At 71.4% G+C, this 113304-nt stretch carries 106 protein-coding genes, 1 pseudogene and 1 riboswitch (2 of these 108 running past the window's edge); of the genes and pseudogenes, 40 read left to right on the top strand and 67 right to left on the bottom strand.

Annotated features, from left to right (window positions below):
• The 6 genes from urtE to KBX00_RS02875 form a co-directional block, all read right to left on the bottom strand.
• Positions 1-443, bottom strand: partial view of an urea ABC transporter ATP-binding subunit UrtE gene (gene urtE, locus KBX00_RS02850; protein ID WP_301547251.1) — the 5' portion only. Its footprint begins 241 nt before the window's first position; the window shows 443 of its 684 coding nt (coding positions 1-443); it begins with the start codon at positions 441-443; the stop codon falls past the left edge of the window.
• A gap of 8 nt (positions 444-451) precedes the next feature.
• On the bottom strand, positions 452-1225 hold the full coding sequence (gene urtD / locus KBX00_RS02855; RefSeq protein WP_210822959.1) for an urea ABC transporter ATP-binding protein UrtD: 774 nt from the start codon (positions 1223-1225) through the stop codon (positions 452-454).
• Positions 1222-2391: an urea ABC transporter permease subunit UrtC gene (gene urtC, locus KBX00_RS02860; protein ID WP_210822961.1), complete on the bottom strand. Its 1170-nt coding sequence runs from the start codon at positions 2389-2391 to the stop codon at positions 1222-1224. Before urtC ends, urtD begins: the two co-directional genes overlap by 4 nt.
• Complete coding sequence (gene urtB, locus KBX00_RS02865; RefSeq protein ID WP_210822963.1) at positions 2388-3275, bottom strand: urea ABC transporter permease subunit UrtB; 888 nt, start codon at positions 3273-3275, stop codon at positions 2388-2390. The genes urtC and urtB overlap by 4 nt, the downstream gene beginning before the upstream one ends.
• 64 nt (positions 3276-3339) lie before the next feature.
• Positions 3340-4584, bottom strand: coding sequence for an urea ABC transporter substrate-binding protein (gene urtA, locus KBX00_RS02870; protein WP_210822965.1), 1245 nt, complete (start codon positions 4582-4584; stop codon positions 3340-3342).
• A 456-nt stretch (positions 4585-5040) separates the two neighbouring features.
• Positions 5041-6225: a substrate-binding domain-containing protein gene (locus KBX00_RS02875; protein ID WP_301547252.1), complete on the bottom strand. Its 1185-nt coding sequence runs from the start codon at positions 6223-6225 to the stop codon at positions 5041-5043.
• A gap of 39 nt (positions 6226-6264) precedes the next feature.
• Between KBX00_RS02875 and KBX00_RS02880 the strand changes: the two genes are divergently transcribed.
• Positions 6265-6711, top strand: a complete 447-nt coding sequence (locus tag KBX00_RS02880) for a MarR family winged helix-turn-helix transcriptional regulator (protein ID WP_210822967.1) — start codon at positions 6265-6267, stop codon at positions 6709-6711.
• Positions 6712-6833: 122 nt separating this feature from the next.
• On the opposite strand, the gene KBX00_RS02885 is transcribed toward KBX00_RS02880, so the two are convergent.
• The 8 genes from KBX00_RS02885 to KBX00_RS02920 form a co-directional block, all read right to left on the bottom strand.
• Positions 6834-7856, bottom strand: a complete 1023-nt coding sequence (locus KBX00_RS02885; RefSeq protein WP_210822969.1) for a serine hydrolase — start codon at positions 7854-7856, stop codon at positions 6834-6836.
• A gap of 221 nt (positions 7857-8077) precedes the next feature.
• On the bottom strand, positions 8078-9043 hold the full coding sequence (locus KBX00_RS02890) for a maleylpyruvate isomerase N-terminal domain-containing protein (protein ID WP_307867976.1): 966 nt from the start codon (positions 9041-9043) through the stop codon (positions 8078-8080).
• The gene (locus KBX00_RS02895; protein WP_210822971.1) at positions 9021-9803 is read right to left on the bottom strand and encodes an urease accessory protein UreD; all 783 of its coding nucleotides are present in this window, start codon (positions 9801-9803) and stop codon (positions 9021-9023) included. The genes KBX00_RS02890 and KBX00_RS02895 overlap by 23 nt, the downstream gene beginning before the upstream one ends.
• The gene (gene ureG / locus KBX00_RS02900; protein WP_210822973.1) at positions 9803-10525 is read right to left on the bottom strand and encodes an urease accessory protein UreG; all 723 of its coding nucleotides are present in this window, start codon (positions 10523-10525) and stop codon (positions 9803-9805) included. The genes KBX00_RS02895 and ureG overlap by 1 nt, the downstream gene beginning before the upstream one ends.
• A complete protein-coding gene (locus tag KBX00_RS02905) occupies positions 10515-11198 on the bottom strand; it encodes an urease accessory protein UreF (RefSeq protein ID WP_210822975.1) in 684 nt (227 codons plus the stop codon). Before KBX00_RS02905 ends, ureG begins: the two co-directional genes overlap by 11 nt.
• Positions 11198-12901: an urease subunit alpha gene (locus tag KBX00_RS02910; RefSeq protein ID WP_210822977.1), complete on the bottom strand. Its 1704-nt coding sequence runs from the start codon at positions 12899-12901 to the stop codon at positions 11198-11200. The genes KBX00_RS02905 and KBX00_RS02910 overlap by 1 nt, the downstream gene beginning before the upstream one ends.
• The gene (locus KBX00_RS02915) at positions 12898-13221 is read right to left on the bottom strand and encodes an urease subunit beta (protein WP_210822983.1); all 324 of its coding nucleotides are present in this window, start codon (positions 13219-13221) and stop codon (positions 12898-12900) included. The genes KBX00_RS02910 and KBX00_RS02915 overlap by 4 nt, the downstream gene beginning before the upstream one ends.
• Positions 13218-13520, bottom strand: coding sequence for an urease subunit gamma (locus KBX00_RS02920; protein WP_164446929.1), 303 nt, complete (start codon positions 13518-13520; stop codon positions 13218-13220). Before KBX00_RS02920 ends, KBX00_RS02915 begins: the two co-directional genes overlap by 4 nt.
• A 381-nt stretch (positions 13521-13901) precedes the next feature.
• Positions 13902-14014: riboswitch (SAM riboswitch) on the top strand.
• 262 nt (positions 14015-14276) lie between these two features.
• Here KBX00_RS02920 and KBX00_RS02925 point away from each other — a divergent pair.
• The 3 genes from KBX00_RS02925 to KBX00_RS02935 are packed head-to-tail and all read left to right on the top strand — an operon-like array spanning position 14277 to position 16669.
• Positions 14277-15125: an ABC transporter substrate-binding protein gene (locus KBX00_RS02925; RefSeq protein ID WP_210822984.1), complete on the top strand. Its 849-nt coding sequence runs from the start codon at positions 14277-14279 to the stop codon at positions 15123-15125.
• Positions 15126-15161: 36 nt separating this feature from the next.
• Positions 15162-15941: an amino acid ABC transporter permease gene (locus tag KBX00_RS02930; RefSeq protein WP_210822985.1), complete on the top strand. Its 780-nt coding sequence runs from the start codon at positions 15162-15164 to the stop codon at positions 15939-15941.
• Positions 15938-16669 carry an amino acid ABC transporter ATP-binding protein gene (locus KBX00_RS02935; RefSeq protein ID WP_210822986.1) on the top strand — a complete coding sequence of 244 codons (732 nt, stop codon included), beginning with the start codon at positions 15938-15940 and terminating at the stop codon, positions 16667-16669. Before KBX00_RS02930 ends, KBX00_RS02935 begins: the two co-directional genes overlap by 4 nt.
• A 12-nt stretch (positions 16670-16681) precedes the next feature.
• On the opposite strand, the gene KBX00_RS02940 is transcribed toward KBX00_RS02935, so the two are convergent.
• The 3 genes from KBX00_RS02940 to KBX00_RS02950 all read right to left on the bottom strand — a co-directional run bounded on the left by KBX00_RS02940 (position 16682) and on the right by KBX00_RS02950 (position 20347).
• Positions 16682-17617, bottom strand: a complete 936-nt coding sequence (locus KBX00_RS02940) for an endonuclease domain-containing protein (protein WP_210822988.1) — start codon at positions 17615-17617, stop codon at positions 16682-16684.
• Positions 17618-17804: 187 nt separating this feature from the next.
• Positions 17805-19430 (bottom strand): ABC transporter permease, encoded by a 1626-nt coding sequence (locus KBX00_RS02945; protein WP_210822990.1) that lies wholly within the window; start codon positions 19428-19430, stop codon positions 17805-17807.
• Positions 19427-20347, bottom strand: coding sequence for an ABC transporter ATP-binding protein (locus KBX00_RS02950; protein WP_210822991.1), 921 nt, complete (start codon positions 20345-20347; stop codon positions 19427-19429). Before KBX00_RS02950 ends, KBX00_RS02945 begins: the two co-directional genes overlap by 4 nt.
• Positions 20348-20445: 98 nt before the next feature.
• Here KBX00_RS02950 and KBX00_RS02955 point away from each other — a divergent pair, with 98 nt between their 5' ends.
• The gene (locus KBX00_RS02955; RefSeq protein ID WP_210822993.1) at positions 20446-21249 is read left to right on the top strand and encodes a TetR family transcriptional regulator; all 804 of its coding nucleotides are present in this window, start codon (positions 20446-20448) and stop codon (positions 21247-21249) included.
• 21 nt (positions 21250-21270) lie between these two features.
• Here KBX00_RS02955 and KBX00_RS02960 read toward each other — a convergent pair whose 3' ends face one another.
• A complete protein-coding gene (locus tag KBX00_RS02960; RefSeq protein ID WP_210822995.1) occupies positions 21271-22596 on the bottom strand; it encodes a carbohydrate-binding domain-containing protein in 1326 nt (441 codons plus the stop codon).
• Positions 22597-22736: 140 nt separating this feature from the next.
• Positions 22737-24254, bottom strand: a complete 1518-nt coding sequence (gene glpK, locus KBX00_RS02965) for a glycerol kinase GlpK (RefSeq protein ID WP_210822997.1) — start codon at positions 24252-24254, stop codon at positions 22737-22739.
• 214 nt (positions 24255-24468) lie between these two features.
• On the opposite strand from glpK, the gene KBX00_RS02970 reads away from it, so the two are divergent.
• Together KBX00_RS02970 and KBX00_RS02975 are read left to right on the top strand one after the other, a co-directional pair.
• Positions 24469-25341 (top strand): SDR family oxidoreductase, encoded by an 873-nt coding sequence (locus KBX00_RS02970; RefSeq protein WP_210822999.1) that lies wholly within the window; start codon positions 24469-24471, stop codon positions 25339-25341.
• A 62-nt stretch (positions 25342-25403) separates the two neighbouring features.
• Complete coding sequence (locus KBX00_RS02975; protein WP_210823000.1) at positions 25404-25898, top strand: ATP-binding protein; 495 nt, start codon at positions 25404-25406, stop codon at positions 25896-25898.
• A gap of 21 nt (positions 25899-25919) precedes the next feature.
• Here KBX00_RS02975 and KBX00_RS02980 read toward each other — a convergent pair whose 3' ends face one another.
• The gene (locus tag KBX00_RS02980) at positions 25920-26240 is read right to left on the bottom strand and encodes a TraR/DksA family transcriptional regulator (RefSeq protein WP_210823001.1); all 321 of its coding nucleotides are present in this window, start codon (positions 26238-26240) and stop codon (positions 25920-25922) included.
• 446 nt (positions 26241-26686) lie between these two features.
• Here KBX00_RS02980 and KBX00_RS02985 point away from each other — a divergent pair, with 446 nt between their 5' ends.
• The 5 genes from KBX00_RS02985 to smpB all read left to right on the top strand — a co-directional run bounded on the left by KBX00_RS02985 (position 26687) and on the right by smpB (position 32726).
• Entirely contained in the window at positions 26687-27130 is a 444-nt protein-coding gene (locus KBX00_RS02985; RefSeq protein ID WP_210823002.1) for an SCP2 sterol-binding domain-containing protein, read from the top strand.
• On the top strand, positions 27127-29193 hold the full coding sequence (locus tag KBX00_RS02990; protein WP_210823003.1) for a glycogen debranching N-terminal domain-containing protein: 2067 nt from the start codon (positions 27127-27129) through the stop codon (positions 29191-29193). Before KBX00_RS02985 ends, KBX00_RS02990 begins: the two co-directional genes overlap by 4 nt.
• A gap of 32 nt (positions 29194-29225) precedes the next feature.
• Positions 29226-29738: an NUDIX domain-containing protein gene (locus tag KBX00_RS02995; protein ID WP_210823004.1), complete on the top strand. Its 513-nt coding sequence runs from the start codon at positions 29226-29228 to the stop codon at positions 29736-29738.
• A gap of 113 nt (positions 29739-29851) precedes the next feature.
• A complete protein-coding gene (locus KBX00_RS03000) occupies positions 29852-32203 on the top strand; it encodes a hypothetical protein (protein ID WP_210823006.1) in 2352 nt (783 codons plus the stop codon).
• Positions 32204-32234: 31 nt separating this feature from the next.
• Positions 32235-32726: an SsrA-binding protein SmpB gene (smpB, locus tag KBX00_RS03005; protein ID WP_210823008.1), complete on the top strand. Its 492-nt coding sequence runs from the start codon at positions 32235-32237 to the stop codon at positions 32724-32726.
• Between the two features lie 120 nt (positions 32727-32846).
• On the opposite strand, the gene KBX00_RS03010 is transcribed toward smpB, so the two are convergent.
• The 3 genes from KBX00_RS03010 to KBX00_RS03020 all read right to left on the bottom strand — a co-directional run bounded on the left by KBX00_RS03010 (position 32847) and on the right by KBX00_RS03020 (position 37139).
• Positions 32847-33260, bottom strand: coding sequence for a type II toxin-antitoxin system Phd/YefM family antitoxin (locus KBX00_RS03010; RefSeq protein WP_210823009.1), 414 nt, complete (start codon positions 33258-33260; stop codon positions 32847-32849).
• A gap of 41 nt (positions 33261-33301) precedes the next feature.
• Complete coding sequence (locus KBX00_RS03015; protein ID WP_210823010.1) at positions 33302-34192, bottom strand: MHYT domain-containing protein; 891 nt, start codon at positions 34190-34192, stop codon at positions 33302-33304.
• A 166-nt stretch (positions 34193-34358) separates the two neighbouring features.
• On the bottom strand, positions 34359-37139 hold the full coding sequence (locus tag KBX00_RS03020) for an RNA helicase (RefSeq protein WP_210823011.1): 2781 nt from the start codon (positions 37137-37139) through the stop codon (positions 34359-34361).
• Between the two features lie 86 nt (positions 37140-37225).
• Between KBX00_RS03020 and KBX00_RS03025 the strand changes: the two genes are divergently transcribed.
• Positions 37226-37981: an HAD-IA family hydrolase gene (locus tag KBX00_RS03025; RefSeq protein WP_307867984.1), complete on the top strand. Its 756-nt coding sequence runs from the start codon at positions 37226-37228 to the stop codon at positions 37979-37981.
• A 112-nt stretch (positions 37982-38093) separates the two neighbouring features.
• On the opposite strand, the gene KBX00_RS03030 is transcribed toward KBX00_RS03025, so the two are convergent.
• Entirely contained in the window at positions 38094-39029 is a 936-nt protein-coding gene (locus KBX00_RS03030) for a diacylglycerol kinase family protein (RefSeq protein ID WP_210823012.1), read from the bottom strand.
• Between the two features lie 223 nt (positions 39030-39252).
• On the opposite strand from KBX00_RS03030, the gene lanKC reads away from it, so the two are divergent.
• The 4 genes from lanKC to KBX00_RS03050 all read left to right on the top strand — a co-directional run bounded on the left by lanKC (position 39253) and on the right by KBX00_RS03050 (position 45549).
• Positions 39253-41847: a class III lanthionine synthetase LanKC gene (gene lanKC, locus KBX00_RS03035; RefSeq protein ID WP_307867987.1), complete on the top strand. Its 2595-nt coding sequence runs from the start codon at positions 39253-39255 to the stop codon at positions 41845-41847.
• 6 nt (positions 41848-41853) lie between these two features.
• Entirely contained in the window at positions 41854-41973 is a 120-nt protein-coding gene (locus KBX00_RS03040) for a SapB/AmfS family lanthipeptide (protein WP_093405935.1), read from the top strand.
• Positions 41974-42046: 73 nt separating this feature from the next.
• Positions 42047-43777: an ABC transporter ATP-binding protein gene (locus KBX00_RS03045; protein ID WP_210823015.1), complete on the top strand. Its 1731-nt coding sequence runs from the start codon at positions 42047-42049 to the stop codon at positions 43775-43777.
• Positions 43774-45549 (top strand): ABC transporter ATP-binding protein, encoded by a 1776-nt coding sequence (locus KBX00_RS03050; protein ID WP_210823016.1) that lies wholly within the window; start codon positions 43774-43776, stop codon positions 45547-45549. The genes KBX00_RS03045 and KBX00_RS03050 overlap by 4 nt, the downstream gene beginning before the upstream one ends.
• A gap of 29 nt (positions 45550-45578) precedes the next feature.
• On the opposite strand, the gene KBX00_RS03055 is transcribed toward KBX00_RS03050, so the two are convergent.
• Positions 45579-46175, bottom strand: a complete 597-nt coding sequence (locus KBX00_RS03055; RefSeq protein WP_301547253.1) for a response regulator transcription factor — start codon at positions 46173-46175, stop codon at positions 45579-45581.
• Between the two features lie 108 nt (positions 46176-46283).
• Positions 46284-46877 (bottom strand): response regulator transcription factor, encoded by a 594-nt coding sequence (locus KBX00_RS03060; RefSeq protein ID WP_307867990.1) that lies wholly within the window; start codon positions 46875-46877, stop codon positions 46284-46286.
• Between the two features lie 1336 nt (positions 46878-48213).
• On the opposite strand from KBX00_RS03060, the gene KBX00_RS03065 reads away from it, so the two are divergent.
• Positions 48214-48456 carry a hypothetical protein gene (locus KBX00_RS03065; RefSeq protein ID WP_210823018.1) on the top strand — a complete coding sequence of 81 codons (243 nt, stop codon included), beginning with the start codon at positions 48214-48216 and terminating at the stop codon, positions 48454-48456.
• Between the two features lie 297 nt (positions 48457-48753).
• On the opposite strand, the gene tatC is transcribed toward KBX00_RS03065, so the two are convergent.
• The 5 genes from tatC to KBX00_RS03090 form a co-directional block, all read right to left on the bottom strand.
• Positions 48754-49704 carry a twin-arginine translocase subunit TatC gene (tatC, locus tag KBX00_RS03070; protein ID WP_210823019.1) on the bottom strand — a complete coding sequence of 317 codons (951 nt, stop codon included), beginning with the start codon at positions 49702-49704 and terminating at the stop codon, positions 48754-48756.
• A gap of 18 nt (positions 49705-49722) precedes the next feature.
• A complete protein-coding gene (tatA, locus tag KBX00_RS03075; RefSeq protein WP_210823020.1) occupies positions 49723-50016 on the bottom strand; it encodes a Sec-independent protein translocase subunit TatA in 294 nt (97 codons plus the stop codon).
• 248 nt (positions 50017-50264) lie between these two features.
• On the bottom strand, positions 50265-50513 hold the full coding sequence (locus tag KBX00_RS03080; RefSeq protein ID WP_093405953.1) for a hypothetical protein: 249 nt from the start codon (positions 50511-50513) through the stop codon (positions 50265-50267).
• 10 nt (positions 50514-50523) lie between these two features.
• Complete coding sequence (locus KBX00_RS03085; protein ID WP_210823022.1) at positions 50524-51546, bottom strand: YafY family protein; 1023 nt, start codon at positions 51544-51546, stop codon at positions 50524-50526.
• The gene (locus tag KBX00_RS03090; RefSeq protein WP_210823024.1) at positions 51543-52532 is read right to left on the bottom strand and encodes a YafY family protein; all 990 of its coding nucleotides are present in this window, start codon (positions 52530-52532) and stop codon (positions 51543-51545) included. The genes KBX00_RS03085 and KBX00_RS03090 overlap by 4 nt, the downstream gene beginning before the upstream one ends.
• Before the next feature lie 194 nt (positions 52533-52726).
• Here KBX00_RS03090 and KBX00_RS03095 point away from each other — a divergent pair, with 194 nt between their 5' ends.
• A complete protein-coding gene (locus KBX00_RS03095; protein ID WP_210823026.1) occupies positions 52727-53839 on the top strand; it encodes a DUF3866 family protein in 1113 nt (370 codons plus the stop codon).
• A gap of 31 nt (positions 53840-53870) precedes the next feature.
• Here KBX00_RS03095 and KBX00_RS03100 read toward each other — a convergent pair whose 3' ends face one another.
• Genes KBX00_RS03100 through rfbA form a run of 4 tightly spaced genes read right to left on the bottom strand, consistent with a single transcriptional unit; the run spans position 53871 to position 57052 of the window.
• The gene (locus tag KBX00_RS03100) at positions 53871-54056 is read right to left on the bottom strand and encodes a hypothetical protein (RefSeq protein ID WP_210823028.1); all 186 of its coding nucleotides are present in this window, start codon (positions 54054-54056) and stop codon (positions 53871-53873) included.
• A 53-nt stretch (positions 54057-54109) separates the two neighbouring features.
• A complete protein-coding gene (gene pafA, locus KBX00_RS03105) occupies positions 54110-55468 on the bottom strand; it encodes a Pup--protein ligase (protein WP_093405965.1) in 1359 nt (452 codons plus the stop codon).
• Between the two features lie 58 nt (positions 55469-55526).
• On the bottom strand, positions 55527-56144 hold the full coding sequence (locus tag KBX00_RS03110; protein ID WP_210823030.1) for a dTDP-4-dehydrorhamnose 3,5-epimerase family protein: 618 nt from the start codon (positions 56142-56144) through the stop codon (positions 55527-55529).
• A complete protein-coding gene (gene rfbA / locus KBX00_RS03115) occupies positions 56141-57052 on the bottom strand; it encodes a glucose-1-phosphate thymidylyltransferase RfbA (RefSeq protein WP_210823032.1) in 912 nt (303 codons plus the stop codon). The genes KBX00_RS03110 and rfbA overlap by 4 nt, the downstream gene beginning before the upstream one ends.
• Positions 57053-57139: 87 nt before the next feature.
• Between rfbA and rfbB the strand changes: the two genes are divergently transcribed.
• Genes rfbB through KBX00_RS03145 form a run of 6 tightly spaced genes read left to right on the top strand, consistent with a single transcriptional unit; the run spans position 57140 to position 62434 of the window.
• A complete protein-coding gene (gene rfbB / locus KBX00_RS03120) occupies positions 57140-58138 on the top strand; it encodes a dTDP-glucose 4,6-dehydratase (RefSeq protein WP_210823034.1) in 999 nt (332 codons plus the stop codon).
• On the top strand, positions 58135-59019 hold the full coding sequence (gene rfbD, locus KBX00_RS03125; protein WP_210823036.1) for a dTDP-4-dehydrorhamnose reductase: 885 nt from the start codon (positions 58135-58137) through the stop codon (positions 59017-59019). The genes rfbB and rfbD overlap by 4 nt, the downstream gene beginning before the upstream one ends.
• Positions 59016-59414 carry a DUF2304 domain-containing protein gene (locus KBX00_RS03130; protein WP_210823038.1) on the top strand — a complete coding sequence of 133 codons (399 nt, stop codon included), beginning with the start codon at positions 59016-59018 and terminating at the stop codon, positions 59412-59414. The genes rfbD and KBX00_RS03130 overlap by 4 nt, the downstream gene beginning before the upstream one ends.
• On the top strand, positions 59407-60108 hold the full coding sequence (locus tag KBX00_RS03135) for a glycosyltransferase family 2 protein (protein ID WP_210823040.1): 702 nt from the start codon (positions 59407-59409) through the stop codon (positions 60106-60108). Before KBX00_RS03130 ends, KBX00_RS03135 begins: the two co-directional genes overlap by 8 nt.
• A complete protein-coding gene (locus KBX00_RS03140; protein WP_301547254.1) occupies positions 60108-61409 on the top strand; it encodes a lipopolysaccharide biosynthesis protein in 1302 nt (433 codons plus the stop codon). Before KBX00_RS03135 ends, KBX00_RS03140 begins: the two co-directional genes overlap by 1 nt.
• A complete protein-coding gene (locus tag KBX00_RS03145; RefSeq protein WP_210823045.1) occupies positions 61406-62434 on the top strand; it encodes a glycosyltransferase family 2 protein in 1029 nt (342 codons plus the stop codon). Before KBX00_RS03140 ends, KBX00_RS03145 begins: the two co-directional genes overlap by 4 nt.
• Before the next feature lie 110 nt (positions 62435-62544).
• On the opposite strand, the gene prcA is transcribed toward KBX00_RS03145, so the two are convergent.
• The 7 genes from prcA to arc all read right to left on the bottom strand — a co-directional run bounded on the left by prcA (position 62545) and on the right by arc (position 70716).
• Positions 62545-63378 (bottom strand): proteasome subunit alpha, encoded by an 834-nt coding sequence (gene prcA, locus KBX00_RS03150; RefSeq protein ID WP_210823054.1) that lies wholly within the window; start codon positions 63376-63378, stop codon positions 62545-62547.
• A 58-nt stretch (positions 63379-63436) separates the two neighbouring features.
• Complete coding sequence (gene prcB, locus KBX00_RS03155) at positions 63437-64276, bottom strand: proteasome subunit beta (protein ID WP_210823064.1); 840 nt, start codon at positions 64274-64276, stop codon at positions 63437-63439.
• Positions 64195-64674 carry an endonuclease VII domain-containing protein gene (locus KBX00_RS03160; RefSeq protein WP_307867993.1) on the bottom strand — a complete coding sequence of 160 codons (480 nt, stop codon included), beginning with the start codon at positions 64672-64674 and terminating at the stop codon, positions 64195-64197. The genes prcB and KBX00_RS03160 overlap by 82 nt, the downstream gene beginning before the upstream one ends.
• Positions 64675-64871: 197 nt before the next feature.
• On the bottom strand, positions 64872-65087 hold the full coding sequence (locus KBX00_RS03165) for a ubiquitin-like protein Pup (RefSeq protein ID WP_164446970.1): 216 nt from the start codon (positions 65085-65087) through the stop codon (positions 64872-64874).
• A gap of 118 nt (positions 65088-65205) precedes the next feature.
• Positions 65206-66723, bottom strand: coding sequence for a depupylase/deamidase Dop (gene dop, locus KBX00_RS03170; protein WP_374225240.1), 1518 nt, complete (start codon positions 66721-66723; stop codon positions 65206-65208).
• Positions 66724-66832: 109 nt separating this feature from the next.
• Positions 66833-68806, bottom strand: coding sequence for a hypothetical protein (locus tag KBX00_RS03175; protein WP_210823068.1), 1974 nt, complete (start codon positions 68804-68806; stop codon positions 66833-66835).
• 128 nt (positions 68807-68934) lie between these two features.
• Positions 68935-70716, bottom strand: coding sequence for a proteasome ATPase (gene arc / locus KBX00_RS03180; protein ID WP_210823078.1), 1782 nt, complete (start codon positions 70714-70716; stop codon positions 68935-68937).
• A 178-nt stretch (positions 70717-70894) separates the two neighbouring features.
• Here arc and KBX00_RS03185 point away from each other — a divergent pair, with 178 nt between their 5' ends.
• The gene (locus KBX00_RS03185; protein ID WP_210823585.1) at positions 70895-71188 is read left to right on the top strand and encodes a ferredoxin; all 294 of its coding nucleotides are present in this window, start codon (positions 70895-70897) and stop codon (positions 71186-71188) included.
• Positions 71189-71200: 12 nt separating this feature from the next.
• On the opposite strand, the gene KBX00_RS03190 is transcribed toward KBX00_RS03185, so the two are convergent.
• The 3 genes from KBX00_RS03190 to KBX00_RS03200 form a co-directional block, all read right to left on the bottom strand.
• Positions 71201-71773, bottom strand: a complete 573-nt coding sequence (locus KBX00_RS03190; protein ID WP_210823080.1) for a hypothetical protein — start codon at positions 71771-71773, stop codon at positions 71201-71203.
• A 96-nt stretch (positions 71774-71869) separates the two neighbouring features.
• Positions 71870-72841 carry a tRNA (adenine-N1)-methyltransferase gene (locus tag KBX00_RS03195; protein ID WP_210823587.1) on the bottom strand — a complete coding sequence of 324 codons (972 nt, stop codon included), beginning with the start codon at positions 72839-72841 and terminating at the stop codon, positions 71870-71872.
• Positions 72842-72888: 47 nt separating this feature from the next.
• Positions 72889-74052, bottom strand: coding sequence for a M50 family metallopeptidase (locus KBX00_RS03200; RefSeq protein ID WP_210823082.1), 1164 nt, complete (start codon positions 74050-74052; stop codon positions 72889-72891).
• A gap of 83 nt (positions 74053-74135) precedes the next feature.
• On the opposite strand from KBX00_RS03200, the gene KBX00_RS03205 reads away from it, so the two are divergent.
• The 5 genes from KBX00_RS03205 to KBX00_RS03225 all read left to right on the top strand — a co-directional run bounded on the left by KBX00_RS03205 (position 74136) and on the right by KBX00_RS03225 (position 80652).
• Entirely contained in the window at positions 74136-75050 is a 915-nt protein-coding gene (locus KBX00_RS03205; protein WP_210823084.1) for a PD-(D/E)XK nuclease family protein, read from the top strand.
• A 79-nt stretch (positions 75051-75129) separates the two neighbouring features.
• The gene (locus tag KBX00_RS03210) at positions 75130-76326 is read left to right on the top strand and encodes a sensor histidine kinase (RefSeq protein ID WP_210823086.1); all 1197 of its coding nucleotides are present in this window, start codon (positions 75130-75132) and stop codon (positions 76324-76326) included.
• 40 nt (positions 76327-76366) lie between these two features.
• A complete protein-coding gene (locus KBX00_RS03215; RefSeq protein ID WP_210823088.1) occupies positions 76367-77053 on the top strand; it encodes a response regulator transcription factor in 687 nt (228 codons plus the stop codon).
• Between the two features lie 282 nt (positions 77054-77335).
• Entirely contained in the window at positions 77336-78103 is a 768-nt protein-coding gene (locus KBX00_RS03220; RefSeq protein ID WP_210823090.1) for an ABC transporter ATP-binding protein, read from the top strand.
• Positions 78103-80652, top strand: a complete 2550-nt coding sequence (locus KBX00_RS03225; RefSeq protein ID WP_210823092.1) for an ABC transporter permease — start codon at positions 78103-78105, stop codon at positions 80650-80652. Before KBX00_RS03220 ends, KBX00_RS03225 begins: the two co-directional genes overlap by 1 nt.
• Before the next feature lie 91 nt (positions 80653-80743).
• Here KBX00_RS03225 and KBX00_RS03230 read toward each other — a convergent pair whose 3' ends face one another.
• Both KBX00_RS03230 and KBX00_RS03235 read right to left on the bottom strand, forming a co-directional pair.
• Positions 80744-81391: an HAD family phosphatase gene (locus KBX00_RS03230; RefSeq protein WP_210823589.1), complete on the bottom strand. Its 648-nt coding sequence runs from the start codon at positions 81389-81391 to the stop codon at positions 80744-80746.
• Positions 81392-81492: 101 nt separating this feature from the next.
• Positions 81493-82584, bottom strand: a complete 1092-nt coding sequence (locus tag KBX00_RS03235) for a neutral zinc metallopeptidase (protein WP_301547257.1) — start codon at positions 82582-82584, stop codon at positions 81493-81495.
• On the opposite strand from KBX00_RS03235, the gene KBX00_RS03240 reads away from it, so the two are divergent.
• Both KBX00_RS03240 and KBX00_RS03245 read left to right on the top strand, forming a co-directional pair.
• A complete protein-coding gene (locus KBX00_RS03240; protein WP_301547258.1) occupies positions 82534-82923 on the top strand; it encodes a YciI family protein in 390 nt (129 codons plus the stop codon). The genes KBX00_RS03235 and KBX00_RS03240 overlap by 51 nt on opposite strands.
• Positions 82923-84161 carry an RNA polymerase sigma factor gene (locus KBX00_RS03245; RefSeq protein WP_210823096.1) on the top strand — a complete coding sequence of 413 codons (1239 nt, stop codon included), beginning with the start codon at positions 82923-82925 and terminating at the stop codon, positions 84159-84161. Before KBX00_RS03240 ends, KBX00_RS03245 begins: the two co-directional genes overlap by 1 nt.
• Before the next feature lie 149 nt (positions 84162-84310).
• On the opposite strand, the gene KBX00_RS03250 is transcribed toward KBX00_RS03245, so the two are convergent.
• Both KBX00_RS03250 and KBX00_RS03255 read right to left on the bottom strand, forming a co-directional pair.
• Entirely contained in the window at positions 84311-84943 is a 633-nt protein-coding gene (locus KBX00_RS03250) for an HNH endonuclease family protein (RefSeq protein WP_210823098.1), read from the bottom strand.
• 165 nt (positions 84944-85108) lie between these two features.
• Positions 85109-85777 carry a response regulator gene (locus KBX00_RS03255; protein WP_210823100.1) on the bottom strand — a complete coding sequence of 223 codons (669 nt, stop codon included), beginning with the start codon at positions 85775-85777 and terminating at the stop codon, positions 85109-85111.
• 240 nt (positions 85778-86017) lie between these two features.
• On the opposite strand from KBX00_RS03255, the gene KBX00_RS03260 reads away from it, so the two are divergent.
• Complete coding sequence (locus tag KBX00_RS03260) at positions 86018-86707, top strand: DUF2306 domain-containing protein (RefSeq protein ID WP_307867995.1); 690 nt, start codon at positions 86018-86020, stop codon at positions 86705-86707.
• 126 nt (positions 86708-86833) lie between these two features.
• On the opposite strand, the gene KBX00_RS03265 is transcribed toward KBX00_RS03260, so the two are convergent.
• The 13 genes and pseudogenes from KBX00_RS03265 to KBX00_RS03330 form a co-directional block, all read right to left on the bottom strand.
• Positions 86834-87295: a MerR family transcriptional regulator gene (locus KBX00_RS03265; protein WP_210823104.1), complete on the bottom strand. Its 462-nt coding sequence runs from the start codon at positions 87293-87295 to the stop codon at positions 86834-86836.
• Positions 87295-88794, bottom strand: coding sequence for a SulP family inorganic anion transporter (locus tag KBX00_RS03270; RefSeq protein ID WP_210823106.1), 1500 nt, complete (start codon positions 88792-88794; stop codon positions 87295-87297). The genes KBX00_RS03265 and KBX00_RS03270 overlap by 1 nt, the downstream gene beginning before the upstream one ends.
• A gap of 318 nt (positions 88795-89112) precedes the next feature.
• The gene (locus KBX00_RS03275) at positions 89113-89409 is read right to left on the bottom strand and encodes a hypothetical protein (protein ID WP_210823107.1); all 297 of its coding nucleotides are present in this window, start codon (positions 89407-89409) and stop codon (positions 89113-89115) included.
• Positions 89406-89765 (bottom strand): annotated as a pseudogene (locus tag KBX00_RS29595) (hypothetical protein); the annotation flags it as partial. The gene KBX00_RS03275 and the pseudogene KBX00_RS29595, both read right to left, overlap by 4 nt.
• A 305-nt stretch (positions 89766-90070) precedes the next feature.
• Positions 90071-91267, bottom strand: coding sequence for a helix-turn-helix transcriptional regulator (locus KBX00_RS03290; RefSeq protein ID WP_210823112.1), 1197 nt, complete (start codon positions 91265-91267; stop codon positions 90071-90073).
• Between the two features lie 214 nt (positions 91268-91481).
• The gene (locus KBX00_RS03295; protein ID WP_210823114.1) at positions 91482-91751 is read right to left on the bottom strand and encodes a hypothetical protein; all 270 of its coding nucleotides are present in this window, start codon (positions 91749-91751) and stop codon (positions 91482-91484) included.
• 310 nt (positions 91752-92061) lie between these two features.
• Positions 92062-92262 (bottom strand): hypothetical protein, encoded by a 201-nt coding sequence (locus tag KBX00_RS03300; protein WP_210823116.1) that lies wholly within the window; start codon positions 92260-92262, stop codon positions 92062-92064.
• Positions 92263-92461: 199 nt separating this feature from the next.
• Entirely contained in the window at positions 92462-92806 is a 345-nt protein-coding gene (locus KBX00_RS03305; RefSeq protein ID WP_210823118.1) for a hypothetical protein, read from the bottom strand.
• A 514-nt stretch (positions 92807-93320) separates the two neighbouring features.
• Positions 93321-95696, bottom strand: a complete 2376-nt coding sequence (locus tag KBX00_RS03310; protein WP_210823120.1) for an excinuclease ABC subunit UvrA — start codon at positions 95694-95696, stop codon at positions 93321-93323.
• A complete protein-coding gene (locus KBX00_RS03315) occupies positions 95693-96103 on the bottom strand; it encodes a VOC family protein (protein ID WP_210823122.1) in 411 nt (136 codons plus the stop codon). Before KBX00_RS03315 ends, KBX00_RS03310 begins: the two co-directional genes overlap by 4 nt.
• A 5-nt stretch (positions 96104-96108) precedes the next feature.
• Positions 96109-96558, bottom strand: coding sequence for a helix-turn-helix transcriptional regulator (locus KBX00_RS03320; RefSeq protein ID WP_210823124.1), 450 nt, complete (start codon positions 96556-96558; stop codon positions 96109-96111).
• 91 nt (positions 96559-96649) lie between these two features.
• Positions 96650-97336, bottom strand: a complete 687-nt coding sequence (locus KBX00_RS03325) for a response regulator transcription factor (protein WP_210823125.1) — start codon at positions 97334-97336, stop codon at positions 96650-96652.
• Positions 97333-98466, bottom strand: coding sequence for a sensor histidine kinase (locus tag KBX00_RS03330; RefSeq protein WP_210823126.1), 1134 nt, complete (start codon positions 98464-98466; stop codon positions 97333-97335). Before KBX00_RS03330 ends, KBX00_RS03325 begins: the two co-directional genes overlap by 4 nt.
• Before the next feature lie 226 nt (positions 98467-98692).
• On the opposite strand from KBX00_RS03330, the gene KBX00_RS03335 reads away from it, so the two are divergent.
• Positions 98693-99076 carry a DUF6223 family protein gene (locus tag KBX00_RS03335; protein ID WP_301547260.1) on the top strand — a complete coding sequence of 128 codons (384 nt, stop codon included), beginning with the start codon at positions 98693-98695 and terminating at the stop codon, positions 99074-99076.
• Here the strand turns inward: KBX00_RS03335 and KBX00_RS03340 are convergent.
• From KBX00_RS03340 to KBX00_RS03350, 3 genes are all read right to left on the bottom strand, one after another.
• Positions 98998-99717 carry a DUF305 domain-containing protein gene (locus KBX00_RS03340; RefSeq protein ID WP_210823127.1) on the bottom strand — a complete coding sequence of 240 codons (720 nt, stop codon included), beginning with the start codon at positions 99715-99717 and terminating at the stop codon, positions 98998-99000. The genes KBX00_RS03335 and KBX00_RS03340 overlap by 79 nt on opposite strands.
• A gap of 72 nt (positions 99718-99789) precedes the next feature.
• Complete coding sequence (locus KBX00_RS03345) at positions 99790-100683, bottom strand: DUF1996 domain-containing protein (RefSeq protein WP_210823128.1); 894 nt, start codon at positions 100681-100683, stop codon at positions 99790-99792.
• Positions 100684-100948: 265 nt separating this feature from the next.
• Positions 100949-101929: a glycoside hydrolase family 11 protein gene (locus KBX00_RS03350; RefSeq protein ID WP_301547261.1), complete on the bottom strand. Its 981-nt coding sequence runs from the start codon at positions 101927-101929 to the stop codon at positions 100949-100951.
• 608 nt (positions 101930-102537) lie between these two features.
• Here KBX00_RS03350 and KBX00_RS03355 point away from each other — a divergent pair.
• Positions 102538-104769, top strand: a complete 2232-nt coding sequence (locus KBX00_RS03355) for a hypothetical protein (protein ID WP_210823131.1) — start codon at positions 102538-102540, stop codon at positions 104767-104769.
• On the opposite strand, the gene KBX00_RS03360 is transcribed toward KBX00_RS03355, so the two are convergent.
• Complete coding sequence (locus KBX00_RS03360; protein WP_307867997.1) at positions 104770-105951, bottom strand: helix-turn-helix domain-containing protein; 1182 nt, start codon at positions 105949-105951, stop codon at positions 104770-104772. It lies immediately after the preceding gene.
• Positions 105952-106102: 151 nt separating this feature from the next.
• On the opposite strand from KBX00_RS03360, the gene KBX00_RS03365 reads away from it, so the two are divergent.
• The 4 genes from KBX00_RS03365 (at position 106103) to KBX00_RS03380 (ending at position 112721) form a co-directional block, all read left to right on the top strand.
• Positions 106103-108400 carry an aminotransferase class III-fold pyridoxal phosphate-dependent enzyme gene (locus KBX00_RS03365; protein WP_210823133.1) on the top strand — a complete coding sequence of 766 codons (2298 nt, stop codon included), beginning with the start codon at positions 106103-106105 and terminating at the stop codon, positions 108398-108400.
• A 4-nt stretch (positions 108401-108404) separates the two neighbouring features.
• Positions 108405-109997: an FGGY-family carbohydrate kinase gene (locus KBX00_RS03370; RefSeq protein WP_210823134.1), complete on the top strand. Its 1593-nt coding sequence runs from the start codon at positions 108405-108407 to the stop codon at positions 109995-109997.
• A 48-nt stretch (positions 109998-110045) separates the two neighbouring features.
• Complete coding sequence (locus tag KBX00_RS03375; RefSeq protein ID WP_210823135.1) at positions 110046-110759, top strand: MIP/aquaporin family protein; 714 nt, start codon at positions 110046-110048, stop codon at positions 110757-110759.
• Positions 110760-111008: 249 nt separating this feature from the next.
• Positions 111009-112721: a hypothetical protein gene (locus KBX00_RS03380; protein WP_307867999.1), complete on the top strand. Its 1713-nt coding sequence runs from the start codon at positions 111009-111011 to the stop codon at positions 112719-112721.
• Positions 112722-112748: 27 nt separating this feature from the next.
• Here the strand turns inward: KBX00_RS03380 and KBX00_RS03385 are convergent, their stop codons facing one another.
• Positions 112749-113304, bottom strand: the 3' portion of a protein-coding gene (locus KBX00_RS03385; RefSeq protein WP_210823142.1) for a cation:proton antiporter. The gene runs 923 nt beyond the window's last position; only the last 556 of its 1479 coding nucleotides appear in the window; the start codon falls outside the window, past its right edge; the stop codon is at positions 112749-112751.

A 113304-nucleotide genomic window follows, 5' to 3' on the forward strand; every position in this document is an offset into this window, starting at 1 on the left:
CGGGGCCGGGTGATCAGGGCCCGGGCGATGGCCAGTTGTTGACGCTGACCGCCGGAGAGCAGCCCGGCGCGACGGCGCAGCAGCGGGCGCAGCGCCGGGAACAGGTCCAGCACCTCGGCGGTGGCCGTGGCACCGTCCCGGCGGCCGTCGGCGACCAGGCGCAGGTTCTCCGCCGCGGTCAGGTGCGGAAAGCACTGCTGCCCCTGCGGCACGTACGCGATCCCCCGGGCGACCCGCTCGTGCGGCGCCAACCGGGTGATGTCCTCGCCGTCGAGTTCGACCCGGCCGGCGGTGGGGCGCAGCAGTCCGGCGGCCACCCGCAGCAGGGTCGACTTGCCGGCACCGTTGTGGCCCAGCACGGTGGCGACCCCGTCGGCGGGTACCGTCACGTCGACGCCGTGCAGCACCCGGCTGCGCCCGTAACCGGCGTGCACGCCACGCATCGCGAGCATCATGCCTCCGTCTGGGTCGGGGCCGACCCGGCGTCGACCGGGTGACCGAGGTAGACCTCCTGCACACGCGGATCGGCCTGCACCTGCGCGACGGTGCCCTCGCTGAGCACCCGACCGGCGTGCAGCACGCTGACGGTACGCGCGAAGCGGCGCAGGAAGTCCATGTCGTGCTCGATCACCACCACCGTGCGGTCCTGGCTCACCTTCTCCAGCAGGCGCCCGGTGGCGTCGCGTTCCTCGTGGCTCATGCCGGCGACCGGCTCGTCGAGCAGCAGCAGCCGGGTGTCCTGCACCAGCAGCATGCCGATCTCCAGCCACTGCTTCTGCCCGTGGGCGAGGGTGCCGGCGAGCTGGTCGGCACGACTGGCCAGGCCGATCACGTCGAGGGCCTCGGCCACCTCGTCGGGCACGCCGTGGCGGCGGCGCAGCAACGTCGCCCAGTTGCGCCGGGCCCCGGCGGCGATGTCGAGGTTCTGCAACACGGTCAGCTCCTCGAACACCGTCGAGGTCTGGAAGGTGCGGCCGACGCCGAGCCGGCTGATCCGGTGCACCGGCCGGCCGAGCAGTTCCCGATCACCGAAGCGTACCGAGCCGGTGGCCCGGACCAGCCCGGTGACCGCGTCCACCAGGGTGGTCTTGCCGGCACCGTTGGGCCCGATCAGGAACCGGATGTCGCCCGGGGCGACGTCGAGGGAAACCCCGTCGACAGCGGTGAACCCGTCGAAGCTGACCCGCAGGTCCCGTACGTAGAGCCCGTGCAACTGCCCGGTCATGCCGCCCCCTCCCGCCGCCGTGGTCGAAATCGGGCGAATCGGCTCGGCCGGGGTTCGCCGTCGTCGCGGCGGCGGGCCAGGCCGATCAGCGACGCCAGGCCGCCGGGCAGGAACGCCACCACCACCACGAACAGCAGGCCCTGGAGGTACGTCCAGGTGCCCGGGAAGCGTTCCGACAGGGCGGTACGCGCCCACGCCACCGCGACCGCCCCGAGTACCGGGCCGAGCAGCGTGGCACGCCCGCCGATGGCGACGCCGATGACGAACTCGATGGACGGCACGATCCCGATCAGCGCCGGGGAGATGATGCCCACCGCGGGCACGAACAGCGCGCCGGCCAGCCCCGCCATGCCGGCGGCCACCACGTACGCGACCAGCTTGACGGTGGCCGGGTCGTAGCCGAGGAAGCGGACCCGCTCCTCCGAGTCGCGCACGGCCACCAGCAGCTCGCCGTAGCGGCTCTGCATCAGGTGCCGGGCCAGGGCCAGCAGGGCCAGCAGGGTGCCGGCGATGATGAAGTACACCATCCGCTGGTTGACCGGGTCGTCGAGGTCGTAGCCGAAGAAGCCCTGGATGTCGGTGAGCCCGTTGGTGCCGCCGGTGGTGCCCTGCTGGCCGATCAACAGGATCACCATGGCGGCGGCGAGGGCCTGGCTGAGGATGGCGAAGTAGGCGCCGCGCACCCGACGCCGGAACACCAGCGACCCGAGTACGAAGGCGACCGCCATCGGCAGCAGCATCGTGGCGGGCAGGGCGAACCATGGGCTGGCGAACGGCCGCCACCACAGTGGCAGCTCGTCGAGTTGCCCGTACAGCATCATGAAGTCGGGCATGTTGCCCGGACCCGCGTCGGCGAGCTTGAGGTGCATGGCCATCGCGTATCCGCCGAGGCCGAAGAAGACGCCCTGGCCGAGGGTGAGCATGCCGCCACGCCCCCAGGCCAGGCCGATACCGACCGCGACCATTGCCACGCAGAGATACTTGGCCAGCAGGGAGAGCCGGAAGTCCGACAGCAGCAGCGGCGCGACGGCGAAGAGCAGGGCAGCGCCGAAGGCGAATCCGACGGCGGCCCGGTACCGGTGCCGGGACGGTCCGGCCGCCGGTCTGGTCGGTGGTGTCGGCGACGGGTCGGCGGCGGCGACGGGATCTCGGGCGACGGTGGTCATGCCAGACTCCTGGTACGCAGGGTGAACAGGCCCTGGGGTCGCCACTGGAGGAACGCGACGATGGCGATGAAGACCATCACCTTGGCGACGCTGAGGGTGGTGAGGTATTCGCCGGTCGCCTGGAGCACGCCCAGTGCGAAGGCGACGATGACGGTGCCCTTGAGCTGGCCGATCCCGCCGACCACGACGACCAGGAAGGCGTCGATGATCAGGTTGGTGCCCATGGTGGGACCAATCGGTCCGAGCAGGGTGAGGGCCACTCCGGCGATGCCGGCCAGGCCGGAGCCGATGAAGAAGGTCATCCGGTCGACCCGGGCGGTGGGGATGCCGGAGACGGCGGCGAGGTCGCGGTTCTGCACGACGGCCCGGATCCGGCGCCCCAGCGGGGTGACCCGCAGGGCGAGGGTCAACGCGACGACCGCGCCGCCGGCCAGGGCCAGGATGAACAACCGGTTGTTGGCCACCGTGATGCCACCGGGCAGCGCGATGTTTCCGGTGAGCAGTTCCGGGGCGCGGGTCTGCACGTTGGGGCTGCCGAAGATGTCCCGGGCGAGCTGTTGCAGGATCAGCGACACCCCCCAGGTGACCAGCAGGGTGTCCAGCGGGCGGGCGTAGAGGCGGCGGATCAGCAGCATCTCCAGCAGCACGCCCATCGCGCCGGCCACCACGAAGGCGATCGGCAGGGCGATCAGCAGCGACCAGCCGGCCGCGGTGATGACCTGTTGCAGCACGTAGGTGGTGTAGGCGCCGGCCATGATGAACTCGCCGTGGGCCATGTTGATGACGCCCATCTGGCCGAAGGTCAGGGCCAGGCCGAGGGCGATGAGCAGCAGCACCGCCCCGATGCTGACGCCGGTGAAGAGTTGGCCGATGAGAACTGTCACGGTGCGTACTCCGAACTGCTTGTGGATGCGGGCCCGGGCGGGTGCGCCGCCCGGGCCCGCCGGGTCAGCTCAGGCCGCCGGCCCACGGGTAGCTCTTGAGGTACGGGTCGGGGGTGATCGGTTCGCCGGAGTTCCAGACCTCCGTGATCAGCCCGTCTGCGCCGATCTTGCCGACGCGCGCCGTCTTGGCGATGTGCTGGGTGGCACCGTCCACGGTGACCAGCCCCTCGGGTGCCTCGAAGGTGATGCCGTCGGAGGCCTCCCGAACCTTCTCCACGTCGAAGGTGCCGGCCTTCTCGACCATCGCCTTCCACAGGTAGACCGAGATGTACGCGGCCTCCATCGGGTCGCTCGTCGGCTTGTCCGCCCCGTACTTGGCCTTGTAGGCCGCGACGAACTTCTCGTTCGCCGCCCCGGGCGTGGTCTGGTAGTAGTTCCAGGCGGTGAGCTGGCCCTCCAGGTACTGGGTGCCGATGCTCTTGACCTCCTCCTCGGCGATCGACACCGACACCACCGGCATGCTGTCGGCGGTCAGCCCGGCCGACTTGTACTCCTTGAAGAAGGCCACGTTGCTGTCACCGTTGAGCGTGTTGAAGACCGCGTCCGCGCCGGAGGACTTCACCTTGTTCGTGATGGTGCCGAACTCGGTGGAGCCCAGCGGTGCGTAGTCCTCGCCCAGCACCTTCATCCCGTTGGCCTCGGCGTACGCCTTGATGATCTTGTTTGCGGTACGCGGGAAGACGTAGTCGGAGCCGACCAGGTAGAGCGAGGTGGTGCCCTGGGCCTTGAGGTAGTCCAGGCCGGGGACGATCTGCTGGTTCGTCGTGGCCCCGGTGTAGAAGATGTACGGCGACTGCTCCAGGCCCTCGTACTGCACCGGGTAGAACAGCAGCGCCTTGTTCTTCTCGAACACCGGCTTGACGGCCTTGCGGCTGGCCGAGGTCCAGCAGCCGAAGACGGCCGCCACGCGGTCCTCGCGGATCAGCTTCTCGGCCTTCTCGGCGAAGGTCGGCCAGTCCGAGGCGCCGTCCTCGCCGACAGGTTCGATCTTCTTGTCGAGGACGCCCCCGGCGGCGTTGATCTCCTCGATCGCCAGCATGATCGAATCCCGGACGGTGACCTCGCTGATGGCCATCGTGCCGGAGAGGGAGTTGAGCAGGCCCACCTTGACGGTGTCGCCGGAGACATCGGCGGCGACTCCCGCCGAGGTGTTCCCGTCGGTGGTCTTGCTGCCGCACGCGGCCAGCGCGGCCGCGGCGACCAGGGTCATGGCACCCGCCAGGATGCGGCGGCCCCGGATCAGTGTCATCAAATCTCCCTGCGTCGCGCGTGTGACGTCAGTCAGTGCCCGGGAACGATCGTCGGCCCCGAGTCGAAGTGCGGATCTGTCTAACTGCGGTGCGGTCCGTCGGAACATTCGGCGCTGCCCGGACGATGGGTGGACACCGGTCCGAGCGGCGATTCGGATATCGGGCAGGGAAAGCTTCGATCCGTTTCATTGCACGGATGTTTCCCAATCCTCAATAGACTGTTTCCGCTGGCCGGGCGTCCAGATGGCGGGCACGAAAAATGCCGGTGCCTCGCCCTGGAGAATCGGCGGAATGACACCGGCGCACGATTTTCAGCCGCAGTCGGCTGCGCTTTTCCGTCCATCACCGGACGGTGGTGAAATCCGGCGCCACGGCCGGATGCTTCACGTAGGAAGTATCTTTGCCGCCGGCCGACGAACCTGTCAAGGCACGGTCCGGTCACGCCCCGACGAAGATCACAGTTCGGTCAGGACGGTGAAGTCCAGGCCGTCGGCCTCGGCCAGGTAGATGCGCTGGCGAACGTGCCGGCGGCGCAGCCGCAACTCACCGCGCGGCCCGTCGTAGGTCACCACCTCGGCGGAGGCCTCCACCGCCCGGACGTCGAGCGTGCCGGCCTTGGCGATCAGCGCGGCCAACAACATCACACCCTCGTAGCAGGACTCACCCAGGCTGCCCAGCGGCGGCGCCTCCAGCCCGAAGCGGCGGCCGAAGCTGCCGTGGAAGTCGAGGTTCTCCTGGGTCACCAGGCCGGCGAAGAAACCCGCTGTGCTGAACAGCCCCCGGGTGTTGGCGGCACCGCTGGCCAGCAGCATGTTCTCGTCCATCAGGGTGCTCAGGCGCAGGCACCGCTGGTCCAGACCGGCCCGCGCGAACGCCCGGTTGAACCGGACCGCGTCCGCGCCCACGAGCAGCATCAGCACCGCGTCGGCGTCGCTGTGTTCGATGCGCCGCAGCACCTCGGCGTAGTCGTGCGTCTCCAGGGGCAGGAAGTGCTGGCCGACCACCCGCCCGCCGCTGCGCAGCGCGTACCGGTGCGCCGCCCGGGTGGTCCGGCGTGGCCAGACGTAGTCGTTGCCGACCACGAACCAGCGCCGCGCCCCGAGATCCCCGGCAAGCACCCGCATCGCCGGCCACAGCTGCGCGTCCGGCGTCTCGCTGGTCAGGAAGACACCCTCGGTGCGCTCACCCCCCTCGTACAGGGCGGTGTAGACGTACGGCACCCGGTGTGCGATGCGCGGCGCCACCGCCTGGCGTACCGAGGAGATGTGCCAGCCGGTGACGCCCTGCACCGCGCCCACCGACACCAGCGCCTCGACCTCGGCGGCCACCTCGGCCGGCGGTGCCCCGCCGTCGACCGGCACCAGCCGCAGCTCCCGGCCGAGCACGCCGCCACGCCGGTTCAACTCCTCGACCGCGAGCTGCGCGCAGAGTTCACAGCTCGGACCGAACATGCCCGCCGGCCCGCGCATCGGGTACACCAACGCGATGCTGACCACGCCCCGGTCGACGGTCAGCCAGGACGCCCCGGCGGCGATGCTCTCCCCCGCCTGCGGGCGTCCGGAGCCTGGTGCCGGCGCGGACATGAACACATGGTGGCCGCCGCCGCTGGTGAAGACCAGCCCTCCCAACCAGCGGGACATCTCGGTACGATGACACCGCATCAGCGAGGCGGGAGTGCCATGTCAGACCTTCCCGGTTCCGCAGCCGACCTGCTACCCCTGCTCACCCGCGCCGAGCGGCTGCTCTCGCGCCGGGTCGGCGGGGTGCTCGCCGCCGAGTCGCTCACCATCGAGGCGTGGCGGGTCCTCTGCCTGCTCGCCGATGGTCTCGGGCACCCGATGAGCGAGGTCGCCGCCGAGGCGTCGCTGCCGCCCGGCACCCTGACCAAGCTGGTCGATCAACTTGTCGACCGCAACCTCGTCTTCCGCCGGGTCGACCCGCTCGACCGCCGCCGCATCCGCGCCTACCTGACCGCCCGGGGCCGCCGCGAGCACGAACGGGTGGACAGCGCGATCCGCGCCGACCTGGTCGGGTTCGGCACGTCCACCGACGCCGACCTGGCCGCCCTCCTCGACGCCCTGATCACCCGCCTGGACGCCCGCCGCCGCACCCCCACCCCCGCCTGACGCGCGTCCCCCACACCCCGTCCGCCCCGCGATCTTGCACTTCTGGTCGCACCATAAGCCGCGAAACGCGCATATCAACGACCGAAAGTGCAAGATCGAGGAGGGTGGGGGCCGATGGGCGGTCAGCCGCCGTTGACGGGGCGGAACTGCGGGACGGTGTGGCGGGCGCGGGGGGCGGGGTTGGCGGTGCGGGCGATGGTGTCGAACATGGTCCGGCCGAGGGCCGCGTGGGCGCGTACGGCCGGGTGGGTGCCGCCGTAGTTGTCGAGTTCGCCGAGGGAGTCGGCGAAGAAGGCGTACATCAGGGTGGGCGCACCGGTCGCGTCGAACATGATCCCGACCTCGTGACGCGCCGCCCCCGAGGAGTCGTAGTCCGCGCCGTACTTGGTGGCGACCCGGCTGCGCTCCGCCGAGGACATGTCGCGGCGGATCCCGTCGTGGTAACCGTTGATCCAGCGCAGGATGCCGAGCAGGAAGTCGCTCGACCGGGCCGAGAGCAGGGTCTTGTCGGCCAGCCGCCACAGCAGGTCATGAGTCTCGCGCGGGGTGGTGACGCCGAGGAAGAAGCGGTTCGGGTTGGCCACCGGCTCGACCCGGGTGTGCGTGAAACCCTTGGCCGCGAGGATCTCGTTGATCTCCAGTGCCGGCACCACCCGGCCGCACATCCGCACCGCCGTGTTGTCGGAGACGAGCAGCATCGCGGTGAGGAAGTTCGCCACGGTGACCTCGTCTCCCCAGACCGTCTGGAGGAAGTAGATCCCGCTGCCGCCGAGGATGATGTCGGCGGTCAGGTCGAGCCGCTGGTCCAGTCGCAGCTCACCGCGGTCGATCTTGTCCATGACCGCCACCGCGACCGCCAGCTTCTGCACGCTGTACCCGTGCGTCACCCGGTCGGCGTCGTCGTCGAGCACGGTACGCAGGGCGCCGGATTCGTCCACCATCGCGACGTGCGAGCGCCACACCCCGCCCGCCCGGGCCTTCTGCCGCCGGTACGTCCGGCGGATCACCTCTCGCGGCGACATCCCGCCGTCGGCCGCTATGGTGCCGTCCCCCGGAGCGGCCACCGCGCCGGACGGCGTTGCCGCCACCGTCACCGCTGCCGCACCGAACCCGATCGCTGCCCGACGACTGATCCGCATGGTCATTGACTCTCCCCAGGGTTTCCACCAGCGCCGACGAGCACCAGCACCCCACACACCCTGCCATATGACCACATAGGACAGCCGGCCTGGCCGCACCCGGGTCTGTCGCGAGCCGGCCGGGGTGGCCCGCCTGCCGGACGCCGCGGGTGGCCCACCGGCAGACGATGGCCGAGGAGACCGAGCGTGAGCAGAACCCGTCCGGGCTGGTGGCGCAGATCAAGTGTTCAGAGTGCGCTGATGGTCTCCGGGGCCCGTTCCCGGCGGGACAGTGCCCGCACCACCGCGAGGGGACCGTGCCGCCAGGCGGCGATGCGGGTGAGCAGGTCAGTGGTCAGCTCGGTGGCGGCCGTCGGCATCTCGGGTGTCGGCAGGTCCAGGCTGACCGCCAGATCGTCGGCGTGCACCACCAGCTCCAGCAACCGGGTCAGCAGAAAGTCGTCGACGGTCAGTCCCCAGTCGCCGAGGTCGACGATCCGGTACGGCGGCTGTGCCGGCACCGTACGACGCAGCTTCGCCAGGGCCCCGTCCACCTCCACGGCGAGTCGAGCGGCGTCGGTCTCGGCGGCGGCCCGTTCACCCCGCTCGCGGATGTCGGTGTTGTCCGCCTCGTCGGCGCCGGTTGTCACCCAGCCGCTGCCGGTGAAGTGGGCCAGGACGTCGATCGCGGTGTGCCCGGGCGCGACGTCGAGCAGTTCCGCCGTTCGGGTGATCTGGTTGGCGAGGTGCCGGGCCAGCCCGCCGGTCGAGTAGTACGGCAGGGCGCTCGGCGACGTCCAATGCTCGGCCAGCACCGGCGTACGCAGCAGTACGGCGGCGACGTCGGCGGCGGCCAGGTAGGCGTTGCGGGTGGTGACGTCCGGTGGCACCAGACCCGGATCGACGCGCAGGCCAAGGTCCGGCTGTCCCAGCCAGTCCAGGCGAGCCGAGGTCTGCTCGGCGTGTCCGGTCAGCAGCAGCCGCACGCGGTACGCGGCCAGCAGCATCGCCTGCAGGGAGTCCACCCCGAACGCGGCGTCGACCGCACCGTCGCCCAGCCCTTCGATCTGGAACGGGCAGCACCAGTCACCACCCGGCAACGGGTCGGGGTGCGGCCTGCCGAGACGGACCACCAGCTCCGACATGCCACCGTCAGGAAGAACCATCGCGATCCGCCGCTCGGCGACGACCTCACCCAACTCGTACAACCCCACGCTCCTCTGCCTCGCCCGAGGCAGCGATGGTATCCGGGGCGGTATCGGGTTCGAGGTACTCCCGCAGGGTGTGCGCGTCCGGCGCGGTGGCGCTCCACAGGGTCGCCGGGCCGCCGGCCAGCGGCAGTCGGGCCCGCGTACCGCACACCGCAGCTGACTGCGCCGGTCTGGCCGGATCCACGATCAGCAGCGAGCCGGTGGCGGGCGCACCGGCCAGCACCGCCGGCCCGGCCCAGCCGGGGGCGTTCGGCCCGATCGCCAGGGACTGCCGCAGCAGCGGCCGACCGTCCAGGTCGACCCAGGTGTTGATCTCGGCGTTGCCGGGCCGCTCGCCGTGTCGGCCGCAGATCAGCTCGTCCCGCCAGTGCAGGACGCCGCCTTCGGCGACGTCCACCTGAGCGTCCGCGACGTGCGCGCAGCCGGCCGCCGCGACCAGTTGCTCGGGCAGCCAGTACAGGGCCGCCCGGTCGGCGACGGTGGCCCGGACCAGCATCCGGGACACCGCGCCGGGGCGACCCGGCAGCGCGATGGAGGCGGCGACCGTGTGCACGCGGACGACGGCGCCCGGGCCGATCTCGACGTCCAGGCGCAGGTCGTCGCCGGCCAGCGGCCCGGCCGCACCGCCGACGACGTACACCGTGACACCACCGCCGGGGGCCGATACCTGACGTAGCAACAGCGGGCTCTCGCCGCGCAGTTCGGTCAGGACGGTGTGGCCGTGCCGGTCGGCCCGGGCCACCAGCCGGGCGGTGGCCCGCATCAGGCCTGCCCAGCCGGGATGGCCCGGGCGGCCCGGTGGTGGGCCAGTTCGTGCCGGATCCAGCCGGCGACCCGGGTGGCCAGGGGATCCTCGCTGATGGACTGGAACACCGTGGGCAGGTCGCCCCGGCGGGCGCGGGCGTCCCGGTCCATCACGGACAGGTCGGCACCGACCATCGGCGCCAGGTCGGTCTTGTTGATGACCAGCAGGTCGGCGGCGGTCACCCCCGGGCCGCCCTTGCGGGGCACCTTGTCCCCGCCAGCCACGTCCACCACGAAGATCTGCCGGTCTACCAGGCCCCGGCTGAACGTCGCGGTCAGGTTGTCGCCGCCGCTCTCCACGAGCACCAGGTCCAGCGGACCCAGCGCGTCGGTCAGGTCGTCGACGGCGTCGAGGTTGGCACCGATGTCGTCGCGGATGGCGGTGTGCGGGCAGCAGCCCGTTTCCACCGCCCGGATCCGGGCCGGGTCGAGCACCCCGGCGCGCTTGAGGAAATCGGCGTCCTCGGTGGTGTAGATGTCGTTTGTCACCACGCCGAGGCGCAGTTCACCGGCGAACGCCCGGCACAGCGCCGCGACCAGGGCGGTCTTGCCGGAGCCGACCGGCCCGCCGATGCCGACCCGCAGTGCCCGCGCGGCGGCGGGCAGCGGGGCGTGCGGGTCGACTCCCGGCTCGGGGTGGGTGTGGGGAACGGACTCGTCGTGATCGAATTCAGGACGCAAAGAGACGCACCTCCCAGGTGACGTGAGCTTCGGCGTGGATGTCGGCGAGCGGAGCGGCGGCGGCGGGCAGCCGCTCCGGTGGTTCCTCGGCGGCCCGCGCCGCCCGCGCCGCGGTGGCGTCGCAGGCACCGGCGAGCCGCACCAGCAGGGCCTGCACCTGGTACGGGTCCAGGCCCAGCAGGCGTACGGCGGCACTGGCCGCACCGGTCACCGTCGCGTGGGCGGCGACCGTGGCCACCTGCCCCGGATCGAGACCGGCGGCGGCACCGACCAGCCCCAGCACCAGCGGCTGGTGTGGACCGTCCGGGGTGGCGGGCAGGTCGTCGAAGGTGACCGCCGGCCAGATCCGGCGACCGGCCCGCAGCAGTGCCCGCCCCTGCCGGCGGGACACCGACCGCTGAGCCGGCGAGGCGGTCCGGGCGTCCAGTTCGGCGTCGAGTCGGGCCAGCGCGTTGGCCCGGCCCGCCGACCAGGCCGCACCACGGGCCGCCGCCGCGAACGCCGCCGCGACCAGTCCACCGGTGGCAAGCCGACCCCGCAGGTACTCCCCCAGCGTGTCCAGGTCGGTCACCCGGCCGGCGGCGACGGCCGCTTCCAGCCCGGCCGAGTGCGCGTGCGCACCGGCCGGGAACCGCCCGTCGGCGAGGAGCAGCAGCATCGTCGGGGTGGTCATCAGAACAGGAAGTACCGCTGGGCCATGGGCAGTTCGGCAACCGGATCCGGCTCCACCACCACGCCGTCGATCCGGACCGTGAAGGTGTCCGGGTCGACCTCGATGCGCGGCAGCGCGCCGTTCTCCGGCAGGTCGGCCTTGCCGCGCGAACGTACGTCGGTCACCGGCACCACCCGGCGCCGCACGTCCAGCCGCAGCCCGGCCTCCAACGCCGCGGGCGCGACGAACGCCAGGCTGGTGGCGGCGGCCGCGACGCCGTACGCCCCGAACATCGGCCGGGGCAGCATCGGCTGCGGCGTGGGGATCGAGGCGTTCGCGTCACCCATCTGCGCGTACGCGATCATGCCGCCCTTGATGACCAGGTGCGGTCGTACGCCGAAGAACGCCGGCTCCCACAGCACCAGGTCGGCGAGCTTACCCGGCTCCACCGACCCGATCTCGTGGTCCAGACCGTTGGCCATCGCCGCGCAGATGGTGTACTTCGCGACGTACCGGCGGGCCCGGTGGTTGTCGGCGGCCCCGTCGCCGGGCAGGGCGCCCACCCGGGCCTTCATCACGTGCGCGCTCTGCCAGGTCCGCAGCACGACCTCCCCGATCCGGCCCATCGCCTGCGCGTCGGAGCCGATGATGGAGATCGCCCCGAGGTCGTGCAGCAGGTCCTCGGCGGCCATCGTGGACGGCCGGATGCGGCTCTCGGCGAACGCCAGGTCCTCCGGCACCGTCGGGTTGAGATGGTGGCAGACCATCAGCATGTCCAGGTGCTCGGCGAGGGTGTTGCGAGTGTACGGGCGGGTCGGGTTGGTCGACGACGGCAGCACGTTCGGCTCACCGGCGACGGTGATGATGTCCGGCGCGTGCCCGCCACCGGCCCCCTCGGTGTGGTACGAGTGGATCGCCCGTCCGCCGATGGCGCGCAGCGTGTCGGCGACGAACCCGGCCTCGTTCAGGGTGTCGGTGTGGATGGAGACCTGCACGCCGGAGGCGTCCGCGACACGCAGGCAGGCGTCGATCGCCGCCGGCGTGGTGCCCCAGTCCTCGTGCAGCTTGAACCCGCCGGCACCGGCCCGCAGCTGCTCCCACAACGCCTCCTCCGAGACGGTGTTGCCCTTGCCGAGCAGCAGCACGTTGACCGGGAAGGTGTCCAGGGCCTCGTGCATCCGGGCCAGGTGCCAGGCGTTCGGGGTGACGGTGGTGGCCCGGGTGCCCTCGGACGGTCCGGTGCCGCCGCCGACAAGCGTGGTGACCCCGCTGGCGAGGGCCTCGGCGACCGACTGCGGGCAGATCAAGTGCACATGGGTGTCGACCGCGCCGGCGGTGAGGATTCGGCCGTTGCCGGCTATCACCTCGGTCGCCGGGCCGATGACCAGGTCCGGGTGGACACCGTCCATGGTGTCCGGGTTGCCGGCGCGGCCCAGCGCCACGATTCGCCCGTCCCGCAACCCGACGTCGGCCTTCACCACGCCCCAGTGGTCGAGGACGACCGCGCCGGTGATGACGGTGTCCAGGGCACCATCGGCGCGCGTGGCGCGGGACTGCCCCATCGACTCCCGGATGACCTTGCCACCACCGAAGACCGCCTCGTCACCACCGGCACAATGGTCCTGCTCGATCTCGATAAGCAGGTTGGTGTCGGCCAGCCTGATCCGGTCGCCTGTGCTCGGCCCGTACAGGGCGACGTAGCGGTCCCTTTCCACGCTGCTCATGCGTTCCGTCCTTCGTCCAGTGCTCCGGCGCACTCGCCGCGCAGTCCCGGCACGATCCGTGCGCCACCCAGCGGCACCAGGTCCACCCGGCGGCTCACCCCCGGCTCGAACCGCACCGAGGTGCCGGCCGGTACCGCGAGCCGCTGCCCCCAGGCGGCGTCCCGGTCGAAGTCCAGCGCCGGGTTGGCCTCCGCGAAGTGGTAGTGCGAGCCGACCTGCACCGGCCGATCGCCGGTGTTGACCACCAGCAGCGTGGTCACCGGGCGCCCGGCGTTGATCTCCACCGGGCCGTCGGCCGGCAGGATCTCCCCCGGGATCACGGGATCGGGTGGTGCACCGTCACCAGTTTGGTGCCGTCCGGGAACGTCGCCTCCACCTGCACCTCCCTCAGCAACTCGGGGATGCCGTCCTGCACGTCGTCGCGGCTGAGCACGGTGCGGCCGGCGGCCATCAGGTCGACCACGGACGCACCGTCACGCGCCCCTTCGAGCAGGAAGGCGGTGATCACCGCGACGGCTTCCGGATAGTTGAGGCGCAGGCCGCGCTCGCGGCGCCGCCGGGCGACGTCGGCCGCCACGTGGACGAGCAGGCGGTCCTGCTCGTGGGGGGTGAGATACACGGGTGCTCCCGGGTGGATGTCCGCGCCCCGTCCACCGCCGGCCCGGCGCCTCGACGCGCCGCCGCACGGTTCGGGTTTCGCCCGCCGCCCGACCGTCACGCGCTTCGGACCTGGGAGTTCCACCCTCCCGGCCCACATGACGGACCACCGGCGGTGTCATCGGATGCGGACCGCACCGCCCACCGCTGAGCAGACCGTAAGGGATCACGCGCTTCCCGAGCAACCTCGCATTCGTTGATCATGAGGTTGGCGGCAGTCGCGGAGATCGACTTTGCCGCCAACCTCATGATCAACCTGGCTCGGGGTGAGAGTGAGGGGGAGAGTGAGGGTGGTCATAGCGGGTGGGCGTTGGGCGGGCGGGGGCTGGTAGCGTCGGCGGCAGGTCATGAGTGCCAGCGCGAAGCCCCGGCTTGCTGGCCGGCAACCCTCGTCCGCGCAGGGGTGCCCCGGGTGAGGACCAGGCGTCGGTGCAACCACCGGTGCAAGCGTGGCCTGGGTTCCCAGGTCATCACGACCTTGAGGAGCACCATGTCGTACCGCGATCGACCTGTGGCCCGCCCGGGCCTGACCCGGCGTCGGCACGTCGACATGATGCGGGTGTGCAGCGCCGCGTGTAGCTGACCGCGTCGCCACCCGGTCACCGGACCCCTGACCGGGTCCGTCCCGCTCTGTCATCGATCCCATCCCAGCGGTCCGCCCAGGCGGACCGTCGGTGTGGCACGTCCGTGCCCGCCGCAGCTCAACCAGGAGACACCTGTGCGATTCCCTTCCGCCCTGACCCGCGCCGCCGCCGTCGGTGTCGCCGCGATCCTCGGTGCCGCCACCCTCACCGCCTGCGGCTCGGACTCCGCCGGCAGCGCGGCCGACAACCCGTACGGCCTGTCGCAGCCGGGCGTGCTGCGCGCCGGCACGCTGACCGACGCCCCGCCGAACGTCTACCTCAAGGACGGAAAGTTCACCGGCTTCGACAACGACCTGCTGGTTGCCGCCGCCGACAAGCTCGGCCTGAAGGTCGAGTTCGTGGGCACCGATTTCTCCGCCCTGCTCGCTCAGGTCGGCAACCGCAAGTTCGACGTCGGTAGCTCCTCGATCACCATCACCGAGGCGCGCAAGAAGACCGTGGACTTCGGCAACGGGTACGACTTCGGCTACTTCGGGCTCGACGTGCCCGCCGGGTCGACGTTGCGCAGCTTCGACGAGTTGCCCGGCAAGCGGGTGGTGGTCGTGCAGGGCACCGTCCAGGACGATTACGCCACGAACAAGGACCTGGACCCGGTCCGCGTGCCCGACTACAGCGGCGCGATCAACCAGCTCAAGGCCGGTACCGCGGACGCGTGGATCGCCCCCGCCGAGATCGGTGAGAAGACCGCGGCGGACAGCGGCGGCAAGATCGCGGTGGCGGCGAAGGAACTCAGCCCGGCCCCGACCGCGTACGCCTTCGCCAAGGGCAACGACGCGCTGCGCGAGGCGCTGAACCGGGCGCTCGACGAGCTGATCGCCGACGGCACCTGGACCCGGTTGCAGGAGCAGTACTACCCGGGCCGGCCGATCCCGGCCGACTTCACCCCGGGCAGCGGAGACGTGTCGGCACCGGCCGGCTCCTGACGACAGGACGACGAGCGAGCAGGGCGGAGGTTGACCGTGGATCCGTTGCGCACCCTGTGGGAGACGTTCTTCGACTGGGAGTCGATGCGCGAGGCGCTACCCGAGATGCTCACCGTCGGGTTGCCCAACACGCTCATCCTGGCGGTCACCGCCGCCCTGCTCGGCTCGGCGCTGGGCATCCTGCTGGCGGTGGCGGGGATATCGCGTACCCGCTGGCTGCGGTGGCCGGCGCGGGTGTACACCGACGTGTTCCGGGGCCTGCCGGCGGCGGCGACGATCCTGCTGATCGGGGTGGGGCTGGCCCCACTGGGCATGCAGGTGTGGGGCCCCAACCCGTACCCGCTGGGGATCCTGGCGCTGTCGCTGATCGCCTCGGCGTACCTCGGGGAGATCTTCCGCTCGGGCATCCAGTCGGTGGAGGCCACCCAGTTGGAGGCGGCCCGTGCGTTGGGCTTCTCCTGGCGCGAGGCGATGCGCAGAGTGATCATCCCGCAGGGCATCCGGCGGATCCTGCCGGCCTGGGTGAACCAGCTCATCGCCCTGATCAAGGACTCCAGCCTGGTCTACTTCCTCGGCCTGCTGGCCAGCCAACGGGAGCTGTTCCGGATCGGGCAGGACTACGCCGCGAACACCGGCAACCAGTCGGCGCTGCTGCTGGCCGGGCTGTTCTACCTCGCACTGACCGTGCCGCTGACGCACGTCGTCAACTGGATCGACCGGCGGCTGCGACACGGCCGGCCGGCGGCAGTACCCACCGACGACCCCGACGACCTGGACCTGGCGCTGCCCGGCGCCGCCGGAGGCAACCAACGATGAACACCTCGGTCAGTCTGAGCCTGCGCGACGTCCACCTGGCCTTCGGCAGCCACCGGGTGCTGCGCGGGGTGGACCTGGACGTGGCACGCGGCGGCACCGCGTGCGTGATCGGCCCGTCCGGGTCGGGCAAGTCCACGCTGCTGCGCACCGTCAACCGGCTCCTCGAACCGGACCGTGGCGACGTGCTGCTGGACGGGCTCAGCGTGCTGCGCGACGACCCGGACGCCCTGCGGCAGCGGATCGGCATGGTGTTCCAACAGTTCAACCTCTTCCCGCACATGAGCGTGCTGCGCAACATCACCCTGCCGTTGCGCCGTATCGGCAAGCTCGGCGAGGACGAGGCGGTGGACCGGGCCCGGGCCGAACTCGACCGGGTCGGCCTCGCCGCGAAGGCCGACGCCCGGCCGGCGCACCTGTCCGGCGGGCAGCAGCAACGGGTCGCCATCGCCCGGGCACTGGCCATGCGGCCGCAGGTGATGCTCTTCGACGAGGCCACCTCGGCGCTCGACCCGGAACTGGTGAAGGGGGTGCTGGCGCTGATGGCGGAGCTGTCCGCCCAGGGCATGACCATGGTGGTCGTCACCCACGAGATGGGCTTCGCCCGCCAGGTCGCCGACACCGTCGCCTTCATGGACACCGGGATCGTGCTGGAGGCCGGCGAGCCGGCCGCCGTCTTCGAGTCGCCGCAACACCCTCGGCTACGCCGCTTCCTGTCCCAGGTGCTGTGAGGCTCTTGTCGCTCAGGAGCGGCGACGGGCGAGTATCGCGAGGGTCTCCCGGCGCACCTCGTCGGGCTCCCGGACGAGACGGCGGTGGCTGAACCTGACCACCAGGATGCCGACCGTGGCGAGTAGCGCGTCGCGCCGCAGGTCGATCTCGCGCTGACGGGGATCGCCGTGCGAGGCGGCACCGTCCACCTCGATGTTGACCCGCTCCTGCTCAGCGAACAGATCCAGGTACATGGTTCGCTTTCCCACCCGGACCCGCACCTGTCGCCTCAGCGCGGGCATTCCCGGGCCGGTGAAGACCCGGTCGTGACCCCAGATCTCCAGCGGGCTGCGGCAGCCGGCGTCGAGCCGGTCGATGAGTACGGACAGCGCCGCCCGCCCGGTCAGCTTCGGCGCGAGCGCGACCCGGAGCCGGTACGCGGTGGTCATCCGGTCGTTCACCGCCCGGACGACCGGCCCGATCCGCCCCTCCTCGGGCAACAGTGACCACGAACGCACCAGCGCCTCCTCCAGCCGAACGACCGGCACACCCCGTCGCACCACGACGTGAGGTGGTTCCGCCGCGAATGCTGTGCGGTGCCGCACCACCAGACTTTCCCTGCTCCGCAGCCCGGTACCAGCCGGCATGTCGAGGTACACAGGCTCACCCGCCGGCTGAGGCCGAAGGCCGTACACGTCAAGCGCGGTGAGCGCGCTCAAGGCCGCCCGGCCGTCGGCGTAGGCGAGCGCCGCCCGCCGGGCGACCTCGGGTGTCGCCCGTGCGAGCAGGTTTGTCGAATCCGGGCCGGCGAGCAGCGAGGCGTCGACGTAGACCGCCGGCAGGACGCGACGCAGCCAGCCACTGCGGTACGCCCGCCGCAACGCCCATGGCGGTAGCACCTCGAGTGCCCGAGCGCGGGTCACCACACCGCCACCAGCCTCGACGAGCGATCGGAGCACGCCATCCACGGCAACCGAGCCTGCCCCGAGCCACGCCGACCCCGCAGCCCCCTGTGGACACCGCACCAAGCTGTGCACAACGCGTCGTCCCAGTGCCGAGTGTGGTACGGGTCCTTGATTGTTTGCAGTCGAGTGACAGTGGTAACGGCGTGTCGAGTCACTCGACTGCAAACGATCAAGGCCGGCTCAGGCCGCGTCAGGTGGGGGTGTCGCGGTGGCGGAAGGTGGTGAGGCCGGTTGCGAGCAGGGCGGTGGCTACGGCGGTGAGGAGCACCAGGGGCAGGACTCTGACGTCGACGGCGGGCACCGACGGCACGTGGGTGTACGGGGAGAGGTTCAGCACCGCCTGCGGCAGGTCCAGCGCGGCACCCAGCTGACCGAGCAACAGGAACACGATCAGCACCGCCCAGCTCGACGCGACCGACCAGCGCGGCAGCGCGCCGAACAGGGCGGTCACCACCCCGGCGCCGACGAGCAGGGCCGGCAGCCACAGCAGCGCGGCTCCGGTCAGGTCGACGGTCCAACCGACCGGGTCACCGACCGCCAGCCCGTACCCGAGGCCGGTGGTGGCACCGGCCAGCAGCATCAGCGCCAGCGCACCGAGCACGGAACCGACCACCTGGGTGCTCAACCACCGGGTGCGGCTGACGGCGGTGGCGAGCAGCGGTTCGAGGATGCCGTCGGACTCGTCGCCGCGTACCCGCAGCAGGGCCTGCACCACGTACGCCCCGATGGTCAGGGCGAACAGCCCGAGCATCGCGGCCAGGAAGGCGTCGACCAGTTCGGCCCCGCCGCCGAGTTGGGCGATCGCCTCGGCGGCGGCCGGATTGTCGGCGATCATGTCGTCGACCTCGTTGCCGGCCAGACCCATGGCGAGGCCGAGCACCGCGACCGCGACCGCCCAGCCGGTCAGCGCGCCCCGGTGCAGCCGCCAGGTCAGCCCGGCCGGGCTGAGCAGTCCGGCGGCGGCGCGGGCCGGCCCGCGGCGGGCGGCGAGCAGGCCGGCGCCGAGGTCGCGCCGTTCGGCCAGCGCGTACGCCCCGGCGACCCCGGCGACCAGCAGGGCGACCGGCAGCGTGAGAACCCACCACCGCTCGTCGTCGAAGGCGCGAATCTGGGTGCCCCAGCCCAGCGGCGACAACCAGGTCGGCCAGGCGCTGTCCAGGCGCACCCCGTCGGCGGCGGGCTGACCGAGCACGTCACCCGTGGCCCGCAGCAGGAACGCCACCCCGACCGTGGCCGAGGCGAGCGCGTTGGCGCCCCGGGAGGTCACCGAGAGCTGGGCGGTGACGGCGGCCACGCCGGTGAAGGCGAGGCCGATGCCGACGATCGCCGCGGCGGCGGCCACCGAGCCGGCAACCGGCAGGCCGGCACCGACGAAGGCGAGCGCTAGCAGCGCCCCGGCCAGCACGTTGGCGCCGACCACGACGACCAGGGCCGCGGTGAGCAGTGCGTACCGGCCGACGGCGGCGGCACCGAGCAGCTCGGCGCGGCCGGTCTCCTCGTTCTGCCGGGTGTGCCGGACCACGGCGAAGGTGCTCAGCAGCGCGGCGAGCACGGCCAGGGTGAGGTACGTCTCGGTGACCACCACGGCACCGAGATCGGTGCTGGCGATCGGGCCGTTGAAGGCGCGGGCGACGACGCTGGTGTTGGCCACCTCGGCGTACCCGATGCGGTTCTGCTCGTCGGGGTAGATGCTGGCCACGCTCTCGGCGAGGGCGTAGCCGATCAGCGGGCTGCCGAGCGTCCAGATGGCCAGGCGGATGCGGTCCCGACGCAGGGCGAGTCGGGTGAGCCGACCGGTGCCGGTGAAGGCGCTCATCGGGCGCCTCCGGTCGGCGTCTGCCGGTCCCCCTCGATGGTCTCGCCGTAGTGCCGCAGGAAGAGTTCCTCCAGGGTGGGCGGTGTGCTGGTCAACGCGCGGACCTCGAAGCGGACCAGATGGGTCAGGAGCGTGTCGAGGTGCTCGGGCTCGACCTCCAGGCGGACGCGACCGTCGACGGGACGCACCTCGTGCACGCCGGGCAGCTCCGACAGACCGGTCACCGGACGTCCGGTCTCGACGGTGACGGTGGTACGCGCCAGGTGCCGCAGCTCGGACAGCGTGCCGGACTCGACGATCCGGCCCTCCCGGATGATGCTGACCCGGTCGCAGAGCGCCTCGACCTCGGCCAGCACGTGGCTGGAGAGCAGGACGCTCGCGCCGGCCTCGGTGAGTTGCCGGACCTCCTCCTGGAACACCGCCTCCATCAGTGGGTCGAGTCCGGAGGTGGGCTCGTCCAGCACGTACAGCTCGACGTCGGAGGCGAAGGCGGCGACGATCGCGACCTTCTGCCGGTTGCCCTTCGAGTAGGTGCGGCACTTCTTCGTCGGGTCCAGGTCGAAGCGGCGCAGCAGGTCGTCGCGGCGACGCGGGTCCAGCCCGCCGCGCAACGCACCGAACAGGTCGATCGCCTCTCCGCCGGAGAGGTTGGGCCAGAGGTTGACGTCACCCGGCACGTACGCCAGTCGCCGGTGCAACGCGACGGCGTCACGCCACGGGTCGCCGTCGAGAATGCGGACCTGCCCGGAGTCGCGGCGCAGCAGGCCGAGCAGGATCCGGATGGTGGTGGACTTGCCCGAGCCGTTGGGCCCGAGGAAGCCGTGCACCTCCCCCGGTTCCACCGTCAGGTCGAGCCCGTCGAGCGCGCGTACGCCGCCGAAGGTCTTGACGAGGTTCTCGATGGCGATCACGGACATGGACGCCTCCCGTCGTTACCGGTGTCTGCCACTGACCGATGGTAAGGGATGCGTGCACCGCCACCGTCCGGCGGTCAGGTGCGATTACGCTTAGCGTCATGACCTGCACGGAGACCGACGGCACCCGCAGCCGGATCCTGCGCGCCGCGCTGGACCTCTTCGCCGAGCAGGGCTACCAACGCACCTCGCTGCGGCAGATCGCCGAACGGTTGCGGCTGACCAAGGCCGCCATCCTCTACCACTTTCCCAGTAAGGCGCATCTGCTCGCCGCGCTGGCCGAGCCGTTGATCCGGGATCTGGAGGCGCTGCTGGACAGCGCCGGGCCACTGCCCGGCCGGCAGGCGAGGTGGACGCTGCTGGAGGGCTGGGTGGACACCATGCTCGCGCATCGTGGCCCACTCGGCATGCTCTTCCACGACCTCGCGCTCGTCGACCGGGGCAGCACCTACCACCGGCTGGTGCAGATCGCCATGCGGGCCAACCAGATCGTCGCCGGACCGAACGCCGAACGACGGGACCGGGTCCGGGCGGTCCAGGCCATCGCCATGTGCAGCGACCCGGTGGTGTTCATGATCGACGTTCCCGCGTCGGTACTGCGGGCGGACATGCTGGACGGCGTCCGCCGACTGTTGGGTGAGACGCCACCCGGTGACCAGCCGCCAGTCGCCCGCACCACGACGGCGACCGACCCAGCCGCCGGCGCCGCGCCGCCCGGGCGGGTGGGTCGGCGGCGGCCGGGCCGCCCCCGTGCGATGAGCCCGGAGCAGGTGCGCGCCGCCCGCCGGATGCATCTGGCGGGCACCCACTCGGCCGACGAGATCGCCGCCGAGTTCGGTGTCTCGCGCGCCACCGTCTACCGCCACCTCGAAGCCGACCGGGATAACGAGACAGTTACAAGATAGTTTTGCGACCTGGTCGACAGGTCACCGCACCAGCCCGAGCCCGGTGTACGTGCGCTCGTACGCCGGGAACGCCTCGTCGGTGTGCGGCGCGTAGATCCAGGTACGCAGCGAGTTGGCCGCCGTGTCGATCTCCACCAACCGCACCGGGTTGGTCCGGCGGGAGTGGAACGTCTGCAGGAAGGAGTAGACCCGGTTGCCGTGCACTCCGGTGTCCACCCGGGACGCCGCCGTGCCGGTGTGGCCGGAGAAGACGAACCGGATGTTCGGGTACCGTCTCACGAGATTGTCGAAGACGTACTGCGGGCTGGTCGAACCGTAGCCGGCCGACCGACCGATCGAGGCGTCGCTCTCCAGGTAATGATGGGTGACGATCACGACGTTGTGCCGGGGATGGGCGGCCACGACCGCCTTCGCCCAGTCGACCGCCACCCGGCGCGGCCACAGTTCCAGGCTCAGCACCAGCCAACGTACCCCACCAGCGGTGTAGGTGGCGTAGGCGTTGTCCACCTTGCCCGCCTCGAACTGGCCACCCACCGCGCCGAACCGCCCGGCGGTGAAGTACCTGTTGAACACCGTCGTGTCGCGCAGCAACTGTCCGGCGGGACTGCGCAGTTCCCCGTCCGGGCCGGCGGCCTGGGTGTCGTGGTTGCCCACGGCGAGGGTGTACGGCAGGCCGGCCGTCTCCAGTGGGCGCAACGCCGTGCGGGCCCGTTCGTACTGCACGTGGCTGGGGGTGTCGTAGTTGACCACGTCGCCGGAGTGCGTGACGAAGCGCAGGTCGAGCGTGGTGCGCTGGGCGACCAGCCAGTCGACGCGCTGCCGCAGCCGGGTGTCGCCGGCGCTGAGCACCTCCTCCTGGGTGTCCGGCACCACGGCGAAGGTGAAGCGCGGGTCGACCGCCGGCGGCGGCTGCGTTCGCACGTACGCCAGGTGAGCGTTACGGTCGCACGCGCGGGTGTAGCGGTCGTTGACCAGCTCGATCCGGACGTCGTGCGGACCGTCCGGCAACTCGGCGCCGACCGGATAGCCGCCGTAGTCGGTGGCGCTGGTGACGGTGACCTCGCCGACCAGCTCACCGCCGACCCTGACCCGTAGCGTCGGCCAGCCGTCGCAGTGGTCACCGATCGCACCGACGACCAGCCGGCCGGCGCCCGGGACGCGGGTCGTCGCGTAGCTGGCGTTGTGCCACAGCGTGGCGTGGGTGCCCGACGACGGCCGGGGCGTGCCCGTGGCCGGTTGGATCGAACCGTTGACCACGGTGAACGGCGACGCCGCGGGTGCCGCGCCGGCTGGTACGCCGGCCGACAGGACGACCACCACCGCCAGGATCGCGCGCGTGATCCGCATGGATGCCCTCCCTGTGCCACCTCCGGCAGCTGCCGGACATCGGGATGCTAAGACAGACCGACCGGGCATTCCCGGACCAGAACATCGACACGCAGTGACGTTTACTTTGACGAAACGTGACAAGCGACGCGGCGGTTCGGTCAGCCGACGTCAACCCAGTCGAGCGTGCGTTGCACCGCTTTGCGCCAGCCCGCGTAACCGGTGGCCCGCTGTTCGGGCGACCAGGACGGCTGCCAGCGCCGGCTCTCGTTCCAGTTCTCCCGCAGTTCGTCGGTGTTCCGCCAGAATCCGACGGCCAGTCCGGCGGCGTAGGCCGCGCCGAGGGCGGTGGTCTCGGCGACCACGGGCCGACTCACCGGCACCCCGAGGATGTCCGCCTGCAACTGCATGCAGAGGTCGTTGACGGTCACCCCACCGTCGACCTTGAGGCACTCCAGCGACACGCCCGAGTCCCGCGCCATGGCCTCGGCCACGTCGCGGCTCTGGTAGCAGATGGCCTCCAGGGTCGCGCGGGCGATGTGCCCGTCGGTGTTGTAGCGGGACAGGCCGACGATCGCACCCCGCGCGTCGGAACGCCAGTACGGGGCGAACAGGCCGGAGAAGGCCGGTACGAAGTAGACCCCCCCGTTGTCGTCGACCTGGCGGGCGAGGTCCTCGCTCTGGGCCGCACTGCTAATGATCTTCAGCTGGTCACGGAGCCACTGCACGGCCGAACCGGTGACCGCGATGGAACCTTCGAGCGCGTACACCGGCGGCTGGCCGGCGAACTGGTAGCACACGGTGGTGAGCAGCCCGGCCTCGGAGCGGACGATCTCCGATCCGGTGTTCAACAGCAGGAAGTTGCCCGTACCGTAGGTGTTCTTCGCCTCGCCCGGGGCGAAGCAGACCTGGCCGACGGTGGCCGCCTGCTGGTCGCCCAGGTCCCCGGTGATCGGTACGGGGCCGGCGAACGGACCGTTGGGCAGGGTGACGCCGTAGGCGTCCGGGTCGGACGACGGAACGATCCGGGGCAGCATCGCGCGCGGAATGCCGAAGATGGACAACAGTTCGTCGTCCCAGTCCAGCGTCTCCAGGTTCATCAGCATGGTCCGGCTGGCGTTCGTGGGGTCGGTGACGTGGATGCCGCCGTCGGTACCACCGGTGAGGTGCCACAGCAACCAGGTGTCGGTGTTGCCGAAGATCGCCTCACCACGTTCGGCGGCCGCCCGCACCCCGTCGACGTTCTCCAGAATCCACTGGATCTTGCCGCCGGAGAAGTAGGTCGCCGGTGGGAGGCCGGCCTTACGCCGAATGATCTCGCCGCGCCCGTCACGTTGCAGCGCCGAGGCGATCCGATCGGTCCGGGTGTCCTGCCAGACGATGGCGTTGTAGTACGGCCGGCCGGTGCGCCGGTTCCACACCACCGTCGTCTCCCGCTGGTTGGTGACGCCGAGGGCGGCCAGGTCACCCGCGGCCAGGCTGTGCGTGTTCAGCGCCGTACGCACCACCGTCTGGGTACGCTCCCAGATCTCCAGCGGATTGTGCTCGACCCAGCCGGCGCGCGGCAGGATCTGCTGGTGTTCGAGCTGGTGGCGGCCGACCTCGTTGCCACCGTGGTCGAAGATCATGAATCGGGTGCTGGTGGTGCCCTGATCCACGGCGCCGACGAATTCAGCCATGCGTTCTCCTTGTCCTGGTCCTCGCTGGGTACAGCCTCGGGGTAGATCCTTCCCGATCTCCGCGTCGCTGGCCACGAACGGCTGGCGCGGGCGACCGGTGGGCGGGCCTGCCGGGCGCAGCGGCACCGGGTGGGAGGGCCGGCGGATGCCCGGTACCGTTCGGCAGACCACCACTGGGTCGTCGCTGGCGGCGACCGGGAGCAGGAGCACAGCCATGCGGTTAGATCTACGCGACCGGACCATCCTGATCACCGGAGCGGCGCGCGGCATCGGCGCCCAACTGGCCCGGGCGGCCGCCGCCCGGGGTGCCCGGGTCGCCCTGGTGGGCCTGGAACCGGCGCCGTTGCGGCAGGTTGCCGCCGAGGTCGGCGGACACTGGTACGAGTGCGACGTCACCGACCAGGCGGGTCTCGACGACGCCGTCGCCTCGACCGTGCAGCGTTACGGCGGCATCGACGTGGTGGTGGCCAACGCCGGCATCGCCAACATCGGCACCGTGTCCACCGGCCCGGTCGACGCCCTGGCCCGCACCATCGAGGTGAACCTGACCGGGGTGGTCCGCACGGTCAGCGCGGCGCTGCCGCACGTGCGCGAAGCCCGGGGCCACGTGCTGATCGTGTCGTCGGCGGCGGCCTTCGCCGCCATGCCCGGGATGGCCGCGTACTGCGCGTCGAAGGCCGGGGTCGAACAGTTCGGCAACGTGCTGCGGCTGGAGAACCGCCGGCGAGGGCTCACCGTGGGCACCGCGCACCCGATCTGGATCGACACCGACCTGGTGCGCGACATCCGCGACGACCTCGCCTCGTTCCACACCGCGCAGCGCAGGCTGCCCTGGCCGCTGAACACCACGGTCAGTGTCGAGCGGTGCGCCGAAGCACTCCTGCGTGGCATCGAAGCTCGCCGACGCAAGGTCTACGTGCCACGCTCCATCGCACTGGTCCAGGCGCTGCGCCCGGTGGTGCTCAGTGGGTTCGCCGACCGGCTGATCGATCGGTTCGGCGGGGCGGAGGTGACCGAGCGGATGGAGGCGGAGGTACACCGCCTGGGCCGGTCCTTCGGTCGGACGTCGGTGGAGGGCGGCCGGTAGCGCGCGAATGGTTGCCCCTCGGCAAAGGTCGCGGATGTTCGTGGACGACGTAATCTGCCTGCATGAACAACCTCGGCCCGCCGGACGCCCGGGATTCCCGCGACCCGTCCCCCGGCGGGGGCAAGGCCACCCCGCTGCTGTCCGAGACGTTCACCGCGCAGACCGTGACTGCGCTGCGGCACCTGCTCGCCACTCGGGTGACGGCCGCCGGCCTCACCGGTGACGTGGCCGAGGATCTCGTCCTGGCCGTGCACGAACTGGTCACCAACGCCGTGCTGCACGGTGGGGGCCGTGGGCGACTCGACCTCTTCCGGCGAGCCGACCTGCTCGTCTGTGAGGTCACCGATCACGGACCCGAGCGCGGCGCAGACCTGCCGGTGAACCTGCCGGCGACGAACACCCCGGGCGGCCGAGGTCTCTGGCTCGCCCATCACCTGACCGGGGCGCTGACGCTGACCCGCCGACCCGACGGTCTGACCGCGACCGTCACCGCCAGTCTGCGCGTCGAGCCGTCCGGGTCGCCCGAGGCGGCCACGGACCGGCCGCCGCGCCCGTAAGCGACGGCCGGTCCACCCCGGTCAGCCCTTCTGCTTCTGCTGGCACGGCACGCAGAACCGCGCGTGCGGCAGGATCTCCAGGCGTTCCCGGGCGATGTCCGTTCCGCACCGCTCGCAACTGCCGTAGCCGCCGGCGGTCAGCCGCCGCAGCGCCCCGGCGATCTGGTCGAGGCTCTGCCGGGTGGCGGCGATCAACGCGGCGTTCGTGTGCGCCTCCGCCGGATCGCCGGTGTCGGCCGTCAACTCGGTCAGCCGAGCCGTCTGGGCCTCGAACTCGTGGCTGAGCGTCGTTTCGAGTTCGGTGAGCCACCGCTGGTCGTAGCTGTCGGTCCGTTCGCTCATGTCGGTTCCCTCCGGAAAAGAAAAAGGGCCGAAGCGGTGCGCTTCGCCCTTGGCCGTCACGTGTCTGTGCACGGCTTCCGGAGGGCTGCGACCGGCGGGACGCGGCTGGCCGGGGCCGGTCGGTGCCGGAATCCGGGACGCCGCGGTGGCCGCGCCCGGCGCGCGCAGCCCGGCCGCCATCGGGACGGCGGCGCGGTCGAGCGGCACGGCGGTTCGCATCGGACCACCATAGGCGGCGGCCGGCCGGAAACCAATGCCGATCCGACGCACGGGTCGAACCGCCCGGGCCCACGTCAAGGTGGGCCAGCCAGCCCAGACCAGCACCAGAGCGGATCAAAGCCGCTAAGGTGACGGTGGCGGAGGAGTTGACGGGCGCTTCGCCGTCGGCTCGGGCCACCCCGGCACCAGTCCTCGTCGGCCGGACACGGCCCGTAGGAGGTGCCGGGATGTCGGAGGCGGTGCGCGACTTCTTCGACGGTCTCGCCAAGGGTGGGGGGCGGATGCTGCGGCAGGTCTCCGGCACCGTGCGCTTCAACCTGGCCTATCCCGACCGGGTCGACCACTGGCTGGTCAGCATCGACCAGGGCCGGATCACGGTGTCGCGTGACGACGTACCGGATGTGGACACGGTGATCTGGGCCGACGCGCAACTGTTTCTCCGGATGGCCTCCGGAGAGGTCAAGCCACTGCCGGCGTGGCTGCGCAACGACTTCACCGCCGACGGCGAATTCCGTCTCGTCATCATGCTGGAGCGCCTGTTCGCACCGCCGCCCGACGCCCGTCACCCGCGCGAGGTGGCCGCCCACCGGAATCACCGGGCTCCGGCCGACCGCCGACAGCCGTCGCCTGGAGAAGTGGTCCCCCCTTCCGGCGATGGGGAGTTGCCGTGAAGAAACTGGTCCGCATCCTCGACGGCAACATCTTCGCGCTGAGCGAGGACAACGGCGACATGGACTTCAGTCCCACGAATCCGTCCGGGTTCTTCGCCTTCGACAGCCGCTTCCTGTCCACCTGGCGGCTGCGGCTCGACGGCGAGCGGCTGCACCCGCTGGCCGTGCACGATCCGAGCTACTACAAGATCCGATTCTTTCTGGTGCCCGGCCATCCGACCCACTACGTCGACGCGAAGGTCTCGGTGATCCGCGACCGGTGGATCACCGACAGCGCCTTCGTCGAGCACCTCACCGTGCTCAACCACACGAACGGCCCCGTCGACTACGTGCTACGCATCGACGTGGACAGCGACTTCGCACCGGTCTACGACGTGGTCTGGCCGCACGGGTCGGCGCTGCGCGGCTACCGCGAGGTGTCGGGGAACGGTCTGCGGCTCGGCTACCGGCGGGAGAAGTTCCACCGGGTCACCGACGTCTCCACAAACGAGCCGGCGGAGTTCGACGAGCACGGGCTGACCTTCCGGATCCGGGTCGACCGGCAGGGCCGGTGGCGCACCACCCTGCAGGTGCGGGCGCTGGTGCTGCGTCCGGACGGTGCGGACATGCGGGAGCGGCTGCGGCACTCGCACGGCAAGGCGGGCACCGAGTTGCGCCACGACCTGAGCGAGTGGGTCGCCGAGGCTCCCCGGCTGCACTGCGACTGGGAGTCGCTGTGCACGACCTACCAGCGAGGGCTGGTGGACCTCGCCGGACTGCGTTTCTCGCCGCTGGCGCTGCCGCACGAGACCATGCTCGCCGCCGGGTTGCCCTGGTCGGCCACCATCATCGGCCGCGACAACCTGCTCACCTGTTACCAGACCCTGCCGTTCGTTCCCCGGATGGCGGCGACCACGCTGCGGCTGCTCGCCATCGACCAGGGCACGGTGCTCGACGACTTCCGGGACGAGGAACCCGGCAAGATCCTCAACGAGTTCCGGTACGGGGAGATGGCCGCCTTCGAGCAACGTCCCCAGTCGCCCTACTACGGCGGCGCGGACGTGACGCCCCTGTTCGTCGTGCTGCTCGACGAGTACGAGCGCTGGACCGGCGACGACACGCTGGTACGGGATCTGGAGGACGCCGCCCGCGCGGCGCTGCACTGGATCGACGAGTACGGCGACCTGCGCGGCGACGGCTACCTCTGGTACCAGCCGCGCAACGACGCGAGCGGAGCGCAGAACCACTGCTGGAAGGACTCGCCGGAGGCCGTCTGTTACCGGGACGGCCGGCTGCCGGGGCTGCCGCGCGCCACCTGCGAGTTGCAGGGGTACGCGTACGACGCCAAGCGGCGCGGTGCCCGACTGGCCCGCGAGTTCTGGGGCGACCCGGCGTACGCCGACCGCCTGGAACGGCAGGCCGAGGAACTCAAGCGACGATTCAACCGCGACTTCTGGATCGACGGGAGTGAGTATTTCGCGCTGGCGCTCGGCCCCGACGGTGACCAGGTGGACGCGCTGGCGTCGAACATGGGACACCTGCTGTGGAGTGGCATCGTGGACGACTCCCGGGCCGCCGCCGTCGCCGGTCACCTGCTCGGGCCACGGCTCTTCTCCGGCTGGGGAGTACGGACCCTGGCCACCGAACAGGCCAGCTACAACCCGCTCGGTCTTCACGTGGGTACGGTCTGGCCGTTCGACAACTCGCTGATCGCCTCCGGGCTGCGCCACTACGGCTTCGCCGAGGAGGCGGGGAAGATCGCGGAGTCCGTCATCGAGGCGTCCCAGCACTTCGCCGGGCGGATGCCGGAGGCGTTCGCCGGCTACGACCGCCAGCTGACCCGGTTTCCGGTGCCGTACCCGGCGGCGAACAGCCCGCAGGCCTCCGCGACCGGTGCCACGTTCCTGCTGCTGCGCAGCCTGCTCGGCCTGGAGCCCTACGGCGAGCACCTGGTGGTGCACCCGGCAATTCCCCCGCGCTTCGGCCGGATCGAACTGTTGAACATTCCGGGCCGCTGGGGCCGCAAGGACGCGATCGCCAACGCCCGGGCGGGCATACCAGCAGCGCACAGTGGCAACAGGTGAGCCTGGACCGGGCCGAGGTAACGTGCTGCGGCATGAGCGGCGTGGCGTACTCGCATTGTTCGTACTGTGGCGCGGCGTACCCGCCGCCGGCCGGCTGGCCTCGGCTCTGCGCGACCTGTGGTCAGCAGGTCTGGCGCAACCCGCTGCCGGTGGCGGTGGCCGTACAGCCGGTGCTGACCGCCACCGGCCTCGGCGTGGTCGTCGTCCGCCGGGACATCGAACCCGCCCGGGGACGGCTCGCGCTGCCCGGCGGGTTCGTCGAGTACGGCGAACGGTGGGAGGACGCCCTGGTCCGCGAACTGCGCGAGGAGACCGGCCTGCGGGCCGAGGCGGCCGGTGCCAGGCTGCTCACCGTGCAGAGCGCGCCGGCCGGCGGCACCATGCTGATCTTCGGAGAGCTGCCGGCCCGCCCCGCGGAGGAGCTTCCGCCGTCGGCACCGACCGCGGAGGCCACCGAGTGGCTGGTGCTGACCGAGCCGACCGAGCTGGCCTTCTCCACCCACACGGAGGTGCTGGCTGATTTCCTCGCCCGCCGCCCGGTCTGACCCGCCGGGCAGCGCCGGCAGGCGTGTTCGTCGGCTCGGCGGGTAGAAGGGGAGACCGCACCGGGACGCCGGCCCGTGCCAGGCCGGGTCGGTGCACACGTTCCGGAGGGCCGATGACCAGCGAGCCGGGGGCCTCGGACGACGTCGTGGAGCTGCGGGTGCACGGCGTGTCCGGTGCCGATGCCGAACAGATCCTCGACCGTCCGCACAGTCACCAGGTCGCCGGGGACCGCAGCGGCGGGTTCTACCGGCCGCGCCCGGGCTATCCGGACACCAGGGGCCCGGCGGGCGTGACGCTGGAGGCGTACCGCTGGGGTGAACTTCCCTCCGGCACCACCGTCCGCACGCTGTCGCTGATGTTCCTGCTGCCGTTCATGCTGTGCAACGTCGCGATCTGGATGCGGCCGCCCCCCGGGAACAAGTCCGATTCCGGGGTGAAGGCGTTGTGCCGGCTGCTCGCCCTCAGCCTCACCATGCTGTACGTGCTGGCGGCGATGGGCGTGGCGCTTGACCTGATCGCCTGGCGGTGCGTGCCGAACCCGTCCTGTCTGGCCGGGCGACCGTGGCTGTCCTGGATCAGCGACCGGCCTCCCGGGCTCACCCTGGCCGTCTTCGCGCTCCTGCCCTTCGGCGCGCTCATGCTGATCTGGCTGCTCGGTGTCCGCCCCGGCCGCAACTTCGCCGCCTTTCACACCTCGATCAGCACCTCGGGGGGGCACCAGCTCAGCGCGGTGGGCCAGTGGGACAGCGCGCCGACCGTGGACCGGCTCTGTTCACTGCACGGCGCCGCCGGCCTGATGACCCTCGGTCTCGGTCTGGTCGCCGCCCGGATCAACTCGGGCCCGTCGCCGCTCAGCGTGACCCTGGCCGTGGTCACCGGTGCGGTGCTGCTGGCCAGCATCGTGCTGGTCTGCGCACACCCGTTCGTCGACCTGCTGCCGGTCGGCTCGTACGCGGACCGGATCGCGCGCGGGCTGCGCAACCTGGCCTTCGTACTGATCGCCGTGGTGCTGGTGGCGGTGTCGGTCGACCCCACTCCGTGGCGGATCCGGGACGGGCTGCCCGGCTACGCCACCGCCGTCGGGCTGGTCATCTCCGCCCAGGCGGTCCTGCTGTTCCTGCTCGGCACGGGCGCGCTGATCGCCCGGAGCCGACGACGCGACAGCACCGCCGACACCAGCGGCCGCGCCGAACCGCCCGGCCGTCGAGGCGCCGGCCGCGGTGCGCCGCCGGTACCCAGTGTCGAGCCCGACGAGGCGCGTCGCGGCTTTGGCCGTGACGGGCTCGGCGCCGGACCGCTACGCGGGCTGGGCGCGCCCGTGATCGCGGCCACCGCGACCGGGCTGGCGGTGGCGATCTCCGCGGACCTGGTCTACCGGGTGGCCGATCTGCTCAACCGCCGTGCCGACGCCGACGGGGAGCGGGAGATCAGCCCGCCACTCGGCTACAAGTGGGCCATCTTCGTGTTCCTGGTGGCCTCGGCCGCCACCCTGCTGGCCGGTCTGATCATCGTGCTGACCAGTCGCATCCCGCGGATGCGTACCGCCCGGGCCACCGTCGCGCACGACTTTCCCGACGCACCGCCGACCGCCCGGTACCGCCTGCACCAGATCGAGCGCATGATCGCCCGGGCGCGGTTCACGGAACGGGTGGAGTCACTCGCGGTGGTGTACGCCTGTGTCGTCGGGGTAGGCATGCCCAGCAGTCTGCTCGGCATGTTGGGGCTGGCGCCGGGCACCACGGTGCAGCAGTTGACCGGCATTCCGGCCGCGGCGACCAACTTCGGTATCCAGGTGGGCAGTTTCCTCATCGCGGTGGTGGTGCTCGCGCTGCTCGTCGGCGGCATCTTCGCGTACCGCACTTCCCGGTTCCGCAGGTACGTGGGCGTGCTGTGGGACCTGGGGACGTTCTGGCCACGGGTGGCGCACCCCTTCGCACCGCCCTGCTACGCCGAGCGCGCGGTGCCGGAACTGGGTCGACGGATCGCGCACCTCACCGACCAGGGTCACGGAGTGCTGCTCACCGGGCACAGTCACGGCTCGGTGCTGCTCGCGGCCACGATCCTGCAACTGCCACCCGAGATGTGCGGCCGGTTGGCGCTGCTGACCTACGGCTCACCGCTACGCCGGCTCTACGCCCGGCTGTTTCCGGCCTACGTCAGTGACGAGGTGCTCCGCGACGTGGGCGACCGGGTCAACTGGCGGTGGATCAACCTGTGGCGGGACACCGACCCGATCGGGGGCTGGGTCTTCTCGCCGCACCGGCCGGAGCATCCGCCGGCGGTGTCCGGCGCCGCCGGCACCGTGGACCGGCGACTGCGCGACCCGATCGGTGTCGTCCCGCCGCCCGGCGACAGCGTCCCGCACCCGATCGTCGGGCACTGGCCCGGCGAATCCGATCCGCGCTTCGAGACGGCGGTGGCGGAGCTGGCGAGCCGGCTGCGTGAGCACGACAAGCCGGTCTGAGCCGGCCTGCGGTACGGCTATCCTTCCCCGGATGGGCACCTCCCCCAGCGCCGAGCGGACCCTGATCGCGGCCAACCGCCGGGCCCGCCACGACTACACACTGCTCAAGACCTACGAGGCCGGCATCGTGCTGGCCGGCACCGAGGTCAAATCGCTGCGAGCGGGTCGCGTCTCGCTTGTCGACGCCTTCGCGCAGGAACGCGACGGCGAGATCATGCTGTACGGACTGCACATCGCCGAGTACGGCTACGGCAGCTGGACCAATCACGCACCCAGGCGGACCCGCAAGCTGCTCCTGCGCCGGGTGGAGATCGCCCGGATCCTGGACCGGACCCGCGAGGGCGGCATCACCCTGGTGCCGCTGTCGATGTACTTCTCCGGCGGCTGGGCGAAGGTGGAGCTGGCACTGGCCAAGGGGCGCCGGTCGTACGACAAGCGGCAGGTGCTGGCCGAACGCGACGCGAACCGGGAGATCGCCCGCGAGCTGGGCCGCCGGCTCAAGGGCCGCCCAGGTCGACGCTGAGCCGCAGACCCGTGGTTCGGCCCTCGGGCCTGGTCGAGCCGGGGCGGACACGACCTGAGCTCGTCGGGAACCTCACGCCGGCCCCCGGGGTCTCTCCCCGGGGTCTCTCCCCGGGGTCTCTCAGCCGGCGAGCAGCTGGGTGTGCGCCGCACGCAACCGGGTGAGCGCGGGATCGCTTCCCGGGGGAAAGCGCCGATCCAGCTCGGCCCAGACCTCGGCGAGCGCCATGGTCACCGCCCGCAGCTCGGCGGCGTGTCGGCGCCCGCTCTGCTGCCGCTGCGCGTCGAGGCGCCGGGACCAGCCGGCGGTGACCTCGGCCAGCCGACCGGCGTCGGCGCGGGCCTCGGCGACGGTGCGGGCGGCCGCCGCCGGCACGATCGCGGCGACCGGCCGGGGGTCACCGTCCCGGGTCACCACCGTGACCGAGTCGGTCAGTTCGGCCATGGCGACGAGTTGGCTCAGTCGGGTGCGCGCCTCGCGGAGGGGCAGCGAGCGCGCCGGGGCGTTTCGCGGAGTGAGGGCGGGGACAGCCATGAATACATGGTCGGTGCCGGGTACGACACTTTCCGCGACGGTCAGCGCGCCGAGTGGTCCCGGCGGGACGGAAACTGGGTGCCGGGCCGGGCCAGCGTCGACCGGGCGCGCAGCCCCACCGGATCGGGTGCGTCGGCGTTCGGCGGCGCGGTGGCCGTGGGCGGCTGTGGTCGCCGGGCGTCCAGGTAGGCGAGCGCGGCGCGGTCCTCGTCGGTGGGTGCGGCGAGCAACGCGTACACCAGGCCGACCACGCCGAAGATGACCAGCAGCACGATCGGGATCAGCAGCGTACCGACACCGGCCCCGCTGATCTCGCCGCGCTCCTCGTGCAGGTGCACCGACAGGGCGCTCATCCCGGTGAAGTGCATGCCGTTGACGGCCACCCCCATCACCAGCGCCGAGGCGAAGATCGCCGCCCCCTTGCGCACGGTCACCGCGAGCCAGAGCGCGACGGTGGCGGCGACCACGGCGATCAACACCGACAGCCCCACCCGGAGGTTGTCGTAGCGCAGTTGACCGTCCAGCCGCATCGCCGCCATGCCGGTGTAGTGCATCGCCGCCACTCCGGCACCGGTGAACAGGCCGCCACCGAGGATCCGCACCGCCGAGATCCGACCGGTGCCGACGATCGCCAGCCCGATGCCGACCGCGATCACCGCGATCAGCGCGCTGCCAACGGTGATCGGCACGTCGTAGCGGATCCGCGACCCGGTCACCGCGAAGCCCAGCATCGCCATGAAGTGCATCGTCCAGATCGCCGTGCCGCCGAGCGCCCACGCGGCCAGGGTCCCCCACCAGAGCTTCTGGCCGGTGCTGGTGGCGGTCCGGATGCGGCCGGCGCAGACCAGGCCGAGGATGGAACCGAGCACCGACAGCGCGTAGCTCAATGCCGGTGTGATCCAGCCGTACTCAAAGTGATTGATGTCCGCCACGTGGGCTCCCCCCAGAGCTGCTACCGGCGCGTAACGCACGCGCCGAAGACATGATCCGGGACGCTCCCACCAGGCACAACAGGCCCCCCGGCAATTCTTGGGGTGCCGCTGCGGTAACGCAGCCGATGCGTCGATCCGACGGTCGCCCGGCGGCCGGTCGGCCGATTCAGGCCGGTGAATGGTACGCCAGCACACCCCGGTTGACGGCGCTTATCGCCTGCCGTGCGGTGGCCCGCAGCTCGGTCGAGGCACCACCGGAGTCGGCCAGCTGGCCGAGCAGGTCCACCACCTGACGGGCCCAGCGGACGAAGTCCCCGGCGGGCATCTCACCGTCGAGCTCGTGCCCGCTGGCCAGCACCTTCGCCAGCGCCTCACCCCGGGCCCAGCGGTAGACCGGCCAGGCGAAACCGAGATCCGGCTCGCGGGTGACGGCCAGCCCGCGCGATGCTTCCTCGGCCTCGATCTCGCTCCACAGCTTGAGGGTCGCGTCGACGGCCTCGGCGACCGCGCCGCGGGGCAGCGAGGCTCGTTCGTCGACGTCGCGGCGGGCCTCGAAGACCACCACCGACACGGCGGCGGCCAGCTCGGCCGGCGACAGACCGTCCCAGACGCCACGCCGCAGGCATTCCGCCACGAGCAGGTCCGCCTCCGTCCAGATCCGCCCGAGCATCCGGCCGGCGTCGGTGACGGCGCCGTCGGCGGCGAGATAGCCGCGCCCGGTGAGCAGCGCGACGATCCGGTCGAAGGTACGGGCCAACGATCCCGTCCGACCGGCGACCCGCTGCCGCAGCTCCTCGGTGTCACGTTCCAGCCGGCGACGGCGCTCGGCCCAACGGGCGTGCTCCTCGCGCTCCGGGCAGGCGTGGCAGGGATGCCGGCGCAGCTCGGTACGCAGCTGGCTGAGCTGGTGGTCCTCCCCCGACTGCCGACCCCGGGCCCCCCGGCGGGAGTGTCGGTCCAGTCCGGTGCCGCTGACCTGGGCGGCGAGATCACGCCGGGCCGCCGGATTGCGGTGGTTGAAATGCTTCGGCACCCGGATGCGGGCCAGCACCTCGGCCGGGGTGGTGAAGTCGCCGGGGCTGATCCGGCCGGCCCAGCGGTCCTGGGTGAGCACCAGCGGGCGCGGCTCGCTGAAGCCTCCCGCCGCCGGATCGAGCACCACGGCCAGGCCGGCCCGCCGCCCGGACGGCACCCGGATCACGTCACCGACCCGCAGCCGCTCCAGGGCCGCCACCGCCGCCGCCCGACGCTGGCTCTGCCCCTGCCGGGCGATGGCCCGCTCCCGATCGGTGATCGCGACCCGCAGGGCGAAGTACTCGTCGAAGTCACCGTGGTGACACTCCGCCTCGACGCCGTACGCCTCAATGGTCTCGGTGTTGCGTTGCACCTGTCGGGCCAGGCCGACCACCGAGCGGTCCGCCTGGAACTGCGCGAACGACGACTCCAGCAGCGCCCGCGCCGATTCCGCACCGACGCTGCCGACCAGGTTCACCGCCATGTTGTACGACGGCCGGAAGCTGGATCGCAGCGGATACGTCCGGGTGGAGGCCAGACCCGCCACGTGCCGGGGGTCGGTCTCCGGGGACCACACCACCACGGCGTGCCCCTCCACGTCTATGCCCCGACGCCCGGCCCGCCCGGTGAGCTGGGTGTACTCCCCCGGGGTCAGGTCGACGTGCGCCTCGCCGTTGTACTTGACCAGGCGTTCCAGCACCACGCAGCGGGCCGGCATGTTGATGCCCAGAGCCAGGGTCTCGGTGGCGAAGACCGCCTTGACCAGCCCACGGACGAACAGCTCCTCCACGACCTCCTTGAACGCCGGCAGCATCCCGGCGTGGTGCGCCGCCAGCCCGCGCTCCAGCCCGTCGAGCCACTCCCAGTAGCCGAGCACCGACAGGTCCTCGCCGGGGATCGCGGTCACCCGGGACTCCACCACCCGGCGGATCTCCGCCCGCTCCTCGGGCGAGGTGAGCCGCAGCCCGGCCGCGAGGCACTGCTGCACCGCGGCGTCGCAGCCGGCCCGGCTGAAGATGAACAGGATCGCCGGCAGCAGTCCCTCGCGGTCCAGCCGGTCGACGATGTCCGGGCGCAGCGGCCCCCGCCAGCGGGGGCCGCGCCGGCCGGCGCCGAAGCCGGCGGAGCGTCCCTCGCCGAGATCCAACCGGCGCATCGTGTCCCGGGTGTAGCGCAGCAGCTCCGGGTGCACGTCGTGCTTGCGGGCGGCGGCGGCGTCGTGGAACAGGTCGAACATCCGCTTGCCGACCAGCATGTGCTGCCACAGCGGCACCGGCCGGTGCTCGCTGACCACCACGGTGGTCTCGCCCCGGACGGTGATCAGCCAGTCGGCGAACTCCTCGGCATTGGAGACCGTGGCCGACAGCGACACCAGGGTCACCGAGGCGGGCAGGTGGATGATGACCTCCTCCCACACCCCGCCACGGAACCGGTCGGCCAGGTAGTGAACCTCGTCCATCACCACGTACGCCAGGCCGTCGAGGGTGGCCGAGCCGGCGTACAGCATGTTGCGCAGCACCTCGGTGGTCATCACCACCACCGGGGCGTCGCCGTTGATGGCGTTGTCGCCGGTGAGCAGCCCGACCTGCGCGGCGCCGTACCGGTCGACCAGGTCGTGGTACTTCTGGTTCGACAGGGCCTTGATCGGCGTGGTGTAGAAGCATTTGCGCCGGGCACCGCCGGCCGGTGCCGGCCGACCGGGCGCGCCCCGCAGCGCCAGGTGTACGGCGAACTCGCCGACCACCGTCTTGCCGGCACCGGTCGGGGCGCAGACCAGCACGCCACTGCCCCGCTCCAGGGCCTGGCAGGACTCCCGCTGGAAGTCGTCGAGATCGAACCCCAGATCGGAGGTGAACTCTTCAAGCGCCGGGAACTCTGAGGCCTGGGCGGCCCGGCGGCGCGCCGCGGCGTACCGCTCGGCGGGGCTCGACATGTCCTCAAGATTAGTGCGTGCCCACGACGGGCACCGGGCAAGGCCGAGCGCCGGGGCGGTCCGAGCGGGTCGGTAGGGTGCAGCACGTGCCGGATCATGCCGAACCGACCAACCCCGTACCCGACACCGACGATCGGGGCCCGTCCCGGCGGCGGGTGCGGGCGGTCCTGTTCGACTTCCACGGCACCCTCGCGCAGGTGGAGGAGCCCAGCCAGTGGGTGCTGGCCGCCGCGTCGGCGTGCGGCGTGGACCTGGACCGGGCCCGCGCGACCGCCCTGGCCGACCGGCTGCTCACCGCCGGCCGTGCCGGTGGGCCACTGCCCGCCCGGGTACCGCCCCACCTGGCCGAGCTGTGGGCCGACCGGGATCTCTACGAGCACGCCCACCGGGGTGCCTACACCGGGCTGGCCGACACCGTCGACGCCGGCATCGACGGCTTCGCCGAGGCGCTGTACGAACGGCTGCTGGTGCCGCAGGGCTGGGTGCCCTACCCCGACACCGCACCGACCCTCGCCGCCCTGCGGGCCGCCGACGTCCGGGTGGCCGTGGTCAGCAACATCGGCTTCGACATCCGGCCCCTCTTCGACGCCTGGGGGCTGGCCGACCTGGTCGACGCCCACGTCCTGTCGTACGAGGTGGGCCGGTGCAAGCCCGACCCGGCGATCTTCTGGCGGGCCTGCGGCCTGCTCGGCGTCGACCCCGAGGAGTCGCTCATGGTCGGCGACACCCCCGCAGACGCCGGTGCCGTCGCCGCCGGCTGCGCCGCACTGATCCTCCCCGCCGCCGACCCCGGCCGCCCCAACGCCCTCGGCTCCGTCCTCAACCTCCTCCCCACCCCCTAGACCTCCGCGATCTTGCACTTATGGTCGCCGATATGTCGGCTTCCGGCCACTTTTCCCCGACCAGAAGTGCAAGATCGCGGGCGGTGGAGGTGGTGGAGGTGGTGGAGGGTGGTCAGCGGAGGAGGTGGAGGGCGGCGGGGGTGGCGGTGACGGTGAGTGGGAGGGGGAGGGAGCGTTCGCCGTCGGCGTAGGTGGTGATGCCCTCCGCCGCGGCTAGGGCGACGGTGCGGGCGCGGTGGGTGTGCACCAGGGGATGGGTGACGTGGGTGCCGGCGTAGATGCGCGGCTTGACCCGGATCAAGGTACGCCTGTCGAATCGACCACCTACCACCACGTCGAGCAGGCCGTCGGTCGGGTCCGCGTCGGGACAGATCCGCATCCCGCCGCCGTAGCTGGCTCCGTTGCCCACCGCCACCAGGACCGCATCGACCTCGATCCGCTCACCGTCGAGGACGAGGGTGTACCGGCGGGGCCGTAGCCGGGCCAACTCCACCAGAATGGCCAGGTCGTAGCGGCGTGGGCCGCGCGGCCAGCGCATCCGGTTGGCCCGCTCGTTGACGATCGCGTCGAAGCCGGCCGCCAGCACCGCGCCGTACCAACGCACCGTGCCGTCGGCCCCGGTCATCCGGGCCAGGTCGACCGGCCGGCTGCGTCGCTCGCGCAGGGCAGTCGCGATGATTTCGACAGCAGCCCGGGGATCGGCCGGGAACCCGGTCTCCACCGCGAAGTCGTTGCCGGTGCCCGCCGGCACCGGCCCGAACGGCACCGAGGTGCCGGCGACGGCCTGCATCGCCCGGTGCACAGTGCCGTCGCCGCCCACCGCGACCAGGGCACCGGCCCCCTCGGCCACGGCGGCCCGGCAGGCCGCCTCGGCCTCGGCCGCGCTGCCGGCCCGCAACAGCCGTACCGGCCGACCGGCGGCCGAGATCCCGTCCAGCAGCTCCGGCAGCAGCCCTCGGTGCCGACCACGGCCGGCGGTCGGGTTGGCCAGCACGGCGACGGGCCCGCCGGGCACCGAAGGGTGATCGTCTGAGGTCACGGCGAGCACCGTACCTGCCGGGACCGCCGCGACCGCGGCGAGCCGGCACCACCCCGCCGGGAAACGAAACCGGACAGTACCCCCGCTACGCCGCAACTGTCATTTGTCATGACCGGTCGTGCGGCACGCATTCATCTCCATGACTGAAAACACTAGGGACGCCATAGGCCGAACGGACAGACTCGGATCCATCAACAGGACCACAGCCGGCGGGCGGATGGGAGGCGACACAGTGGACGAGCGCTACGACAGCTACTGCGCAGCCGACCCGCTGTTCTACGACTCCCTCGGCAGCGCCGTCGCGCAGCCCACCTTCGCCGCGGCGACCCGGCCGCTGCCGGCGGGCTGGCGCCGGGAGTCGCTCGACGACTGGCTCATCCACGCTCCGGACGGCGAACGCCTGCCGCAGCAGGGCTGGAAGGTGCACGTGTCGGCCACGGTCACCAACGCCGACCGGGTGCTGGATGCCGTGTGGGCCTACTGCGTACCCCGGGGGCTGTCCTTCAAGTTCCTGCGCGGCCCCCGCACCCTGCTGCTGCGCAACTCCAAGTACGCGGCCCGTGCCGCCAGCGGCAAGTTCGTCACCGTCTACCCCCGCGACGACGCCGAACTCGAACTGGTCTGCAAGGAACTGGACGAGCTGCTCACCGGCGAGGCCGGCCCGTACATCCTCAGCGACCTGCGCTACGCCGCCGGACCGGTGTACGTCCGCTACGGCGGCTTCGCCGCCCGGTACTGCCACTCCGCCGACGGGCAGGTGGTCCCGGCCGTCGAGGACGAGTCCGGCACCCTGGTGCCGGACCGTCGCGACCCGGTCTTCCACGTGCCGTCCTGGGTGGCACTGCCCGACTTCCTCGCGCCACACCTGGCCGCCCGCAACGCGACAAGCACCGACGAGGTCCCCTACCGGATCGAGAAGGTCATCCACTTCTCCAACGGCGGCGGCCTGTACGTCGGACGCGACGTGCGCACCGACACGCAGCTCGTGTTCAAGGAGGCCCGGCCGCACGCCGGCCTGGACGCCGACGGCGTCGACGCCGTCACCCGGCTGGCTCGGGAGGCCGCCGTCCTGCGCCAGCTCGCCGACCTGCCGCAGGTGCCCCGGGTGCACGACGAGTTCGCCCTGAGCGACCACCGGTTCCTCGCCCTGGAGTTCATCGAGGGCCGCCCGCTGAACAAGCTCCTGGTCGAGCGCTACCCGCTTATCGACGCCGACGCCACCGACGACGACCGGGCGGCGTACGCGAGCTGGGCGCTGGACGTCCACCGCCAGGTCGACGAGGTCGTCCGGGAGATCCACGCGCGCGGGCTGGTCTACGGTGACCTGCACCTGTTCAACATCATGCTGCGTCCGGACGGCCGGGTCGCGCTCGTCGACTTCGAGGTGGCCGCCCCGGTCGACGGGCACCGCCGACCGGGCCTGCGCAACCAGGGCTTCGCCGCACCCCGGGGACGCACCGGCGTGGCCGTCGACCACTACGCCCTGGCCTGCCTGCGGCTGGCCCTGTTCCTGCCGCTGACCCAGCTGGTCCGCCTCGTCCCGGCGAAGGCGGCGCACCTGGCCGACATCATCGCCGACGCCTTCCCAGTGCCGAGGGACTTCCTCGACGCCGCGGTGGCGGAGATCAGCACGCCGGACGCCCGGCCCGGGGAACCCGTACCGCCCACCGCCGACGTGCCACCCGTCGACCGGGACAAGCTCACCCGCGCCGTCCTCGCCAGCGCCACTCCCGACCGCGCCGACCGGCTGTTCCCCGGCGACATCGAACAGTTCCGCAGCGGCGGGCTCAACCTCGCCCACGGTGCGGCCGGCGTGCTGTACGCGTTGCACCGCAGCGGCGCTGGCCGGTGGCCGGACCACGAACAGTGGCTGGTCCGCCAGGCCACCGCACCCCCGTCGGGCACCCGGTGCGGCTTCTACGACGGCCTGCACGGCGTCGCGTACGCCCTGGAACTGCTCGGCCGCCGGCAGGACGCGCTCGACGTGCTCGACATCTGCCTACGCGAGTCGACCACCGGGCTGGACCACAGCCTGACCGGCGGGCTGGCGGGCATCGCCCTCAACCTGGCCGAGCTGGGCGGGCGTACCGGGGAACCGGCGCTACGGGAGGCGGCCTGGCAGGTCACCGGAGAGTTGGTGGAACGACTCGCCGACGACCCCGGCGGCGACGTCAGCGGGGGGCGACACCCCTACGCCGGGCTGCTCCGCGGCCGGACCGGAGCGGCGTTGCTGCTGGTACGACTGTACGAGCTGACCGGCGACCCGGACCTGCTCGACCACGCCGCCACCGCGCTGCGCCAGGACCTGCGTCGCTGCGTGGTCCGACCCGACGGTGCGCTCGAGGTCAACGAGGGTTGGCGGACCATGCCCTACCTGGGGCAGGGCAGCGTCGGCATCGGGCTCGTCCTCGACCAGTACCTGCGCCACCGCCACGACGAGCAGTTCGCCGAGGCGAGCGCCGGGGTGCGGCGCGCCGCCCGGTCGCCGTTCTACGCCCAGTCCGGCCTCTTCGCGGGTCGGGCCGGCATCATCGTCTACCTCGCCGCCCAACCCGACGATCCGGAGCTACGCGACGAGCTGGACCGGCAGATCCGACGGCTGAACTGGCACGCCCTGCCCTACCGGGACGGCACCGCCTTCCCCGGCGAGCAGTTGCTGCGGCTGTCCATGGACCTCGCCACCGGCACCGCGGGCGTACTGCTGGCGCTGGCCGCCGCCCGGACCGACGACCCGGCGGCCCTGCCCTTCCTCGCGCCCCTCACCGGCGCACCAGACTCCCCCGCGACGGCGGGGGCGACCCTGACCCCGATTCCCGATGGGAGGTGACACGACATGGCGCTCCTCGACCTTCAGGGACTGGAGGCGGCTCCGGCCGACCGGACCGGCGGTGGTAGCCGGGCGAGCCTGCTGCTCTGCGGCGACAGCTCGCTGTCCGTGACGACCTGCAACTGATCGGACCGCAGCACGCGAGGCCCTGGACGGTTACCTGACCGTCCAGGGCCACGCCGCACGAACGGGAGGACCGATGCGAACGCCGGCCGGCGCCGACCGCCTGCTGCTCCGGGTGGTCCGCGACGGTGGCGGCTGGACCGCCACGCTTGTGGTGGTGGGTCTGGCCGGTGCCGCCGCCGAACTGGCCCTGCCCGCGGTGCTGGGGCTGGCCGTGGATGCCGCCGTCGGTGGTGACGCCTCTCCCCGATGGCCGGTGGTCGCCAGCGCCCTGGTCGTCATCCTGCTGGTCACCGACGTCCTCGGTGACCTGGCGGGCGGGTACGGGGCCGCCCGGGCCACCGCCCGGCTCCGTCGGCGGCTGCTGCGGCACCTGTTCGCGTTGGACGTTCGAGCCGTGCGCCGCTTCCCGGTCGGTGACCTGGTCGGCCGGCTCACCGGGCAGGCCGCCGACACCGGGCAGGCCGGCACCGCAGTGGCGCTGGGCTGGATCGCGGTACTGCCGCCGCTGGGCAGTGTCGTGGCCCTGTTCCTGCTGGAGCCCGTCCTCGGGCTCACCCTGCTCGCCGGGCTGGCCGTGCTGACCGTCCTCATGGCCACGTTCGTCACCGACGCCTCGGCGGCCATCACCGCGTACCAGCGGGTACTCGGGACGATCGCCGGCCGGCTACAGGAGGCGCTCGGGGGGGCCCGCACCATCGCCGCAGCCGGCACCACCGACACCGAGCGCGACCGGGTGCTGGCGACACTGCCGCAACTACGCGGCCACGGCCGGCTCGGCTGGCGGTTGCTGGCCCGGGCCAACGCCCGCGTCGCGGCCGTGGCACCGCTGCTCCAGGTCGCCGTCGTCGCCGTCGGCGGGTACGCGCTGAGCGTCGGCTGGCTCACCGCCGGTCAACTGGTCGCCGCCGTGCAGTACGCCGCGCTCGGGGCCGGGTTGGGCGCGGTGCTGGCCACCCTCAACCGGCTGGTCCGCAGCCGGGCAGCGGCCCGCCGGGTCGCCGAGCCGTTGTCCTGTCCGGTGCGCCCCGATGGCGACGAGCCGTTGCCGCCCGGCGGCGGCCATCTGCGGCTGCGCGGGGTCGGTGTCCGCGCCGACGACGACCGGGCGGTCCTGGACGCGATCGACCTGGACGTGCCCGCGGGTTGCACGCTGGCCGTGGTCGGGCGTTCCGGGGCCGGCAAGTCCGCCCTCGCCGCCGTGGCCGGGCGGTTGTACGACCCGGACACCGGCGAGGTGCTGCTGGACGGGGTGCCACTGGCCCGTCTCGGCCGGGCCGCGCTGCGTCGGGCGGTGGGTCACGCCTTCGACCGTCCGGTGCTTGTCGGTGTGACGGTGCACGACGCGATCGGCCTCGGCCTGCCGGAACGGTCGGCTCGCCCGCCCTCGACAGGTGCGCCGGCCACCGCCGCCGTGCTGGCGGCGGCCCGGTCCGCGCAGATCGACGGGGTCGTGGCCCGGCTGCCCGACGGGTTCCGCACCCGGACCGCAGACGCACCGCTGTCCGGGGGTGAGACCCAACGCCTCGGGCTGGCTCGCGCGTTCCACGCCGAGCGGCTGCTCATCCTCGACGACGCGACATCCAGCCTGGACACCGCCACCGAACATCGGATCACCCGTGCGATGACCGGCCGGAACGCGGGACGTACCCGCCTGGTGGTCACCCACCGGGTGGCCACGGCCGCCGCGGCGGACCTGGTCGCCTGGCTCGACGCCGGTCGGCTGCGCGCCCTGGCACCGCATCGGCGGCTCTGGGCGGACCCGGACTACCGGGCGGTGTTCGCGGACGACGGTGTCCCCCGATGAACGGCCCGGGCGTCGGTCGGACGACGTGGCAGGCGCTGCGGGCACGTCGCCGGCACGTCGGCCGGCTCGCCGCCTGGTCGGCGGTCGAGTCCTTGCCGGCGCTGCTTGCCGGGCTGCTCGTTGCCCGCGCCGTCGACCAGGGCTTCCTGGCTGGTCGGTTCGCCACCGGCCTGGCCTGGCTGGGCGGACTCGCCGTGGCCGTCGTGCTCGGCGCGGTGGCGACCGGGCGGGTCTACCGGAGCCTGGGCTCAGTCGTGGAACCGTTCCGCGACGAGCTGGCTCGAATGGTGGTCCACGGCGCGTTGCACGACGCCACCCGGGCCGGTGGTCGCCCGGACAGCGCCCCGGTGGCCCGCTTGACCCATCACGTGGAGATCGTCCGGGACACCTTCGGTGGCCTGGTCATGGTGGTACGCGGCTTCCTGTTCACCGCCGGAGCGGCCCTGCTCGGCCTGCTGGCGCTGGACCCTACGGTCGCGGCGCTGGTGGCGGCTCCGCTGCTCGCGGGGCTTGTCGTCTTCGCCGCCGCGCTTCCCGCGATGCTGGCACACCAGCGCACCCAGGTGCGGGTCGGCGAGGCGCTCGGCCGGTCGGCGGCGACCGCGCTGACCGGTCACCGCGACGTGCTCGCCTGCGGCGCCGAGGAACGTACGCTGACCGAGGTCGACCGGAGGGTCAGCAACCATGCCGGCGCAGAGCGGACGCTGGCCCGGATGTCCGCGCTGCGCAGCCTCAGCCTCGGGGTGGGCGGCTGGCTGCCGGTGGTGGTCCTGCTGCTCGCCGCCCCGTGGCTGGTGCGGCGCGGGCTGAGCACCGGCGCGGTGCTCGGCGCACTGGTCTACGTCACCACCAGCCTGCAACCCGCGCTGCACGCACTGGTGCAGGGGCTGGGTGGCGGAGGGCTGCGCTACGCCGTCACCCTGGAACGGATCCTGCGCACCTGCCGACCTCCGTCGCCCCGCAAGCGGACGGCCACCCCGATCCCGGAGCCGGTGGACGACACCCCGGCGGTGCGGTTGTCCGGCCTGACCTTCCGGTACGGACCCGGCGCCCGGCCGATCCTGGACGACTTCTCGATGACCCTGCGCGAGGGGGAACATCTGGCCGTGGTGGGGCCCAGCGGCGCCGGCAAGTCCACCCTGGCCGGGCTGGTCGCCGGACTGGTCGAGCCGGAGCACGGCACGGTTCACCTCGCCGGTCGATCGGTGGCCGCCGTCGGTCCCGCCGACCTGGCCGCGCTGCGGGTGCTCGTGCCGCAGGAGGCGTACGTGTTCACCGGTTCCCTGGCCGACAACCTCCGCTACCTCTGCCCGGACGCGGACGACACGGCCGTCGAGACCACGCTGGCCCGGCTCGGCGCCGACGCTCTCGCCCAGCGGCTGGGCGGCCTCGCCGCCACGGTCGACCCCGGCACGCTCTCCGCCGGTGAGCGGCAACTGATCGCCGCCGTACGCGCCTACCTGGCCCCCGCGCCGCTCGTCATCCTGGACGAGGCGACCTGTCACCTGGACCCGACACTGGAGGCCACCGTCGAGTCGGCCTTCGCTCGGCGACCGGGCACCCTGATCGTCATCGCCCACCGGATCAGTTCCGCCGTCCGCGCTCGACGGGTGCTGGTGTTCGACGAGGACGGACCGCTGGACGGCAGCCATCAGGAACTGCTGGCTCGCTCGCCCGGCTACCGCGAGCTGGTCGGGCACTGGGACGGTGTCGCGGCGGCGGCCAGCGGCGCTGACCGTGCCGTCAGCGGGGTCACCGCGCTCCGCGGCTGACCTTCCCGTGCGGGAAGCGTGCGGCTCGGTCAGATCCAGCCGGCGTCGCGGGCCACCTGGACCGCCTCGACTCTGGTGCGTCCGCCCGTCTTCCGGATGATCCGGCCGAGATGATTACGGACCGTGCCAGGGGCGAGACCCAGCGATCCGGCCACCTCCGCGACCGGTGCACCACCCGCCGTCAGGTCGAGGATCTGTGCCTCACGCGGCGTGAGCGGGCTGTCCCGGCGCAGCGCCGCCAGCACCAGGTCCGCGTCCACCACCGGCTCACCACGGGACAACCGGCGGATTCCGTCGACCACCCGCTGCGGCGGGACGTCGCTGCCGAGTACACCGACGGTGCGGGAGGGGGTGAGCGTCCGGTACAGGTGCCCGGCCCGGCGCGGCTCGGCGAGCACCAGCAGCGGACAGGAGCCGGTCGCCGGCATCTTCTCGACGAGGTCGAGGTCGACCACTGCCACGTCCGGACGACGGGTACGGATCGTCCAGGTGACCACGTCACCCCGAGCCACCTCCGCCACCACGCTGATGTCGTCCTCAGCGGCGAGCACGAGGGACAGGGCACCACGGACCAGTGCACCATCGATTGCGAGCAGGGTACGGATCACCGCAGGCTCTCCGAACATCGTCGGGTGGATCACGTAACGTCAGCATTCAAACACGGCCCGGCCGGTTCCGCCCGCCGACGGCCGGCGGCCGGCTGGGAGCCGCCGCCCGGCGGCCCCCAGCCACGGTCACATCCAGCCGTCACGACGCGCGAGCAGGACCGCCTCCATCCGGTTGCGGGCACCGGTCTTGCGCATGATCGCCGACAGGTGGTTACGCACCGTGCCGTGCGCCAGGAACAGCCGTTCGGCGATCTCCTTCAGCGGCAGTCCCTCGGCCGCCATCCGCAGCACCTCTGCCTCCCGCGGCGTCAGCGGGCCGGTGGCGGGCCGTAGCGCCGTCGCGGCGGCGGCCACGTCGATGATCCGGTCCCCCGCCGCGAGCGCCCGTACGGCCCGGACCAACTCGTGCAGCGGCTCGTCCTTGCCAACCAATCCTTTCGCTCCGGCCGTCAACGCCTCCGTCACCAGGCCCCGGCTCCACCGGTCACTCAGGGCCAGCACCGCTGTCGCGGGTGCCGCCTCGGTGATCTCGATGATGACCGCCACCGGCTCGGGAGCATCGGATGCCAGGTCCACAAGGACCACGTCCGGCAGGTGCCGACGCACCATCCCCGGCAACTCACCGATACCCGTCGCCTCGGCGACGACCTGGATGTCCTCCTCACCGGCCAGTGCCGCGCACAGCGCACTGCGCAGCAGACCCATACTTTCGCCAACCACAACGCGGATCACCACGTAGCTCCGATCTGAGTACGCGCCACGGCCGACTCCCGGTCTCCTCAACGGGACTGCGCAGGGTCGGCCACGCGCCAACGGACTGGGCCCGGCCCGTGGGACGTCGGTTGCGACGGCCCCGGGCACCCGTAGGACCAGCCGGGCGATCAGCCGGCGGAACACCGGCGGTGCCGGGCGGGTCAGGGCGGACTCAGCCAGGTCGGACGGCCACGCCGGGGGAACGGCCCGCGTACCTGCCGGGCGGAGGGACATCGGTCCGAGCGCTGGCCGTCGCCAGCACCTGGCACCCGTCGAGGATCATTGCTCGCAGCGGTCCGGGGCCCCCATCGGCACCTGTGACGCCGTCGCCACCGGGCGGAGGAGGACGCTGCGGAAGGCCGGTCGGCTCCGGCATCGACCCGGGCCCTGCACCGGACGTGCCGGTGGCGGGCCGGTGCCACCCGAGCGCCACCCCGGCCACCGGCGCGGCCGGCGTAACCTCCCCCGGCGGTGCGGCCCGTGGTGCTGCGGCCCGTGGTGCTGCGGCGGTTGGCGGATCAGGTGCCGGCGACGGAGCCGGCGCTGAAACACCCGAGACACCCGCAACCGGGTCGGTGGTCGGCGCCCACGACGTCGGCCTCTCCACGGTGTACGAACCGACAGCGGAAGCTCGCGGCAGGACGGGAATCATGGGAGTGACCTGGCCCGTGAGCTGCGTGACCGGCGTCGCCATCGTTGCCACGCCGGACGACACCGCCGCGACGGCTGTGACCAGCACCGGTCGCAGCACAGCCGGCGACCGCACGACGACGGCTCCCGTAGCGGGCAGCTCCGCCAGGCCCGTCGCGGGCAGCTCCGCCAGGCCCGTCGCGGGCAGCTCCGCCAGGCCCGTCGCGGGCAGCTCCGTGACGAGCGGCGGCGCCAGACCGGTCACGGCCCGGGTCACCTCCGACCGGGGCGGCAGCGCCCCTCCCTCGCCCGGGACCGGAACCCGGTCGCCGACGTTCGGCACGGTCGACCGGATCGGCGGTACCCCCGGCGTGCGCCCGACCGAATCGGGGCCCTTCGCAGGCCCGCCCCGCGCTGTCCGGGCAGCCATCGCGCGGTCACCTGGCGCACGGCTGGTCAGGGACCGGTCCGCCGGTGAACGGCTGCCCGGTGACGGGTCGGCGGACGGACCGTCGGGCGTAGGCACTCGACCGGTACGCGCGGTCGCTGGTGGCCGAGCCGGGCGGTCCCGGGCCGGTCGGCCGTTGCGCGCCCCGCCTCTCTCGGCACGGCTGTTGTCATCCTGCCGACCGGCATCCGGGGAACCGCGCGTCGAACTCCGGCCCCTACCGGGATGCCGGACGTCCGGGCGTTCGACGAGGCCGGTGACCAGTTCGTCGAGGGGCGAGGCGGGCCGATCGAGGTCGGGGTGCTGCCGATCCGCGCCGGCCGAGGGAACCTCGGCGCTGTCCGCGCTGGCCGAGGGAACCTCGGCGTTGTCCGCGCTGGCCGGGTCGCTCGACAAGGCACCGACGAGGAGCCCGACGCCGACGGCGGCGGCTGCCATGACGGCGAAACGGGCAACGGCGGCACCTGAGCGCGCTGCCGAGGCGTCGGGTTCCCGCCGGGCGGCGGGCGGACGGCGGAACGTCGGACGACGCACGGAGCCTCTCTCTCGCTGAGAACGTCGACTCATCGTATTCAGTCCCTTACCCCGTCGCTTACCGTGCACAACCCGGTGACGGATTGCCGACTCTCCGGCTGACGGTGGCACTGCCATCCGATAACCGGCACGGACTTACCGCGGGGTTTCACCGCCGATCGCAGGCACCAGAACGCGACAAGCCTTCCGCGTCGGGAAGGCTTGTCGCGTTTACCCGCCAAGCGTCGCGGGTCAGGTCACGTCGTCGTACCGTCGGTCGATCGGAGCCGGCGCGTCGACAGGTGCAGGGGCGCCGATCGGGCCACTCGCGTCGACCCGCCGCCCCGCCTCGACCGGCTCCCGGTCGAACTCCAGCGGGGAGACCTCGTCGTCGTCGATGCCGGCATAGATCTCCTTGCCGCGCCCCCGACGCTTGTCGTTGAGGAATGCGACGCCGACCGCGGCGAAGTAGAGCGCGCACAGGCACAACGCCAGCGCGCTCATGCCGAACGGATCCGGCGTGGGAGTGACCACCGCGGAGAAGGCGAAGAAGACGAAGACGGCCACCCGCCACCAGCCGAGCAGTCGCTTCGCGCTGGCGATACCGACGAAGTTGAGCATCAACACGATCAACGGAAACTCGAACGCCACCCCGAACATCAGAATCAGGTTGGTGATGAACGAGATGTAGCGGGTGATGTCGAGCGTGGTGTTGATGTCATCGCCGGAGATCTCCAGCAGGAACTCCAGCCCCTTCGAGGCGACGAAGTACGCCAGCACGGCACCGGCCGCGAACAACGGTGCGGCCAGGGCGGTGAAGGCGTACGCGTACCGCCGCTCGTGCCGGTGCAGGCCCGGCGCGATGAAGGCCCACAACTGGTAGAGCCAGATCGGTGCGGCGAGGATCAGACCGACCCACAGACCGATCTTCAGGTTCAGCAGGAACAGGTCCGCCGGACCGAGCTGGACGAAGTTGCACCGGCCGTCGGGCAGTTGGCTGCCGGGCAACTGGCAGTAGGGCTGAGACAGCAGTTCACGGACCGGCCCGGCCAGCCAGAGACCGACACCGAACCCGATCAGGATGCCCAGCGACGCCTTGAACAGCCGGTTGCGTAGCTCGCGGATGTGCTCGACGAGGGTCATCGAGCCGTCGGCGGCCCGCTCGAAGTTGCTCGATCCGCGCTTGCGGAGTCCGAAGGCCACGGTTACCTGACCCGGGGGTCAGTTCTCGCGGACGCGCTGCACCGGGTCGACGACCGGCTGCTGCACGGTGCCCTGGTAGGGCTGCTGCTGCGGCGGCGCCGGCTGCTGCGGCGGGTACGGCTGGTAGCCGGCCTGCGCGTCGGCCTTGCCGGCGAGGTCGCGGTCGTCGTCGGCCAGGCTCTTCGTCTCGGCCTTGATGATCCGCAGCGAGCGGCCGAGGGACCGGGCGGCGTCGGGAAGCCGCTTCGCGCCGAAGAGCAGGATCAGCACGACCACGAGTACGGCGATGTGCCAGGGCTTGAGGGCATGCATGGAGGGCTCCAGTCGCACTGTGTCGATGAGGGTGGTTCCGCAGCCCATCGTACGTGCGACGAAGGCCGTTGCCACCCGCCGGGGCGGTGGTGGTTCGTCCCGGCGGGTGAAGTCTCGGCCAACCGCGAGTGTCCCGTCAACCAGGCGGCTGGATCATTCTGCGCGAAGTCGCGACGCCGCGTGCAGCAGCACGCACCGTACGGGCAGGAACGCGCACCGCGCGGGAGGTGACGCCGGCGGAACGGCCCTCAGTCGCCGCGCCGCGCCTTGATCACGGTGAGCCGCTGCTGGGTGGTCTCAAGCCGGCTCTGCAAGCCCTCCGCCCGCTGCTGGAGGCTCTCCGCCGCCTCGCGCAGCGCCGTCGCCTCGTCGGCCCGCCGCTGCAACGCCAGGGCCGCCCGGCGCAGCCGGGGCAGTCGCGCCAGCACGGGTCGTACCGCCAGCGCGAGCAGAACCAACGGCACCAGCACGAGCGCGAGCACGATCCACTTCAGCACGCCGGCCAGCCTACTGCCTGTCGCCGGCCGCCGCCGGGTCCGCGTCGGCCGGCACCGGCTGGGCGTACGCCTCCAGGGCCGCCACCGCCGACTGGTGAATCTGCCCGGCCAGCTCGGTCGGTGCGACGACCTCGACGTCCGAGCCGAGACCCAGCACGAACCGACGGGCCCAGCCGAGATCGGTGACGCGCAGCGACACCACCCACCGCTCGCCGTCGGACTCGACCCGCTCGCACGGGTAGTACTCGGTGATCCACCGCTCGCCCCGACCGATCCGCAACGTGACCAGCGGCAGGTCGGGCGAGGGCCGGAACGCCCCGTGACGCAGGTCGTGCGGCCGGGCCTGCGGGGGCACCACGGCCGGTTCGGCAAGCTCGGTCACCGCGTCGATCCGGTCGGCCCGGAACAGCCGCACCGCCTCGGCGCGGCGGCACCACGCCTCCAGGTACGTCCGGCCGCCGATCATCAGCACCCGCAGCGGGTCGATGACCCGCTCGGTGGTCTCGTCGCGGGCCGGCGTGTAATACGTGATCCGCAACGCGCGGCCACCCTCCACCGCGGCCCGCAACTGTTCCACCCGGCCGGTGTCACCGGGCAGCCGCACCTCGACCGGCGCGGCGACCAGGTCACCGGCCGCGTCCTCGATCTTCGCGAGGGCCCGCTCGACCGCCTCCCGGTTCGCCACCGCGGCCGTCTCGGCCAGCATCCGCAACGCCACCACCAGCGCCAGCGCCTCGTCCGGCGTGAGCCGCAGCGGCCGGTCGATGCCCGCGTCGTAGGTGATGGTCACCCGGTCACCGTCGAACGCCATGTCGATCAGGTCACCCGGGCCGTACCCGGGCAGCCCGCAGACCCACAACAGCTCCAGGTCCTCGCGCAACTGCCGCTCGGTGACACCCAGGTCACCGGCCGCCTCGGCGATCTCGATCCCGGGCCGGGCGAGCAGGTACGGCACCAGGTTCAGCAACCGGGCCAGCCGGTCCGCTGACGCCCGGGAACCAGCACGGGCCGCCGGTCGGGTCGGGCCGCTCATGGGACCACCGTCAGCGAGTCGTGTCGGGCGGCGATCTCCTTCAGCCGCTGGATGACCGCCTCCCGCACCTCGGGCGGGTCGACCACCCGCACGTCGGGCCCGTAGCCGACCAGGTGACCGGCCAGCGAGCAGGCGTCGCCGTACGGCAGCACCAGCCGGTCCGCCTCGGGCCCGACGGTGACCTCCACCGCCCAGCGGCGCAACCCGGCGGCACGTCCAGGGGTGACCAGCACGGTCGCCCGGCCGGGTCGCTCGACCGGGCCGGACCAGCGGGCCACGTGACTGATCAGGTCGACACCGGTCGGCGGCTGGTAGGCACCCGGCTCGCCGGTGGCCCGCACCGGGCCCACCACCCGGGACAACCGGAAACAACGGGTGGCGTCGCGGTCCAGGTCGTGGCCGACCACGTACCACCGGCCCCGCCAGCACACCACGCCCCACGGTTGCAGCCGGCGCCGGGCGGGCGCGTCGCGGTCCGGCACCCGGTAGTCGAAGCGGACCTCCCGGCGGTCGCGGGCGGCCGCGGTCAGCGGCGCGAACGCCGGGTCGACCGTGACCATCGGCTCCAGCCCGAGGGTGGCCTGGGGGTCCACGTCCACGCCGGCGGCGCGCAGCTTCGCCAACCCGGACGAGGCGGCGGCGGCCAGCCCGGCGTGCTGCCAGAGTCGTGCGGCGATGCCGACTGCGGCTGCCTCGTCCGGCTGGAGGGGAATGTCGGGCAGCGCGTACTCCCGGCGGGCGATCCGATATCCGGGCTCCGCGTCGAAGGCGCTGGCCGTCCCGGTCTCCAGCGGTACGCCCAGTTCCCGCAGCTCAGCCTTGTCCCGCTCGAACTTGCGCTGGAAGGCCTCGTGCTCGCGGGCGTCGTCCGGATCGTGTTCGTAACCGGGCACGGTCGCGGCGATCTGCGCGGCGGTCAGGAACCGCCGCGTGGACAGCAGGCAGATCACCAGGTTGACCAGCCGTTCGGTGCGACTCCGCGACACCCGCTACACGCTAGCAGCCCACCCCCCTCCCCCAGTCACCCCACGCCACCCCCTCTCCCCCAATCCCTCCTCGTCCGTCGATCTTGCACTTCTGGTCGCCGGTATGCCGCTTTTGTTGTGCTGCGCGGAGGCAGAAAGTGCAAGATCGACGGGTGGGGTGCGGGGGGCGGGGTGGCGTGGGTTAGCGTGCGGGGGTGGTGCGGTGGCGGGTGGGGACGGTAGCGGGGGTGCGTCGGCGGTGGGCCGGGGCGGTGGAGCTGGACGTCGAGGTGGATGGCGGCGGCGCGATGCGGGCGCTGGCCTATCCGGCGCTCGTCGGTGAGCCGGAGGCGGGCGATCGGGTGCTACTCAACGCCGGTGCGCTGCTGATGGGGCTGGGTACCGGCGGGTACGCCCTGGTCGTGGCGCTGCCGGAGCGGCTGCCGCCGGACCCGCCGCAGGCTCTCGACTCCCGCGACGCGGGGCATCTGGTCAAGGCCCGGTACACCCCGTTGCAGCCGATCCTGCTCGGCGTCGACGAGGAGGCCTCACCGCACCGGCAGGTGTTGGCCGCCGCCGACGACCTGGCCGGCCTGCCGGTGGTGACGGCCGACCTGCACTCCGCGCTGCCGGCGATCCTGGCCGGAGTTCGGCTCGACGCGCCGCAGGCGCGGGTGGCGTACCTGCTCACCGACGGCGGGGCGTTGCCCGCCTGGTTCTCCCGCACCCTCGCCGGGCTGCGCGACGAACTGGTCGGCACGATCAGCGTGGGGCAGGCGTTCGGCGGTGATCTGGAGGCGTCGACCCTGCACAGCGGACTGCTCGCCGCCCGGCACGTGCTGGGCGCCGACGTGGCGGTGGTGGCGCAGGGCCCGGGCAATCTCGGTACCGGCACCCGCTGGGGATTCTCCGGGGTGGCCGTCGGCGAGGCGGTGAACGCCGTCGCCACTCTCGGCGGCCGCCCGGTGGGCTCGCTACGGATCTCCGCCGCCGACCCGCGACCCCGGCACCGGGGCGTGTCGCACCACAGCCTCACCGCGTACGGCCGGGTGGCGCTGGCCCGCGCGGAACTGGTCGTGCCGGCGGGCCTGGAACCGGAACTTGCCGCCGAGGTCGAGGCCGCGGTGAAACCGCTGGCCGAGCGGCACACGCTGGTGCGGGTGGACACCACCGGGCTGGACCCGGCGCTGCGACGCAGCCCGGTGCCGCTGTCGACGATGGGACGCGGGCTGGACGCCGACCACGCCTACTTCCTGGCCGCCGCCGCGGCCGGCCGGCACGCCGCCCGCCTGACGATGCAGCCACCTCCGGCACCGGCCGGGGGCTGACCAGGCGCCCTGTGCGAACGCCCCGCGCGCCTCAGGCGAAGATGACCAGGGCGAGCCAGGCGCCGACGATCAGCGCCAGAGCCAGGGCCAGCACCCAGGTGGGCACGGTGTGACCGCCACGGCGGTTACGCTCGATCTCGGCGCGGACCTTGTCGCGGCGGCGTTCGAGCCAGCTCTGCCGCTGAGCGCCCGGGGTGGGAGGTTCAGGAGGAATCATGGCCTGACCAGCCTACCCGGGGCCGGCCGTCGGCTCGGCCCCGGTCGGCTCCGTCACATGCTGGCGATCAGCCGTTCCACCCGCTCGTCGTACGCCCGGAACGGGTCCTTGCAGAGCACCGTCCGCTGCGCCTGGTCGTTGAGCTTCAGGTGCACCCAGTCGACGGTGAAGTCCCGTCGCTTCTCCTGTGCGTGCCGGATGAACTCGCCGCGCAGCCGGGCCCGGGTGGTCTGCGGCGGCGTCTCCTTCGCCTCGAAGATCTCCGGATCGGTGGCCACCCGGTCCACGTCGCCGCGCCGCTCCAGCAATGCGTAGAGCCCGCGCCCCCGGCGCAGGTCGTGGTACGCCAGGTCCATCTGCGCCACCCGGGGGTGGGACAGCGGCAGGTCGTGCTTGCGCTGGTAACGCTCGATCAGCCGCAGCTTGGTCACCCAGTCGATCTCCCGGGAGACCGGTTCCAGGTCGCCGGTCTCCACCGCCCGCAGCACCCGCCCCCACAGCTCGACCACCCGCTTGGCGGTCTGGTCGCCGCCCCGGCGCTCGACGAACTCGGTGGCCTTGGCCAGATATTCCTGCTGGATCTCCAGGGCGCTGATCTCCTTGCCCGAGGCCAACCGCACCTTCCGCCGGCCGGTGATGTCGTGCGACACCTCCCGGATCGCCCGGATCGGGTTCTCCAGGGTGAGGTCGCGCATCACCACGCCACCCTCGATCATGCGCAGCACGATGTCGGCGGTGCCGACCTTCAGCAGCGTGGTGACCTCGTTCATGTTGGAGTCGCCGACGATCACGTGCAGCCGGCGGTACCGTTCCGCGTCGGCGTGCGGCTCGTCGCGGGTGTTGATGATCGGGCGGCTGCGGGTGGTCGCCGAGGACACTCCCTCCCAGATGTGCTCGGCCCGCTGGGACAGGCAGTACACCGCGCCGCGCGGCGTCTGCAACACCTTGCCGGCACCGCAGATGAGCTGCCGGGTGACCAGGAACGGGATCAGCACGTCGGCGAGCCGGCCGAACTCGCCGTGCCGGGACACCAGGTAGTTCTCGTGGCAGCCGTACGAGTTGCCGGCCGAGTCGGTGTTGTTCTTGAACAGGTAGATCTCGCCGGCGATGCCCTCGTCGTGCAGCCGCTTCTCCGCGTCGATGAGCAGCCCCTCCAGGATCCGCTCGCCGGCCCGGTCGTGGGCGACCAGGTCGACCACCGAGTCGCACTCCGGGGTGGCGTACTCGGGGTGTGAGCCGACATCCAGGTAGAGCCGCGCCCCGTTACGCAGGAAGACGTTGCTCGACCGGCCCCAGGACACCACCCGGCGGAAGAGGTACCGGGCCACCTCGTCGGGGGACAGCCGCCGCTGTCCGCGGTAGGTACAGGTGACGCCGTACTCGGTCTCCAGACCGAAGATTCGCCGTTCCATGATGAGACATTAGCCGTACGGAGGCCCTGTTCGTCACTGTCGGGGGCACGTGCCGACCTCAGCCGTCGGTGGAACCTGCCGCGGCGACGAGAGTCGCGACGTACCGCCGGCAGGTGTCGTACTCCGGCAGCAACCCGGCCGCCCGGGCCTGCGCCAGGGTGGGCGCGGCGGCGTCGCGGGCGGACAGCTGCGGCCCGGTGGTCGGCCAGTCGATGCCCAGTTCCTCGTCCAGCGGGTGCACCGCGTGCTCGGCCGAGGGGTGGTACGTGGTCGAGCAGAGGTAGGTGAGGGTGGCGTCGTCGGTCAACGCGCAGAAGCCGTGGCCGAGCCCCTCGGCCAGGTAGACCGCACGCCGGTCCACGTCGTCCAGGCGTACCCCCTCCCACCGGCCGAAGGTGGGCGAGCCGACCCGCAGGTCGACGAGCACGTCGAGCACCGCCCCCCGGACGCAGGTGACGTACTTCGCCTGCCCCGGCGGCACGTCGGCGAAGTGGATGCCGCGCACCACGTCACGGGCCGAGACCGACAGGTTGCCCTGTGCCAGCCGCAACGGATGCCCGACCGCCTCGGCCAGGCGGTCGAAGCGGTACCACTCCAGGAACAGCCCGCGCGGGTCGCCGTGCTGCTGCGGGGTGATCTCCCAGGCGCCCTCGACGCTCAACGGTCGCAGCTTCATCGGACCGCCCCCGTTCCAGCGATCTCGCCGGTCGGCTCCTGCCGGTCGCCGGCGAGCAGGTCGAGCAGGTAGTCGCCGTAGCCGCTGCGGGTCAGCGGCTCGGCCAGCGCGCGCAACTGCGCGTCGTCGATCAGCCCGGCCCGCCAGGCGGCCTCCTCCACGCAGCCGATCTTCATGCCCTGCCGCTCCTCGATCACCCGAACGAACTCGGCGGCCTGCATCAGCGAGGTGAAGGTGCCGGTGTCCAGCCAGGCGGTCCCCCGATCCAGCACGGTGACCGACAGCTCGCCCCACCGCCGGTACGCCTCGTTCACCGCGGTGATCTCCAACTCACCCCGGGCGCTGGGCGTGAGCCCCCGCGCGATCTCCACCACCCGGTTGTCGTAGAAGTACAGGCCGGGAACCGCGTACCGGGACCTCGGGCGCGGCGGCTTCTCCTCGATGGACAGCACCCGCCCGTCGGCGTCGAAGTGCACCACGCCGTACGCCTGCGGGTTGGCCACCGGGTAGGCGAAGATCCGGCCACCGACCGGATCACCGGCCGCCGCCAGCTGCCGGCCGAGGCCCACCCCGTGGAAGATGTTGTCCCCGAGGACCAGCGCCACCGACTCGTCGCCGATGAAGTCCGCGCCCAGCACGAACGCCTGGGCGATGCCCTCCGGCCGGGGCTGGGCGACGTACTCCAGCCGGAGCCCGAACTGGCTGCCGTCGCCGAGCAGCCGCTGGAACTGATCCTGCTCCTCCGGTGTGGTGATCACCAGGATCTCGACCACTCCCGCCATCACCAGGGTGGAGAGCGGGTAGTAGATCATCGGCTTGTCGAAGACCGGCATCAGCTGTTTCGACACCGCCCGGGTGATCGGCCACAGCCGGGACCCGGTGCCACCGGCGAGCAGGATTCCACGCATCCGGGGGAGCCTACCGGCACAACCGGACGAACAGCCGCGCGTCGCCTGCGCTGCGGATGTGGCCGTTTCGCGTAGACTTCCGGACCCGTGAGGATCCTGGTCACCGGCGGTGCCGGCTTCATCGGCTCGGAATACGTCCGGACGCTGCTCGGCGTCTCCGGCGGCAGCGCGGCGGGCGTACCGGCGGTGGAACCGGCCCAAGTCACCGTGCTGGACGCGCTGACCTACTCCGGCAACCTGGCCAACCTCGCGCCGGTGGCCGACGACCCCCGGCTGCGGTTCGTCCAGGGTGACATCCGTCACCCCGAGGTGGTCGACGACGCCGTCGCGGGGCACGACGTGGTCGTGCACTTCGCCGCCGAGTCCCATGTCGACCGCTCGATCGCCGGCGCCGCGCCCTTCGTCACCACGAACGTCCTCGGCACCCAGAACCTGCTCGACGCCGCGCTACGCCACGGCGTCTCCCGGTTCGTACACGTCTCCACCGACGAGGTCTACGGCTCCATCGCCGACGGTTCCTGGACCGAGGACTGGCCGCTGGCCCCCAACTCCCCGTACTCGGCGTCGAAGGCCGGCTCCGACCTGCTCGCCCTGGCCTACCACCGCACCCACGGCCTCGACGTGGTGGTGACCCGCTGCTCCAACAACTACGGGCCCTACCAGTACCCGGAGAAGGTCGTCCCGCTGTTCGTCACCAACCTCCTCGACGGGCGCAGCGTCCCGCTCTACGGCGACGGCGGCAACGTACGCGACTGGCTGCACGTGCACGACCACTGCCGGGGCATCGCCCTCGTCCAGCACAAGGGTCGCGCCGGCGAGGTCTACCACATCGGCGGCGGCACCGAACTCACCAACAAGGAACTGACCGCCCGGCTGCTCGACGCCTGCGACGCCGGCTGGGACCGGGTGACCCCCGTCGCCGACCGCAAGGGACACGACCGCCGCTACTCCCTCGACATCACCAAGATCAGCAACGAGCTCGGGTACGCACCGAGCATCACCCTCGACGCCGGTCTCGCCGACACCGTCCGCTGGTACCGGGACAACCGGGCCTGGTGGGAACCGCTGAAGGCGGCGAGCGCATGAGGTTCCTGGTGACCGGTGCCGGTGGGATGCTCGGACGCGACCTGGTCGACGTCCTCGAAGCGCGGCCGGAACACCAGGTCACCCCCGCCACCCGCACCGACCTGGACATCACCGACGCCGCCGCCGTGCACGCCGCCGTCGCCGGCCACCACGTGGTGGTCAACACCGCCGCCTGGACCGACGTCGACGGCGCCGAGACACACGAGTCGGCCGCCACCGCCGTCAACGGCGACGCCGTCGTCCACCTCGCCACCGCCTGCGCCGCGCACGGCGCCCGGCTGCTGCACCTGTCCACCGACTACGTCTTCGACGGCACCGCCACCACGCCGTACCCCGAGGACGCGCCGACCGCCCCGCTCAACGCGTACGGTCGCGGCAAGCTCATCGGGGAACAGGCCGTGACCCGGCTGCTGCCCGACACCGGATACGTGGTGCGGACCGCCTGGCTCTACGGTGCCCACGACCGCAACTTCGTCACCACGATGCTCGACCTGGCCGACCGGCGCGACACCCTCGACGTCGTCGACGACCAGCACGGCCAGCCGACCTGGTCGCACGCCCTGGCCCGGCACCTGGTCTCGCTCGCCGAGGCCGCCCACGCCGGACGCGCCGCACCGGGGATCTACCACGGCACCTGCTCCGGCGAGACCACCTGGTACGGCCTGGCCCGCGCCGTGTTCGCCCGGCACGGGCTCGACCCGGACCGGATCCGACCCACCACAAGTGCCCGATTCGTGCGACCTGCCCCAAGACCGACGTACAGTGTGCTAGGGCACGGCCGGTGGGCCGAGGCCGGGCTGCCGCCCCTGCCGGACTGGCACGCCGCCCTGGTCGACGCGTTCGCCCCCGCCGCTCCACCCTCCCCGTGGAAGGTCGTATGAAGCTCACCCTGGTCACCGGTCTGACCGGTCTGATCCTGCTGGCCACGATCGTCGAGCTGCTGCGCCGCCGGCAACTGCGCGAGAAGTACGGCATGCTCTGGCTCGGCCTGCTGTTCGTGGTGATTCCGCTGTCGCTGTTCCCCCGGCTGCTAGACGGCGTCGCCGACCTGCTCGGTGTCGCGTCCGGAGTCAGCCTGGTGCTCTTCCTGGGCATCGTCTTCCTCCTGCTGGTCTGCATCCACCTCAGCTGGGAGGTCAGCGCGCTGGAGGAGGAGACCCGCACGCTCGCCGAGGAGTTCGCCCTGCTCCGCGCCGAAGTCGCAGCCGACCGGGCGGAACGGGCGGAGTGGGCCCGGTACTCGGACCGAGCGGAAATGGTGTCCCGCGATGGTTAACGGCAAGCGGCTGCTCGTCATCATCCCGGCGCTCAACGAAGCCGCCTCCATCGGCGACGTCGTCGGTGAGATCCGCGGCGAACTGCCCGGGGTCGACGTGCTCGTCGTCGACGACGGCTCCACCGACCACACCGCCGCCGTCGCCGCCGCCGCCGGTGCCCGCGTCGCCCGACTGCCGTACAACCTCGGCGTCGGTGGCGCCATGCGGCTCGGCTACCGCTACGCCCGCGACCACGACTACGACGTCGCGGTGCAGGTCGACGCCGACGGGCAGCACGATCCCCGGTACGTGCCGAAGCTCGTCGACCTGCTCGACGACTACGACCTGGTCATCGGGGCCCGGTTCGCCGGCGAGGGCGAATACACGGTACGCGGCCCGCGCCGCTGGGCGATGGGCATGCTGTCGTTGGTGCTGTCCGGTCTGGCCGGCGCCACGCTCACCGACACCACGAGCGGCTTCCGGGCCGCCAACCGACGAATGATCGAAATGTTCGCCCGCTGGTACCCCGCCGAGTACCTCGGCGACACCGTCGAGACGCTCGTCCACGCCGCCCGGCGCGGCTACCGGATCCAACAGGTGCCGGTCGCCATGCGCCGCCGGATGGCCGGTACGCCCAGCCACTCCCCCGCCAAGGCGATGGTCTACCTCGGTCGAGCCGTGGCCGTGCTCACCCTCGCCCTCATCCGCCGGTGATGCGCCGCCTGCTCCGTCTCGTCCCGCCCGGCACCATCGGCGTCGGCATCGGGCTGGCCGTGGTCGGACTGGCCTCCTACGTCCACCTCGCCCTGGCCGGGCACAACCTCGACGCCGCCGACTACTCCTCGCTGTCGGTGCTCTGGTCGGTCGTGTTCACCCTCGGCATCGGCGTGTTCTTCCCCGTCGAACAGGAAGTCGCCCGCCTCGTCGCGGCCCGGCGCACCCGTGGACTGCCACCCGGCCCGGTACTGGCCCGCGGCGCCGCCGTCGCCGCCGCCGTACTCGGCCTGCTCCTGGTGCTCACCATCGGCGCCGCCGACCTGCTCACCGACCGGCTCTTCGGCGGCGACGCCGCCATGGTGCCCGCCCTCGGTGGGGCACTGGCCGCGTTGGCCGTGGCGCACACCACTCGTGGCGTGCTCTCCGGCCTGCGCCGCTTCGACTGGTACGGCACCCAGCTCGGCCTCGACGGTGGGCTGCGCATCGGCCTGGTCGCCGCCCTCGCCGTCACCGGTGTGGACTCCCCCGTGGCCTACGCACTGGTGCTGGTCGCGGCACCACTGGCCGCCGTCGCGCTGACCGCCGCACCGATCGTCCGGACGGTCGGCCGCGGACCGGCGGTCCCCTGGCCACCCCTGCTCCGCGGCCTCACCCTGCTCACCGTCTCCAGCCTGCTGGCCCAGGTGGTCGTCAACGTCGGCGTGATCAACGTAAGGCTGCTCGACCCGACCGACGTCGCCACCGCCGGCGCACTGCTCTCCGCGCTGGTGCTGGTCCGCATACCCCTGTTCGTGTTCGGCTCGATGCAGGCCGCGCTGCTGCCCGGCCTGTCCACCGCCGCCGCCACCGGCGACGAACCCGCCTTCCGCACCCTGCTGCGTCGATCCCTGGCCGTGGTCACCGCCCTCGGGGCCCTCGGCGGCGTCCTCGCCGCCCTGTTCGGCCCATGGCTCGTACAGGCCCTCTTCGACACCCCCGACGTCCTCGGCCACGCAGACTTCGCCTGGCTGTCGGTGGCCACCCTGGCCTACCTGTGGGCGATGGTGCTCGGCCAGGCGCTGCTGGCCCGCAACCGGCACCATGCCCAGGCCCTGGCCTGGACCGTCGGCGTCGCCGCGCTCGTCGTGGCGACCCTGCCCCCACTGCCCGTCGCACTGCGCGTCGAGCTCGGCTACACCGTCGGCTCGGTGGTGGCCGCCGTCGTCATGGTCACCCTGCTGCGCCGCCGGCGGACGGCACCACCGGCGCCACCGGTCGCGGCCCCGGTGCCCGTCGCCACCAGCGGAGGAGCAGCATGAGACCGCCCCGCGTCACCGCCGTGATGCTCGCCTACGGTGCCGAACCCTGGCTTGTCGACGCCGCTCGGGCCGTACTGGCCAGCACCGGCGTCGACATCGAACTCGTCGTGGTCGACAACGGCTGCACCGGAGACGGCATCGACGTGGTCAAGGGCCTGCCCGGCGTACGGGTTCTCCGGCCGGAGGCCAACACCGGCTACTCCGGCGGCTGCAACATCGGTGCCGCCGAGGCCACCGGCGACTGGTTGGCCTTCGTCAACTCCGACGCCATCGTGGCCGCCGACGCCCTCGCCAAGGTCGTCGCGGTGGCCGCCGAGCCCGGCGTCGGCGCCGCCATGGCCTCCATCCGGCTCGCCCACGACCCCGACCTGATCAACACCTCGGGCAACCCGCTGCACTTCACCGGCCTGTCCTGGGCCGGCGGCAACGGCGAGCCGGCAAGCGCCCACGCCCGACGCACCGTGGTGCCCTCGCTGAGCGGCTGCTGCTTCGTCATCGGCCGCCACCGCTGGGCAGAACTCGACGGCTTCGCCGACGAGTACTTCGCCTACCACGAGGACACCGAACTCAGCCTGCGGTTGTGGCAGCGCGGCCTACGGCTGGAGTACGTGCCCGACGCCGTGGTCCGGCACCACTACGAGTTCTCCCGCAACGACCTCAAGCTCTACCTGGTCGAACGCAACCGGCTGCTCACCCTGCTCACCGCGTACCAGGTCCGGACCCTGGCACTGCTGGCACCGATGCTGCTGCTCACCGAGGTTGCCATGCTCGCCGCCGCGCTGGCGGGCGGCTGGGGGCGGCAGAAGACCCGGGGCTGGGCCTGGCTGTGGCGTCACCGCAGCTGGGTACGCGCCCGCCGGCGACGCCTGCAGGTCGAGCGCACTGTCGGCGACGGCACTCTCGCCGGCCTGATGACCGCCCGCGTCGCCCCGTCGAACGTGGCCGCGCCGCCCGGAATGGGCATCTTCAACGTCATCGCCACGGCCTGGTGGGCACTTGTGCGGCCGCTGCTCTCCCGCCACTGACCCACCCGGCACCAGCGGACCCGGTGCGCCGCCGGCGCGGCCGGGAGCTGACGACGCGGCGCCCGACCGGTCGAAACCGCGGGCGCCGCAACTGCTCCGGGGGGTGCAGCTCAGCTGTCGGAGCTGTCGCCCGGCTTGTCCTCCAGGTCCGCGGAGCCGGCCGAGGTGGTCGGCTTGTGCCCCTCCTCGGTCGGCGTGGTCGGGGTCTGCGCCCGGCCACCCTCCGCCGCCGACTCCCCGGCCGCGTCGCCGTCCAGCAACCCGGTCAACGCGGCCCCGGTGATCCGCCGGAAGGTGCGACCCACCCGGTTGCGGTCCAGGATCGCCACCTCCAACTGGTCGCCGGCGATCGTGCGGGCGGCGCCGCCCTCACCGCCGACGCTGCCCAGCGCCTGCACCGCCACCTTCACCGCTTCGCCGAGCGACATGTCGGGCCGATGGTTCGACTTCAGCACCCCGGAGATCGCCTCGGCCTGACCGCCCATCGCCATCCGGCCCGGCTCGTCGGTCACCGACCCGTCGTAGGTGCACCGGTACAGCGAGTCCTCCTCCGGCGTGGCACCCACCTCCGCCACGCAGATCTCCACCTCGAACGGCTTGGACTGCTCGGTGAAGATGGCGCCGAGAATCTGGGCGTACGAGTTGGCCAGCGCCAGACCGGTCACGTCCCGGCGGTCGTAGCTCAGACCGTTGAGGTCGGCCATCCGGACACCCGCCCGGCGCAGGTTCTCGAACTCGTTGTACCGCCCGACGGCGGCGAAACCGATCCGGTCGTAGATCTCGCTGACCTTGTGCAGCGTGCTGGAGAGATTCTCGGCAACGAAGAGCACCCCGCCGGTGTAACTGACGACCACCGAGCTGCGTCCCCGAGCGATGCCCTTGCGGGCCAACTCGGAACGGTCGCGCATGATCTGTTCGGGCGAGGCGTAGAACTGCATGGCCACGGCGGCGGCTCTCCTTCGGCGGTACTCGGGGAAACGGGATCAGCTGCGGACGGGCGGCTCAGCCGCCCGGATTCTCCATCCGACCGGCGACGACGCTCTCCGCGATCGCCGAGGTCTCCGCGTCGGTCAGCCGGTGCGTGCCCTGCGCCGTCGCGGTCATCACCACCGGGTAGATCCGGCGGGTCAGGTCGGGGCCACCGGTAGCCGTGTCGTCGTCGGCGGCGTCGTAGAGCGCCTCCACCGCCAACCGCACCGCGTCGTCGACGGACAGCCCGGTCCGGAACCGCTTCTTCAACGCCGACTTGGCGAACAGCGAACCCGAGCCGATCGCGTCGTAGCCAGTCTCCTCGTACGGGCCGCCGGTGACGTCGAAACTGAAGATCCGCCCGGCCCGCGCCGGATCGGCCGCCGCCAGGTCGAACCCGGCGAACAGCGGAATCACCGCCAGCCCCTGCATCGCCGCGCCCAGGTTGCCCCGGATCATCGAGGCGAGGCGGTTTGCCTTGCCGTCGAGCGAGAGCATCGCGCCCTCGATCTTCTCGTAGTGCTCCAGCTCCACCTGGAACAGCCGCATCAACTCGATGCCGATGCCGGCGGCGCCGGCGATGCCCACCAGCGAGTACGCGTCGGCGGGGTGCACCTTCTCGATGTCCCGCTGGGCGATCAGATTGCCCATGGTGGCCCGCCGGTCACCGGCCATCACGACACCGCCGGCCGCGGCGATCGCCACGATCGTGGTCGCGTGCGGAGCCAGATCGGCGGCCATGCCCGGGGGCAGCGCCCGTCGGCCGGGCAGCATCTCGGGGGCCACCTTGCTCAGGAATGCCGTGAAGGAGGACGTCCCCGCGTTGGTGAACACATCTGGAAGACGCCCGGATGGATCAAAACCCGCTGCCACGTGGTTCCTCTCAGGTACGTGACGGCCCTGGCCAGCCTCGTCGGACTGTCACGGAACTGGCCAAGACCACCGTTGCAGTTGAAGCAGAGTATCCCGCGTACCCACCCGGTGCGATGATCGTGGTCCACATGTTCCGGATCGGGGTCACCGCAGACCGCGCAGACACCGCCCTGCTCGGCCAGGAGCTGGTCGAACTCCCGCTGCCCGATGCCGTACCGCCGCCGCAGGTGATACTCGCGGGTGCCGCCGTAGAGCCGTTGGGCGGTCTCCTTGCCGCGTGCGTTGTGACAGGGCTTGCAGTAACTGTGCCGGCCACTGGCCTTGCGAGTCGTGCTCGGGAACTCGCCCAACGGCTTGATCTGCTCGCAGTCCGGGCACCACTTCAGACCCTGGCCCACCGGAGTCGCCGACATCCGTGCGGGGGCGATGCCACGCTTGCGGCGACTGGCCTCCGAGCGGGCTCTCGCACAAACCTTGCAGTAGTAGGCACGACCGTCGACTCGGCGACTGTTGCGGTGAAACTCGGTGAGGGGCAGCGTTCGTCGACACTGTGGGCATGTCTTGTCCGACCTGACGGGCAAATCGGACATATGCCTCATTGACCCCCTTTCTGGACATAGCCCCTCACGAACTCTTCGGCGTTTTCCTCGAGGACGGAGTCGATCTCGTCGAGCAGGTCGTCGACGTCCTCGGTGATCTCGGCGTGCCGCTCGGCGACCTCCGGGTTCGCCTCGACGGTGACGTCCTCGACCTCTTCGCCCTGACGGGCCTTGCCCGACTGCGACTGACCGCCGCTGTCACGAGTGGCCATCGTTGCCTCCTCCACGATCTCCCTGCGATGAACTTACCTCGCGGGAGCGACGAAACGTCCCCCGCGCGCCGGTACCGGTGCGCGGGGGACGAACAGCTGATGGACGGGGACCGGTGGGTCAGCCGCCGGTCAGGGTCTCCAGCAGATCCTTGGCGCTGGCACAGCGGTCGAACAACTCCCCGACGTGCCGCCGGGTGCCCCGCTCCGGCTCCATCATCGGCACCCGTACCAGCGACTCCCGGCCGACGTCGAAGATCACCGAGTCCCAGCTGGCGGCGACCACCTCGGAGGCGTACTGGGCCAGGCAGCGGCCACGGAAGTACGCCCGGGTGTCCTCCGGCGGCTCCGTCATCGCCGTACGGCTCTCCTCGTCGCTGAGCAGCGTCCTCATCGACCCGCGGGAGACCAACCGGTGGTAGAGGCCCTTCTCCGGGCGTACGTCGGAGTACTGCAGGTCGACCAGTTGGAGCTTGTGTGAGCCCCAGCCGAGCTGCTCCCGCTCCCGGTAGCCCTCCAGCAGCCGCAGCTTCGCCACCCAGTCCAGCTCGTCGGCGCAGAGCATCACGTCGCGCCCCAGCCGGTCGAGCACGTTCTCCCACCGGTCCAGCACGTCAGCGGTCTGCTCGTCGACGTCGTTGCCGTAGCGGTCGTCGACGAACGCGCGCACCCGCTCCAGGTAGGCCCACTGCACGTCCATGGCCGTCAGGCGACGCCCGTCGCGCAGCCGCATCAGGTGCGTCAGCGACGGGTCGTGACTGACCGCGCGTAGCTCGCCGACCGGGTCGGCGATGCCGAGATCCGGGCCGAGCGCCTTCTCCTCGATCATCGTGAGGATCAACGCGGTGGTGCCCACCTTGAGGTAGGTGGAGATCTCCGAGAGGTTCGCGTCGCCGATGATGACGTGCAGGCGGCGGTACTTGTCCGCGTCGGCGTGCGGTTCGTCGCGGGTGTTGATGATCGGCCGTTTGAGGGTGGTCTCGAGGCCGACCTCGACCTCGAAGAAGTCGGCGCGTTGGGAGATTTGGAAGCCGCTCTGGCCACCGTCCTGGCCGATGCCGACGCGGCCGGCACCGCAGACGATCTGCCGCGTGACGAAGAACGGCGTCAGGTACGCCACGATGTCGGCGAACGGCGTCTGCCGGCGCATGAGGTAGTTCTCGTGCGCGCCGTAGCTGGCGCCCTTGTTGTCGGTGTTGTTCTTGTAGAGGTGGATCGGTGCGGCACCGGGGATCGTGGCGGCCCGCCGGGCCGCCTCCGCCATCACCCGCTCTCCCGCCTTGTCCCAGCGGACCACGTCGCGGGGGTTGGTGACCTCGGGGGTGGAGTACTCCGGGTGCGCGTGGTCGACGTAGAGCCGGGCGCCGTTGGTCAGGATCACGTTGGCCAGGCCGAGGTCCTCGTCGGCGAGCGCCTCGGCCGGGTCGTAGGCCGCGCCGGAGTAGGTGAACCCGCGGGCGTCCCGCAGCGGTGACTCCTCCTCGTAGTCCCAGCGGGCCCGGCCGCCGCGGTTCAGCTCCGGTCGGGCGCCGTAGGCGTTGACCACCTGGGAGGAGGTGACCATCGGGTTGGCGCCGGCCTGACCGGGCACGGAGATGCCGTACTCGACCTCGGTGCCCATGATTCGTCTAACGCTCATCGACCTACCCGCTTCGTTTGCCTGACCGGTCCCCGTCATGTCGAGCGTAGTCGCCACGTCGCCAACCGGGGGCGTGGCGGTCGTGCGGCGTACCGCTGGGTCGCGTCGGTCAGGCCGGGGGTTCGTCGACGAGCATCACCTCGACGGTGGCCCGGTCACGCAGTTCCGGGGCGTCCCGCAGCAGCCTGTTGACCCGGACCTGGGCACCGTCGGTGGTGACCACCAGCCGGATGTCGCCCAGAGTCCGTTGCAGCATCTGCGAGGTTCGCTCCGGTTCGACGAAGGCCATGTGGTAGATCCCGGCTTCGGTCTGCGCGGTCGTGCCCTGCATGGTGGCAACGCAGATGTTGGCCAGGTAGGCACGGTACGGGCTGCGGTCGAGGATCAGCGTGGTGACGCCGTCGACCGGTGGATACCGCCGCAGGGCCCGGTCGCACACGACGGGGACGCGCGTGGGCTGGTCGACCTGCTGGTGCGCCCAGCGCTGCGCCCAGGTCGGGTTGTCGACGACGAGCAGGCTGCGGTGCCAACCGGTGACACCGACGAGCAGCACGGTGGCGGCGACGACGGCGACGGCGGTGAGGCCGGCCGTGGCGGTGCGCAGCGGGCGGTTGCGACGTGGGATCGGCAGTAGCCGTACCACGGCGGCGGTGCCGGCGATCAGCAGCACCGTGGTGAGGTGGCCGGCCTTGTTGAAGTAGTAGCCGGGTTCACCGCCGAGGCTGACGCTGGCCTGCCCGATGCCCAGGACGAGGGCGAGGCTGACCAGCAGGATGAACAGCCAGCGTCGCCAGGCCGGGTCGTCGCGTCCGGACCGTACGGCGTGCACCAGCAGCGCCGGTACGACGAGGGCGCCCAGGCCGCCGAGGGCGAGCCAGGTCTCGGTGAGGTCGGGTCCGACGGTGGCGGTGAGTGCCTCGGTCTGGTTGGCGCGGAACACGCCGAGCAGGATCGGCACCGGGGTGAGGACGGCGGTGGCCGTGCCGATGGCCAGCACGGCGCGGCGGGCCCGCAGCACCTCACGACGGCGGGCGAGCAGGGCCCCCAGCACCATGACGGCGGCGGCGGGGAGGAACAGGTAGTAGGTGTAGCCGATGCCGACGAGCAGGGCACCGAGCAGCAGCAGGTGTTCGCGGAGGGCGGCGACCGGCCGGGCGACGAGCGCTGCGAGGGCGATGGTGAGGGTCAGCCCGAGCGTCTCGGTGGGGTATCCCGACAGGAGCATGCGGGGCATCTGGCTGCCGAGGACGAGGGCACATACGACGACGGTGAGCACGCTGCGACTGAGCGGGTGCAGCGGCCCGGGTAGGCGGTGCGCGGCCCAGAGCAGGGTGAGCACGAAGACGCCGAACGTGGCGACGTTCCACCACAGGAACGGCTGCACCGCGCCGGGTCCGGCCGGTGCGACGCCGGGCGGGGTGAGGTGGCCGTCGAGCAGGGCGACCAGCAGGTGCCAGCCCTGCGGGTAGTGGACGAGCAGGGAGAGGAGCTGCTCGCGTACGGCGTCGGGGTCAAGGAAGACGTAGCCGCCGTGTCTGCCGATGACGTCGACGAGGGAGAAGTGCCGGAAGTAGTCCTCGCCCCTGGAGAGGATCGTCAGCCGGCCGAGGGGATCGTCGGCGCGCAGGACGGGCTGCGCGAGATAGCCGACGAGCGCGGCGGTGCCGAGGACGGGGAACAGGTCGTCCCGGCCGGGTCGGGGCAGGGTGGGGTGCCGCCCGGTGGCCAGGGCGATGAGGATGAGGACGGTCAGCGCGGTGCCGGCCACCGGGACAGGTGCCATCCCCCAGGGCCAGACGGCGAAGAGCAGCCCGGCCGCGGTGGTGAGGCCGGCGAGCAGGAGGGTGGCGAGCAGCAGCCGGTCGAGCAGCGTCCGGCCGCCGCGCAGCAGGCTGGCGGTGGCGAGCAGGACTGCCGGGGGCATTGTCCAGCGGGCGTCGACGGCGGTCGCGGCCAACGGCAGCAGCCAGGCCGCGGGTAGCGCGGCCAGCGCGGTGAGCAGGGGTCGGCGACGCCACGCGGCGGGGCTGGCGGTCGGACTCGCGGGGAGCGCCGGGGCTTTTTCGCTCTGCTGGGTGGGCACGACTGTCCTTCTCGGATGGGAAGGTGGCCCCGGAGTCTATCCGCGCGGAGTGGTGCGCGCGCCGCGGGCCGGAGCGCATGCGCGGGGCCCGTGACGGGTGGCGTCACGGGCCCCGGTGGCGCGTACGGTCAGAGGTACTGACCGGTGTTGCTGGCGGTTTCGATGGAGCGGCCGGCCTCGGTGCCCTTGCCGCCGGAGACGAGCGTGCGGATGTAGACGATCCGCTCGCCCTTCTTGCCGGAGATGCGGGCCCAGTCGTCCGGGTTCGTGGTGTTGGGCAGGTCCTCGTTCTCGCGGAACTCGTCGACGCAGGCGTCGAGCAGGTGCTGCAGGCGCAGCCCCTTGCGACCGGAGGTGAGGAACTCCTTGATGGCCATCTTCTTGCCCCGGTCGACGATGTTCTGGATCATCGCGCCGGAGTTGAAGTCCTTGAAGTACAGGACCTCCTTGTCACCGTTGGCGTAGGTGACCTCCAGGAAGCGGTTCTCCTCCGTCTCCGAGTACATCCGCAGCACCACCGCGTCGATCATGGCGGCGACGGTGGCCTGGGCGTCGCTGCCGTGCTCGGCCAGGTCGTCGGCGTGCAGCGGCAGGCCGGGGAGGATGTACTTGGAGAAAATGTCCTTGGCCGCCTCGGCGTCCGGACGCTCGATCTTGATCTTCACGTCGAGTCGTCCCGGCCGCAGGATCGCCGGGTCGATCATGTCTTCCCGGTTGGAGGCGCCGATGACGATGACGTTCTCCAGCCCTTCGACGCCGTCGATCTCGCTGAGCAACTGCGGCACGATGGTGTTCTCCACGTCGGAGGAGACACCGGAGCCGCGGGTGCGGAAGACCGAGTCCATCTCGTCGAAGAAAACGATGACCGGCGTGCCTTCACCGGCCTTCTCACGGGCGCGCTGGAAGATCAGCCGGATGTGCCGCTCGGTCTCGCCGACGTACTTGTTGAGCAGCTCCGGGCCCTTGATGTTGAGGAAGAAGCTGGTGTGCCGCTCCTTACCCTGCCGCTCGGCGATCTTCTTGGCGAGGGAGTTGGCGACCGCCTTGGCGATGAGGGTCTTACCGCAGCCGGGCGGGCCGTAGAGCAGGATGCCCTTCGGCGGGCGTAGCTGGTGCTCCCGGAACAGGTCGGCGTGCAGGAACGGCAGCTCCACCGCGTCGCGGATCTGCTCGATCTGGGAGTGCAGGCCGCCGATGTCGGTGTAGTCGACGTCCGGCACCTCCTCCAGCACGAGTTCCTCGACCTCGCTCTTGGGAATCCGCTCGTACGCGTACGCCGAGCGAGGTTCGATCATGAGCGAGTCGCCGGCCCGGATCGGACTGCCGATCAGGGTCTCGGCCAGGTGCACGATGCGTTCCTCGTCGGAGTGCGAGACCACGAGCGCCCGGTCACCCGGCGCGCCTTCGGGACCGGCGAGGATCTCCTTGAGCATGACCACCTCGCCGACCCGCTCGTAGCCGAACGCGTCGACGATGTTGAGCGCGTCGTTGAGCAGGACCTCCTGGCCGCGCCGCAGCTCGTCGACGTCGAGCGAGGGCGAGACGGCCACGCGCAGTTTCCGTCCGCCGGTGAAGACGTCGACCGTGCCGTCGTCGTGCCGGGCCAGGAAGACGCCGTAGCCACTTGGGGGTTGAGCGAGCCGGTCGATCTCCTCCTTGAGCGTCACGATCTGCGCGCGAGCTTCCTTGAGGGTGCTCACGAGCCGTTCGTTGTTCTCGGTCAGCCGCGCCAACTGCGCCTGGGTGGCGGCCAGCCGCTCTTCGAGCTGCCGGACGTGTCGGGGGCTCTCGGTCAACTTGCGCCGCACCAGAGCGAGTTCCTCTTGAAGGAACGCGACCTGCGTGGAGAGATCGTGGGCCTCCTTCTCCCACCGTGCGGCGCGCGAGTCCGCGTCGTCGCTGCGTGCCACGTCCCACCTCCCCGGGGGGCTTGAACGTTCTGACCTAACACTAGCCGCTATGAGCCCGATTCGGTCCTCCGCAACGCGCCCGTCACCGAAGCTTGATCGCCAAGGGTGGGTCGACGGACGGGTACGGGCATTCGGGTACCGTCGAGGGGTGGGACGGGAGAACATGGGGGGTGCACCGGTGGCCGAGGTCGCGACCGATCAGCTGCAGGTCTGGGTCGACCAGGACCTGTGCACGGGCGACGGGCTGTGCGTGCAGTACGCGCCAGAGGTCTTCGAGTTCGACGTCGACGGGTTGGCCTACGTCAAGGGGCCCGACGGTGAGCTGGTGCAGGCACCGGGCGGCCGGGTCGACGTGCCGGAGCACCTGCGCCTCGAGGTGATCGACTCGGCGAAGGAGTGCCCGGGCGAGTGCATCCACGTGGTCCGCGGCAGCGACGGCGTCGAGGTCGCCGGCCCGGAGGCCGACGCCTGACCGTACCGCCCACTACAGCAGCGGGCGGCCGACCACCGACGCGACCAGCCGGGCGAACTCCTCCAACCGGGCGATCTGCCCGGCCCCACCGTCGTCGAGTGTCTTACCGAAGCGCAGCGCGTCGTGGCGCGGCCCGCCGACGTTCTCCTCGCTCGGCGGCGACTCGTCCAGCGAGGTCAGCAGCAGGTAGACGTCGATGCTGTCGACGCGGATCTCGCCGTTGTCGTGGCGGAACAGCCGGCGTCGGCAGCCGACCTCGGTGACCGAGGAAACCGGCACCACCCGCAGCGAGGAGGTCATCGAGCCCGGTGGTCCCTCCCCGGGCGGCACGTCCTCGCCGTGCCAGAGCACCAGGCGGCTGCCGTCGCAGACGACGACCTCCTGCCACACGCCGTTCACCTCGTTGACGAAGCGCTCCAGGGTGAAGCCGAGCACCTTCGCCCCGCGCAGTACCCCGCCGAGCGCCTCCAGGGCGACGTCGGGGTCACGCAGGTAGGCGCGCGCCGCCGATTCGAGGTCGGTGTACGGCGACCAGTCGGGAAAGACCGCCGGCAGGTCGCCGCCGCCGAAGCCGGGACGACTCATGCCCGCCCTCCGCTGCGCTGCGGGCCGACATGAGGCACCAGGACGCAGAGTTGACGATTCGCTCGCTGACGCTCACTCATCGGATCACCTCCGCCGTCACGGCCGGCCTGTCTCCTGCGTCACGTCGGGTGGTGTCTGCCCAGCCGGCGCGTCCTGCGGCACCACGGTCGCCTGCCGGACCGCCTCCGCCTCGCGTAGCGCCTGGCGGCGTTGCGCGTACGCCTCGGTGCCCTTGCTGGGCTTGCGACGCCGTGGCGGAGCGGTGACTCCGGGGGCGAGCTTACGCGCGGAGACCAGGAACGCGGTGTGCGCGATCATCCGGTGGTCGGGGCGGACCGCCAGCCCTTCGGCGTGCCAGTCCCGGACCAGCGACTCCCAGGCGCGCGGCTCGGTCCAGCCGCCGCGCTCGCGCAGCGCCTCCACCAGCTCGGAGAGCTGGGGGGTGGTGGCCACGTAGCCGATGAACACGCCGCCGGGCAGCAGCGCGCGTTCGACCATGTCGAGGTTCTCCCAGGGGGTGAGCATGTCCAGGATGATCCGGTCGAAGCCGGTCTCGCGGCACTCGGCGACGTCACCGACGTGCAGGTGCCAGGCCGGGTGCGGGCCGCGGAAGAACGACTCGACGTTACGTCGGGCGATCTGGGCGAAGTCGTCGCGCAGCTCGTAGGAGTGCAGTTCACCGGCGGCGCCCACCGCGCGCAGCAGTGAGCAGCTCAGCGCTCCGGAACCGGCGCCGGCCTCGAGCACCTTGGCGCCGGGGAAGATGTCGCCCATGGCGACGATCTGGGCGGCGTCCTTGGGGTAGATCACCTGGGCGCCGCGCGGCATGGAGAGCACGTAGTCCGACAGCAGTGGACGCAGGGCCAGGAACGCGGTGCCGCCGCCGGAGGTGGTCGCCACGCTGCCGTCGGGTTGGCCGATCAGCGCGTCGTGCGCCAGGATGCCGCGGTGGGTGTGGAACTCCTTGCCCGGCTCCAGGGTCACCGTGTGCATCCGCCCCTTGGGGTCGGTCAGCTGCACCCGGTCACCGGGCTGGAACGGTCCACGCCGCACGGCGGGTGGCGCCATCTCGTGCTCGGGGAGGTCGCTGGCCGGGTGGGCGGAGTGGGTGACGGTCACGTGTTCATCTTCCGGTGAGGTTCGAGCAGTTGAGCCAGATCCGCGATGTGCAGAACGCCGACGACATCTTCGCCTGCCGTCACTACGTACTGTGCGCCCGGGTGGGCCTGTACGGTCTCCAGCACCCGTTCGCCGTCCGTGTCCACCGGGATGGCCGGCAGGTCGGCGAGGGTGCGGGCGACCGCGTCCACGGCCAGCCAGGGCCGACGGGCCTCCGGGACCGCGGCGGCGGCGGCCGGATCGACCAGGGCCACCGGCCGGCCGGCGGAGTCGGTCACCAGCAGTGCCGCCGCGTGCTGCGGCTCGGTGACCGGGTGTACCGGCGCGGCACGGCGCTGCGCCTCGGCCAGCGGGGTGCCGGAGGGCACGGTGTGTACCGGGCGGGCGAGGGCGGCCAGGTCGACGAGGGGGAGCCGACGGCCGATGCGGGACATCCGGATCGACTGTCCGGCACCGTGCCAGAGGGTGAGGGCGACAAGTGCCGTCAGCGGCAGCGCCAGCAGGCTCAGCACGTCTGCCGCGTAGAGCGCCGCCACCAGCAGCGCGGTGCCGACGGCCAGGACCCGTCCGGCCCAGCCGGCCACCTCGGTGGCTCGGTGCCGGTCCCGGGTCAGCGCCCAGACCACCGCGCGCAGCGCCCGACCGCCGTCCAGCGGTAACCCGGGCAGGATGTTGAACAGCGCGACGATGACGTTGCTCGCGGCGAGTTGGAAGGCGAGTTGGTCGGTCACCGTGCGGTCGGGCAGGGCCAACGTCGCAGCCACGGCGACCGCGCCGAGCACGGCGGAGACGGCCGGCCCGGCCAGCGACACCAGCAGGTCCACCCGGGGAGAGGGTGCGTCGCGGTCCATCTCGGTGTACCCGCCGAGCAGTTCCAGCGTGATGCCGCGCACCCCGATGCCGAAGCGGCGGGCGGTGAGGGCGTGGCCGAGTTCGTGGGCCAGCACCGAGCCGAGCAGCGCGAGGACGAACCCGGCGCCGACGAGGTAGCAGCCGAGCGGGGACAGTTGCAGCCGTTGACCGGCCAGTTCGCCGTACAGGACCGTGATCAGGAGGGCGAGCAGCAGGATCGAGGCGTTCAGGTACAGCGGCACCCCGAGGATTCGGCCCACCCGCATGCCGGGGCGCTGGCCGGCCCGCGGTCGCCTGCGCTGTTCCATCGGGCTGATGCTACGCGGCAGGAGATCACGTACCGGAGCGGCGGCGGTCGGCCTGTCATACCGGTGGCCTAACCTCTGCGGGCATGACGGCGGATCCGGTGATCACTCAGCAGGCCCCGACCCCGACGGAGCTGCCGGCGACGGTGCGGGCCTCGCTGTCGCCGTCGCGGGCGGCGGATTTCAAGACCTGCCCACTGCTCTACCGGTTCCGCAGCATCGACCGGCTACCGGAGCGGCCCAGCGTGGAGCAGGCTCGGGGCACGCTCGTGCACGCGGTGCTGGAGCGGTTGTTCGACCTGCCGCCGGCCGACCGCACCCCGGCATCCGCCGGTGATCTCGTGCCCGGCCAGTGGGACCACCTGGTCACCGAGCAGCCGGAGTTGGCCGGGTTGTTTCCCGACGACGATCCGTCGGCCGTGACGGAGTTCCTCCGCTCGGCGTCGGCCCTGCTGGGTGGCTACTTCGCGGTGGAGGATCCGCGCCGGCTGGAGCCGGCCGAGCGGGAGAGTCTGATCTCCGCCGTGGTCGACGACGAGCTGCTGATCCGCGGCTACCTCGACCGGCTCGACGTGGCTGCCGACGGCGCGCTGCGGGTGGTGGACTACAAGACCGGCGGTGCCCCACGGGAGGCGTTCGAGGCGCGGGCCCTGTTCCAGCTGAAGTTCTACGCCCTGGTGCTGTGGCGCACCCGTGGCGTGGTGCCCCGGGTGCTGCGCCTGCTCTACCTCAAGGACGCCGAGGTGTGCGACTACGCCCCCGACGCCGAGGAACTGGTGCGCTTCGAGCGGACGGTGGTGGCATTGTGGCGGGCGATCGAGCGGGCCACCGCCGCCCGGGATTTCCGGCCCCGACCGAGCCGGCTCTGCGACTGGTGCAGTCACCAGGCCCACTGCCCCAGCTTCGGGGGCACTCCGCCGCCGTTCCCGGAGTCGACGGCGACGCCTGGTCCGATGCGTGACGCACGGTCCTCCCCCACGCCACCCGGTGCCGACGAGTAGCCGCTCTCCTTCCCGGGGATGAGGGACGAGTCACCACGCAAGACGATCTTTCGGCGGCCTGGGCGGTTAGCGTCGAGGCGTGGGCAACACCCTGAGGCAGTGGCTGCGGCGGAATCCAGTGGGCGGCGACGCGCTGCTGGCCGTCGGCCTGGTCCTGGTGGAGGTCGTGTTCACCCTGCTGGCGCCTCGGGAGCTGTGGCCGCGACCGCTGCCGGCAGCGTTCGGTTGGAGTGTGTTGTGTGCGGTGCCGGTCGTGCTGCGCCGGGTGGCGCCGTGGCCGGCGCTGTTGGTCGCGTTGGCGACGCTGCTGCCGTCCTTCGTCATCGAGGTGGCGCCGGCGACGCAGAGTCTCGCCTTCGTGGTGCTCACCTACACGATGGCGGCCTACTTTCCGGTGCGTCCGGCGCTGGCGGCGGCGGTGGTGCTGTGGCTTCCGGTGGCGGTGGTGAACGCCCTGATGCCGCCGGAGGGTGTTCCGCAGGTCAGTTCGGCGTTCCTGATCGCCAACAGCATCCTGGTGGGGATCGTGTCGTTCTCGGTGGGGCGCACGGTGCACGCGCGGCGCTCCTCGACCGAGGCGCTGCGGGAGCGGGCCCGGGTCGCCGAGGCGAACCAGCGGGCGTTGGCCGAGCAGGCGGTCGCGGACGAGCGGCGCCGGATCGCCCGGGAGTTGCACGACGTGGTGGCCCACCACGTGAGCGTGATGGGGGTGCTGGCGACCGGGGTGCGACGGGTGCTGCGCCGCGACCCGGAGGGTGCCGACGAGGCGATGGCCACGATCGAGGAGACCAGCCGGGCGACCCTGCGGGAGCTACGCCGGCTGCTCGACGTGCTGCGTACCGAGGCCGAGCCGGCGGCGGAGTTGGCACCGCAGCCAGGTCTGGCCGGTATCGAGGCGCTCACCGATCAGGTCCGGGAGGCCGGGTTGCCGGTGACGTTGACGGTGACCGGACAGCCGGGGCAACTGGAGGAGGGGGTGGCGCTGACGGTCTACCGGATCGTGCAGGAGGCGCTGACGAACGCCCTCAAGCATGCTGGGACGGCGACCGCGCAGGTGCGGGTGGGCCTCGGTGGCGACGCGGTGGAGGTCGAGGTCACCGACACCGGTCGGGGGCCGTCACCGGACACCGATCGGATCGGGCACGGCCTGGTCGGGATGCGGGAACGGGTCGGCCTCTACGGTGGGATCCTGCGCACCGGCGCGCGAAGCGGCGGCGGCTACCGGGTGTACGCCCGGATTCCGGTCGAGCCGCTACCCGAGGCGAGCCGTCGGTGAGGCGGGCCTGGTGAGCGGTGCAGCAGACAGGGAGGACCAGATGGCCGATGCGACGGGACGTGCCCGACCGGTGCGGATCCTGCTCGCCGACGACCAGCCGCTGCTGCGTACGGGCTTCCGGATGGTCCTCGGCGCGGAGGCCGACCTGGACATCGTCGCGGAGGCCGGCGACGGGGTGGAGGCGGTGGAGCTGTCCCGTCGGTTGCTGCCGGACGTGGTGCTGATGGACATCAGGATGCCGAGGATGGACGGGGTGAGCGCCACCAGGGCGATCGTGGACGCCCGGTTGCCGGTAAGGGTGCTCATCCTGACCACCTTCGACCTGGACGAGTACGTGGTCGGGGCGCTGCGGGCCGGGGCGAGCGGCTTCCTGGCCAAGGACGTGCCGGCCGAGGACCTGGTCACCGCGATCCACACGGTGGCCGCCGGTGACGCGGTGGTGGCACCGCGGATCCTGCGTCGGCTGCTGGACCGGTTCGCCGACATACTGCCGGACCCGTCCGCGACGCCGCCGAAGGCGTTGGGCGCGCTCACCGAGCGGGAGCGGGAGGTGCTCGTGCAGGTCGCCCGCGGCTTGTCGAACGCCGAGATCGCCCGGGCGCTTTCGGTGAGCGAGACCACCATCAAGACGCACGTCGGACACGTGTTGACCAAGCTCGGGTTGCGCGACCGGGTGCAGGCCGTGGTGCTGGCGTACGAGTCGGGTCTGGTCCGACCTGGGGGTTAACGCGGGCGTTGCATCCGTCACCTACCGTGACGGCCTGCGGTGGAAATCGGTTGACCCTCACGCGACGGCAACGTCCAGGATGACCGTGACCGCCGCCGGCAGATGAGCGACAGCTGCCGGAGTCGGGGACAAACCCTGACTCCGGTTGGGGGGTACCCGCAGCCGGAAATCCGCTCCGCCTCCGCCCGGAGTCGGACGGATCCGCGGTGGGCAGCACAGATGATTGACTCGCACCGGTCCAGCGGGGGCGGTGCGAGCTGACGCGACGGAGAGGTACGTGACGTGACCGCTACCACAGGCCAGTCGGCATCGGCCGCAGCCCGGGCGAGCGACGTGTGGAAGGTGTACGGCAGCGGCGAGGCACAGGTCATCGCCCTGCGGGGGGTCAGCGCGGAGTTCGAGCGCGGACGGTTCACGGCGATCATGGGCCCGTCGGGCTCAGGTAAGTCGACGTTGATGCACTGCCTGGCCGGGTTGGACTCGGTGACCCGGGGGACGGTGGCGATCGGCGAGACCACCGTCACCGGGCTCGGTGACGCGGGGCTGACGAAGCTGCGTCGCGACAAGGTCGGCTTCATCTTCCAGCAGTTCAACCTGCTGCCGACGTTGACCGCCAAGGAGAACATCCTGCTTCCGCTGTCGATCGCCGGCCGGAAGCCGGACCCGGCCTGGTTCGACGTCGTGATCGACACGGTGGGCCTGCGGGACCGGTTGGGTCACCGGCCGGCGCAGTTGTCCGGCGGCCAGCAGCAGCGGGTGGCCTGCGCCCGGGCCCTGGTGGCCCGCCCCGAGGTGATCTTCGCGGACGAGCCGACCGGCAACCTCGACTCGCGCTCCGGCGCGGAGGTGCTGAACTTCCTGCGCGACTCGGTACGCCAGCACGGGCAGACCATCGTGATGGTGACCCACGACCCGACGGCCGCCGCGTACGCCGACCGGGTGGTGTTCCTCGCCGACGGGCAGATCGTCTCGGAGCTGATCGAGCCGACCGCGGACACGGTGCTGGACACGATGAAGAAGCTGGACACGCCCGCCGAGGTGGCCGGCTGATGTTCCGGGCAACTGTGAAGAGTCTGCTGGCCCGCAAGGTCCGGCTGATCCTGTCCGGCCTGGCCGTGGTGCTCGGCGTCATGTTCGTCTCCGGCGCCTTCGTCCTCACCGACACGCTGGGCCGTTCCTTCGACTCGCTGTTCGCCGACGCGTACGCCGAGGTCGACGTGAACGTGGCCGCCAAGCCGAAGCTGGAGCTAGGCGAGTTGGAGGGCGAGCAGCTCGCCACCCCGTTCCCGGCCTCCACCGTGGAGACGGTGCGTGCGGTGGACGGGGTGGCCGAGGCCACGGGTGTGGTCGCCGCCGACGGGGCCCGGTTGATCGGCAGCAACGGCAAGGTCGTCACCTCGTTCGGGCCGCCGCAGTTGGGCGGCAACTGGACCGGCGAGAGCGACCTGGTGCGGCTGCGGGAGGGTCGGGCACCGCAGGCCGACGACGAGATCGTGATCAACAAAGGGCTGGCGGACGCCGGCCGGGTGGCGCTCGGTGACCGGGTGGGGGTGCTCACCCTCCAGCCGCGCAAGGATTTCACGATCGTCGGCATCTTCGGTTACAGCGGTGACCGGGACTCCCTCGGCGGCGCCAACGAGGTCATGTTCACCACTCCCGTGGCGCAGCAGCTGATGCTCGGCGAGTCCGACGTGTTCAGCAACGTCGTGGCCACCGCCGCCGACGGGGTCTCCGACGAGCAGCTGCGCGACGCGGTGGCCGCGGCGGTCGGCGACGGCTACGTGGTCAAGACCGGTGAGCAGCTTTCCGCCGACGCCGCCGCCGGCCTGAAGGAGGGGCTGTCCTTCTTCAACCGGATCCTGCTCGGCTTCGCCGCGGTGGCCCTGCTGGTCGGCACGTTCCTGATCCTCAACACCTTCTCGATCATCGTGGCGCAGCGCACCCGGGAACTGGCGTTGCTGCGGGCGGTCGGTGCCAGCGGCAAGCAGATCATCGGTTCGGTGGTGCTGGAGGCGATCGCCGTCGGGCTGATCGCCTCGGTGTTCGGCCTGGCCGCCGGCATCGGCATCGGCGCGCTGCTGGCGTACCTGTTCGGTAACCTCGCCGGCGGGCTGGCCCTGGCTGGGGTCGGGGTACCGGCGTCGGCGGTGATCGGCGCATTCGGTGTCGGCCTGGTGATCACCGTGTTGGCGGCGCTGCTGCCGGCACTGCGAGCCGCGCGGATCCCACCGATCGCGGCGATGCAGGACGTGGCGACGCCGGATCGGCCGTTGACCAAGGTGACCGTCGGCGGTGCGCTGGTCACCGCGATCGGCGCCACCCTGCTCTTCCTCGGTCTGGGCGGGCACGCCGGTGACAGCACGCTGGCCACCATCCTCGGTGGCGTGCTGTTCACCTTCATCGGGGTGGCCCTGCTGACGCCGCTGATCAGTCGTCCGGTGGTGGCGGCACTGGGCACGGTCTTCTCCGGCTGGGTGCCGGGCAAGCTGGGCCGGCTCAACTCCGGTCGCAACCCGCGCCGCACCGCGATCACCGCAGCCGCGCTGATGGTGGGCATCGCCCTGGTCACCGGCATCACGGTGATCCTGGACTCGGCCAAGAGCAGCATCAGCGGGCTGGCACAGGACAGCATCAGCGCCGAGCTGGTGATCGCCGGGGCACAGTCCGGTCCGCGCCCGCCGACGTTCGACCCGGCGGTGCTGGACGAGGCGAAGGCCATCCCCGGGGTCCGCCTCGTCGACGGCGAGTACGGCGACATGGCGCTTGTCGGCGGCGAGCGTACCTGGGTCGGTGCCAGCAGCGAACCGAGCGCGCTGGTGGAGATGTTCGGCCTCACCGCCACCGCCGGGGACATCGGGCGGCTCGGGCCGGGCCAGATGTTGATCAGCTCGGACGCGGCGGAGTCACGGGGTCTGTCGGTCGGCTCCACCGTGCCGGTGCAGCTGGCCCGGGGCGACGAACGCAGCTACACGGTCACCGGCATCTACCAGAGCACCCCGCTGTTCGGCGGCGTGACGTTGCCCGCCGAGGCGGCGCGTGACTTCGCCATCCCGCAGCCCATCCAGGGTTACATCCAGCTGGAGTCGGGGGTCCGGGCGGCCGACGTGCTGCCCCGGGTGGAGGCGCTGCTGACGGACAGTCCGGAGGTCTCGGTGGCCGACCGCGACGCGTTCATCGAACAGCAGGCCGGGCAGCTCGACGGGCTGCTGCAGATGATCCAGATCCTGCTGGCGCTGGCCATCGTGATCGCGGTGCTCGGCATCGTCAACACCCTCGCCCTGTCGGTGCTGGAGCGGACCCGGGAGCTGGGTCTGCTGCGTGCCATCGGCCTGCGCCGGTCGCAGACCATGGGGATGATCACCGTCGAGGCGGTGGTGATCTCGGTGTTCGGCGCGCTGCTCGGCGTGGTGGTCGGCGCCGGCCTGGGTGCCGCGGTGGTGGAGGCCCTGCGCGACGAGGGAATCACCAGGCTGGTGCTGCCGTGGGGCCAGATGGGTGTCTTCCTCGGGCTGGCCGCGATCATCGGCGTGATCGCGGCGGCGCTGCCGGCGATCCGGGCCGCCCGGATCAACGTGCTGGGCGCCATCGCGCACGACTGAGCCGCCGACCCGAAGGGCCCCTGTCACCGGATCCGGTGACAGGGGCCCTTCGCGCTGCGCGCCCGGCAGACCAGCCGGGCGGTGGGCGGTGTCAGGCGGAGGCTCGACGCAGCAGCCCCGCCAGCAGTTCCAGGTCCGCCAGCAGCAGGCTCTCGAGCTGGTGTACGCCGTCGGCCGGTGCCAGCGGCACCTCGGCGGGCACGGCCAGTACCGCCGCCCCGGCGGCGACCGCGCTGGCCACCCCGGTCGCCGAGTCCTCGATCGCCACGCACCTGTCGATGGGCACCCCGAGCAGCCGGGCGGCCGTCAGGTACGGCTCCGGATGCGGCTTGGTCGAGTCGACCTCGTCGCCGCAGACCACCACGTCGAAGCTGTCCCGGCCGAGGGTGTCCAGGGCGATCTCGACCAGGGCCCGCCCGCTGGAGGTGACCAGCGCCGTCGGGATCCGCGCCCGCCGGACCGCGCCGAGCAGCGCCAGTGCCCCCGGCCGCCACCGCAGGCCGGTACGGAACAGCTCCAGGATCCGCGTGTTGATCCATTCCGCGCTGGTCTGCGGATCCCGGTGCGGCTGCCCCAGGTCGTCGTGCAGGATCCGCATCGAGTCGGCCATGCCCGTGCCGACGATCGCCCGCCGGGCGTCGGCGGACAGCGTGCCGCCGTACTGCTGCGCCAGTTCGGCCAGGGCGACGTCCCACAACCGCTCGCTGTCGACCAGGGTGCCGTCCATGTCGAAGAGCACGGCGGCCGGATGGATGCTGCTCACCGGATCCTCCTCGGGCTCGGGTAACCGGTGAATCCTGTCAGCCGAGGGTGGTCCGGCGCCCGCCGCAGTGACCTTTCTCAACCGAGGTCGCAGGCGGTCAGGGACCGTTCGTAGCCACGGAAGAACGCCTCGGTCCGCTGCTCAGGGGTGCCGTGGGAGCCCTCGGCGAACCACGGCTGACCCGAGTCGTCGCCGACGGCCAGCAAGCCGTCGTTGAACTCGTCGAGGTCACCCTCCTCCAGGGTGAGCCGGCCGGCCCGTACCGAGTCGCCGAGGAACGCCCCGGCCATGCAGTCGGCCTGTAGTTCCTGCTGGATGGTGAAGTTGTACCGGATGCCCAGCCGGGTCTGGATGCCGTGCGCGTACTCGTGGCCGAGCAGGTAGAACACGAACGCGTCGCCGATCTGCCGGAAGGCGCCGAACGACCAGTTGATGTCGTACGCGATGTAGTCGTCGATGGTGCAGTAGACCGCGTTGTTGCGGGGCACCTCCTGCCCGCCGCAGGAAACCTCACCGTCACGCTGGTACGGGATGACCTGCCGGATCGGCCGGAAGGACTGCTCCGACGCCTCGAACTGGTCGGCCCAGTACAGCTCGGCGAGCCGCTGCGCGTCGGCCGCGTCCTGCCGGAACTCCTCTACCGTGTCGGTGCCGTCGGCGCGGGTCACCTCCGCCGTCGGTTCGGCCGGTTCCCGCTGCCCGCTCGGGTCCGCCGGCCCGCCCACCGGCTCCACCATGCAGGCGGCCGCCGCCACCAGCGCCACCGCCAGGCCGGCGAGTCTGCCCCGGCGTAGCCCTCGCCCACCTGCCGCCACCGCGCTCCTCCCGCCTCCACGCCGCCGGTGCTGTACCCCGACGGTACGACCGTCACGCCCGTTGCCGTCAGGTACGCCGCACCGCCCCGTCCGGTTCAGAGCGACCGGCGATAGGACTGGCGGAGCTGCGGCGCTATTGCCGGTCGCTCTCAGTTGCGCGTATTTCGTCCGCCCGCTCGGCCGGTCGGAGAAAGACGGCCTAGGGTGCGGAGGTCCGTGTCCGGAACCGACGTCCGGCTCCGACGTACCCGGTGAACCGACACGCGATGGTGGCGGGTGGGAGAGGGAGACACCGTGAAATACATGATCATGCTGTACGGCTCGCAGCGGGACTACGACGCGATGGCCGGGCATGGCTCCGACCGGCCGGCGATGTCGGCCGAGCAGGTGGCCGCGATGCACGCGCACATGGGCAAGGTGCACCAGGACCTCGCCGACGCCGGTGAACTGGTGGACGCCCAGGGGCTCACCGCGCCGGTGCACGCCCGTCGGGTCCAGGTGCGCGACGGCGCGACGATGGTCACCGACGGGCCGTACCCGGAGACGCAGGAGGTTCTCGCCGGGTACACGGTGGTCGAGTGCGCCAGCTTCGACCGGGCAGCCGAGATCGCCGCGATGCTTGTCAACCCGGACAACCCCGGTGAGTACGTCGACATCCGTCCGATCGCCGAGGGTATCGACGACCTCGTCTGATGGGTGATCCGGCCGTCGAGGATCTGCTGCGCCGGCTGGCGCCGCAGGTCCTCGGCGCGCTCGTACGCCGCTACGGGCACTTCGACACCGCCGAGGACGCCACCCAGGAGGCGCTGATCGCGGCGGCCACCGGCTGGCCCCGCGACGGCGTACCAGCGAACCCTCGGGGCTGGCTGATCACGGTGGCATCGCGGCGGCTCACCGACCTGCTCCGGGCCGAGCAGGCGCGACGGCAGCGGGAGGACGTCGTCGGCCGGCGCGTGGTGGCCGAATGGCGGCTACCACCGTCGGGTGGCCGGATCGCGGACTCCGACGACACCCTGATCCTGCTGTTCCTGTGCTGCCACCCGTCGCTGTCCCCGGCCACTCAGATCGCGTTGACCCTCCGGGCGGTCGGCGGGTTGAGCACGGCCGAGGTGGCGCGGGCGTTCCTGGTGCCGGAGCAGACCATGACCCGGCGTATCAGCCGGGGCAAGCAGCGCATCCGCGACAGCGGCCTGCGCTTCGCGATGCCCGACCCGGCCGAACTCCCGACGCGCCTCACGGTCGTGCTCCGGGTGCTCTACCTGGTCTTCAACGAGGGGTACGCGAGCACGTCCGGACCCGGGCTGCTCCGCGCCGACCTGTGCGCCGAGGCGATCCGGCTGACCTGGCTGCTGCGTCGGACAATGCCCGACGCCGCCGAGGTGACCGGTCTGCTGGCGCTGCTGCTGCTCACCGACGCCCGCGCACCGGCGCGCACCGACGCGCACGGCGAACTGGTGCCGATGGCCGAACAGGACCGTTCCCGCTGGCGTGCCGATCAGATTGCCGAGGGCACGGCGCTGGTGGTCGAGGCGCTGCGCCGGGGGCGTCCCGGGCCGTACCAGGTCCAGGCCGCCATCGCCGCCCTGCACGACGAGGCACCCGGCCCGGACCAGACGGACTGGCCGCAGATCGCGATGCTGTACGAGGTGCTGACGGCGATGGACGCCAGTCCCCTGGTCGCGCTGAACCGTGCGGTCGCGGTGGCGATGACTGACGGTCCCGACGCGGGGCTGGCGCTTGTCGAGAAGGTGGCCGCCGACGGTCGGCTGGCCCGGGACGCGAGGCTGCCCGCCGTACGTGCGCATCTGCTGGAGCGCCGCGGCGACCTGGCGGCGGCCCGCGCCGAGTATCGGACGGCCGCCGCGCAGGCCACGAACCTGGCGCAGCAGCGTTACCTCAACGCTCGCGCCGACCGCCTCACCGACGGCTGAACGAATGTGAGGCAGTCAGCTGAAGATGGTGTGGTGGTGCGGTCAGGGCCGGTTGCCCGCCCAGAGATCGGTCGGACCCGACCACGTACGGCGGTCAGCAACGGGGGCGTGACGTCAGCGACGTCACGCCCCCGTTCACCGGTGCCGCCTCAGCAGGTGTTGAGCATGGTGTTCAAAGCCGACTTCTCCGCGCTGTTCACGGTGAGGCCGTAGTACCACTTCACCTGGATCCACGCCCGGGCGTAGGTGCAGTGGAAGGCCGCCCGCGGCGGCTTCCAGGCGGCCGGATCCTTGTCACCCTTCGACGAGTTGACGGTGCCGGTGACCGCCCACAGTTCCGGCCCACCCAGGTCGTTGGCGTAGGTCTGACGCCGCGAGGTGGTCCAGGCCCAGGCGCCCGAACGCCACGCCTCGGCCAGCGGCACCACGTGGTCGATGGAGATGTCGGCGGGGTTGGTGCGGGTCACGCCGTCGTACGGGCTGTACCAGGACCCGGACGTCGGATAGCAGCTGGAGTTCACCACCACGTTGCTGCCGTCCCGCTTGAGCACCTGCTCCCGGGTGTTGCAGGCTCCGGTGATCGTGATCCAGTGCGGGAACAGGTCACGGCTGTAGCTGGACTGGTGGGACTCGGATGCGACGGTGAGCGAGTTGAGCCGGCTGACCGCCGTGCTGTACGAGGGGATGTTGGGCGGAGTGGCATGGGCGGCCGACGGCACGAGTACGACCGACAGGACGACGGCGATCACCGAGACGACGGCGACCTTGCGTAGGTGAGCCACGGGGCGACTCCTGACTGTCTCCTGCGGCGGCGGGTGGGGGAACCCGACTTGGGGGCGCGGCAGGCGACATCAGGATTCTCGCAAACATCTCGATCAATAAATGTCATCGCGCCACAAGCGCTGTGAACGCCACGTGAAGACCAGCCCCGACGTTCTGGCGCGACGCTACGCCGAGCGGCCCGGACGGACCCGGTCGGTCTGGTACGCCCACATCGCGATCTCCACCCGGTTACGGACGCCGAGCTTGACCATCAGGCTGGCGATGTGGGTCTTCACGGTGCTGAGGCTGATGTGCAGTTCCTCGGCGATCTCGGTGTTGGTGCGACCCCGCGCCACGGCGAGCAGCACCTCCTCCTCCCGCAGCGTGAGCGCGTCGACCGGCTGTGCTGGCGGCGCGGCCGGACCAGCGTCGGCGAAGGCCCGGAGCAGCCGCGTGGCGATGTTCGGCGCGATGAGCGCGTCACCGGCGGCGGCGGCCCGCACGGCCTGGGTGAGCAGGGCCGTGCCGGCGTCCTTGAGCAGGAAACCACGCGCTCCCGCGCGGAGCGCGGCGTAGACGTACTCGTCGAGGTCGAACGTGGTGATCACGACCACCGCCAAGGGGTCGGCCACGGCCGGCCCGGCGAGGCGCCGGGTGGCCTCGATGCCGTCCACACCGGGCATCCGGATGTCGAACAGGCACACGTCCGGACGTAACCGCCGGGCGAGTTCGACGGCTCGGTTACCGTCGCCCGCCTCGCCCACCACCTCGATGTCCGGCTGGGCGTCGAGGATCATCGTCAGTCCGGTACGGACGATCTCCTGGTCGTCGGCGACGATCACGCGGATGGCCACCCCACGATTGAACACGGCCGGCGACCCGGCCCAAAGTACGGCCGGCTTCCCCGTCCATCGGCCGAGACGACACCGGCCCGCACGGCGATGAGTATCGCTCGCCACATCGTCAGGATCGACCTCAGAGAATGCGGCCGGATCCCTTCTCCGCTGAACCGCAGCCGGCGTCCGTCCGAGGTCGGGCGGGCCCGGAGCGCGGACGTCTGGGGTACTGGTCGCCGCGAGAAGGGACTCACCGCTGTGCCGTCTTCCGCCAGGTCGACCTGGCTCATCCCGACCGGTCTGCTGGTGCTCAGCGCCGTGCCGGTGATCGCCGGGGGCTTCCGGCTGGCCGAGTTCGCCGGCGGCGCCCAGGTGCTGCCCGACAGTGACCGGATCACCTCGGCCCCGCTGCCCGTGATCGCCCACATCGTCGCGGTCACCGTGTTCAGCGTCCTCGGCGCCTTCCAGTTCGCGCCACGGTTCCGTCGCCTGCACCGGCGCTGGCACCGGGTGGCCGGCCGGGTTCTGGTTCCCTGTGGGCTGCTCACCGCGCTGAGCGGCCTGTGGCTGACGCTGTTCCTGCCACGGGGGCCGCTCGACAGTGACGTGTTGGTCGCCGTCCGGGTGGTGGTCAGCGTCGCGATGGCCGCGTCGATCGTGCTCGGCTTCGTGGCGGTTCGACGCCGCGACTTCACCCGGCACCGGGCCTGGATGATCCGCGGCTACGCCATCGGGATGGGTGCGGGTACCCAGTTCTTCACCCAGATGGCCTGGCTCGCCGCCGTGGGTCCGCTCACGACCTCGGGCCGGACCGGGACGATGACCGCCGCCTGGCTGATCAACGTGGCGCTGGCGGAATGGATCATCCGACGGGCCGGCGGCACCGTCGGAAAGCGTCCGGCGGTCCGGGGACGCCGCGCGCCACAGGACAAGGCGATTCCGGTGTGAGATCTCCGGACGGGCGGAGCAGCCGCGGCAGGTACGCCGCCTCGTCACGGGCGAGCGCGGCAACGACCCGGCGGTCCTCGCCGGTCAGCGGCCTAGCCTCGTTGGCGAGAGCCCGGGTCAGGGAGGTCAGCGTGGCGACCGTCGGTCCCGGCGAGCGTGCTCGTCGATCCGCTGCCGCAGGGTGTCGGCGAACCCCTCGGCCGTGGCCAGTTGCTCGCGGAGCGCGTCGACCCGGGTGGTGGCGAGGGTGTGGAACATGGCGAGCCGGTCGAGCAGGGCGGCACGTTCCGCACCGACGGCGGCGGGCAGCGCGTCGAGGAGGCCGAGCAGGTCGCGCATCTCGTCGAGGGTGAACCCGAGAGGCTTCATCCGTTTGACCACCGCGAGGCGGTCCAGGTCGGGTTCGGTGTAGAGGCGGAAGCCGCCGTCGGTGCGCGCCGACGGGACGATCAGCCCGACCTGTTCGTAATGCCGGATGGTGCGGATGCTCAGGCCGACCCGCTCGGCGGCCTCGCCGATCTGCATGAGACGGCCCGCCGCCGAGCCGCTGACGGGTCGCGGCCCGGCGTCGCGGTCGGTACGAGGCATCAGTGACCCGCGCCGAGGGTGCCGGCGAGGGTGCCGTGGATGGCGGCGCTGGGCTTGTTCAGTTCGACGATCTCGACGGTCTTGCCCCGTGCCGCGTACTTGGTGGTGACGGCGTCGAGGGCGGCGACCGATGAGGCGTCCCACACGTGGGCACGGCTCATGTCGATGATCACCTTGTCCGGGTCACCGGCGTAGTCGAACTGGTAGACCAGGTCGTTGCTGGAGGCGAAGAAGAGTTCGCCGTGCACGGAGTAGATGCGGGTGCCGCCGTCGGGGTCGAGCACGCTGGTGACCTCGACGAGATGGGCGACCCGGCGGGCGAAGACGACCATGGCGGTGAGCACCCCGGCGACGACGCCGATGGCGAGGTTGTGGGTGGCCAGGGTGGTGGCGACGGTGGTGACCATGACCAGGGTCTCGCCCAGCGGCATGCGCTTGAGCGTGGCGGGGGCGACGGAGTGCCAGTCGAAGGTGGAGACCGCGACGATGATCATGACGGCGACGAGGGCGGCCATCGGGATGGTGGCGACCACGTCGCCGAGCGCCACGACCAGGATGAGCAGGAAGGCGCCGGCCAGGAAGGTCGACAGGCGGGTCCGGGCGCCGGACGCCTTCACGTTGATCATCGTCTGGCCGATCATGGCGCAGCCGCCCATGCCGCCGAAGAAGCCGGTGACGATGTTCGCCACCCCCTGCCCCCAGGACTCGCGGGTCTTGTTGGAGTGGGTGTCGGTGATGTCGTCGACCAGCTTCGCGGTCATCAACGACTCCATCAACCCGACCAGCGCGATCCCCACCGCGTAGGGGGCGATCAGTGCCAGGGTGTCCATGGTCCAGGGGATCTGCGGCAGACCGAGGGTGGGCAGGCTGTTGGGTAGTTCGCCCTGGTCACCGACGGTCGGCACGGTCACCGCGGCGGCCACCGTGATCACGGTGAGCACGACGATGGCGACCAGCGGTGCGGGAACGGCCCGGGTGAGGCGGGGCAGCCCGACCATGATCACCAGGGCGAGGGCGACGAGCGGGTAGACCAGCCACGGCACCCCGAGCAGATACGGCACCTGCGCGGCGAAGATCAGGATGGCCAGGGCGTTGACGAAACCGACCATCACGCTGCGTGGGATGAACCGCATCAGCCGCGCCACCCCGAGGACGGCCAGCAGCACCTGGATCAGCCCGCCCAGGATCACCGCCGCGATCAGGTAGTCGAGCCCGTGCTCCTTCGCGAGAGGCGCGACCACCAGGGCGATCGCGCCGGTCGCCGCGCTGATCATCGCCGGCCGGCCGCCGCAGATCGAGATGACCACGGCCATCGTGAACGAGGCGAACAGCCCGACCCGCGGATCCACCCCGGCCAGGATCGAGAAGCTGATCGCCTCCGGGATCAACGCCAGGGCCACCACCAGCCCGGCGAGGACCTCGGTCCGGAACACCTTCGGCGACAACCACGACGGGCGGGACAGACGCGGCCGGGCGACCGCGGACAACATCGAAGACATACAGCCGTTTCCACTCAGGGGTGTACGCGCCGAGCGCACACCCGATGCCGCTCCCCCGGGCCGGGAACGACGTGATCTGCACATACCAGTACCGGTCGGACGTTTCCGGACCGTTTCCGGGCATCGTCGCCCGGGACAAGACTGCTCAGGAGGAGACCGCGAGGGGCCGTAGCCGCACCTCGACGACCAGCACCGAACCTACCCTCCGGGGAGGGTAGGTTTCACCCCACGGTGATGATCATCACGATGGTGTGGCGAAGGCCCTCACCGCCGGGTGTGAACTCTCGGCAGACCGGCTGGATCGGGCTCGATACGAGGTCATCCGGACTGGTGACGCCCGTTCCGGCCTCGTTCGGCCGGCACGGTTGCTGTACTCCGCTGCGGTACTTCCGCCGGCTGCCTGGTCCAGCCGATGAAACGGCGGTGCAGCGCGCCAGCCGGCGCCCACGGCATGTCCTCGGCTGCCTGGACGAGATAGCCACCGAGATAGAGAGCCAGCGACACCGGCGCATCCGCGTACTCCGCACGCAGCTCCCGCCGCCGCGTCGGGCACGGCCACGGCAGGTCGCAGCCGCCGCAGTTCCAGATCGGCAGCACCGGGCCGTGGGTGGTCACCGCACACCCTCCAGGAACCGGGCGACGCTCGCGCGGGCCTGCCGACTCGTCGCCCACTCCACCTGCCAGCACGGGTACGGCAACAGCCGCGACCACCACGCCCGGCAGCCGACGCACATGCCGTCTAGCCCTCGGACATGCACGGCGAGGATCGTCCGCTCCGGGCCGCCGGTCACTGCTCGCCCTCCTGGGGCCAGTGGCCCCGGTTGATCGGGATTCGGTGCCGAGCCCGGCACGGCAGGTCGGCCCCACACCGGCAGACACGCCGCCACAGTTGCCACGACCACACCGGCCGATGCCGCCGGGCGAGCGTCAACGCGGTAGCCGACAGGTACTCGTCGTACGAGACGCGCCGCTCCCGCGACATCGACGCATCCTTGCCCGCCGGGTGCTGTTGTACGCCTCGCGCCTGGTCCAACAGCCGCCGCCGGGCGGCGTCCTGCTCCATCGTCTGGAAGCGCTGACCGAACCCCGACACCGCCGGCGGCGACGAGAAGTACCGGCTGACTATTCGCCGCAGGAGTCCAATAGCCACCGCCACCTGTCCAGCCCTCCCTCCTGAGGACACGGAGGGCCATCTGCTGATGTGCCTCGATCCGCGCCCGATGTAGAGGTCAAGCGTCACGCCGTGCGCGTTGTCGATCCAGAAGGTGACTGTCCGCTAACCAGGTGTGCCGTCCGCTGGTGGTCGTCGTTCCGGGGCGTACTCGATGCACAGGTCACGCAATGTTGCGGCCTCTGGTGCGCCCGTCTGCTCCACCTTCGTCAGCAACTCCGCAGCCCGCCACCAGTTCGACGGCACCACCCGCCCGGACGCCACCGCCTGCGCCCCCAGGGCCACCGCCTCATCCGGCTGGCCGGCAGCGACCAACGCAAGACCAAGGTCAAGACGCGCCGACGCAGACCGGCGGGGCCGCGCTCCCCCATCACCGTGCGGATCCAGATCCGCCAACACCGCCCTCGCCACCTGCTCGGCACCAGGGTCACCCGCCCACGCCAACGTCGTGGCCGTATACGCGGCAGCCTTCGCCGGGTCGTAGCGATAGTGGTGCTCGGCCCGCTCGGGAACAGGCAGATTCGCCGTCAGCCGCTCAACCCGGTCCAACGCGCGCCGGGTCGCACCGACATCCCCGATCCGCGCCCACGCACGGGCCTCCTGGGCAGTCGCCTGGATGCGGGCGGAGCTACCCTTCGGAGCGACCCGCTGGGCTTGATCGGAAAGATCGAGTGCGGTCCGGTAGTCGCCTTGAGTCAATACATCCCAGGCCCGGGTCTCCAGACACCATGCCTGAATCTCCGCATGCTCCGCATGCTCGGCAAGATCACGCGCAGCTCGCAGATGGGCAGCCGCAGCAGTCCGCTGCCGCAGGTCGATGTGGACGGTCGCCCGCAGCACCGCCAGCCAGCCACCGGCAACCAACAACCGACGCCGTTGGGCAAGCGTGACCCGTCCATCCAGCAGCCGCCCCACATAGGCGAGATGCCGCCGCACCAACGGCAGAAGATCCACCGGAGCCAACGTCGGATAGGAACTGGCAAGGTCGTCAACGCCCTGCTCGATCCGGTCGAGCACGTCTCTACTCACGTCACTGGCAGCGACTCTCGCAAGCAGCTCGCCGGCCTCGGCGGCGTGGTCGACCGGCGTATCCACCAGGCCAGCAAGCACGCCTCCCGCGTCGAGAATCTGGTCCAGGTGGCGCGCCGTGTCCGCTGTCGGAGCCTTCAGCCCTGTCTCCAACTCGTGCAGATGACTCTTACTCCGATGCGCGAGCTGCCCCAGAGATCGAAGCGACAGACCACGCCGCTCCCGAAACTCACGCAGCGCTACACCGAAGCGCGGATCGACGGACGAGGCCATAACGCCGCTCCAAGCTCAACAGGCCAGGCGAACCCGCCCAGCCGCCACCCCATCGACCGTACCCCGCATCGAGGGCCCCTCGCCTGTAAGTTCGGCGCGCTCCGTCCGGCTGGATCCGTCCGGTCCGGAGCCTAGGGCGCCTGTCCGTGTCTGGTACCTGGCGGCTGCGCTCGTCCCGGCCGGTGGCTGTCGGCAGCTCAGACTGCGGTCCCGGTCAATCGTCCTCGTCCAAGAGACCGAACGCCTCCGGCGCATCTCCGACGAACTGGCGGTAGGGCGGTTGGAAGTTCTCCGCTCTGGCTGCGATGGCGGCGGCTAGACGTGCCCGATCAGCAGGCTCTAGCCCACTCAGCCGGGCAGCTGCATCGTTGAGCTGCTGCACGGCAATGTCCGGGTGGAGTGTCTCATCGTCGCACAGCTCGAAGAAGGCCAGGCACTCAAGCAAGCTGTCGAGCACTGCCGTAAAGACCGGGTCATCTGACACGCGCGCATGCTACGGCGTCCAGACGTTGCAGCGGAACATAGGCCGCCCTCCCGTAACCTGCGGCGACCTGGTCGGCGCGCTGGCCACGCCTGCTCCCGGGCTCACGTCGTTCGTCGCTGGTTGCCGACGTGTCACGCTGTCTGGTGCCCCATGTGTGCCCCGGAGACCCCTTGACACCCAGGCAACCAACACTGTGTCATGACCTGCTGCTCTACACCCAGTCAACTGCTGCAACGATCCCCCGGCGTCCGTGTTCGTCCGCCCACGTGCGTCCCGTCGTCACCCAGTTAGTCAGCGGCTCGCCTGACCCTCAGGTATAAACCCCGCGCCCGTACTCTTCGCTCGAGACCGTGAAGTCATCGGGCCGGGTCCGTCGCAGAAGTTCATACCGCTCCGCAAAGACGTCGATCGCCCGGTGCAGGCTGCACCCCTCTGCCTCGCGGATGGCCTGCATCGCTTGCAGGATCCGCCGTTGCACGATGAGATCATCGATTGACTGCCAGGCGTCCACGCGACCATCCTGCACGTCGACTGCCAGCTTGGGAATCGGGTTGATCCATACCGTGAGTAGTCGGGCTTGCTGGGGAGTGAGCGCGGAGCGTTCAGCTTGCAGCTGCCGGGATGCCGCTGTGGGCCGATGTTGACCGCTACATCGGGCACGCCGCGGGCACGGTGACCGCTTCGGTTCGAACTTCCATCGTCAGCGTTGGTCATCTTCCGTATCCCCGCAACCAATGCAGCGAACTGACCTCGTCGGCTCGCCCTTGCAAGACCATCCTGAACAGGTCCAGCATCCCGGCCCGCGAGTAGCCCTCCATGTGCAGCGGGCCGCGGACTTCGTCGTGATCCTCCCAGATCACAAGCCCTCGGCTTCCCGTGAACGCCGACACGCTGTACCCAGCCTCGTTATCGCTGATCCACACGTCAGGGTGCTCCGGGTCGTCAGCCTCTAACTCCTCAAGCAGACCCGGGAGCTGGTCAACCGAAGAAACCTCCTCGCTGGTTCCCCAACGATGCTGGATCGAGCAGCGAGACGCACTCGGAACATCAGCCATGGCAGCAATCCTCGCCTACGCCGAGACTGCAACCTGCCTCGGTGCCAACCGCATAGGCCCTGACTCTTTGGTGTGCAGGAACGACCCGCCGCCGGTGAGCTGCGCCACCAGCAGGGGTGAGCTGTCTGAGCGTCCGTAGAAGTCCACGGACGTCCGGCCTTGCTCGCGCTCGTCATCACTCAGTTGGTCACCCAGCCGGAGTGGCAGACGTTGAAGCGGAACCGAGCCGCCAGCTCCCTGTCAGCGGGAACGGGCCGCGACACCTGCTTGGAGCACCTCTCGGACTGACATAGTTACTTGGCGGCCCCTTGGGCTTCTCGCTTCCGCGCCAGCCGCCGGGCATGTTGCGTTGGGCCGGAGTCGGAGTGCCAGCGGAGCGACGGACGCGCGCCCACGCGGCGGAATCCCAGGCCCCCACCCGTGCTGGCCCAAGCACGTCCACGAGCGCGAGAGGACATCACCCATCGGCGGAGTGCGGCACCACCACGATTCCGCTCCCGGCGTCAGCCGCCTTTCAGGCGCCCACGTAGGCGGCGAGGTGCTCGCCGGTGAGGGTGGACCGGGCAGCGACGAGATCGGCCGGAGTGCCCTCGAAGACGACCCGGCCACCGTCGTGGCCGGCGCCCGGACCCAGGTCGATGATCCAGTCCGCGTGGGCCATGACCGCCTGGTGATGTTCGATGACGATCACCGACTTGCCGGAGTCGACGAGCCGGTCGAGTAGGCCGAGCAGGTGCTCGACGTCGGCGAGGTGCAACCCGGTGGTCGGCTCGTCGAGCACGTAGACGCCGCTCTGCTCGGCCATGTGGGTGGCCAGCTTGAGCCGCTGCCGTTCGCCGCCGGAGAGGGTGGTCAGCGGCTGGCCGAGGCTGAGGTAGCCGAGGCCGACCTCGGCCAGCCGGTTGAGGATGCGGTGCGCGGCCGGCGTACGCGCCTCGCCGGAACCGAAGAACTCCTCCGCCTCGCTCACCGGCATCGCGAGCACCTCGGCGATGTCCCGACCGCCGAAGTGGTATTCGAGCACGGATGCCTGGAACCGCTTGCCCTCGCACTCCTCGCACACGGTGGCCACGCCGGCCATCATCGCCAGGTCGGTGTAGATGACCCCGGCCCCGTTGCAGTTGGGGCAGGCGCCTTCGGAGTTGGCGCTGAACAGCGCCGGCTTCACCCCGTTGGCCTTCGCGAACGCCTTGCGGATCGGGTCGAGCAGCCCGGTGTAGGTCGCCGGGTTGCTCCGCCGGGAGCCACGGATCGCGCCCTGGTCGATGGACACCACTCCGGCGCCGGGCGGGATCGACCCGTGCACCAGGGAGCTCTTGCCCGATCCGGCGACGCCGGTGACCACGACCAGCACGCCGAGCGGAATGTCGACGTCGACGTCGCGCAGGTTGTGCGTCGAGGCCTTCCGGATCGGCAGGTGCCCGGTGGGCGTACGCACCGACTTCTTGAGGGTGGCCCGGTCGTCGAGGTGGCGGCCGGTGAGCGTACCGCTGGCCCGCAGGCCCTCGACGGTGCCCTCGAAACAGACGGTGCCGCCCGCCGTGCCGGCCCCGGGGCCGAGGTCGACGACGTGGTCGGCGATGGCGATCGTCTCCGGCTTGTGCTCGACGACGAGCACGGTGTTGCCCTTGTCGCGCAGCCGCAGCAGCAACCGGTTCATCTGCTCGATGTCGTGCGGGTGCAACCCGATGGTCGGCTCGTCGAACACGTAGGTGACGTCGGTCAGCGACGAGCCGAGGTGGCGGATCATCTTGGTGCGTTGCGCCTCGCCGCCGGAGAGTGTTCCGGAGGGCCGGTCCAGGCTGAGGTAGCCGAGCCCGATCTCGACGAACGAGTCGAGGGTGTGCTGCAACGACGCCAGCAGCGGTGCCACCGAGGGCTCGCGCAGCCCGCGCACCCACTCGGCGAGATCGCTGATCTGCATCGCGCAGGCGTCGGCGATGCTGACGCCCTTGATCTTCGACGACCGGGCCGCCTCACTCAGCCGGGTGCCACCGCAGTCGGGGCAGGTCGTGAAGGTGACCGCCCGCTCCACGAAGGCGCGGATGTGCGGCTGCATCGCCTCGACGTCCTTGGACAGGAACGACTTCTGGATCTGCGGGATCAGCCCGGCGTACGTCAGGTTGATCCCGTCGACCTTGATCTTGGTGGGCTCCTTGTGGAGCAGGTCGTGCAGTTCCTTCTTGGTGTACTTGCGGATTGGTTTGTCCGGGTCGAAGAAGCCGCTGCCCCGGTAGATCCGGCCGTACCACCCGTCCATGCTGTAACCCGGCACGGTGATCGCGCCCTCGTTGAGCGACTTGCTGTCGTCGTACAGCGCGGTCAGGTCGATGTCCGTGACCCGGCCGGTGCCCTCACAGCGCGGGCACATGCCACCGGTGATGCTGAAGCTGCGCCGTTCCTTCGTCGTGGTGCCGCCTCGTTCGATGGTCACCGCGCCGGCACCACTTATCGAGGCGACGTTGAAGGAGTACGCCTGGGGAGAGCCGATGTGCGGCTTGCCGAGCCGGCTGAACAGGATCCGAAGCATGGCGTTGGCGTCGGTGGCGGTGCCGACGGTGGAGCGCGGGTTCGCGGCCATCCGCTCCTGGTCGACGATGATCGCGGTGGTGAGCCCGTCGAGGACGTCGACCTCCGGCCGGGCCAGGGTCGGCATGAAGCCCTGGATGAAGGCGCTGTACGTCTCGTTGATCAGCCGCTGCGACTCCGCCGCGATGGTGCTGAACACCAGCGAGCTCTTACCCGAACCGGAGACGCCGGTGAACACCGTCAGCCGACGCTTCGGCAGCTCGACGGTGACGTCCTTGAGGTTGTTCTCCCGGGCACCCTGCACCCGGATCAGGTCGTGGCTGTCGGCGGCGGGGGGTGCCGGCCGGTTGTCCCTGCTCATCGCACTTCCTGGATACGGATCATGTTGCCGGCGGCGTCCCGGACGGCGCAGTCACGAACGCCGTACGGCTGCTCGGTCGGCTCCTGCACGATCTCGGTGTCGCTGGCCTGCAACCGGTCGAAGACGCCGTCGAGGTCGGGCGTGGCCAGCAGGATCGAGGCGTAGGTGCCCTTGGCCATCATCTCGGTGATGGTGCGCCGTTCCTCCTCGGTCACCCCCGGATCGGCGGCCGGCGGATGCAGCACGATCGAGGTGCCGGGCTGACCGGGTGGGCCGACGGTGATCCAACGCATGCCCTGGTAGCCGACATCGTTGCGGACCTCGAAGCCGAGGAGATCCCGGTAGAAGGCCAGGGCGGCGTCCGGGTCGTTGTGCGGCAGGAAGCTGGCGTGAATCGTGATGTCCATGGCGGTCACGCTAACTGCGGCGCATGGGCCGCGGCTTCTCGATTCCTGATCGGTCTGGTCACCTGTTTCACCACGCAGGAGGGCATCCCCTGGGTCGCGCGGGCCGCGTCCCGGCGGTAGACGCTCGGCGGCATGCCGACCAGTTCGGTGAAGCGGGTGCTGAAGGTGCCAAGCGACGAGCAGCCGACCGCGAAACAGACATCGGTGACGCTGAGGTCACCACGGCGCAGCAGCGCCATGGCCCGCTCGATGCGCCGGGTCATCAGATAGCCGTACGGGGATTCGCCGTAGGCCACCCGGAACTGGCGGCTCAGGTGCCCGGCCGACATGTTGACCCCACGGGCGAGCGCCTCGACATCAAGCGGCTGCGCGTACTCCCGGTCGATGCGGTCACGCACGCGGCGCAGCCGGGCCAGATCGTCGAGACGCTGTTCGGTGGTGGATCTGCTGGTCACCTGAGCGATCGTGCCACGCAGGTCCGACCGGCGGCGACTTTGTCGGCCACCCGGCGCGCCAAGGTCGCTTCGGAACCCGGTCGGGCCGATGTCACCCGGTGGTCTTCGGTGCAGGTCGGCGGTCGCGCGGAGCGACCAGGCCGGACTCGTAGGCGATGACCACGAGCTGGGCTCGGTCACGGGCGTGCAGCTTGGTCATCGCCCGGTTGATGTGGGTCTTGGCGGTCAGCGGGCTGATCACCAGGCGCTCGGCGATCTGGTCGTTGGACAGGCCCTGCGCGAGTAGGACGACCGCCTCCCGTTCCCGGTTGGTCAACTCCTTGAGCCGCGCACCCGTCCGCGCCGGCAGCGGCTCGGTGACGTACCGGTCGATCAGCTTGCGGGTGATCGACGGCGCCAGCAGGGCGTCGCCACGGGCGGCCACCCGGACGGCGTGCACGAGATCCGCCGGCTCGATGTCCTTGACGAGGAAGCCGGCGGCACCGGCCCGCAACGCGTGGAAGACGTGTTCGTCCAAACCGTAGTTGGTCAGGATGACCACGTGCACGCCGGCCAGGGCCGGATCCGCAGCGATCTGCCGGGTCGCCTCGATGCCGTCCATGACCGGCATCTGGATGTCGACGAGTGCGATGTCGGGCAGGTGTTCCCGGGCCAGGGTCAACGCCTGCTGGCCGTCGGCGGCCTCGGCCACCACCTCGATGTCGTCCTCGATGGCGAGCAGCGCGCGGAATCCGCTGCGCAGTAACGGCTGGTCGTCGACCAGCAGCACGCGGATCATGCCGCACCCACCGGAAGCTCGGCGTGGACGCTGAACCCGCCCTCGTCGCGTGCCTCGGCCCGGAGCAGTCCACCGAGAGCGGCGACGCGCTCCCGCATTCCGAGCAGTCCGACACCGGGCGCCGCCGCCCGGCCCGGCGCGGCGTCGCCGTCGTCGTCCACCCGGATCGCGAGGATGCCCGGCCGGTAGTCGATCCGGACCGACGCCGTGGCGGTGGACGCATGGCGGGCGATGTTGGTCAGGGACTCCTGCACGATGCGGTAGGCGGTGCGGTCGACCGCGACCGGCAGGTCGGGCCGTTGTCCGTCGATCGTCAACGTCGCCGCCAGGCCGGCCGTCCGGGCCCGGGCCACCAGTTCCGGGAGTTGGTCGAGTCCGGGCGCGGTGGCGGTGCCGTCGGCGCGCAACGTCTCCAAGGTGGCGCGCAGCTCCCGGGTCGCCTCGCGGCTGGCCTCCCGGATGGCGGCCAGCGCCTCCGGCACCGGCTCGCCACGCCTGCTGGCCAGGTGCACGGCGACCTCGGCCTGCACCTTGATGATCGAAATCTGGTGGGTGAGGGAATCATGCAGTTCCCGCGCGATGTGCAGCCGTTCCTCGTCGGCGCGGCGCAGTGCCGCCTCCTCCCGGGTGCGCTCGGCCTCCTCGGCACGCCGCTCGGCCTGCCGGAGCGCCTCACCCGCCGCCCCGGCGGCGACCAGCCAGGCCACTTCGAGGGCGTCGCGGGCCCGCCCGAGTGCCTCGCCGACGGGCAGTCCCGGTGGCAGCGCCAAAGCCGCGAGCGGAAGGGCGACAAGCATCGCGACGCCCGCGACGACCGTGACCATGCGGTGCCCCGCGCGTACGGCCGCGTAGACCGCGAACAGGAACGCGACGGCGGGCACCTCGACGCCGGTCGCCTGCTGGCCCACCGCGCACACCCCGGTGACGATCAGCACCGCGACCGGTGCCCGTCGACGCGCGGCCAACGCCAGACCGCCGGTCATCAACCAGGCGTAGCCGAGCAGATCCTCCCCATCGGCGGGGCGGGTCGCGGACAGCGCGGCGATCAGCAGCACCGCCGTCACGCCCACCGCGACCGTCCAGTCCCTGACCGCAGCGCGCCTCAGGACCCGCCCGCACCGCTCGCCCATGCGCGCACCCTAACCGGCCGGCGCGGCCGGGCGACTCCTGCGCAGGGACGACTGGCCGGCTACCACGCACGCGGTAGTGGTGCGTCGGCTACGGCGGACGTGGCAGCCGGTCATGCCAGCTGCGGCAGCCGGAAGTGCCTACGGCGGCCGGATGACCGCCGCTGCGCCCGCCGACATGATCGGTGACGTCGAGTTCCACGACCCGTACCCCACGTAGGAGACAGGCATGACGATCGTCAGGCTCGTACTCACCGCACCGGTGACCACGCAGATCGCCGCCCACCCGGCGGCCGCCCAGGGAGTCAGCATGGGTACCGGCCGGATCGGATCGACGGTGGCCGCCCTGTTGGCACTCGCGGGGGTGGTCGTCGGCGGACTGGCGCTCGCCCGGCCCGCGGGTCGTTCCCGTGACGGCAAGACTCGGCGGGGCTGGATCGCCATGATTGCGGGAGCGCTCGGGTCGGCCGTCGGCGGTCTGGTCGTGGTCACCTCGGACGGTGGTCTCGGCACCGGCAACGGCCGGGGTGGCGGCTACGTGGCGCTGGTGGTGGGGCTGATCGCCGTGGTCGTCGGCGGGGTCGTGCTGGCCCGCTCCCGACGTTCCGGCTGAGTGGCCGCAGCCGGTTCGATCCGGCTGAGCTGGGCGAGGTCGACGGTGCCGGCCCGGATCACGGCTGCGGCCAGCCCGGTGGTCGCCGGGTGGGACCCGACCCGCTGCTCGGCGGTGGCGATCCGCAGCGACTGCGTCAGGTGTGCCCGCAGGTGCCTGGCGAACCGGTGGTGGAACTGCTGCCCGGTGGCCGAACGCAACGCGGTCAGTTCCTCGTCGGTGACCATGCCGGGCATGTCGTGGCCCTCGTGTGGGTTGGCCACCGGCGCGCCGGAGTCGACCAACAGCCGCCGGGACCGGCTCAGGTGCATCCGTTCGCCGGTCTCGATCCGGGTGGCGAGTCGCCGCCAGGCCGGGTCGGTGGTCCGGCTCGGCACCAGGTCGAGGATCGGCAGCAGCCGCTCGGCCATGGCCACCGTCAGCTGGAGCCAGGCGATGTCGGTGGAGCTGAACTGGCCATCCGTACCGGGAAGAACCGTAGTGGGTGATCCGGCGGCCGGTGCCGGTCCGGTCACCGGTGCGAGGTCCGACGGCGGTCCGGTGCGCGGTGGCGACGGTCCACCGGTGGTCGGTGGCGTTCCGGTGGCGCACCCGGCGACGAACAGCAGCGCACCCAGCAGCGCGCCGAGTGGGTGTCGCACGCGGCCTCCTTCGCGTCCGCCCGGCGGCGGGCCGGCATCACCGGGCCCGCCGCCGGGGTGTCACGGATCGGCTCAGAGCGGCCTGCCGTCGTGCCCGCACTTGATGACCGGACGGATGCAGTCGCGGACGCGGCGCGCCAGCTCCTCCACCGGCCAGGCGTTGAAGAAGTCGCCGTGCATCGTGTAGCCCCGCCCGGAGGCCAGTCGCAGCCGCGACGGGTCACCGTTCACCGGGTACCGCAGCACCTGCCGCAGCTTCGGCACGTGCACCGGGTGGCTGGCCGGACAGGCCTGGTTCACCGGGTACGCCAGGTGGCTCTGGTGATCCGGCGAGTCGAGGTCCCGGCCGTTCCAGCACTGCGGGAAGTCAAGGTACGACTCCAGCATGGTGCCGGCCGGGCAGTTGACGAAGTCCTTGGACGGCGGCACGTGCCCGGCGTGCAGGCAGGACCAGCGGGCGATGCTGTCGCCGGGTCCGGCGGCCCGGGCGTTTCCGGCGACGAGGCGCAACCCCTGCGGGAACGGCTGGGTCTGCGCGACGACGTCCGATCGGACCCCTTCCCCCAGGTAGTAGAACGTGGCGATGGTCGGCTCCACCGGCACGTTGTCGCGGTAGAGGGTCGGCACCCAGTACGACGAGACGTCGACTCGTGGGTTGCAGGTGGTGCTGGATCGGACCAGGTCGGGCAGCGTGGTGTGGGCGTTGGTCACGGTGCTGCCGAAGAAGCTGTGCATGTGCGAGGCGCCGGGCAGCCCGGGAAAGACGATGGGGTCGTCCGGGAGCCGGTGGCTGTACGTGCAGTCGGCCGGGAATTCGGCGACCCGGATGGCATTGACACCCGGGGCGGCGTCGGCCGGCGCGGTGGTGGCCACGACGTAGCTGCCGAGCAGCACCAGCAGGGCGCCGATCGCGGTGGCGAGGCGTAGCCGGCTGCGGCCGGCGGGATGGGGTGCGGCGCTGTCCATCTCATGGCTCCTGTCGGGAGGGCCAGGGTCCTTCCGGCGCCGCCGCCGTAGACACCGGAGCTTCCCTGGCCGGACTGGTGGTGGTCGCGGTTGCGAGTGAGAGAGCGCTCTCACACCAGCCTCACCCCAACGTCGATGGTTGTCAATACAAACCGCAGTTGGGCGCAACGACGACGGGCCGACCCTCAGGGGTCGGCCCGTCGAGTGCCGATGGCGGCGGGGGGGGGGGGTCGACCTCGGTCGACGCCCCACCCGGTTCACCAGGTCAGCCGCTTGAGCAGGTCGCGGACGGCGTGGTGTTGTTGCCGTTCTTCCAGAGCGTGATGCCGAAGTTGTTGCCGTTACCGTTCGGACGTGCGGTGATCGTGCCGCTGTTGCCGCTGATCGAGGCGTTCCAGCTGTTCTGCAGGCTCTGGCCGCCGTTGGTACGGATGGTGACGGTCCAGTTGTTGCTGCCACTGACCGAGAAGGTCGTGTTGAACCGGTCGTTCCAGTCCTCGGCACGGTTCACGCTGACCGAGCAGTTGCCATTACCGGGCGGCGGGGTGGTCGGGTTGGTCGGGCCGGGGCCGGGGGTGCCGCCTTCCGAGAGGGTGATGTCCGAGCTTCCCTGGCTCTGGTAACCCTCGGTCGCCATGATCTGGTAGTAGTGGTTGCCGAGGTTCAGGCCGACGCGGGCCCAGGCGTCGAAGTGGTTGGCGGTGGTGATGGTGCCGCTGCTGCGCTTCTGCTGCCGGACGCTCCAGTACTGGTAGAACGTCTGGGTGCCGTCGATCGACGGGGCGTTGACCCGCTGGCTGCGCAGGATGTCGTAGGTGCCGCCGTCGGTGGTGACGCTGCCGAGCCGGGTGGCCCCGCTGCTCGGGTTGTAGCTGCCGAAGTTCTCGACGATGTAGTACTCGACGAGCGGGTTGCGGGTCCAGCCGTACAGAGCGAGGTAGCTGTTGTTGTTGCCCGGGTTGTAGCTACCCGAGTAGCTGATCGTGCGCCGGGTTCCCGGGTTCCAACCCTTACCGCCGACCCAGTTGTTGGTGCTCCTGCTCCACGAGCTGGAGTAGCGGCCGTTCTCGCGCAACACCATGCAGGCGTCGCCGCTGTCCTTCCAGAACGAGAAGAAGAACCCGTTGTGGGTGCCTTCCGTGTTCGAGCAGACCTGCCGGTCGGCCTCGGCCTGGGCGGGGCTGGCCGAGATCGCGACGGTGCCGGTGGTGGCCAACACTGCGGCGAAGGCGGCGGCAGCGAGCATCCTGACGCGTCCACGCCTGCGACTTCGTGGTGGGACGGGGACGTTGTTCATGCTTCCTCCTCATGACGGCTGGCCGGCGGCCAGCAGTGCGCTACGAACCGGCGGTCTCGGTGGCCGGGCGGCCACCATCGACTGTCGACGTCGTACCGGGTGGTGGTCTGCCGGTCGTCCTGCACCGTGACCGGCGGAGTAGGTAGCGACAATCAACGATCATCCAGATTCGTCGATGGCCAACAGTATTGGCGCGCCTCCACCGAACCGTCAACAACTTCCGGAAATATTCCCGAAACCTTGCTCTGGCCAGCCGCTGCCGAGAGGGAGCACGTTGGCACTGATCAGCAACAACAGGCCGGCAGGTCACCGCAACGTGCAGTAACTACCGGCCAGGAAGGGCCAGGATACTGTCAAGCGGAACTTCCGGCGACCTTCCGGATGCTGCTCGGGCGGCAGGCGCCGCCCGTGCCGGTGACCAGGGCCGCGGCGATCAGGATCCGGGCACGGGCCCGCCGCCTCGGCGCACAGGCGTGGACCGGCTCGGGTGGGGTACGCCGACCTGCTGCGGGTGACGCCGCCCGAGCGGGGACGACTGCCGAGATTCCGGAGGGTCGATGTCGGCTGGGTCAGCGGGAGCAGGAGGCGCGGCGAGGGCCGGGAACGTGGTGCAACTGCGGGTGCACGGGGTCTCCGCCCCGGCAGTCGACCAGGGTTCGCAAACGCCCGTGCAGGTGGCCGGAGATCGCAACGCCGGCTTCTACCGGCCCCGTCCCGCCGATGCCGAGCGCGACCGGACGGACGCCGGCACCGTGGAGGCGTACCGCTGGAGTGATCTGCCCTCCGGCACCATGACCCGGACCTTGTCGCTGGTCTTCCTGCTGCCGTTCATGCTGCTCAACGTCGCGGCCTGGATGCGCCCGGGAAACCCCGCCACCGACCCGGCCGTACGCGCCCTGTGCCGGGTGCTCGGCCTCACCCTCACGGCGCTGTACGTGCTCACCGCCGTCGGGGTGGCGCTGGACCTGATCGCCTGGCAGTGCATGTCCGTCCCGGCCTGCCTGTCCGGCCGCAGCTGGCTGTCCTGGCTGGGTGGACGACCCACCGGGTTGCGCCTGGCGACGCTCGCGCTGGTCCCGGCCACCGCCATCGGGCTGATCTGGTGGGCCAGCACCCGCCCCGGACGTTCCTTCAACGCGTTTCGTCCGCCGGAGAGCACCCGGTCCGGGCGTCCGCTGAGCACTGTCGGCCAGTGGGACGCCGAGCCGCTGATGGGACGGCTGCGCTCGATCCACGTCGCCGCGGCGTTCGCCACGCTCGCCGGCAGCCTGCTCGCCGCCCGGGTCGCCCACCCGCAGGGCCCCGGGCCGCTGACCGTCGCGCTGGTGCTCGCCACCGGAGCCGTCCTGACCACCTGCGTCGTGCTGCTCTGCGTCCCCCCGTTGATCGAGCGGGACCCCGCGAGCCGTCGGCTCGACAGTGTCGCCCGGACGCTACGGACGGTCACGCTCGGCCTCACCATCGTGGTCGTCGTCGACGTGCTCACCGCTCCGGCGACCTGGCCCGAGCAACCCGGCCTGCCCGGCTACGCCCCCACGCTCACCTGGCTGTTCGGTACGCACGCCGGGCTGCTCGCCGCGCTGGGCGCGGTGCTGCTGTGGCGGCGGGGCCGGCGGCCGGACCACCGGCCGTCAGCCGTCCTCGGCGCGCTGGCGGCCGCCGCCATCGGGGCGGGCATCGCCGTGGCGTTCTCGGCCGAACTCGTGCGTCGGGTGGCCGATCTGCTGGATCGAGGCGCGCCGGCCGCCGACCGCGCCGCCGTTCGGCCGCCACCCGCCTTCACCTGGGCGATCTACGGCTTCTTCCGGGCGGTGCTGATCACGCTGGTCGTCACCGGTCTGGTGATCCTGCTGTCCCGACGCGGACGCATCCGGGCGGCAGCGGAGATCCTGGCGCGCGACTTCCCCGACCCGCCGGCGGAGGCCGCCGCTCGGCTACGGCAGGTTCGGCAGGTCATCGCGCGGGCCCGGTTCACCGAGTGGCTGCCGGCGCTGGCCGTGGTCTACGCCGGCCTCGCCGGACTCGGCGCGGCAACCACCGTGATCGACCTACTGGAGCAATATCCCGGCGACGTCATCCAGCGGTACGCCCAGGTGCCCGCGGGCCTGGTCGACTTCGGCATCCGGGTCGGCAGTCAGTTGATCTCGGCGACCGTTCTCGCCCTCGTCATCGGTGGGATCTTCGCCTACCGAACGCCAGGCTTCCGGCGGCACGTCGGTGTGCTCTGGGATCTGGCGACGTTCTGGCCCCGCGCGGCCCATCCCTTCGCGCCGCCGTGCTACGCCGAGCGGGCCGTTCCGGAGCTGGCCCGACGCATCACCTACCTGGTGGACAGCGGCAAGACGGTGGTGGTGACCGGGTACAGCCAGGGTTCGGTGCTGGTCGCCGCCACCGTCCTCCAGCTGGCACCGCAGGTCAGTGACCGGGTCGCCCTGCTCACCCACAGCTCGCCGCTGCGCCGGCTCTACGCTCGGCTCTTTCCCGCGTACATCGACGACGAGATGTTGCACGAGGTCGGTGACCGGCTGGGCTGGCGGTGGGTGAACCTGTGGCGGGACACCGACCCGATCGGAGGGTGGATCTTCTCCGCCCACCGGACCGACGCGCCGCCCACCGTCACCGGTCCCCCGGCGACGGTGGACCGCCGGTTACGCGACCCGGACGGGCTGGTCGCCCCGCCAGGCGACAGCGTTCCACCGCCGATCCGGGGCCATGCGCCCGGCGAGTCGGACGAACCGTACGCGGCGGCGGTACGGGACCTGGTCCATCGGTTGCGCAACCGGCGGTAGCTATCCGCTGCCGTGGTGACCGGTGGCGTGACTGGTCAACACCACCAAAAGCTCGAATCGGACGGTGGGGTCGTCCAGGTCGTCGCCGTACAGCTCACGCAGCCGCTTGAGGCGGTAGCTGACCGTCTGCGGGTGCACGAACAGCTCGGTGGCGACCTCGGCTCGTGAGCCCCAGTGCCGGAGCCAGGCATAGAGCGTCGCCAGCAGATTCTCCCGCTGCGCCGGACGCAGCCGCGCCAGCGGTGCCAGGCGGCGCTCGGTGAGCACCGCCAACGCCCGCTGTTCGCCGCGCAGGGTCAGCGTGACCAGGTGGTCGTCGACGAAGACCAGGCCGGGCGCGGGTCCGAACAGCCCGGCGGCCAGCTCGGCGAGCCGGACCGCCGCCGGCACCTGCGGCCAGCCCAGTTCCGGACCGACCACCGCCGGCCGGCCGGCCAACGCCTCGGCCAGTGCGGCACGGGTCGCCCGGGTACCGGCCCGCAGCAGCAGCACGGCGTCCCGGCCACGCTCGATGACCAGCCCGTCCGGGCCGTACCGGAACCGCGCGTCGCGAGCCTGCTCCAGCGGCAGCAGTACGGGCACCACCGCGTCCAGGTCCGCCCAGCCGATCCGGGCCGCCGCCGACTCGACGCCGCTGGGCAGCCCGTCGCCGCGCAGCAGCAACTCGGCGAGGTGGCGACGGCGGTCGCCCTCCCCGGCCTGCTCACGAAGTTGCAGGGCGTACCCGTCGGTGCTCGCCGCGGCCAGTTCGGCGATGTACGCGCTCACCGCGTCGGAGAGGTCGATCAGTTCCTCCGGGTCGACCGGACGCAGCCGGGCCAGGGACCGCGACGCCGTACGCAGCAGCAGCCGCGCCGCAGCCCGGAGCGCGGCCAGCAGCGCCTCCGGCCCCCGGTCCTCGCGGGCCTCGGCGGCGCCCAACCCGACGAACACCTCCCGGAACCGGGGCGGCAGCGCCGGTTCGCCGGTGCCGACGAGATCGAGGAAGCGGTCGAGCGCCACCTGCACGGCGGTGTGTACGTCCCGGGTGAACTTGTCGTCGGCGATGCCGGCGAACGCCGGCGTGGCCTCGGTGACGGCGACCGCGACGGCGGCCACCGTGTCCGGCAGCTGCGGGCGCATCGCGGCAGCCAGGTCGGCGGGCAGGTGCTGCCAGGGAGTCGTGGAGACAGGCGCACTCACCCGGCGATTTTGTCACGGCGGGATAAGAAGCGCGGCGATTCTCGCTGCCGGCGGAACGGTGTTTCGACCGGCGCGCCCACGCGACGATGAACCCGACCGGCCGGACGGGAGGCACCGACCGGCGGCCGACGACCCGACGGAGGAGAACGCCGTGCAGCACCGCCTGTCCCGCCAGCACGTCGTCGACATGTGCCACACCATGCTCGCCCGGGGCTACCTCAAGGCCACCGAGGGCAACGTGTCGGTGCGGGTGCCCGGCCACCGGCGGTACGCGGTCACTCCGAGCAACTACGACTACGACCGGATGCGCGTCGAGGACATCTGCATCGTGGACTTCGACGGCAGGCACCTGCCCGACGACTCCGGTGCCGACCTCAAGCCGTCCATCGAGTGCGGGATGCACGCGAACATCTACCGCGAGCGGCCGGACGTCAACGCGATCGTGCACACCCACCAGCCGTACGCCTCGGCGTTGGCCTTCCTGCGCCGGCCGATCCCGGCGCTCACCGACGAGCAGGTGCGCTTCCTCGGCCGTGCGGTGGCGATCATCGACTACGCCCCGTCCGGCACCGGATTCCTGGCCCGCAACGTGCAGAAGAAGGTGGCCAGCGGCGACAACGCCTTCATCATCGCCAATCACGGGGTGGTCGCCGTCGGCACCGACCCCGACCGGGCGGTGTTCAACATGGCGCTGCTGGAGAAGGTGTCCATCGCCTACCTGCTGGCGCTGACCAGCGAGGCGGGGAAGATCCACACCATCCCGACCGCGATCCGGGAGATCGCCTTCACGAAGCTGCGGGCCGACGAGAAGCGGATCGCCGCGCAGCTGACCGAGGCGGTCGAGCCGCTGCGGGTACCCGCCGACGAGGAACTGCCCAGCGCCGACGCGGCAGCCGCCGAGGTCGCCGCCGGCCGGACCGCGGACATCACGCCCGGCGCGGTGGACGGTGCCGCGCCCCCGGGCAACGGGACGGACAGCGATCCGGGCGCCGAGTCGGCCCGGCTCGGCTACGCGATAAGCGAGTATCCCGACGTCGACGACGTGATGCGTCGGCTGAAGGCGCTGACCGCCCAGCCGCTGCGCGGGCTGCGCCACGACGCGATGCTCGACGTGCTGAACTACTTCGACACCAAGTGCCGCGCCAGCAAGGAGATCACCGACCGGGCGCGGCGACGGATCCCCGGTGGGGTACAGCACAACCTGGCGTTCAACTACCCGTTCCCGCTCGCCGTCGACAAGGCCGACGGCGCGTTTCTGGTGGACCGGGACGGCAACACGTACATCGACTTCCTCCAGGCCGGCGGGCCGACGATCCTGGGCAGCAACTACGGCCCGGTCAACGAGCGGGTCGCCGAGGTGGTCCGGGACTCCGGCCCGGTGACCGGGCTGTTCCACGAGTACGAGCTGAAGCTCGCCGAGATCATCCATCGGTTCATGCCGCACGTGGAGATGTACCGGTCGCTCGGCTCGGGCACCGAGGCGGTGATGGCCGCCGTCCGAGGAGCCCGCGCCTTCACCGGCAAGAAAATGGTGATCAAGATCGGTGGGGCCTACCACGGATGGTCGGACACCATGGTCTACGGCCTGCGGGTGCCGGGCACGTACCGGATGAACGCCAAGGGCATCCCCTTCGGGGCGACGACCCGCACCCGGGAGGCCTTCCCGCACGACCTCGGGCAGCTCAAGCGCAAGCTGATCGAGAACCGGCTGCGCGGCGGCACGGCCGCGGTGGTGGTCGAGCCGGTCGGCCCGGAGTCGGGCACCCGGCCGGCGCCGCGCGACTTCAACGCCCGGGTCCGCGAGCTGTGCGACGAGTTCGGCGCGCTGCTGATCTTCGACGAGGTGGTCACCGGGTTCCGGCTCGGGCTGGGCGGTGCCGCCGGCTACTTCGGTGTCACCCCCGACCTGACCGTGCTGGGCAAGGCGGTCTCCGGCGGCTACCCGATGGCCGGCGGCGTCGGCGGCCGGGCCGACGTGATGGCGGTCTTCGGTTCCGGGCTGGACGGCAGGAGTGGCGCGCACATCCAGGTCGGCGGCACGCTGTCGGCCAACCCGCTGTCCTGCGCGGCCGGCTACTTCGCCATCGAGGAGATGGCCCGCACCAACGCGCCGGTGATCGCCGGCCGGGCCGGTGACCGGCTGACCCGGGGGCTGCAACGGCTGATCGACTCCTACGGGCTGCCGTACGTCGCGTACAACCAGGGGTCCATCGTGCACCTGGAGTGCAGCGGCGTGATGCTGTTGGACATGCGCAACCCGGTGAAGCTGCTCAAGGAGAACAAGGCCCGCAAGCGGCTGATGGAACAGATGGGGGCCGCCTACACCGCGCACGGCATAGTCACCCTGGCCGGCTCGCGGATGTACACGTCGATGGCCGCCACCGACGAGGTCATCGACGACGCGCTCGCCCGCTTCGACCAGGTCTTCGCGCTCGTCGAGGGGGTCTGAGCCGGTGCAGGCCAGCCCGCCGCAGGTCTTCGCGATCGACCTGGGCACCTCGGGACTGAAGGCCGCGCTGGTCGCCGCCGACGGCACGGTCACCGGCTGGGCCGAGCGGCCGGTTCCGCTGCGGGTGCTGCCCGGTGGCGGTGCCGAACAGGACCCGCTCGCCTGGTGGACGGCGCTCGGGCAGGTCGCCGCCGACCTGGGCCGGGATCATCCCGAGCAGTTGCGGGCGGTCGAGGCGGTGTGCGCCTCCACCCAGGGTGAGGGCACCATAGCGGTGGACGCCGCCGGGGATCCGCTGACGCCGTGCATCAGCTGGCTCGACATGCGGGGCGCGCCGCACCTGCGACGGCAGTTCGGCGGCTTTCCCGCGTACCAGGGGATGTCGGTGCGCCGGATCGGCCGTTGGCTGCGGCTCACCGGCGGCATGCCCTCCCCGACCGGCAAGGACCCCGCCGCCCACATGCTGTTCGTCCGCGACACCATGCCGCAGGTGTACGCGCGGACGGCGACGTTCCTCAACGTGCTCGACTGGATCAACCTGAAGCTCACCGGACGCACGGTGGCCACCGTCGACTCGATCCTGACGTCGTGGGTGACCGACAACCGGCGGCCCGGCGACATCCGCTACTCCCCCGCCCTGGTCGCCGACAGCGGCATCGAGGCGGACAAGCTGCCGCCGATCGTCTCCTGCACCGAGGTGATCGGCACGTTGACACCGGCCGCCGCCGCGCACCTGGGGCTGCCCGCGACGGTGCGGGTGGTCGCCGGGGCGATCGACAACACCGCCGCGGCGATCGGCTCCGGCACCACCGGCTACCGGGAGCCGCACCTGTACGTCGGCACCTCCTCCTGGATCGCCGCCCACGTACCCGGCAAAAAGACCGACGTCGCCGCCGGCATCGCCTCGGTGCCCTGCGCGGTCGGTGACCGCTACCTGATGACCGCCCTGCAGGCCACCGCCGGTGCCAACCTGACCTGGCTGCGGGACAAGATCGTGGAGTACGACGACCCGCTGCTCAGCGCCGGTCACCTCAGCCGCGACGAGGGCACGATCTTCGACGCCTTCGACGCCATCATCCCGACGGTGCCGCCGGGCGCGAACGGGGTGCTCTACACCCCCTGGCTCTACGGCGAACGCGCCCCGGTGGACGACGCCAACCTGCGCGCCGGCTTCTTCAACATCTCTCTCGACACCAACCGCTCCGACCTGCTGCGGGCGGTTTTCGAGGGGGTGGCGTTCAACACCCGCTGGCTGCTCGGCGCGGTGAACCGGTTCCTCGGCGCGCCGGTCACCTCGATGGCCATCACCGGCGGCGGGGCGCTGTCGGACTCGTGGTGCCAGATCTTCGCCGACGTGCTCGGCGTGGAGATTCGCCGCGACGCCCAACCGCTCGCGGTGAACGCCCGGGGTGCCGGCTGGATCGGCGCGGTCGGCACCGGCCAGCTCACCTTCGCGGACATCCCCGGGCTCATGCGTACCGACCGGATCTTCGTGCCGACCCCCGCGCACCGGGCCGGTTACGACGAGATCTTCGACGTCTATCGGACGCTGCACCGGCGGCTGGCCCCGGTCTATCGCCGCCTCAACCGCAGCTGACCTGCCGAAACAGCCACCAACAAGGTCCGGTTTGGCGAGACTGAGGCCATGGTCGACGTCAGACGGTACGTGGCTGAGTTCATCGGCACCTTCCTTCTGGTCTTCTTCGGCGTGGGCAGCGCCGTCGCGGCCCGGGTCGACGGCGGCGTGGTGGTGGTCTCGCTGGCGTTCGGGTTCGTCCTGCTCGCGCTGGTCTACACGATCGGGCAGCTCTCCGGCAGTCACGTGAACCCGGCGGTGACCCTCGGCGTGCTGCTCTCCGGCAAGATCACCGCACTCGGGGCGGTGGTCTACTGGATCGCCCAGTTCGCCGGTGCCGCTGTGGCTTCTCTGCTGCTCTGGGTGCTGGTCCGCTGGGGAGGGGTGACCGACCAGACCGGTGTGCTGGGTGCCAACGGCTACGGCACCAACATCAACGCCGGTGGCGCGATGCTGCTTGAGACCGTACTGACCTTCCTCTTCGTCCTGGTCGTGCTCGTGGTGAGCAAGCGCAGCACGGACCTGTCCGGCTTCGCCGGCCTGGCGATCGGGCTTGCTCTCGGCGTGGCGAACCTGGTCGGCGTCGCGCTGACCGGTGCGGCGGTGAATCCGGCGCGAGCCTTCGGGCCGGCGATCTTCGAAGGTGGCCTCGCGCTCCGCCAACTCTGGGTGTTCATCGTCTTCCCGCTGCTCGGCGGAGTCCTGGCCGCGCTGGTCGCGCCACTTGTCGAACACGGCTCCGGCGTCACCCGGGTCGGCACGCCCCGGCCGTCCGGGCGCTGAGCCGGGCCGTCCTGAGCCCGTTTCCCGTCAATCGGGATCGACGGCGGCGATGCCCACCTGGAAGTTTCGGTGGTCATCGATGATGGCTTTTATCCTCTGATCGATGCGACGCTATGGCGTCGGCGCCGGCCATCGACAGGAGGATACGTGCAGGCGATACGTCGAAGGCTACTCGGAGCCCCCTCCGCCGACCCCGAGCAAGCCGGCCCGGAACAGGCGGCAGCGGAAGTCCAGCCTGGTAAGGGACAGGTGAGGCTGGCGAGGGCCGCTCGAGTCGCGTCGCGCCTGCTGCTACATGAATGGACGTTGGCGGTAATCGCTGGTGTGGCGGTGGCCGTCGTCCTCACCTGGCCGACGCTCAAGCAGCCGTGGACGACCATTCCGGGCGACATCGGCGATCCACCATTGCAGGCGTGGCAGGTCGCCTGGGCCGGGCATGCGCTGGTCACCGACCCGCTCAACCTCTGGCACTCGAACACGTTCTTCCCGGACCTGTACACGTACGCCTACACCGACATCGTGCTCGGCTATGCACCGGCCGGCCTGCTCGGCCACGGCGTCGCGGCGGCCATCTTCCGCTACAACCTCCTCTACGTCCTGGCGCACGCCCTCGCCTTCGTCGGGGCGTACGCCCTGGTGCGCCAACTGGGCGCTATCCGGACGGCGGCGGCCGTGGCCGGCGTCGCCTGGGCCTTCGCGCCGTGGCGGCTCGCGCACAGCGGCCATCTGAACATCCTCTCCATCGGCGGCGTCGCACTGTGCCTGGCGATGCTGGCTCGCGGCCACGGCTGGTCCCTGCGCGACGGTCACCGACCGGAGCTGCATCGCCCCGGATGGATCGTGGCCGGCTGGCTGGTCGCCGCCTGGCAGCTGACCCTGGGCCTGGCGATCGGCCTGCCGCTCGCGTACTTCCTGGCCGGCACCATGCTTGTGGTCCTGGTGGCGGTCGGCTGGGCCCGCTGGCGGAGCCGCACCTGGCTGTTGGGTCGCCGGGTGGTGCTCGCCAACCTTCTCGGCGGCGTCGTCTTCGGATCGGTGTTGATCTGGTTGGGGACCACGTTCCTGCGCGTGGTGGAGCTGAACCCGGAGGCGCACCGGGACCTGTCCTGGACGGAGATGTTCTCCCCACCCCTGCTGGGATACTTCGTCGCGCCCGCGGACTCGTGGCTGTGGGGTGACCACTTCGCGGCCGCCCGCGCCCAGCTGTCCTGGCCGCCGGAGATGGCGCTGCTGCCGGGCGTCACGTTGATCGTGCTGGCAGTGGCCGGGCTGAGCTACTCGACGTTCCGGGTCCGCCACCGCGTGCTGCTCGGGCTCGGCGTGCTGGTCAGCGGCGCGCTCGGGCTGGGCAGCAACCTCGTCGGTCAGGGCGACCCGGGATATCTGACCTTGTCGCGGCTACTGCCCGGCTGGGACGCGCTGCGAACCCCGGGGCGGCTGATGGTGTGGACGAGCCTGCTGCTCGCCATTCTCGCCGCCGGGGCGATCAGCGAGTTCGGACGAAATCGCCCCACGCTCGGGTGGCGGAAGTCGGTCAGTGCGGTCGTGCTCCTGCTGCCCCTGCTGCTGGTCACGGTCGAGGGCGTCAACCGGACACCGCACCCCACCGTGCCGACCGCCCCGCCGGCGTTCCAGGCAGCCACCGAGCCGATGCTGGTCCTGCCCAGCAACGGGGTGGCCGAATCCGACATCATGCTCTGGACCACCGACGGATTTCCCCGCGTCGCCAACGGGTCGGTCACCTTCCTGCCGGCCAGTCAACAACAGATCCGCGCGGCGACCACGACCTTCCCCGATCCGGTCAGCATCGCGTTTCTCCGGCAGGTCGGCATCCGGTCGGTGGTGGTCCTGCCGGATCGGCTGGCCGGCACGCCCTGGGACGGCCTGCCCACCCGACCCGTCGACGGTCTCGGCATCACTCGGGAGGAGATAGCCGGCGCGTTGGTGTACCGCCTCGACTGAGGCGGACAGCAGCCGACGGCACGGGCGTCACTCCCGGGTGGCGCCCATCGGCTCGCGGATCAGGGCGCCGTCGATGTAGCAGTAGCGCCAGTCCTCGCCCTCCTCCAGCGACCGGATCAACGGATGGCCGGTCTGCCGGTAGTGCTCCTCCGCGTGGTTGTTTACCGAGTCGCTGCAACAGCCCACCGCGCCGCAGGTCAGACACATCCGCAACTGCACCCAGTCGTCGCCGCTCTCCACACACTGCGGGCACGCATCGGCGTCGGACTCGGTGATGTTGATCCGGTCGAGGTGGGTGCAGGCGGTGCTGATGGTCTCCTCGCGGACGTATCGCCAACTGGAGTGCAGCAGCCGGTCCGGGATGATCCGGGCCAGGTACCGCGAGTTCGCCGCGAGCAGTGGACTCGCCACGGCCAGGATCAGCACGTACAGGGCGATGAACGGGCCGAGCCGGTCGTCCAGGCCGGCGGCGATGGCGAGCGTGGCCAGGATCAGCGAGAACTCGCCCCGGCCCAGCACGGTCAGGCCGACGTTGGCGGCCCCGCGCTGGTTGAGCCCGAACAGCCGACCGGCGATCAAGCCG

It is taken from the genome of Micromonospora sp. C95 (assembly GCF_018070465.1).
In the GTDB taxonomy this organism is placed as follows: domain Bacteria; phylum Actinomycetota; class Actinomycetes; order Mycobacteriales; family Micromonosporaceae; genus Micromonospora.

What these genes read in the sequence shown, in the direction of transcription:
- urtD (WP_210822959.1), bottom strand. Translation starts at nt 1,225, where the DNA reads ATGACCGGGCAGTTGCACGGGCTCTACGTACGGGACCTGCGGGTCAGC.
- urtC (WP_210822961.1), bottom strand. Translation starts at nt 2,391, where the DNA reads ATGACCACCGTCGCCCGAGATCCCGTCGCCGCCGCCGACCCGTCGCCG.
- urtA (WP_210822965.1), bottom strand. Translation starts at nt 4,584, where the DNA reads ATGACACTGATCCGGGGCCGCCGCATCCTGGCGGGTGCCATGACCCTG.
- KBX00_RS02875 (WP_301547252.1), bottom strand. Translation starts at nt 6,225, where the DNA reads ATGTCCCGCTGGTTGGGAGGGCTGGTCTTCACCAGCGGCGGCGGCCAC.
- KBX00_RS02880 (WP_210822967.1), top strand. Translation starts at nt 6,265, where the DNA reads ATGTCAGACCTTCCCGGTTCCGCAGCCGACCTGCTACCCCTGCTCACC.
- KBX00_RS02885 (WP_210822969.1), bottom strand. Translation starts at nt 7,856, where the DNA reads ATGACCATGCGGATCAGTCGTCGGGCAGCGATCGGGTTCGGTGCGGCA.
- KBX00_RS02895 (WP_210822971.1), bottom strand. Translation starts at nt 9,803, where the DNA reads ATGCGGGCCACCGCCCGGCTGGTGGCCCGGGCCGACCGGCACGGCCAC.
- KBX00_RS02905 (WP_210822975.1), bottom strand. Translation starts at nt 11,198, where the DNA reads ATGACCACCCCGACGATGCTGCTGCTCCTCGCCGACGGGCGGTTCCCG.
- KBX00_RS02910 (WP_210822977.1), bottom strand. Translation starts at nt 12,901, where the DNA reads ATGAGCAGCGTGGAAAGGGACCGCTACGTCGCCCTGTACGGGCCGAGC.
- KBX00_RS02935 (WP_210822986.1), top strand. Translation starts at nt 15,938, where the DNA reads ATGAACACCTCGGTCAGTCTGAGCCTGCGCGACGTCCACCTGGCCTTC.
- KBX00_RS02945 (WP_210822990.1), bottom strand. Translation starts at nt 19,430, where the DNA reads ATGAGCGCCTTCACCGGCACCGGTCGGCTCACCCGACTCGCCCTGCGT.
- KBX00_RS02950 (WP_210822991.1), bottom strand. Translation starts at nt 20,347, where the DNA reads ATGTCCGTGATCGCCATCGAGAACCTCGTCAAGACCTTCGGCGGCGTA.
- KBX00_RS02955 (WP_210822993.1), top strand. Translation starts at nt 20,446, where the DNA reads ATGACCTGCACGGAGACCGACGGCACCCGCAGCCGGATCCTGCGCGCC.
- KBX00_RS02960 (WP_210822995.1), bottom strand. Translation starts at nt 22,596, where the DNA reads ATGCGGATCACGCGCGCGATCCTGGCGGTGGTGGTCGTCCTGTCGGCC.
- glpK (WP_210822997.1), bottom strand. Translation starts at nt 24,254, where the DNA reads ATGGCTGAATTCGTCGGCGCCGTGGATCAGGGCACCACCAGCACCCGA.
- KBX00_RS02970 (WP_210822999.1), top strand. Translation starts at nt 24,469, where the DNA reads ATGCGGTTAGATCTACGCGACCGGACCATCCTGATCACCGGAGCGGCG.
- KBX00_RS02975 (WP_210823000.1), top strand. Translation starts at nt 25,404, where the DNA reads ATGAACAACCTCGGCCCGCCGGACGCCCGGGATTCCCGCGACCCGTCC.
- KBX00_RS02980 (WP_210823001.1), bottom strand. Translation starts at nt 26,240, where the DNA reads ATGAGCGAACGGACCGACAGCTACGACCAGCGGTGGCTCACCGAACTC.
- KBX00_RS02985 (WP_210823002.1), top strand. Translation starts at nt 26,687, where the DNA reads ATGTCGGAGGCGGTGCGCGACTTCTTCGACGGTCTCGCCAAGGGTGGG.
- KBX00_RS02995 (WP_210823004.1), top strand. Translation starts at nt 29,226, where the DNA reads ATGAGCGGCGTGGCGTACTCGCATTGTTCGTACTGTGGCGCGGCGTAC.
- KBX00_RS03000 (WP_210823006.1), top strand. Translation starts at nt 29,852, where the DNA reads ATGACCAGCGAGCCGGGGGCCTCGGACGACGTCGTGGAGCTGCGGGTG.
- smpB (WP_210823008.1), top strand. Translation starts at nt 32,235, where the DNA reads ATGGGCACCTCCCCCAGCGCCGAGCGGACCCTGATCGCGGCCAACCGC.
- KBX00_RS03010 (WP_210823009.1), bottom strand. Translation starts at nt 33,260, where the DNA reads ATGGCTGTCCCCGCCCTCACTCCGCGAAACGCCCCGGCGCGCTCGCTG.
- KBX00_RS03020 (WP_210823011.1), bottom strand. Translation starts at nt 37,139, where the DNA reads ATGTCGAGCCCCGCCGAGCGGTACGCCGCGGCGCGCCGCCGGGCCGCC.
- KBX00_RS03040 (WP_093405935.1), top strand. Translation starts at nt 41,854, where the DNA reads ATGGCGCTCCTCGACCTTCAGGGACTGGAGGCGGCTCCGGCCGACCGG.
- KBX00_RS03045 (WP_210823015.1), top strand. Translation starts at nt 42,047, where the DNA reads ATGCGAACGCCGGCCGGCGCCGACCGCCTGCTGCTCCGGGTGGTCCGC.
- KBX00_RS03050 (WP_210823016.1), top strand. Translation starts at nt 43,774, where the DNA reads ATGAACGGCCCGGGCGTCGGTCGGACGACGTGGCAGGCGCTGCGGGCA.
- KBX00_RS03055 (WP_301547253.1), bottom strand. Translation starts at nt 46,175, where the DNA reads ATGTTCGGAGAGCCTGCGGTGATCCGTACCCTGCTCGCAATCGATGGT.
- KBX00_RS03065 (WP_210823018.1), top strand. Translation starts at nt 48,214, where the DNA reads ATGCCGGACGTCCGGGCGTTCGACGAGGCCGGTGACCAGTTCGTCGAG.
- tatA (WP_210823020.1), bottom strand. Translation starts at nt 50,016, where the DNA reads ATGCATGCCCTCAAGCCCTGGCACATCGCCGTACTCGTGGTCGTGCTG.
- KBX00_RS03085 (WP_210823022.1), bottom strand. Translation starts at nt 51,546, where the DNA reads ATGAGCGGCCCGACCCGACCGGCGGCCCGTGCTGGTTCCCGGGCGTCA.
- KBX00_RS03100 (WP_210823028.1), bottom strand. Translation starts at nt 54,056, where the DNA reads ATGATTCCTCCTGAACCTCCCACCCCGGGCGCTCAGCGGCAGAGCTGG.
- pafA (WP_093405965.1), bottom strand. Translation starts at nt 55,468, where the DNA reads ATGGAACGGCGAATCTTCGGTCTGGAGACCGAGTACGGCGTCACCTGT.
- KBX00_RS03110 (WP_210823030.1), bottom strand. Translation starts at nt 56,144, where the DNA reads ATGAAGCTGCGACCGTTGAGCGTCGAGGGCGCCTGGGAGATCACCCCG.
- rfbA (WP_210823032.1), bottom strand. Translation starts at nt 57,052, where the DNA reads ATGCGTGGAATCCTGCTCGCCGGTGGCACCGGGTCCCGGCTGTGGCCG.
- rfbD (WP_210823036.1), top strand. Translation starts at nt 58,135, where the DNA reads ATGAGGTTCCTGGTGACCGGTGCCGGTGGGATGCTCGGACGCGACCTG.
- KBX00_RS03130 (WP_210823038.1), top strand. Translation starts at nt 59,016, where the DNA reads ATGAAGCTCACCCTGGTCACCGGTCTGACCGGTCTGATCCTGCTGGCC.
- KBX00_RS03135 (WP_210823040.1), top strand. Translation starts at nt 59,407, where the DNA reads ATGGTTAACGGCAAGCGGCTGCTCGTCATCATCCCGGCGCTCAACGAA.
- KBX00_RS03140 (WP_301547254.1), top strand. Translation starts at nt 60,108, where the DNA reads ATGCGCCGCCTGCTCCGTCTCGTCCCGCCCGGCACCATCGGCGTCGGC.
- KBX00_RS03145 (WP_210823045.1), top strand. Translation starts at nt 61,406, where the DNA reads ATGAGACCGCCCCGCGTCACCGCCGTGATGCTCGCCTACGGTGCCGAA.
- KBX00_RS03165 (WP_164446970.1), bottom strand. Translation starts at nt 65,087, where the DNA reads ATGGCCACTCGTGACAGCGGCGGTCAGTCGCAGTCGGGCAAGGCCCGT.
- dop (WP_374225240.1), bottom strand. Translation starts at nt 66,723, where the DNA reads ATGAGCGTTAGACGAATCATGGGCACCGAGGTCGAGTACGGCATCTCC.
- KBX00_RS03190 (WP_210823080.1), bottom strand. Translation starts at nt 71,773, where the DNA reads ATGAGTCGTCCCGGCTTCGGCGGCGGCGACCTGCCGGCGGTCTTTCCC.
- KBX00_RS03195 (WP_210823587.1), bottom strand. Translation starts at nt 72,841, where the DNA reads ATGGCGCCACCCGCCGTGCGGCGTGGACCGTTCCAGCCCGGTGACCGG.
- KBX00_RS03200 (WP_210823082.1), bottom strand. Translation starts at nt 74,052, where the DNA reads ATGGAACAGCGCAGGCGACCGCGGGCCGGCCAGCGCCCCGGCATGCGG.
- KBX00_RS03205 (WP_210823084.1), top strand. Translation starts at nt 74,136, where the DNA reads ATGACGGCGGATCCGGTGATCACTCAGCAGGCCCCGACCCCGACGGAG.
- KBX00_RS03215 (WP_210823088.1), top strand. Translation starts at nt 76,367, where the DNA reads ATGGCCGATGCGACGGGACGTGCCCGACCGGTGCGGATCCTGCTCGCC.
- KBX00_RS03225 (WP_210823092.1), top strand. Translation starts at nt 78,103, where the DNA reads ATGTTCCGGGCAACTGTGAAGAGTCTGCTGGCCCGCAAGGTCCGGCTG.
- KBX00_RS03240 (WP_301547258.1), top strand. Translation starts at nt 82,534, where the DNA reads ATGATCATGCTGTACGGCTCGCAGCGGGACTACGACGCGATGGCCGGG.
- KBX00_RS03235 (WP_301547257.1), bottom strand. Translation starts at nt 82,584, where the DNA reads ATGCCCGGCCATCGCGTCGTAGTCCCGCTGCGAGCCGTACAGCATGAT.
- KBX00_RS03245 (WP_210823096.1), top strand. Translation starts at nt 82,923, where the DNA reads ATGGGTGATCCGGCCGTCGAGGATCTGCTGCGCCGGCTGGCGCCGCAG.
- KBX00_RS03265 (WP_210823104.1), bottom strand. Translation starts at nt 87,295, where the DNA reads ATGCCTCGTACCGACCGCGACGCCGGGCCGCGACCCGTCAGCGGCTCG.
- KBX00_RS03270 (WP_210823106.1), bottom strand. Translation starts at nt 88,794, where the DNA reads ATGTCTTCGATGTTGTCCGCGGTCGCCCGGCCGCGTCTGTCCCGCCCG.
- KBX00_RS03290 (WP_210823112.1), bottom strand. Translation starts at nt 91,267, where the DNA reads ATGGCCTCGTCCGTCGATCCGCGCTTCGGTGTAGCGCTGCGTGAGTTT.
- KBX00_RS03305 (WP_210823118.1), bottom strand. Translation starts at nt 92,806, where the DNA reads ATGGCTGATGTTCCGAGTGCGTCTCGCTGCTCGATCCAGCATCGTTGG.
- KBX00_RS03310 (WP_210823120.1), bottom strand. Translation starts at nt 95,696, where the DNA reads ATGAGCAGGGACAACCGGCCGGCACCCCCCGCCGCCGACAGCCACGAC.
- KBX00_RS03315 (WP_210823122.1), bottom strand. Translation starts at nt 96,103, where the DNA reads ATGGACATCACGATTCACGCCAGCTTCCTGCCGCACAACGACCCGGAC.
- KBX00_RS03325 (WP_210823125.1), bottom strand. Translation starts at nt 97,336, where the DNA reads ATGATCCGCGTGCTGCTGGTCGACGACCAGCCGTTACTGCGCAGCGGA.
- KBX00_RS03330 (WP_210823126.1), bottom strand. Translation starts at nt 98,466, where the DNA reads ATGGGCGAGCGGTGCGGGCGGGTCCTGAGGCGCGCTGCGGTCAGGGAC.
- KBX00_RS03335 (WP_301547260.1), top strand. Translation starts at nt 98,693, where the DNA reads ATGACGATCGTCAGGCTCGTACTCACCGCACCGGTGACCACGCAGATC.
- KBX00_RS03345 (WP_210823128.1), bottom strand. Translation starts at nt 100,683, where the DNA reads ATGGACAGCGCCGCACCCCATCCCGCCGGCCGCAGCCGGCTACGCCTC.
- KBX00_RS03350 (WP_301547261.1), bottom strand. Translation starts at nt 101,929, where the DNA reads ATGCTCGCTGCCGCCGCCTTCGCCGCAGTGTTGGCCACCACCGGCACC.
- KBX00_RS03355 (WP_210823131.1), top strand. Translation starts at nt 102,538, where the DNA reads ATGTCGGCTGGGTCAGCGGGAGCAGGAGGCGCGGCGAGGGCCGGGAAC.
- KBX00_RS03375 (WP_210823135.1), top strand. Translation starts at nt 110,046, where the DNA reads ATGGTCGACGTCAGACGGTACGTGGCTGAGTTCATCGGCACCTTCCTT.